Here is a 110,530-nt window from a genome sequence, read left to right on the forward strand (position 1 = left end):
CGTCGTCCAACTCGTCGAGTGCCGCGGACAGAGCGTCGGCGAGCGCCCGGTCGAAGGCGTTGCGCTGGGCGGGCCGGTTCAAGGTGAGCAGCAGGGCCGCGCCGTCCCGCTCGACCTCGAGGACGCTCATGGGCGCTCGACCAGGGTCACGACGTCGGCCCGGTCGACCGTGCCCGGCGTACCGGAGGCGGCGTGGGCATGGAGCTCCTTGGCGAACCAGTCCAGCGCCTCGCCGCCGAGCGGGTGGACCTGTCCGGGCTGCGTGTTGCACCGGGAGGCCGTGCGCTGCCCGGTCGTGAGCAGCGCGGTCAGGGCCTCCTCGGGGAGCGGCTCGGGCAGGTGCTCCCGGCAGCTCCACCTGCTCGCGATCATCGCGGCGAAGTGCATGCTCGTCCTCTCGGTCGGGTCAGAGCCGGGCCAGCCCGCTTTCGAGGAACAGCGGGACGGCCTGCCCGGCGGTGTCGAAGCCGGGGCCGTGGGCGGCCCCGGCGCGATGGCGGTGGTCGATGCCGGCGGCGATGACGGCCAGCTTGAAGTAGGCGAGGGCGAGGTGTTCGTCGAAGTCGCGCAGGGTGACGCCCCCTGCCTTCTCGTAGGACGCCGCGAGCTCCTCGACCGCGGGCAGCCGGTCGCTGGTCCACGCGCAGGGTGTGCCGATCACGAGGTCGAAGGCCGGGTCGCGGTAGACGCACATGTTGGCAACGTCGGCGACGGGGTCGCCGATGGTCGACAGCTCCCAGTCCACGACGGCCGCGACCGCGACGTCGTCCTTGCCGACGAACTGGATCAGGGTGTTGTCGAGTCGGTAGTCGCCGTGCACGATCCCGGTCGCAGTCTGGGCGGGGAGTCGGTCGGTGAGCCGAGTGGCGAGTGTGGTGGCCAGGGTGGCGACCTCGTCGGGGAAGCTGGCACCGACGATGTCCCATTGGCCGCGCCAGCGCCGCAGCTGCCGCTCGGCATAGGCATCGGGACGACCGAAGCGCTCGAGGCCGATCGCGACGTGGTCGACCGCGTGCAGGGCCGCGAGGGTCGCGTTGAGGGCTTCGATCGCCATGCTGAGCCGGGTGTCGTCGAGGGCGTCCAGCTGTTCCTGGGTCTGCACGGTGTGGCCCTCGACGAAGCCGGAGATCGCGAACGGTGCGCCGAGGACGTCGTCGTCCTCGTGCAGTGCGACTGCGGGCGGCACCGGTACGTCGGTCCGGCCCAGGGCTTTGATCGCCCGGAACTCGCGGGCCACGTCGTGTGCCGACGGGGTGCGTCCCGCACGAGGCGGAGTGCGCATTACCCACGCGTCGGCGTCGTCGTCGAGCCGGAAGGTGAGGTTGGAGCGGCCGCCGGTGAGGAGCCGGCCGCGCAGCTCGCCGCGGGGCGTCGTACCGGCGGCGGTCATGACCTCGGTGACGCCGTCGAGCTCGCGGCGGGTGAGCTCGGTCATCGGGTCGCCTCGCGTACCGCGCGGCGGGCCAGCGCCCAGCGGTGCACCTCGGAGGGGCCGTCGTAGATGCGGAACGGCCGGATCTCGCGGGCGATCTTGGCGACCGGCAGCTCGTGGGTGGTGCCGAGTCCGCCGCACAGCTGCACCGAGCGGTCGGCCACGCGGTGCAGCGCCTCGCCGGCGAAGATCTTCGCGATCGAGGTCTCCTTGGCTGCGCGGCCGCCGTCGTCGAGCACCCGGCAGGCCTCCAGCAGCAGGGCACGGGTGGCGGCAAGGTCGATCTCGTTGTCGGCGATCATCTGCTGGACCATGCCGAGGTCGGCGAGCCGGGCACCGAAGGCCTCTCGGCCGGCGACGTGAGCGACGGCGACCTCGTGGGCTCGCCGGGCAGCGCCGAGCCAGCGCATCACGTGGGTCATCCGGGCCGGTCCGAGCCGGACCTGGGCGCCGGCGAAGCCCTGCCCGACCTCGCCGAGCACGTCCTCGTCGGGGACGAAGGCGTCCTCGAAGAGGACCTCGCAGTGCCCGCCGATCATCGAGGTGTCGAGGCTGGCGAGGTGGCGGGTGACGCTGATGCCCTCGGTGTCGGCCGGCATCAGGAACATGGTGGCGCCGCTGGTGTCGCCGGTCTCCCCGCTGGTGCGGGCCATGGTGATGTAGAACGACGCCCCGTCGGCGCCGGTGATGAACCACTTGCGGCCGCTGACCGCCCAGCCGCTGTCGACCTTGACGGCCGTGGTCGCCAGGGCGGTCGGGTCGGAGCCGGCGCCGGGGGAGGGCTCGGTCATCGCGAACGCGGAGCGGACCTGCCCGCGGGCCAGGGGCGCCAGGAAGCGGTCGCGCTGGGAGCCCACCGCCACCTGGTCGAGCAGGTGCACATTGCCCTCGTCGGGCGCGGCGATGTTGAGTGCGAGTGGGCCGAACAGCGAGTAGCCCGCCTCCTCGAACACCGGCGCCCGGTCGACCAGGTTCAGCCCGAGGCCGCCCAGCTCGACCGGGGCGTGCGGGGCGAACACTCCGGCCGCGCGGGCCGCGGCCTGCAGCGTCACGCGAACCTCGTCACCGCCCGCCGCGGTGATGTCGCCGTCGTGCTCGTCGTCGAGCGGCAGCACGACGTCGTGGATGAGGGTGCGGGTGCGCGCGATGATGTCGTCGATCTCGTGGTGGGTCATGGTCAGCGCCGTCCGAACAGGTCCTGGCCGATGATCTGGCGCATGATCTCGTTGGCGCCACCGAAGATCCGCTGGATCCGCGCGTCCTGGTACGCGCGACCGACCGGGTACTCGAGCATGAAGCCGTAGCCGCCGTGCAGCTGCAGACAGCGGTCGACCACGCGGCCCTGCATCTCCGAGGCCCACAGCTTCGCCTTCGCCGCGTCGACCACGGTGAGCTCCTCGGCGTTCCAGGCCCGGATGGCCTGGTCCACGAAGGCCCGGGTCACGTCGATCTCTGTCGCGACGTCGGCCAGCACGAAGCGGGTGTTCTGGAAGTCGGCGATCGGCTGGCCGAACGCGACCCGGTCGTCGACGTACTCGACCGTGGACTGGAGGATCGCGGCGGAGCCGGCCACCGCGGCGGCGGCGATGGAGAGCCGCTCCAGAGGCAGGTGGTGGACCAGTTGGCCGAAGCCGCCGCCGATCTCGCCGACCACGTTGGCGTCGGGGACGAAGACCTCCTCGAAGACCAGCTCGGCGGTGTCCTGGCCGTGCAGACCGACCTTGTTGAGCTTGCGACCGCGGCTGAACCCCGGCATGTCGCGCTCGACGACCATCAGCGTGAACCCGCGCGAGCCGCCCTCGGGGTCGGTGCGCACGACCGTGATCACCAGGTCGGAGTGGATGCCGTTGGTGATGAACGTCTTCGCACCGTTGACGACCCAGCCGCCGTCGACCCGGGTGCCCGACGTACGGATGCCGCGCAGGTCGCTTCCGGTGCCCGGCTCGGTCATCGCGATCGCGCCGATCAGCGCGCCCGCCACCATCCGCGGCAGCCAGCGGGCCTTCTGCTCGTCGTTGCCGAGGCTGGTGAGGTAGGGGATGGCGATGTCGTCCTGCAGCGAGAAGCTGGACGCGAGCGAGGTTGCGTGCACACGGGCGAGCTCCTCGAGCACTACGTTGCGGAAGCGGTAGTCGCGGAACTGCCCGGCGCCGCCGTACTCCACCGGCGCGGGGAGCCCGAGGATGCCCTGCTTGCCCGCGGCGAGCCAGACATCGCGGTCGATCAGACGCTCCTCCTCCCAACGCTCGATGTTGTCGACGACCTCGCGGTCGACGAACTCGCGCACGACGGAGCGGAACTCCTCGTGGTCGGCGGTGTACAGGCTGCGCTTCACGGGCGCCGTCCTTCCCAATTAACTAAACGTTCGTTCGGTTACCGTATGATCTGAGGACGGATGCGTCAATCGGCGAGATGGGAGGCGCTGCGGTCCGGCGGGCGCCCACGACTCGTTGACGGCGTCGCTGCGGACTCCTAATATGACATTGACGTCATGCTCGCAAATCGACCGAAATCAGGTGCACATGTCCCGCTCAGCAGTCATCGTCGATGCTCTTCGCACGCCTGGGGGGAAGCGCAACGGCTCCCTCGGGGGCTGGCATGCGGCTGACCTGGCGGGCACCGTGCTGCGTGCGCTCGGCGAGCGTAACGGGCTCGACCCGGCGTTGGTCGACGACGTCATCATGGGTTGTGTCTCGCAGGTCGGCGACCAGGCGGTGAACGTCGGTCGCTCGGCAGTGTTGGCGGCGGGGTGGCCCGACACCGTCCCGGCCACCACGATCGACCGCCAGTGCGGCTCCAGTCAGCAGGCGGCCCACTTCGCCGCCCAAGGCGTGTTGTCGGGTGCCTACGACATCGCCGTGGCCTGCGGTGTCGAAGTGATGACGCGGGTTCCCATGGGCGCCTCCAGCGTCGGTGGCGAGCCGTTCGGCCCTCTCGTGACCGAGCGGTACGCCGACCGGGAGACCCTCGGTGTACGGGGACTGGTTCACCAGGGCATCAGCGCTGAGCTCATCGCGGACAAGTGGGGCCTCGGACGGGAGGATCTCGACGCCTTCGCGTTGCAGAGCCAGCAGCGTGCCGCGGCGGCGCGTGACGAGGGCCGGTTCGATCGAGAGCTGCTGCGGGTCGAGCGTCGCACGTGGGACGCCGAGACCAGGACCGCGACCGCGACCGGTGAGCTGCTGACGAGCGACGAAGGGATCCGTGCCTCGACGTCCGAGAGCCTGGCCGGCCTCAAGCCGGCCTTCTTGCCGGACGGCAGGGTGACCGCGGGCAACAGCTCGCAGATCACCGACGGGGCTTCGGCGCTGCTCATCATGTCCGAAGAGCGGGCGACCCGACTGGGACTGACGCCGCGGGCCCGCTTCCACGCCTTCGCGCTGGCTGCCGCCGACCCGATCGAGATGCTGACCGCCCCCATTCCGGCCACCCGCAAGATTCTCGAGAAGTCCGGCCTGTCCGTCGACGACATCGACGTCGTCGAGATCAACGAGGCCTTCGCTTCGGTGGTTCTCGCCTGGCAGAAGGAGAGCGGCTTCGACCTGGCCAAGGTCAACCCCAACGGTGGCGCCATCGCGCTCGGCCACCCGCTGGGATCCTCCGGGTCGAAGCTGATGGCGACCCTGCTCTGCGAGCTGGAGAGGACCGGTGGCCGCTACGGGCTGCAGACCATGTGCGAGGGTGCCGGCATCGCCAACGCGACGATCATCGAGCGGCTCTGATCCCCATGCCGGTGACCGGTGGCCTGGGCGCCACGATGCAGGTGAGCCTGGGTGAGAGCATCACCAACACCGCTCGCAACACTCCCGACCGGCCGAGCTTCCTGTACGCCGATGGCACCACGCACTCGTTCGCGCAGACGAACGCCCGCGTCAACCGCCTGGTCTCGGTGCTGCGCGGCCACGGGATCGGTCCGGGCGACCGGGTCGCGGTGTTCGCGCTGGACTCGCACGGCTACGTCGAGATCGTGCTCGCGGCGGCGAAGCTGGGGGCGACCTATGTGCCCTTGAACTATCGGCTCACCCGTTCGGAGGTCGATGTCCTTCTGGCGCGATCGCAGCCGGTGGCACTCTTCTACGACACCCGCTATGCCGAGCTGCTGGAGGGGGTTGCGGAGAACCAGCCGGCACTGCGGCTCTTGGTCCGCATCGACGCATCCGATCCCGGTCGTGTCGCCGAGTACGAGGAGCTGCTGGCGTCCGGGGTCGAGGACGAGCCCCCGGTCGTCGCCACCGACGCGGACCTGATCGGCTTGGCGTTCACCTCCGGCACCACGGGGCTGCCGAAGGGCGTACTGCAGTCCCAGCGACAGATCAAGGCGATCGTGAACGCTCAGATCGTCGAGTACCGGATGCGGCCCGGTGAGGTGCGCTACACCGCGGCACCCGCCTTTCACATCTCGGGCATCTGCCAGCTGCTCGCGGGCGTGATGCACGGCTTCACGTCGCTGGTGATGCCACAGTTCGATGCGCGCGCCACGCTCGACCAGCTGGTCGCCGACGAGCTGACCGCGGTCTTCCTGGTCCCCACGATGATCAGCACGATGCTGCAGCTGCCCGACGTCCACGACCACGACTACGCCCGGCTCGAGCTGATGTACTACGGCGCCTCGTCCATGTCTCCGGCGCTGTTGCGTCGCGCCATGGACACCTTCGACTGCGACTTCCTCAACGCCTTCGGGGCCGGCACCGAGGCGGGGCTGCAGGCCGTGCTGCGCCCCGAGGACCATCGCCGCGCGCTCGCCGGGGAGCCCGCGCTGCTGGGCTCGATCGGCAAGCCGTCGTACGGCGTGTCGATGCGACTGGTCGATGGGGACATGAACGACGTCCCGCAGGGCCAGGTCGGCGAGATCGCCACCCGCAGCGACATGGTGTTCGACGGCTACCTCGACATGCCCGAGGAGACCGCGCGGGCGACCCGGGACGGCTGGTTCCGTGCTGGCGACATGGCCTATGTCGATGACAACGGCTATCTCTACCTGAACGGGCGCAGCAAGGACATGATCGTGCGCGGCGGCGAGAACATCTACCCGTTCGAGATCGAGGCGGTCCTCTCCGAGCTGCCGGACGTCGTCCAGGTGGCGGTCGTCGGCGTCGAGGACGAGCACTGGGGGGAGATCGTGCGCGCCTGGGTCGTACTCCGCCCCGAGTCCGATCTCTCGGAGGCGGCGTTGCGCGCGCACTGCGCGGCGCGGCTCGCGCGCTACAAGGTGCCTGCCGAGTTCCGGTTCGAGCCGGAGCTGCCGGTCAACGCGAGCGGCAAGATCCTCAAGCGGGAGCTCCGGACCCGTGCCTAGGGGAGCGGCGCTCGGCGATCGCGAGGGGGAGCGCCCCGGCCGGCGGCACGCCTCAACGCACGGAATCGGGGTCGTCCGCGCCCTACACTCGGCGGTCGACTCACTCAGCGACACGAGGGGAGAATGGCGATGAGCGCGCGCGGAGGAAGCACGAGAGGCCGGGCGGTCGTCGGCCCCACCGCAACGCAGGCCGCGCGACGAGACGCCGGTCCGGTGACGGTGAAGGGTCAGGAGCGACGGGAGACGATCCTGATCGCCGCTCGCCGGGTGTTCGAGCGGCTGGGGTACGTCGACGCCCGGGTCGCCGACATCGTGAAGGAGGCGAAGGTCGCCCAGGGCACCTTCTACACCTACTTCGACTCCAAGGAGGCCGTCTTCACCGAGCTGGCCAAGCAGGTCACCACGGGCATGCTCGAGACGCTGAAGGCCGAGCGTGCCAGCGGGACGCCGCGCGAGCGAGTGCGCCACGGCCTGCATCGGTTCGTGCTGGCCTTCCGTCCCAATGCGACCTTCCAGCGCCTCCTCGAGCAGGTCGGCACCTCCTCGCCCGAGATGAGCACGATGCGCCTGGCCCTGCGCGAGGACTTCGTGCGCAGGTCTGCTCGCGGCATCGAGCACATGCAGGAGGAGGGTTTCGCCGACCCGTCGATCGATCCGGTGATGGTGGCCGAGGTCCTCGGGGCGATGGTCGACCAGTCCACGTTCATGTGGCTGTCGCTGGGCAAGGAGTACGACGAGGACGAGCTCCTCGACACCCTGACGTTGGTCTGGTCGCGCGCCATCGGCCTCAAGGAGCAGTAGCCAGGTCCGCCGGTTCCCACCGGATCCCCCGGCGTCGAGCGCGTCGGGGAATCCGGCGTACCTGCGCGCGATTCCTCGCCGTGACCGGGCGGAAAGAGGTTCGAGATCCCTCAAAATTGAGGTTGACATCGACGTCATATCTGCGGTTGTCTTGCCGATGTGACGACCGCTATGAAGGGGACCGAGCTCGCCCCCGCCGATGACCTCATCGTCGAGCGTGCCGCCGGCATCGCGACGATCACGTTGAACCGGCCCCGAAGGAAGAACTCGGTGACCTCGCTGGGGTGGGCGGACCTTCGTGACGCGTTCCGCTCGATCGATCCGCGGATGGATCGCGTCGTGGTCCTCACCGGAGCCGGCGACACCTTCTGTGCCGGCGCGGACCTGGCCGGCAACGACGACAGCCGCAGCGATCTCGACAACATGCGCATCGTCGGCGAGGCGTGCCTCGCGCTGCACCGGGTGCAGGTCCCGACCATCGCGGCGGTGGACGGCGCCGCGGTCGGTGCTGGCATGAACATGGCGCTGGCGTGCGACTTCGTGATCGCCACCGACCGGTCACGGTTCAGCGAGATCTTCGTCCGCCGGGCGCTGTCGGTCGACTTCGGCGGCTCCTGGCTGCTGCCGCGACTGGTCGGCATGGCGAAGGCCAAGGAGCTCGTCCTGCTCGGCGACTTCGTGAGCGGCCCGCAGATGCTGGAGCTCGGGTTGGCCCACGACGTCGTCGGTCCCGAAGCGCTGGAGGCGGCGGTCGCGGCCCTCGCGCAGCGCCTGCTCGCCGGCCCACAGTCGGCGATCATGCTGTCGAAGGCGCTGCTCAACGACTCCTTCGAGGTCACCCTCGAGCGCGCCCTCGACGACGAGGCACGCGCCCAGGCCCTCAACCTCGTCTCCGACGACGCCCGTGAGGCCGCGGCTGCGTTCCTCAACAAGCGCGAGCCGAACTTCCTGTCGGCCGCGCGACCGCACATCGAGAACGTAGAGAAGAGGGACTGAAGAAGCATGCAGATCGACAACTCCGTCGCGATCGTCACCGGCGCCGCCTCCGGGCTGGGGCTGGCGACCACCCGTGAACTGCTGACCGCCGGTGCCCGGGTCGTCATGGTCGACCTGGCGACATCGCCCGGAGCAGAGGTGGCCGCCGAGCTCGGCGAGGCCGCGACCTTCGTGGCCGCGGACGTGACCTCGCAGGAGCAGGTCGGCGCTGCCGTCTCGGCCGCCACCGGTCTCGGGTCGCTGCGTATCCTGGTCAACTGCGCGGGGATGGGTATCCCGGCCAAGACCGTCGGGCGTGAGGGCCCCGCGCTGCTGGCCGGGTTCATCACCACCGTGACGGTCAACCTGATCGGCACCTTCAACGTGATCCGGCTGGCCGCGGCTGCCATGGCCGTGGCCGAGGCCGTGGACGGCGAGCGCGGAGTCATCGTCAACACCGCCAGTGTGGCCGCGTTCGAGGGGCAGGTCGGCCAGGCGGCGTACTCCGCCTCGAAGGGAGGCATCGTCGGCATGACGCTCCCGGTGGCGCGGGACCTGGCCGGGTACCTGATCCGCGTCTGCACGATCGCGCCGGGCATCTTCGAGACCCCGCTGCTGGGCGGCCTTCCCGACCACGTCAAGACCTCACTGGGGCAGCAGGTTCCGCACCCCGGCCGGCTCGGCCGCCCTAGCGAGTACGCCGACCTGGTACGTCACATCGTGGAGAACCCGATGCTCAACGGTGAGACGATCCGCCTCGACGGCGCGATCCGAATGGCTCCGCGCTGATGATCGCCCGACCGTTCGCCTGGACCGAGGAGCATGAGGAGTTCCGCGGCGTCCTGCGCAGGAAGCTCGAGAGCCTCGACGCGGTCGGCGCCGCCCGAAGGGAGCTCGCCGCGACGGGCGACGGGCCAGAGGCCGACTCCACGTGGTCAATGCTGTGCACCGAGCTCGGCCTCGGCGGACTGACCCTCCCCGAGGAGTACGACGGGAGCGGGTGTGGTCGGGTGGAGCAGTCGATCGTCGGCGAGGAGCTGGGCCGCGCCCTGGCCGGCGGCACCTACCTGCCGACCGTGGTGCTCGCCGCCCAGGCCGTGCTCCGCTCGGGCGACGTCGACGCGGCAGCCCGGCTGCTGCCCGGAATCGCGTCGGGCACCGCCCGGGCGGCCCTCGCGGTCGCCGAGGGTGGCGCGTCGTGGCGGCTCGGGGAGCCGAGTGCCACCACGGCCCGGGCCGACGACATCTCGGGCGCGTGGCAGGTGACCGGCGTCAAGACGCCCGTAGTCGGAGCGGCCGAGGCGGACTGGTTCGTGGTGGCGGCCCGCGAGCCGGACGGCGTCGGGAGCCTGTTCCTGGTGGAGGGCCGTGACGCCGTGGCGCTTCGCCCGCTCGAGCCTCTCGACGCGACCCGGTCCGTGGCCGAGGTCGAGTTCCGTGCGACCCCGGCGCGTCGTCTCGGCGAGGCGGGCGCTGCCCTGGCGGTGCTGGAGGTGGTTCGCGAAGGAGCCGCGATCTACCTTGCCGCCGAGCAGGCCGGCGGCAGCGCCGCCTGTGTGGCCCTGACGACGGAGTACGTCGGCGGCCGGATCCAGTTCGGCGTGCCGGTCGGGCGCTTCCAGGGCGTCAAGCACCGCCTCGCGGACATGCACCTGCGGACCGAGCATGCGCGGTCGGCGGCACTGTGGGCGGCCTGGCAGGAGCCGGGGAGCGATCTGGCCGCGATGGGCGCGTCGGTGGCTCGCACCTATGCCTCCGAGGCCTTCGTCCAGACCGCGTTCGACACGATCCAGCTGCACGGCGGGATCGGCATCACCTGGGAGCACGACGCGCACCTGTTCCTGCGCCGGGCCCAGTCGTCGGCCGCGCTGCTGGGGCCGGCCTGGTCCGAGCGGAGCCGGCTGACGTCGTACATCGAGAAGGAGGCACGCGGGTGAGTGACCAGATCGAGCTCGATGCGGAGATGTCGGTCGATGTCGTCGCGGAGCGGACCCGGACCTGGCTCGAGGAGCATCTGCCACAGGAGTGGAAGGACGCGGCTGTGGACGGCGGGACCGAGCTCAACGCGGTCGTCGAGCGGTTGGGGGCCACGTGGTTCGAGGTACTGGGCGGCTCGGGGCTGGCGACACCGTCGTGGCCTCGCGAGTACGGGGGTCTCGGCCTCGGTGCCGACGCGGCCGCCGTGATCGCCTCCGAGCTCGCTCGCCGCCGGGCGGCCCGGCCCGAGGCGGACTTCCCCGGCCTCGCGTTGGGCGGTCCGACGATCATCGCGTGGGGGAGCGAGCAGCAGAAGCAGCGCTTCTTGCCGCCGCTGGCCCGTGGGCGGGAGCGATGGTGCCAGCTCTTCAGCGAGCCGGGCGCCGGCTCCGACCTCGCCGCGCTGCAGACGCGGGCGGTCCGGCAGGACGACGGCTCGTGGCGGATCACCGGACAGAAGGTGTGGAACTCGTTCGCCCACATCAGCGACTTCGGGATGCTGATGGCTCGGACGGATCCGGCCCAGCCGAAGCACCGTGGCATCACCTACTTCCTGCTCGACATGCGCAGCCCGGGCGTGAGCGTTCGTCCGCTCCGGCAGCTCAACGGGGAGGCCGAGTTCAACGAGGTGTTCCTGGACGATGTCGTCGTGCCCGACAGCGACCGCCTCGGGCCGGAGGGTGCGGGCTGGGAGGTGGGGCTGACGACGCTGATGGCTGAGCGCAGTGGGCTCTCCGGCCGCCCGGGCGTGGGCCCGGCCCTGGTCGGCGGGCTCGTTCGTCGTGCGCGGCACACGGGTGCCTGGTCCGATCCGGTGGTCCAGGACCGCCTGGTGCGGGCGTGGGTCCAGGAGAAGGTGCTCCAGATGGCGACCGTGCAGGCGTTCGTCGAGCTCGGGTTCCGGGAGCCGGGGGCGGAGGGGTCGCTGCGCAAGCTCGCGCACGCCGGTCTCGAGGAGGAGGTCGGTCGGATCGCCGCGGACCTCGAGCCCGCGGGACTCGTCGCGGTCGACCCGGAGGACGTCGAGCAGACCGAGGCGCGACGCGCCTTCCTGAGCGCGAAGATCCTCAGCATCGCGGGCGGTACGTCGGAGATCCAGCGCAACATCATCGGCGAGCGCCTTCTGGGGCTGCCGCGTGAGCCCGACCCGTACGTCGCCACGCCGTACCGAGACCGCCCTCGTAGCTGAGCGTGCCGCCGTGCCCTGGAACCGAACAAGGAGTAGGACATGCCTGACGAAGTGATCACCCGCCGTCCCGGCGACGGCACCTTGGTGATCGAGCTGAACCGGCCGCAGGCACGCAACGCGGTCAACGAGAACCTGGCTCGCCTGGTCGCGGCGGCGCTCGACGAGCTCGACGAGGACGCATCGCTCCAGGTCGGCATCATCACCGGAGCCGGCGGCACGTTCTGCTCCGGAATGGACCTCAAGGCGTTCGTCCGAGGCGAGCGGCCCGAGGTCCCGGGGCGGGGCTTCGCGGGTCTGGTGGAGCGCGCCAGCCGCAAGCCGCTGATCGCCGCGGTCGAGGGCTACGCGTTGGCGGGGGGCTTCGAGATCGTCTTGGCCTGTGACCTGGTCGTCGCCGGCGAGGGCGCCCGCTTCGGGCTCCCGGAGGTCAAGCGGAGCCTCGTCGCGGCCGGGGGTGGCCTGCTGCGGCTTCCCGAACGGATCCCGTACCACGCCGCGATGGAGATCGGCCTCCTCGGTGACATGGTCACAGCCGGACGGATGGAGAGGTGGGGGCTGGTCAACCGGCTCGTGCCCGACGGAGAGGCGTTGGCCGAGGCGTCCCGTCTCGCCGCGGCCCTGGCGGGCAACGGCCCGCTCGCGCTCATGGCGACGAAGCAGGTGCTCGTCGAGGGCCGGGACTGGCCGATGGAGGATGCGTTCGCACGCCAGAGCCTCATCGCCGATCCCGTCTCCGCCTCGGCGGACGCACGGGAGGGAGCGGTCGCCTTCGCCGAGAAGCGTGCCCCCGTCTGGACCGGGAGGTAGTGCACCGAGCGCCGACGGAGGCGGCGCACAACCGCCGTGGACACCACGGCTGCAGCGTGCCCGCCAGGGCCTTGACAACATGACGTACGTCACTAATCTTGGATATGACATCGACATCACATTCAAATGTGGTGCGACGCGAAAGGAACGCGATGCTCACCGGTCAGCAGTACAAGGACTCGCTTCGGGACGGACGCAGGGTCTACTTCGAGGGCAAGCTCGTCGACGACCTCGAGTCGGTCCCGGCGCTGGCTGTTCCCCTGCAGCGCGCCGCTGACGCCTACGACGCCTACTACGACCCGGCACCCGACGCGGTGAACCCGGTGACGATGGCTCCGCGCAGCCCCGACGAGCTACGCAACCGGATCCCGGTGATCACCGAGATGGACCTGCTCACCAACACCACCTACCAGTCGCTGATGACGCTCTCGGTCGCCGCGGCGCGCCTCGAAGCGCACGCGCCCGAGTTCGTTCCGCGGATCCGACAGTACGTCGACGACGCGCGCCGGGCCGACGTCCGGATCGCCGAGTGCATCACCGACGCGAAGGGCAACCGCAGCCTTTCGCCCTCGCAGCAGGAGGACCCCGACTCCTACGTCCGCGTCGTGGAGCGCCGCCCCGACGGCGTCGTTGTCCGCGGCGCCAAGCTGCACATCAGCGCGGCGGCCTTCGGCCACGACCTGATGGTGATGCCGACCAAGTCGATGAAGCCCGGCGAGGAGGATTACTCGATCGCCGCGATCGTGCCGGTCGGCGCGCCCGGCGTGACCATCACCAACACCACCTATCACCCACGCAACCGGGACGACCGCGACTTTCCGGTCTCCTCCAGGGACAGCATCCCGGACTCGATGGTGATCTTCGACGACGTGTTCGTGCCGACGGAGCGGGTGTTCCTCGACGGACAGACCGCCCAGGCGGCGGTCTTCGCCCACTCGCTCGGCCTGTGGGAGCGCCTCGGCGGCGTCTCCTTCATGGTGCAGCAGGCCGACGAGCTGGTCGGCCTGGCGTCCCTGATCGCGGAGGCCAACGGCACCAGCCGGATCTCGCACGTCCGGGAGAAGATCGACGAGATGATGATCCACGCGACCCTGCTGCGGGCCGGGCTGGAGGCAGCCCTGTCGCACGCCCAGGCCACGCCGGAGGGCTACTACTACCCCGACGACATGTACACGAATGTCACCAAGTACCAGGGGGCCGCGCAGTTCAGCACCATGGTCCGCCACCTGCACGACATCGCCGGTGGCGCGGTCGTCACGGCACCTTCGATGTCCGACTTCGACAACCCCGACCTGGCTCCGCTGCTGGACAAGTACATGGGTACCGGCTCGGGCATCTCCGGCAAGTACCGCACACAGCTGTTCCACGCGATCCGTGACACCACCGCCGACTCCTTCGGCGGCTGGCACCACGTCACCAATCTCCAGTCCGGCGGCGGCATGTTCGCCCAGCGTCTGGTCACCCGGAAGAACTACGACATCGAGCGCGCTCGGGAGCTCGCACTGAAGGCGGCCGGCCTGGCCGGGAGCTGATCCCGGACCTGCTCAGCCGTCCCTGCGGCGCAGCCTCCGATCGGACATCTGGCCGGTCGGTCGGCCGGTCGCGCCCTCCCGGGGCCCGTAGGCCCCACCACGATGCCGGCGACCGCCGGAACCACTCGAAAGGTGTGTACCTCCACGATGCGCACGAACAAGCTCCTCCCCGTCCTGGCGGCATCCGTCCTGGTGCTCGCCGGGTGCGGCTCTTCCGATGACTCCAAGAGCGCCGGCTTCGACGACGCCGAGAAGGCCAGCGGAGACCCGATCGTGTTCGGCGCCCAGGCGCCGACCAAGGGAGCCGCCGCCTATCCCCAGACCGGCTACGGCGTCGAGGCGGGTGAGTGGTACGTCAACAACGTGCTCGGCGGCGTCGACGGCCGACCGATCGAGATCGAGACCTGCGCCGGTGACGGAAGCCCGGAGACCGCGATCAACTGTGCGAACGGCTTCGTCTCCAAGAAGGTCCCCTTCGTGCTGGACGCCTACGACCAGGCGATCGCCGGTGCCGTCCCCGTGCTGTCGGCCGCGGGCATCCCTATCATCGGCACGCTGTCCGGTGGCGGCGCGGCCGACTCCGCGCCGTACGGTGACAGCTTCTACTTCACCGGGCCGACGACCGTCAGCGCGCTGGGCAGCATGAGCGTGCTGGAGAGCCTGGACAAGGAGAAGGTCACCCTCGCGGTCAACGAGACGCCGACCTCCCACCAGTACGTCGACGACCTGATCAAGCCGATCGCCGACTCGCTCGGCATCGACTTCTCGGTCCAGTACCCGCCCGCCACGGGCGCGAACTTCAACGTCGTCGCGGCCACCCAGCTCTCCGAGGACCCCGACGCGGCCGGCGTCATCGCCCTGCCCGAGGACGGCTGCACCGCCCTGTTCCAGGCACTGCGCCAGCAGGGTTTCGACGGGACCATCTTCGCCGGCTCGTGCTCGCAGTTCATCGACGACATGGGCGCCCAGGCGGCGGGCGCGATCGTCCAGCCGCGCCTGTGGGTGCCGCTGTCGAAGGACGCGGCTCCCGCCGAGGTGCAGACCCAGCTCGACGACTTCGCCACGGCGATGGAGGAGGTCGGGTACGGCGACGAGCTCTCGGCGCGCTCGCTGTACGCCTTCGCCGGCGTGGTGAACATGGTCGACGTGCTCACCACGATCAGTGGCGACATCACCAACGAGACGGTCCGTACCGCGATGAAGGGGCTCAAGGACTTCCCGACGTTCGCCGGCCCGACCGTGACCTGTGACGGCCAGCAGTGGCCGGGCTACCCGTCAGCCTGCAGCCACAAGGCGATCTTCTTCGAGGTACAGGAGAACAGCACGCTCGCACCCGTGAACGACGACGGCTACATCGAGCTCGACCCGTCGCTCGTCCCCTCCTCCTAGAAGGACCCGCGGACCGGCCGGGTGACCGGCCGGCCCGCGTTCCACTCCCGATCCTGAGCCACTGGAGCCTGTCGTGGACACCTATCTGCAGTTCGTCATCCTCGGCCTGGGCCTGGGTGCCGTCTATGTCGCACTCGGCAACGGCCTCGTCCTGGTCTATCGAGCCACGGGCATCATCAACTTCGCGCAGGGCGCCATGGCCATGTGGGGTGCCTACGTCTTCGCGCAGCTCCGGCTCGACGGCAGCCTGGTGCTGCCGGTCGGCCGGATCCAGCTCGGCGCCGGCCCGACGAGCGTGGCCGTGTCGCTGGTGGTCGCACTCCTGACCGCCGTCGCGCTGGGTCTGCTCGCGCACTACCTGGTGTTCCGTCCGGTCCGCCACGCGCCCGCGCTGGCTCAGGTGGTCGTGTCCGTGGCGTTGATGCTCAGTCTCCAGGCGCTGGTCGTGATCCGGTTCGGTCCCAACAACATCTCGGTCGAGTCGATCATCGAGCCGGGAAGCATCGACCTGTTCGGCGTCACCGTGTCGTCGCGGGAGCTGAAGATGGTCGGCGTCATGCTCGTCCTCTCGGTGCTGGTCTGGGCCTACTTCCGCTTCACCCGTGCCGGCGTGGCCACCCGTGCCGCGGCCGAGAACGAGCGGGGCGCGACCCTGCGTGGCTTCTCGCCGGACCGTCTCGCCGCGCTGGCGCTGGTGATGGCCAATGTCGTCGGCACCGTCGGCGTGATCCTGGCCAGCAGCCTGACCGGCCTCAATCCCAGCAACTACACCTTGCTGGTGGTTCCCGCGCTGGCGGTCCTCCTCGTCGCCCGCATGGAGTCGATCGGCACCGTCTTCGTCGCCTCCCTGGCGCTCGGCGCCTTCCAGTCGGTGATCAACCTGCTCGTCCTCAAGCCGTGGTGGCCGACCTGGGCGCAGTCGGGCATCGAGCAGGTCGTTCCCTTCCTCGTCGTCGTCGTGATCCTGTTCGCCTTCGGCAGCCGCCTGCCCTCGCGTGGGTCGCTGCAGACGATCCCGCTGCCGGACGTGCACATCCCGCGGCTCAGGCCGGTCGCGGGCACGGTCGTGCTCGCGGTCACCGTCGTGCTGTTGGTGGTGACCCGCGACGCGTACCGTTTCGGCCTGACGTACTCGATCATCCTCACCCTGGTCGCCCTCTCCTATGTGGTGATCACCGGCTACCTCGGACAGATCTCGCTGGCCCAGACGGCATTCGCGGGTGCGGCGGGCTTCACGCTGTCGAAGGTCACCACCGACTGGGACATGCCGTTCCTGCTGGCGGTCCTGCTCTGCTCCGTCGTCGCGGCGCTCCTCGGCATGATCGTGGCGCTGCCGGCGTTCCGGATCCGCGGGGCCCAACTGGCCATCGTCACCATCGCCGCGTCGCTGGCGATCGAGCGGTTCGTCTTCAACAACTACAGCCTGACGCCGCCGTCCGGCAACCCGATCGCCGACCCGCATCTGTTCGGCATGAACCTCGCCGTCCGGGAAGGGGCGACGCTGAGCCGCCTGTCGTTCTCCCTGATGGTCCTCGTCGTCGTCACGCTGGTGATCGTGGCGTTCGTCCGCCTCGCGTCGGGTGACACCGGTCGCGCGTTCCTCGCGGTGCGGGCGAACGAGCGAGCCGCCGCCTCCGTAGGGATCGACGTGCGGCAGACGAAGCTGATCGGATTCGGGGTCTCGGCCTTCATCGCCGGACTCGCGGGCTGCTTGATCGGCTACAGCGCGGGCCAGTTGTCGGCAGAGTCGTTCTCCGTCTTCGTGGGTCTGCAGATCCTCGCTGTCACCTACCTCGGTGGCATCACGTCCTGGGGCGGCGCGGCGGTCGCAGGCGTCATCGGGCCGCTCGGGATCATCTACGTGCTCTTCCACGACCTGTTCGAGATGGGCGACTACTACGCGCTGGTCTCGGGTCTCGCCCTCATCCTGACCGCCATCCTCAACCCCGTCGGCATCGCCGGCGCGACGCGCTCACAGATCGACTGGGTGCGCCGCAGGATCGGCGGCGGCCGTTCACCGGCCGCCAGGGAGTCCGCCGGTGCCGCCGCTGACGATGCCCCGATCGACCTTCGGGAGGTCTCCGATGTCCACTGACGCCCCCATGGGAGCCCACGGCGGCCTTCGGGCCGAACGGCTCACGGTCCGCTACGGCGGGGTGACCGCGAACGCCGACGTCGACCTGGACGTGCGACCGGGCGAGATCGTCGGTCTGATCGGCCCCAACGGCGCCGGCAAGACGACCTTCGTCGACGCGGTCACCGGCTTCACCAGGTCGGAGGGCAGCGTCACCCTCGACGGTGAGCGGATCGACGCGCTGCGCCCGCACGAGCGCCGCAGGCGCGGACTGTCGCGCACCTGGCAGTCGGGGGAGCTGTTCGGCAACCTGACGGTGCGCGAGAACGTCGCCGTGGCCACCCGCCCGGGCGGGGTCGGGACGCTGTTCCGCGACATCTTCTGGCCGCGTCGCCGCAGCGACGGATCCGTGGACCGGGCGCTGTCGCTCGTCGGGCTGGGGGACGAGGCGGACCGCCTCGCCCGCGACCTGTCGCTCGGCCAGCAGAAGCTGGTGGGTGTCGCGCGGGCCCTGGTCGGCACCTGCAAGCTGTTGCTGCTCGACGAGCCGGCCGCCGGCCTCGACAGTGCGGAGAGCCTCGAGTTCGCGACCCGCCTGCGCACCATCGTCCGGGAGCAGGGCGCCGGCGCCCTGCTCATCGACCACGACATGTCGCTCGTGCTCGGCGTCTGCGACCGGGTCTTCGTGCTCGAGTTCGGCAAGCTGATCTTCAGCGGTACGCCGGACGAGGCCCGGACCGACCAGGCCGTGGTCGCCGCCTATCTCGGAGTCCCGATGGAGAACGCCGATGCCTGACTCGCTGCTCAAGATCGACGGCCTGACCGCCGGCTACAACCGGGTGCCCGCCATCCGTGACCTCGACCTCGAGGTCGGGCCCGGTGAGGTCGTGTCCCTCCTCGGCCCCAACGGTGCCGGCAAGACCACCAGCCTGCTCGCGATGGTCGGGCTTGTCCCGCTGACGAGCGGCACGGTCGAGGCGCTGGGTGCGCCGCTCGGCAAGCCGCACCACCTGGCGCGGCGCGGCATGGTCCTGGTTCCCGACGACCGCGGGCTGTTCTTCGGGCTCACCGTGCGCGACCACCTGCGCCTCGCCCGACGGCGGCCGTCCCCGGAGCGGGAGTCGGCCATCAGGGAGCGGTTCCCCGCTCTCGCCGGGCTCGACAGCCGGAAGGCCGGCCTGCTCTCCGGCGGTGAGCAGCAGATGCTCGCGATCGCGGCCGCGCTCCTGAGTGAGCCTCGGCTCCTGCTGGTGGACGAGATGTCGTTGGGCCTGGCACCGAAGATCGTCCAGGACATGCTGCCTGCCATCCGTGACCTGGCGAAGGAGGAGGGGATCGGAGTCGTCCTGGTCGAGCAGCACGTCGAGCTCGCACTCGCGGTCTCCGACCGCGCACTGGTTCTCAACCACGGCAGGGTGGTTCTGGCCGGGGCGGCTGCCGACCTGCTCAAGGACCGCAGCCAGCTGGAGGCGGCGTACTTCGGATCCGACGAGTTCGCCGACCGAGGTGCCGAGGCGATGAGCTGATGCGCGCCTATGCCCCGATGATCGCGATGGGCGACTACCTGCGGATCAACGCGCGTCGGTTCCCCGACCGGCCGTGCTTCGTCGAGGCCGGAGGAGCTGCGTTCAGCTATCGAGAGGTCAACAGCCGGGTCAACCGGCTGGCCGACGCGCTGACGTCCCGGGGTGTCCGCAAGGGCAGCCGGATCGCGATCCTCGCCGTCGACTGCGTCGCCTTCTACGAGGTCATCCTCGCGACGCTGAAGCTCGGCGCGACCTATGTGCCGCTCAACAACCGGCTGACCGACGCGGAGGTCCGCACCCTGCTCCGACGGGCGGAGCCCTCGATGCTGTTCGTCGGCGGGCGCTATCTGGACACCGCGCACGCCGTGCTGCCCGACGTCGGCTCGGTCGACCACCTCGTGGCCTTCGACGGCGACGCCGAGCTGACGTACGACGCGCTGCTCGCCGAGGGCGCCGACGCCGAGCCCGAGGTCCGGGTCGACGACACCGACATCGTCGGTCTGGCGTTCACGAGCGGCACGACCGGTCTGCCCAAGGCGGTCATGCAGTCCCACGGCATGCTCAAGTCGCTGATCGGTATCCAGGAGGTCGAGTACGAGTACCTCCCGGGAGAGTTCCGCTACACCGCGTCCCCGGCGTTCCACATCTCGGGCCAGGCGATCACGTTGGGCCACGTCAAGCGGGGGTACACGACGCTCGTGTTGCCTCAGTTCAACGCGGCCACCACGCTCTCCTGGATGGGCGCAGGACTGACCGGGTGCTTCCTCGTTCCGACCATGATCCGGAGGGTGCTCGACGAGCCGGGGGTGGCCGACGTCGACTTCTCCCGGTTCCGTTCGATCATCTACGGCGCGGCGCCCATGCCGCCGGCGATGCTGCGCGAGGCCATGGACGTCTTCGGGTGTCGTTTCATCCAGGCGTTCGGGGCGTCGACGGAGGGCGGGCTACAGACCGTGCTGACCTCGGCGGACCATCTGCGCGCCGCGGCGGGCGAGCCCCATCTCCTCGGATCGGTCGGGCGGCCGGTCGGAGCTGTCGACGTACGGATCGTCGACGCGGACGACAACGACGTCAACGTCGGGGAGGTCGGCGAGATCATCAGCCGCAGCGACGCCGTGATGTCGGGATATCTCGAGATGCCGGAGCAGACGGCGCACACCCTGCGCGACGGCTGGTTCCGAGCCGGCGACCTGGCGCGACAGGATGCCGAGGGGTTCTTCTACCTCGCCGGCCGCAGCAAGGACATGATCATCCGTGGCGGCGAGAACATCTACCCGATCGAGATCGAGACGGTGATCGCCGAGTACGTCGGCGTCTCGAACGTTGCGGTCGTCGGTCGTCCCGACGACTACTGGGGCGAGGTCGTGGTCGCGTTCGTCACGCTGCACGACGGCGCCGGCGTCGACACCGAGGCGCTGAGGGCTCACTGCCGTGAGCATCTTGCGGCGTACAAGGTGCCCGCGGAGGTGGTCGTCGTACCCGAGATGCCGCTCAATGCCAGCGGCAAGATCCTCAAGCGGACCCTGCGCGACGAGATGGTCGCGGGACGGCACCGGTGAGTGCCGATCCTCGGGAGATCCGCACGCCGAAGGGAGCATTGGCCGGCGTCCGTGTCGTTGAGTTCGCCGGACTCGCCCCGGGGCCCTTCGCGGCGATGATGCTGGCCGACCACGGCGCCGAGGTGATCCGGATCGATCGACGGAGCCCCACGGTTCCCGATCCCGATCTCCTGGGCCGTGGCCGCGACGTGGTCCGGGCGGACCTCAAGGATCCGGCCCATCGGGACGCGGTCCATGCGCTGGTCGACCGGGCCGATGTCCTCATCGAGGGCTTCCGCCCTGGCGTGATGGAGCGCCTCGGCCTCGGCCCGGACGACCTGCTCGCCTCCAACCCGAGACTCGTGTACGGCCGGATGACGGGCTGGGGCCAGTCCGGGGCGCTCGCCCGCGTCGCCGGTCACGACATCAACTACGTGGCGATGTCCGGCGCGCTGGGCGCGATCGGGCCTGCGGACCGGCCGCCGGTCGCCCCGGTCAACCTGCTGGGGGACTTCGGGGGCGGTGGGCTGCTGCTCGCCTTCGGCGTGCTGGCGGCGCTCGTCGAGCGGTCGCGGTCCGGCCGCGGACAGGTCGTCGACGCGGCCATGGTCGACGGGGCCCGCCTCTTCACCACCCACTTGCACTCGATGCACGCCGAGGGTGCATGGGACGCCGGACGAGGAGAGAACCTGCTGGATGGCGGCGCGCCGTTCTACCGGTGCTATGCGACGTCCGACGGAGCGCACATGTCGGTGGGCTCGCTCGAGCCGGAGTTCTACGCACAGCTGGTGTCGGGTCTGGGGCTCGACATCGAGCAGCTGCCCGCACAGCAGGATCGGTCAGGTTGGCCCGAGCTGGAGCGGATCTTCGCCGCCGCCTTCGCCGCGAGGACCCGCGCCGAGTGGACCGAGACCTTCTCCCTCACCGACGCGTGCGTCCAGCCGGTCTACTCGCCGGTCGAGGGGCTCGTCTCGCCGTTCGCCGCTGACCGGAGTGCCGCGGAGACCGTCGAGGGAGTGTCCCAGCCGGCTCCGACGCCTCGGTTCGCCCGAACCCCCGCCGGGCCGCTCCGGCTGCGTCGAGACGCCCGCCGGGCGGGTCTGGCGTCCTGGGGCCTGACTGACGGCGCGCTTGCCGCGCTGGGCTACGACGAATAGACCCCGGCCAGACGCGAGTCCAGCAGGCTGATCGCCTCGGAGACCATGCGCGTCACCAGCTCGGAGCAGCTCGGAATGTCCTCGATGAGACCCTGGGCCATGCCCACCGACCACACGCCGGCCTCCGGATCGCCGAGCTCGTAGACCGTTCGTCCTCGGATTCCGTTCACGAGATGCTGTACCTCGGAGAACTGGCCGCCGGCCGAGAGGACCTCGACGGCCTCGCGGGCCACGGCGTTGCTGTGGACGCGGGAGGTGTTGCCCAGTGGCCGGAACAGGAGCTCGGTGTCGAGTTCGGTGGCCGCGACGATCGCCTCCTTGATCCGGTGATGGATCGGCGCCTCCTGCGTGCAGAGGAAGCGGGTGCCCATGGTCACGCCCTCGGCCCCGAGTGCCAGCGCGGCGACCAGCCCACGGGCGTCGGCGATGCCGCCCGCTGCCAGCACCGGGATGTCGAGCCGCGCAGCCGCAGCGGGGATGAGAATCAGGCCGGGTACGTCGTCCTCACCCGGGTGTCCGGCGCACTCGAAGCCGTCGATGCTGACGGCCGCGACCCCGACGGCCTGGGCCTTGAGGGCATGTCGCACGCTGGTGCACTTGTGGATGACCTTGACGCCGTGGGCGTTGAAGTAGTCCATCGAGGGACCGGGGTTCGCGCCGGCCGTCTCGACGACCTTCACGCCCGACTCGACGATCGCGGCCCGGAGCTCGTCGTGGTTCACGGTCCTCATCGACGGCAGGATGGTGAGGTTCACGCCGAACGGCCGGTCCGTGTGCTCGCGCACGCGGGCGATCTCAACCGACAACAGGTCCGGGTCGGGGAAGGTCAGCGCGGTCAGCATGCCGAGCGCGCCCGCCTCGGCCACGGCGCCGACCAGGTCCGCCGTCCCGACCCACTGCATCCCGCCCTGCACGATCGGGTGGTCGACGCCGAAGGTCTCGGTGAAGCGGGTGCGGAGTCGCGGCTCAGTTGACATGGCTGTCAACTTAAATGTCATGTGACATGGCCGTCAAGTTCCGTGCGAGAGAGTGGGGGTGTGAGCGCGACGCGGCATGTCCTGGTGGTCGGTGCGGGTGCGCCCGGCGGCCTGGCCGCCGCCCGATTCCCGGCGGCGCCGGCACCGGTGGGCACGCTCCGTCCGCGTCGGTGATAGTTGTCGGGGTGCGACCAAGGAGGACCAGGTGAGTGAGGCCGTCGACCCCCAGCAGGCCCGACGCGACCAGGGGCCGTTGACCGACCGCGGCGTGCAGCGCCGTGACGCCTTGTTGAGCGCTGCGCGCCGGGTGTTCGAGACGAAGGGCTTCGTCGAGGCCAGGGTCAGTGACATCGTGCGGGAGGCGAAGGTCTCGCAGGGCACGTTCTACACCTACTTCGACACCAAGGAAGCCGTCTTCACCGCCGTCGCGCGCGGGGTGGTCGACGCGATGCTGCTGTTGATGGCGCCGCCCGTGCCCGACACCGACTTCCATGACCGGATCACCGACTCGGTACGCCGCTTCCTGCACGCCTACCGGCCCTATGCCCGGATGATCGGGCTGATCGAGCAGGTCGGCACCTTCTCACCCGAGATGCGCGACCTGCGGCTGGACCTGCGCGAGACGTTCGTGCGCCGGACCGAGCGCGGCATCGCGCGGTTGGTCGACGCGGGGGCGACCCGGGCTGACATCGACGTCGAGTACACCGCGGAGGTGCTCGGGGCGATGCTCGAGTACACCTGCTATGTCTGGTTCTCCCTCGGGCGGGAGTTCGACGAGGAGCGTCTCGTCGCGACGTTGTCGGACGTCTGGGTCCAGGCTCTCTCGCCCGCTGCCGGCTGAATCGCCTACCTTCGGCCGAGGGCCTACGTCGAGCCGGCGTCGGCGAACTCGCTATGCCTTCTATGAGGAGAATCGCCTGCGTCGGCTGGCGGTTCACGAGGCGATCGCGGTCGAGGAGTCGCTCGCGCTGGCTTACGGCGACCGCGTCACCGAGCTGCCCGGATGGTTGCTCCGCTGGTCCGTCCCGAGTTCGGGGACGCCGACGGCGTCAACTTGAGTCGATCCGAACGCCAGGTGGTGTGAGGACGACGCTGCGGGCCAACGGCTCCGCTGCAGGTGCTGGTGGCGGTCGCGCTCGTCAGGTGAGGGCCTGTGTCGCCGCGGTGATCCGCCGTGTGCCGGCCTTGGTCTGGCGCGAGGCCACGCGGCGGATCGGGCTGCTCGGGTCGGTGCCCTTGTCGACGAGGTACCAGTCGGCCTGCACCCGGGCGCTGGAGAAGTCGACGATCATGCACCCGGTCTTGAAGCCCTCGGACCAGCGGATCCACGGGTTGGCGAGGGCATTGTTGGTGGTGAGGACGACGTCGAGGAGGTTGCCGACGCCTGGCGCCACCTGGTTGACCATGGTCTGCAGCGACGGCGAGGCGACGCCCGGCGTGACGTACTCGACCGCGACCGACCTGCGGTCGAGGAGATACCGGTTCGGACGGGCGGGGATCTCGCTGGCGAAGCTCTGGTGCACGTCGCCGGTGAGGATCACGACGTCGTCGATCCCAGCCATGCCGTCGACCAGCCGCTGGCGCTGGGCGAGGAAGCCGTTCCAGTCCTCGACGTACAGCTGGAGCAGCGGCTTCTCGAGCTGCTGGGACAGCTTCGGCCCCAGCAGGTCGGTGATCTGCCCGGGGAGCTGGGGGAGCAGGACCTGCGGGAAGAAGGGGACCTGGTTGCCGAGGACCTTCCACCGGGCGGTGCTCGCCGCCAGGCCCTGGACCAGCCAGTGCTCCTGGTCGTCGCCGATCATCGACCCGTCCGGGTCGCCGGAGGAGGCGCCGAGGGCGACGTACCCGAGCAGCACGCTCTTCGGCGGCCGGGTCCGGAAGCGGCGCTCGTCGAGCATCCACAGGTCGACCTGGCTGCCGAAGACGAGGCGGCGGTTGATCCGCTGCCAGTCGTCGGGGTCGGTGTGCCGGATCGGCAGCCACTCCAGGAACGCCCGCCGGCCGGCGGTGGCGCGGGTCGCCCAGTCGCCCTCGGCGGCCGGGTCGTGGTTCTCCGCGCCGTCGCGCCACGTGTCGTTGGCGATCTCGTGGTCGTCCCAGACGGCCACCATCGGGTGCGCCGCGTGCAGGTCCTGGAGGTTCTGCTCGAGCTTGTAGCAGCCGTGCCGCACCCGGTAGTCGTCCAGCGTGGTGCACTCGTGGAGCGGGTCGGCGTTGCGCGGGTTCTTGGGGTAGCCGGCGATCACGCCGCCCGGGGCGTACTCGTAGACGTAGTCGCCGAGGTGCAGGATCGCGTGCAGGTCGGTGCGGGTGGCGAGGAACTCGTAGGGCTGGAAGTAGCCCCAGTCGTAGTTGGCGCACGACACGACGCCGAAGCGGACCGGCGCCGAGGATCCGGCGGCGGGCGCCGTCCGGGTGCGACCGGTGCGGGAGGTCGCGCCGAGCGCCGTGAACCGGTACCAGTACGCCGTCGCCGGAGCCAGGCCGCCGACGTCGACGTGCAGCGTGTGGTCCCGCGCGGCCGACGCGGTCGCGGTGCCCTGCTGGACGACCTGGGCGAACCCTGGGTCGAGCGCCACCTCCCAGGTGACGACGACGTCGGGCCCCACGCCGGAGCCGGGGGCGGCCTCGACGGACGGAGTGACCCGGGTCCACAGGACGACGCCGCCGGGCAGGGGGTCACCGGACGCGACGCCGTGCACGAAGGGCGCCGACGCGGCCACGGCCTCGGGCCACGAGGCGAGGGCCAGAGCGGCGCCGCCGCCGAGTGCGCCCGCCATGACGACACGGCGGGACAGGCCGCGGGGGCCGCTGACGGGAAGGGACGGGTCGGACACGGGGCCTCCTGGCGGACTCCCCGGGGCAACGACGCAGATGTGACCTGCGTTACGTCGCGCCGCCGACCTCGGATCGATCGGATCGATCGGTGAGGTCCGCGAGCGGTGTACCGAGCACCAGGTCGAAGTCCCGCGCCTCCTCCCACACCGTGAGGGTGCGGGCGCCGAGGGCCTCGTCGGATCCGGCGACGGTCAGCACGTAGCGGCCGTTGGCCGGACGGGGGACCTCGTAGCGGCCCTCGTGGTCGGTGCGGACGGTCGCGACCAGCTCGCCGGTGCCGCGGGTGAGGACCACCAGCGCGTCGACCACCGGCCGATCCCCCGCGTCGCGGATGGTGCCGCGGAGAGTGAGCCGCTCGCGCAGCACGATCGGCGGGATCGGGGCGCCACTGTCGAGCGTCATCATCCGGGAGCGGGGTCGCCAGCCGTCGGCGGCGGTCACGACGAGGTAGTCGGCGGGGTGGGGGACCGCGGCGGTGAAGCGGCCCTCGGCGTCGGCCTGGCCCCAGTCGACCGCCCGGCCGTCGGGTGTCAGCACGGTGACCACGGCGTGCCGGATCGGATGGCCCTTGAGGCTGAGCACCTGGCCCCGCACGATCTGGGCGCGACTGGTGTTCTCGGCGCCGGAGCGGTCCGCCTCCTCGGCGTACTCCTGCATGCCCAGCATCGGTACGCCGATCAGCGCGGTCGCCATCCCGGCGCCGGCGGCGATCCAGAAGATGAGCTCGAGGGAGTCGAGCGTCGGCAGCTCCCGGCCGCCGACGGTCATCACGGACGCGGTGGTGACCGCGGCGGTGACGGCGCTGATCGTGGAGGTGCCGAGCGAGCGGAGCAGCACGTTGAGGCCGTTGGCCGAGGCGGTCTCGGTGACCGGCACCGCGCGCATGATCAGGGTCGGCAGGGCGCCGTACACCATGGCGGTGCCGGTGCCGACGACCACGGAGCCGACCACGATCTGGGCGAGGTCGGCGCTGTAGAAGACCCGCCAGAGGTAGGCGGTTCCCATCAGCAGCGCGCCTGCGACCAGCGTGACCTGCGGTCCGAAGCGCCGGATCAGCCAGGCCGACACCGGGGCCATCAGGCCGAAGGCCGCGGCGTTGGGGACCATCCAGAGGCCGGTGTGGAGGACGTCGAGGCCCTGGCCGTACCCGGTCTCCTCCGGCATCTGGAGGAGCAGGGTCGTCACCAGCATGTTGGCGAACATGGAGAGGCCGGCGAACACCGACGCGAGGTTGACCAGCACGACCGCGCGGCGGGCGGCGACGCGGACGTCGACCAGGGGGCGCGGGGTGCGCAGCTCGAGGGGGATCCAGACAGCGATCAGGGCGACGCCGGCGGCGGCGCAGCCCACGGTGCGAGGCCCGAGCCAGCCCCACTGGCCGCCCTTCGAGAGCGCGAGCAGGATGGCGGTCAACGCCACCGAGAGGAGCAGGGCGCCGCGCAGGTCGAAGGCGCCGCTCGTGCGCACCGGCGACTCCGGCAGGAGGCCCAGCGTGCCGGCGATCAGGACGACGCCGACGATGCCGGTGAGCCAGAAGGACGCATGCCAGTCCATGTGCTCGACGATCAGGCCCGACAGGGGCAGCCCCACGCCGGCGCCGATCGCCAGGGTGGCGCTCATCAGGGCCACGCCCAGCGGCACCCGGTCGCGCGGCAGCTCGTCGCGCATGATCGCGATCGCGACCGGGATCAGCGCGACGCCGACACCCTGGAGCGCGCGGGCCCCGATGAGGAGGGGGAGCGCCTGGCTCACCGCCCCGAGCAGGGAGCCGGCCACCGCGACACCCAGCGCCACCACCATCATCCGCCGCTTGCCGTACATGTCGGCCAGTCGCGAGATGGTCGGCGTCGCCACCGCTCCGCTGAGCAGCGTCGCCGTCACCAGCCACGAGGCGCTGTCGGGCGAGGTGTCGAGGAGCCGGGGCAGGTCGGGCAGCAGGGGCAGCAGCAGCGTCTGCTGGAGCGAGACCACGATGCCGCAGCACGACAGCATCGCGACGATGAGGGCGGGGCTGGTGCGTGGCCGGACGGGTTCGACGACCACGCTGAAAGGCACCTCTTCTTCATCTGGACTTGCCGCGGGCCCGGTCTAGGCTGGGTGACCGTGCACCGCATCTTCTCGACCAGTTTCGCATCGGTCTACCCCCACTACGTCACCAAGGTGGAGAAGAAGGGCCGGACGAAGGACGAGCTCGACCAGGTGATCGCCTGGCTGACCGGGTTCGACGCGGCGGCGCTGCAGGCCCACCTCGACGCCGGTACGACGTTCGAGGAGCTCTTCGACCAGGCCCGGCTCAACCCGGCCGCGGACCAGATCACCGGGGTCGTGTGCGGGGTGCGGGTCGAGGAGATCGACGATCCGCTGATGCGGCGGATCCGCTATCTCGACAAGCTCGTCGACGAGCTCGCCCGCGGCAAGGCGATGGACAAGGTGCTCCGGGGCTGACGCCCCGGGTGGGCTCTGTCCACCGCCTCGCGCGGTCGGTTCAGGCTCAGCTGGTGCAGGCGAGGTAGCTGGCCCCGACCGTGCGCTTCTTGCCGTTCTTGAGCTGGACGGTGGCGGTGATGTCGGCGGCGGTGCCGTCGACCAGTGGCAGGGCGACGGTGGACGCTCAGGGTCGTCCACAACGGGACCACGGTGGTGAACTCGAAGTCGACCTCGACGCCGGCCGCATCGCCACGGCGTCGGCCACAGTCGTGAATGAGGGAGGGCTCCGTCTCACCTCTTGCTGAGGGCTTCGGGTGTCCATGGCGGCCACGTGGCGGCGCTGACCGGGATGCCTCGGGCGTAGGTGGCGCAGGAGCGGAAGGGTGCGCGTGGGCTGCTGTTGTCGAGCACTTCGGACTGGTCGGCGATCGTGATGGCTGCGGCGACGTGGTCCCACAATCGGTCGTAGCGCTCGCGGATCTTGGCCTCTGGCACGGTGTGCCCGCCTCGACGGACGCGCTCCGCGACGCGCTGGACGGTGAGGTCGACGGGCACGATGATGACGTGGAGCTGGACGAGGTAGCCCAGTGCTGAGGCATCGGCCGCCAGGGCGACCTTGCTGGGGTGGGAGAACACGGTCTCGGTGATGAAGGACTCCCCTGCCGTCATCCGTGCTCGCCGTTCCGTCTCGGCGATCTGCGCGGCAGCGTAGGCGTGTTCGGCCGGTGAGGAGGGCCAGCGCTCGGCTGCGATCACGTCTGCGTTGATGAACGGCAGTGCTGTGGCCGGGGTGAGCACGTCTCGGACGTAGGTCGACTTTCCGGCGCCGTTGGGTCCGGCGAGGAGGTGGAGGACCGGCATCAGTCCCGGCCAGGGTGGACGATGAGGTTCCCGGCCTCGTCGGCCTCCGAGTACGACTCTCCCGAGGCGACGAACTCCGACTCGTAGTTCAAGCCCGCACGCAGTGCGCTCACACGCGCCGACCAGGCGCCGCGGACGACGGCCTGCTCGCGTTCGCCCAGCAGGTCATAGGAGCCATCCCCGGCGAGCACCTGCTCGATCGCTCGGTGGTTGACCTGCGGCGAGCGTTCCAACTCGCGGCCGATCCGCGCCCAGTGAGCGATCTGCTGCGGCGTGGTGCGGCTCGACCGGCGGGCCTCCTCGGCCGCGGACTCGTACACATCACTGGGCAACCGGGTGGGAGGGCTCGTCCGCATGCCTCAAAGGTAGCACCGTGCTACAGCTCGGCCTTGCCGCCTGAGAGCCAGAGTGCGAACCGGTGCTTGCCATCAGCTAGCAGTTCTCCTACCCTCGGTATCTGCAACTCAAAGTTGCACCTATCTGTCGCACCAGCGCCGGTGCGGGGAAGCGAGGCCGCCATGCTCGCCCACGAACGGATCGGCTCGGGAGAGCCCCTCGTCCTCGTCCACGGGATCGGGCACCGCCGGCAGGCGTGGTACCCCGTCGTCGATCGGCTGGCCCGGGAGCGCGAGGTCATCCTGATCGACCTGCCCGGCCACGGCGAGTCCCCGGCACTGGTGCCCGACGGCCGGCCGGTGCGCGACATCCTGCGCGACATCCTCGAGGACTTCTTCGTCGAGCAGGGGCTCGACCGGCCGCACATCGCCGGCAACTCCCTCGGCGGCCGGATCGCGCTCGAGGCTGCCGCCGACCACCTCGTGAGCAGCGCGACGACCCTCGCGCCGGCCGGCTTCTGGCGCAACCGCGTCGAGTTCGCCTACATCCGCGCGGTCTTCACCCTGCTGACCGGCGCGGCCACGATCGCCCAGCCGGTCGCGCCCGCGATCCTCGGCACGCGGCCCGGCCGGGCCGCCGCCTTCGGCCTGCTGATGACCAAGGGCCACCGGCTCAGCCCGGAGGCCGCGCTCGGCGACCTCCGAGGCCTCGTCCACGCGCGGCCCGCGCTGGAGACGATCATCGACGGCGGCTTCCCGTTCGACCGGCGGATCGACCCCGCCGTCCCGGTCACGGTGGCCTGGGGCACCCGCGACCTCGTGCTGCTGCCCTACCAGGCCGGCCGGGCCCGTCGGGCGCTGCCGCACGCCGAGCACGTCACGCTGCCGAAGTGCGGCCACGTGCCGATGATCGACGACGTCGACCTCGTGGCCGACGTCCTGCTGACGGGCTCCGCGCACCCGCGGCTCGGCCAGACGACGTACGACGTCGCCTGATCCTCCGGCGCCGTACCGCCAGGCCTCCGGCCGGGCGCCGGCAGGGCCGCTAGCGTGGCGCCCGTGACGACGCCTGCCGAGCTCACCGCCCACGTCCGCTCGATGATCCCGGTCCTGGACGCCATGGGCGTCGAGGTGGTCGAGGCCGGCCGCAACACGGTGGCCGCCCGGCTGCCGGCCGGCCCCAACGTCAACCACTTCGGTACGGCGTACGCCGGGTCCCTGTTCACGGTGGCCGAGGTCCTCGGCGGTCTCTACGCGAGCACGTCGCTGGTCCTCGAGGGGGCCGTGCCGCTGGTCAAGTCGCTCACCATCGACTTCCTCCGCCCCGCCACGACCGACGTGGTCGCCCGGGCGACGCTCGACGACGACGTCATCAACCGGGTCCTGGCCGAGACGACCGAGCACGGCAAGTCCGACTTCGAGCTCGTCGCCGAGGTGACCGACGCCGACGGCACGGTGGTCGCCCGGACCCGCGGTCTCTACCAGATGCGCCGGTTCTGAGCCTTCGGGCGGGTACCGCTCAGGATCCCGGGCCCGGTGCCGATGGGCGTCGTACGCGCGTGGCCGCGGGCAAGGCTAAAGGGATAGCGTGGGAGATCCGCGATTGCTGGGAGGAATCGACGCTCGATGGATCCGGGCCTGGAGTTGCCGGGGGACGCCCGCACACTGCTCGACGCGGTCCTTGCGATCGGCGCCGACGTGGACCTCCACGCCGTGCTCGGCCGCATCCTCGAGGCGTCGCGGCGGCTCACCGACGCCGATCTCTCCGGGACGGGGCGGGCCGAGGATGCCATCGGCGAGCTCGGCCGGGCGCTGCGCGAGGTGGGTGACGCCCGGCTGGTCGCCCACGTCCGGCTCACGGACGGCATTCTGGAGCTGGGCCAGGTTCTCGGCGACACCGAGGCGGCGCCCCGACTCGTCGAGTCGCTCTCCGAGGTCGTCGGCGAGGTCGTGCGCACGCGCACGTCCCAGGAGGTCGGCAGCGCCGGCGACCCGACGACACTCGTCGTTCCCGTTCCCACGCGGCTGGCCGATCCCGGTGTCCTCGTGGTCGATCGGGTGGAGGACAGGCCGGTCCTGCGAGGCATCATGCTCGACCTGGCGGCCGTGGCAGCCTCTCAGGTGGGCCTGATCCTGGACCGGCAGGAGGCGCTGCGCGAGCAGGCCCGCCTTCTCGTCGCGCGCGACCGCCAACGGATCGCGCGCGACCTGCACGACCTGGTCATCCAGCGGCTCTTCGCGACCGGCATGCAGCTGCAGGGCGCGCGTGACCTCGACGTGGCCGAGCTGCGGACCCGGGTCGACGGCACCGTCGCCGAGCTGGACGGCGCGATCGACGAGCTCCGGTCGGTCATCTTCGAGCTCGGCACGGGCGCGGGCCGGTCGCTGGTGGAGGACGTCCGGTCCCTGCTGGGGGAGTACGCCGGGGTGCTGGGCTTCCAGCCGCTGCTGCGGCTCCAGGGGCCGGTCGACCGGGCGCTCGCCCCTGAGGCCGGCGGCCACGTCCTGGGCACCCTGCGCGAGGCGCTCTCCAATGTCGCCCGGCACGCCGGGGCGGGCTCGGTGTGCGTCGAGCTGACCGCGTCGTCGGCCTGGTTCCGGCTGCGGGTCGTCGACGACGGCGCCGGGTTCGACCCGGCCGAGCCTTCGACCGGCCGGGGCACGGCCAACCTGCGCGGCCGTGCCGAGGAGCTCGGCGGGCACCTGCTCGTGACCTCGGCGCCCGGTGCGGGCACGACGCTGGAGTGGGTCATTCCAGCGGTCGGCTGACCTCCTCGGCCTCGAGCGGCGCAGACGCCGCCGTGTCCTGCGGCCCGCCCGCCGGTGCCTCCGGGGAGACCTTCGGGGGAGCAGCGGTGAGGGTGTCCGGCACGGGGCCGGCCAGCAGCGGCCAGAGCGTCCGGACCGCCAGCGCGGCCGCGGTGGCGCCCACCATCACGACGAGCAGCCTGGTCAGCGCCTCGTCGAACGTCAGCTCGCCCTGGGCCGTGAGGACCGCGACGGGGGCGGCGACGAGGGCGGCGAGCAGGAACACCCTGAGGTCGAACATCATGATCAGACTCCTGCTCCGAGTGCGGGCCGGGCACCGGTCGCCGACACCACGGCCACCGACCGGATCTCGCGGGCCGCGCCGAGCTCGGCGTACGAGAGGACGGGAAGGCGCTCCACGGTGGGCGCGACGAGCCGTCGTACGGCGGCCCGGAGCGCGGGCGCGCAGACCAGGACCGGCCGCACATCGGTGTTCTCAGCCGCCTGCGCCGCCTGGGTGAGGCCGAGCAGCACCCGCTGCGCGGCGTCGGGGTCGAGGACGACGACCGTGCCCTGCTCGGTCGGCCGCAGCCCTTCGAGCATCTGCTGCTCCAGCAGTGGGTCGAAACTGATCGCGTGCAGCACCCCGTCCACGACGTAGGGCGCGGCGAGGGCCGGCTCGAGTGCGGAGCGGGCCGCCTCGACGAGGCCGTCGAGGTCCTTGCTGACCGACGCGCGGACGGAGAGTGCCTCGAAGATCCGGACCAGGTCGCGGATCGGGATCCGCTCCTCCAGCAGGGCCCGGAGCACCCGCTGCACCTCGCCGAGCGGGAGCTGGCTCGGGGTGAGCTCCTCGATGACGACCGGGTGGGTGCGCTTGACCACGTCGGTGAGCAGCCGGACGTCCTCGCGGCCGAGCAGCCGGCTCGCGTGCCGGTGCACGATCTCCGCGAGATGGGTGGTGACGACCGACGCGCGGTCGACGACGGTCGCGCCGCCGATCTCGGCCTGGTGCCGCAGCTCGGCGGGGATCCACTTGGCGTCCAGCCCGAACACCGGCTCGCGGGTCGGGGTGCCCGGCAGCGAGCCGAGGAGGTCACCGATCGCCAGCACCGTGCCCCGCGGCGCCTCGCCGCGGGCCACCTCGGCGCCGTACAGCGTGATGGCGTAGGTGTTCGCGGGCAGCTCGAGGTTGTCGCGGGTGCGCACCGGCGGGATCACGATGCCGAGCTCGCCGGCGACCTTGCGGCGCAGCGCCTTGACCCGGTCGAGCAGGTCGCCGCCGGAGCGGCTGTCGACGAGGTCGATCAGGTCCGCCGAGAGCTCCAGGCCGAGGGGGTCGACCCGGATCTCCGCCACCAGCGCCTCGGGGGTGTCCGGGGCGTGGGTCGGCTCGCCGGCGGCCGGGTCGGCGTCGGCGCCCGCCGTCCGGCCGCCGGCGGACTCGTCGACCCGGCTCGCGCCGAGCAGCATCAGCCCGCCGGCGATGAGGAACGGGAGCTTCGGCAGGCCGGGGATCACGCACAGCGCCAGCGCGCCGAAGCCGGCCACCCGCAGTGGCATCTTGCGCTGGAAGATCTGGCCCACGATGTCGGAGCCCATGTCGGAGTCGGCGACCGAGCGGGTGACGATGAGGCCGGTCGCGACCGACAGGAGGAGCGCGGGGATCTGGGAGACCAGGCCGTCGCCGATGGAGAGCAGCGAGTAGGTCTGGATCGCCTCGCCGAACGGCATGCCGTACTGGGCCACGCCGATCGCGAAGCCGCCGAGGAGGTTGACGAGCGTGATCACGATCGCCGCGATCGCGTCGCCCTTGACGAACTTCGAGGCGCCGTCCATCGCACCGTGGAAGTCGGCCTCGGCGTGCACCTCGGCCCGCCGCCGGCGCGCCTCCTCCTCGTCGATGAGCCCGGAGTTGAGGTCGGCGTCGATCGCCATCTGCTTGCCCGGCATCGCGTCGAGCGTGAACCGCGCACCCACCTCGGCCACGCGACCGGCGCCGTTGGTGATGACCACGAACTGGATGACGAGCAGGATCGCGAACACGATCAGCCCGACGATCAGCGAGCCGCCGACGACGAAGTGGCCGAAGGTGTCGATCACCTTGCCGGCGTACCCGTCCAGCAGCACCAGCCGGGTCGCGCTCACGTTGAGGGCCAGCCGGAACAGCGTCATGACCAGGATGACCGACGGGAAGGCCGCGAACTCCAGCGGCTTGTGGATGAACATCGCGACCATCAGCACGAGCAGGGCACCGGTGATGTTGAGCGCGATCATCAGGTCGAGCAGCACCGCGGGCAACGGCACGACGAGCATGACGACGATCAGCACGATGCCCAGGGGGACACCGAGCCGGGTCAGCGACTTCACGGACATGCGGCGGCTACAGCCTCTCGAGGAGAGCGCGCCGTCCGTGGCACTGCGGGTGGCGCCGTCCTGGCGTCGCTGGCTCCATCGGCCACGCGGGGGCGGGGATGAGGGGTTGGGCGGCTGCAGGGACACCTCTGGAGCGGCGATTCATGCGCCCGCCACCCGACGGCGCCGGGACAGGGCGAGGACCTCCGGCAGCTCGTCGGTACGACGCGGGGTGCGGTGCTCGCCGCCGTGCTGGCCGGCGTTGCGGCGGCTGAGCACGAAGGCCAGCACCTGCGCGACGGCGGCCCACAGCTCGCGCGGGATCTCCTGGCCGACCTGGCAGTGCCGGTACAGGGCGCGGGCCAGCGGCACGTCCTGGACCAGCGGCACCCGCTCGGCGCCGGCGACCTCGCGGATCCGGGCGGCGATGGCGCCGGCGCCGCGGGCGACGACGCGGGGTGCGCCCCGCTCGGGGTCGTAGCGCAGCGCGACGGCGACGTGCGTCGGGTTCACCAGCAGCACGTCGGCCGTGGCGACGTCGGCGATCATCCGGTTGCGGGCGGCGGCCAGCTGCCGGGCCCGGATGGCGCCCTTGAGCAGCGGATCCCCCTCGGCCTGCTTGTGCTCCCGCTTGATCTCGCTGTGGCTCATCCGCAGCTGCTTGCCGATCCGGCGCCGCATCATCGCGTAGTCGGCCGCGGCCATCACGAGACCGGCGATGGCGACGGTGAGCAGGAGGCGCGAGACCTCGGCCGTGGCCTGGTGGAGGACGACCTGGATCGGGAGCAGCCCACCGACGAGCGGCATCATCGCCTTCACCGCCCCCCAGGCGAGGAAGGCGACCACGGCACTCTTGACCATGACCTTCGCGCCCTCCCAGAAGGCGTGCGGTCCGAGCACGCGCTTGGCGCCCTGGATCGGGTTGAGCTTCTTGGGGTCCGGCTTCGCCAGCTTGGGCGAGAGGTAGAACCCGCCCTGGGCCAGTGCGGCGACGACGCCGATCACCAGCACCATCGAGCCGAGCACGACCAGACTGACGAGCACGTGGCGACCCGCGTCGCCGAGCAGGGTCAGCGCCAGCGGCACCGACGGCTGCTCGGCCGAGCGCAGCGACGTGGCCATCATCGTGCGCAGCGCGTCCAGCTCGTGGTCGAGCAGCGGTCCCATGGCGAGGCCCACCACGAGCAGGCCGAGCCACCCGCCGAGCTCGGGCGTGCGCGGGACCTGGCCGTCCTTGCGGCCCTCCTTCTTCCGCTTGGGAGTGGGCTTCTCGGTCTTCTCCTCGCTACTGGCGGCCACGGGACCTCACCCCGCTCCGGCCATGGTCGCCATCGCCTGGTTGGCGTAGTCGACGAGCCGGTCCAGCGCGCCGGGCAGCATCGGGAAGGAGAGGCCGAGCAGCAGCAGGGTCAGGCCGACCTTCGCGGGGAACATCACGCTGAGCGCGTTGAGCTGCGGCGCCACCTTGGTCAGCAGCGCCAGGGCGAGGTCGGCGACGAAGAGCACCGCGATCATCGGCAGCGCCATCTGCACGGCGACGGTGAAGAACATCGAGAACGCCGTCAGCAGCACGCCGTCCCAGCTGGAGATGTCGGGCATGCCCGCCAGCGGCAGGTAGTGGAACGTGCTGAGCAGGCCGCCGACGACGATGAGGTGCCCGCCGGACACGACGAGCAGTGCCGTCGCGAGCAGCTGGTGGAAGCGGCCGAAGACGGTGTTGGAGTTCATCGAGAGCGGGTCCCACGCCGCGGCGAGCGCGAACCCGCCGAACACGTCGACCAGCGACCCGGCCGCACCGATCGCCGAGAACAGCAGCATCGTCACGTAGCCCATGCCGAGCCCGATCAGCGCCTGGGAGACGGTCGCGAGCACCAGCCCCGGCGTCGTACCGGGCAGGTCCTGGGTCGCGAGCGTCGGCGCCATCGCCAGCGACAGGCCGACCGCGAGGATCACCTTGGCCATGGTGGGGATGCCCCGCGTCGCGAACGGGGGGACGACGACCAGCCAGGCCACCACCCGCACCGAGGCGAGCAGCAGCGCACTGAGCGCGGCACCGTCGACCGAGATCGTCATTCGCCGGGCCTAGACGAGCAGGCCGGGGAGCAGGTCGAACAGCTCGCGGGTGAAGGCCATCAGGGTGTGCAGCATCCAGTTGCCGCAGACCAGCAGCGCGACGCCGACGCCGACGAGCTTGGGCACGAACGAGAGCGTGAACTCCTGGATCTGCGTCATCGACTGGAACAGCGAGATGGCGAAGCCGATGACCAGCGAGGTCGCGAGGATCGGCGCCGACAGCTTGAGCGCCACCAGCATGGTCTTGAGGGCGATCTCGATGATCGCGGTGTCGGTCACGTGGTCGTCACCCGCTCCCGTACGACGCGACGAGCGATCTGATGATCAGCGCCCACCCGTCGACCATCACGAACAACAGCAGCTTGAAGGGCAGCGACACCATGACCGGCGGCATCATCATCATGCCGAGACTCATCAGCGCGCCGCTCACGACGATGTCGATGACGAGGAACGGGATGAAGATGATGAACCCGATGATGAAGGCGTCCTTCAGCTCGGAGAGCACGAACGCCGGGATCAGGGTCGCCGTCGACACGTCCTCGCGGTTCTCGGGGAGCTTGCGGTCGGCGACGCTGGTGAGCAGCTGCAGCTCGCCGTCGTCGGTGTTGTCGAGCATGAACTCCCGCAGCGGCTCCAGGCCGTCCTCGAAGGCGATCGCCGTCGTCTTGTCGCCGTCGAGGTAGGGCTGCACGCCGTCGTCGTTCATCTGCGAGAGCACCGGCGCCATGATGAACAGGCTCAGGAAGAGGGCGAGGCCGGCCAGCACCTGGTTGTTCGGGGTCTGCTGCAGGCCGAGCGCGTTGCGGGTCAGGCCGAGCACGACGAGGATCTTGGTGAAGCTGGTGCAGGTCAACACGATCGCCGGGAGCAGGCTGAGCAGGGTCAGCGCCAGGAAGACCAGCAGGCTGTGGCTGGGCTTGTCGGTCATCCCCGACAGGTCGATCTGGACGGTGCCGCCCTTGCCGGGGCCGTTCGGGCCGTCGGGTCCGACGGGCTCGGCCATGACGTCGGACACGACGAGCGCGATCCGCGACGCCGCCAGGGAGAGGGGCGTCACGACGCCCGCTTCCCCGTGACGGCGGCCATGGCGTCCTTCCAGGTCTGCGCGGAGAGCACGGAGCCGGACAGCGGACCGGAGGCGGGTACGACGCGCGCGGGCCGCGGCCCGGCCGCGGTGTCCTCCCCGGTCTCGTCCCCGGTCTCGTCCCCGGTCTCGTCCCCGGTCTCGGCGCCGGGCTGCGGCGCGGTCAGGTCCAGGCCGATCTCGTCCGGCTCCACCTCGGCGAGCAGGGTCACCTGCTGCTCGGTCGTGCCCAGCACGAGGATCCGGGTGCCGACGGAGACGACGGCCACCCCCTGCCCCCGGCCGAGCGCCTGGCGCTGCACCACCTGGATGGTCGCGCCGGTGGGAGCCTTGAACCGGCGGTTGACCGTGCGGGCGATGAGCAGCATCAGGCCGACCACGAGCGCCAGCGAACCGACCAGGCGGACGGCCAGCTCGCCCAGGCCCACGCCGCCGGCGCTGTCCAGCATCGCCGTCAGACCGCGGCGTTCGCGTCGAGGATCTCGGTGACCCGCAGGCCGAAGTCCTCGTCGATGACGACGACCTCGCCACGGGCGACGAGCCGGCCGTTGACGAGCAGGTCGGCGGGGCTGCCGGCGGCGCGGTCCAGCTCCAGCACGGCACCGGGGGTGAGGGCGAGCAGGTCGCGCACCGTCATCCGGGTCCGGCCGAGCTCGACGGTCACCTCCATGTCGACGCCCTGGAGCAGCTCGAGGCCGCGTGGCGGCGCGACGGGCGCGCCGAAGGCGGGCACGAAGGGCGCGGAGTCCTCGCCGAGGTCGGCCGACGCGGCCGACGCGGCCGTCGTACGGGGGTCGGCGTCCTCGGCGATCGGCTCGCGGGCACCGGCCAGGGTGGTCTCGGGGACGAGCACGGCGGCCGCGATGCCGGCGCCGATGAGCGGGACGGTGCTGAACGGTCCGCCCAGGTCGGCGGTGACGTCGTACCCCTCGGCGTCGAGGTCGAGCGTGCGGGCGCCGCGGGCGTGCGCGCCGAGCCGCCGGGCCGCGGCGTCGAGGGCCGGCTGGACCGCGGCGGCCACGTCGAGCGCGCCGATCGGGCTGCCGGCGAGGGCCTCGACCAGCTCGGTGCCGATGAGGACGACGACCGCGCCGGGCACCCCGCCGTCGAGCTCGGCGATCGCGCCGCCGGCGAACGCGGCGGTGACGTGGGGCGAGCCGGGCTGCGCCGGTCCCGGCGTCAGGGGGGTGATCGCCGGCAGGGCCGCGGCCGCCTCGACGGCGACGGCCTCGGCGAGCAGGGTGGGATCGAGCACGTCGGTCATGGGGATCAGGACTCCTGGGGCGTGGTGACGATGAGGGCGGCCAGGCGCTGGCCGCGGGCTCCGGGGGTGGCGTGGGCGAAGGTGTTTCCGGCGACGGTGACGTCCAGCGGCGCGGACGACGGGTGGGTGAGCCGCAGGACCGAGCCGGGACGCAGGTCGGCCAGCGTGCCCGGGTCGACCGGGAGCGGCCGGAACCGGACCGAGACCGCGACCGGCACCCGCTGGAACTGGTCGTGCAGCAGGCCCGCGGAGTGCGCGCGCTGCGCCCGCTCGCGGTCGGAGACCGCGCCGTTGCCGGCGGCGTTGGCGAGGTGGGGGAGCAGACCGCTGAACGGCAGGCACACCGACATCCGGTGCGCGCGCTCGCCGATCTTGAGCTCGAGGGCGACCACCACCATCACGTCGGCGGCGCTGGCGACCTGCGCGAACTGGGGGCTGTACTCGATGCCGGTGACGTTCGGCTCCAGCGTGACGATCCCGTCGAGGGCGTAGCGCATCTCGCCGAGCAGCCGCTCGACCAGGCCGCGGATCACGCCGTCCTCGATCTCGGTCAGCGGCCGGTCGGGCTGCTCGTCGGAGCCGGGCCCCCCGAGCATGTGGTCCAGGCAGGACATGGTGGCGAAGAGCGGGATCTCCAGCACGCCGGTGCCGGGGATCGGATCGGCGCTGAACAGGGTCATGTACGTCGACGGGCCGAGGCTGTCGACGTACTCGGCGTAGGTGCGCTGCTCGATGCCCGCGAGCGCGACCGTGCACACGGTGCGCAGCGAGCTGGTGAAGACCGTCGTCGCCTGGCGCGCGAAGCTGTCGAAGCCCAGCTGGAGGGTGCGCTGGTGCTCACGCGAGAGCTGGATCGGTCGGCGGAAGTCGTACGGCGTGGGTTCGGCCGTGCGTGGGCGACGGCGCGGCCGCTGGAGGGTCACGACGAGTCCATCGTCGCGGCGCTCGTGGACCTGAGGGGTCGTCAGGGCGCCGGGCGGTCAGGGTCCCGTGGTCACTTCGGGCCACGCAGGGTCCCGGGTGGGGTCCCGGTCCCGGGGGTCCTACTGCGTGACGTACTCGGTGAAGTACACCTCCATCACGTCGCCGTGGTAGCGCTCCTGCAGCCGGTCCACGAGCTGCTGACGCAGGGCCTCCCGGACGTCGGGCTTGTTGACCTCCTCCACCGGGAGCCCCGAGAACACCGTGATCGCGGCGTCCAGGGCGCGACTGCCGTCGACCTCGTGGGCCGACTCCGTGAGCTGGAGCGCCATGCCCAGCCGTAGGTAGTGCCCGCCGGCCAGGTTGACCTGGATCGCCTCGAGCGGGGCGACCTTGCCCGGCTTGGGCTCGCTGTCGCCCGAGGGCTTGAGCAGGAAGAACCAGGCGCCACCGGCGACCAGGCCGAGGACGAGGAGGGCGATCCCGATCGTCCGGCCCCGGCCGCCCTTGGCCTCCTCGGTCGGTGCGGTGGCGGGTGCGGCGATGCTCGTGGTCACGGTCGGTCCTCTCCTCGCGAGCGGGTGGGTACGGAGGCGCCGGCGTCGGCGCCACTGCCGGTGCCGTCGCCGGCGGGGTCCCGAGGTGCGGCGGGGTCACCGGGAACGGCGGGATCGCCGGGAGCGTCCGGGAGGGTCGGCAGGTCGCCCAGCCCCGCCTCGCGGCGCAGCTCGGCGTACGCCTCTCCCAGCAGGGCCCGGGTCTCGGCCGGCTGCTGGCTCAGGACCAGGATGTCGACGCGCTTGTTGACCCGCTGCGAGCCGCGCACGGCAGGATCGACGAGCGGCTTGGTGTGGCCGAACCCGGTGGCGCGCAGGCGTCGGGCCGGGACCCCGTGGTCGTTCTCGAGCCGGTGCAGCACGTTCACCGCGCGGGCCACCGAGAGCTCCCAGTCCGACGGGTAGTACCGCGGCTTCACGGGCTCCTGGTTGGTGTGGCCGTCGAGCTCGATCGGCTCGGGCAGCGCGGCGAGCACCGGGGCGATGGTGTCGACGACCCGGCGGCCGCGGTCGGTCAGCTCGGCGATGTCGGGCTCGAAGACCACATGCTGGGAGACCAGGCTGACCACGAGGCCGCGGTCGTCGATCGTCGCCCGGACGTCGTCGCGCAGGCCCTGGCCACGCAGCGCCTCGTCGATCTGCCGCCAGACCTTCAACAGCCGGTCGGCCTCGGTCCGGGCATCGCCGTAGGCCCGGTCCTTGCGCAGCCGTTCGGACTCGTCGAGGATCTTCGCCACCGTCTCCCGCTGCGCCTCCGGGACCTGCGCGAGGAGCATCGCGTACGACGCCTCGCCGGGGTCGCTCGTTCCCTTGGCGTTGCTGACCGGGCTGGCTCCGCTGAGGATCGACCTCTCGCGGCCGAAGCCGTCGGCGAGGCCGTCCTTGAGCTGCTGGTACTTCTGCTCGTCGACCTGGCTCATCGCGAACATGACGATGAACAGGGCCATCAGCACGGTGATCATGTCCGCATAGGAGACCAGCCACCGCTCGTGGTTCTCGTGCTCCTCCTCCGTCTCACGCCGCCTGCGCCGGGGCTGCGCCATCTCAGGCCGCCTCCCTGACCTGGTCGTGCGCCGGCAGGAGCGACTGGAGCTTCTGCGCCACGATCCGCGGGTTCGACCCGGCCTGGATGGCGGCGACGCCCTCGATCACGATCTCCATCCGCGTCGACTCCAGCTCGCTGAGCCGCTTGAGCCGGGCGGCGATCGGCAGCCAGAGGACGTTGGCGCTCAGCACTCCCCAGAGCGTGGCGAGGAAGGCGGCGGCGATGCTGTGCCCGAGGGCTCCGGGGTCCGCCAGGTTCTCCAGGACGTGCACGAGGCTCATCACGGTGCCGACGATGCCGATCGTCGGGGCATAGCCGCCGGCGTCGGTGAAGAACTTCGCGGCGTGCTTGTCGACCGCCTTCTTGGCGTGCAGCTCGGCCTCGAGGATCTCCCGCAGCTCCTCGGGATCGGTCCCGTCGACGGCGAGGGTCACCCCCTTGACGAGGAAGGGGTCGTCGATGTCGCCCACCCGGCTCTCGAGGGCGAGCATGCCCTCCCGGCGCGCGGCGTCGGAGAGGCTCACGATCACCGGCACCACGTCCGCCGAGGAGGCGACCTTGCCGAACAGTGCGGTCCTGGCCGACGCCACCGCGTTCTTGGCGTCGCCCAACGTGCCGCCGGCGACGGCCACGCAGAGCGTGCCGCCGAAGACCAGGAGCATCGGCGGCATCAGGAAGAGGCTCGTCGGACTGCCGCCCTCCAGGATGTTTGCCAGCATGATGACGCCGAGCGCGGCGCCGATCCCGACGGGGGTGGCGATGTCCTTCACGGCGTGACTCCTCGCGGGGGTACGGCGCTCAACCGGCTGTGGCGCGTGGGCCGCACCGGCGGGATCGACGATGCGTCGGGCAGCGCCGCGCGCGCCACGATGGCGGCGCGGTAGTCGATCACCTCGTCGCACACCTCGTCGAGGGACTCGGCGACGACGTACTTCGTCCCGTCGACCAGCGTCACCACGGTGTCCGGGGTGCAGTCGACGCGCTCGATCAGGTCCGCGTTCAGCAGGAACGTGGTCCCCGAGAGTCGGGTCAGCGAGATCACCGCGGCACCTCCGTGTGCGTGGCTGGTGTGTCTGGGGCTGGGTGCGGAGTGCCGTCCGTGGCGCTCCGCAGGTCCCATCGGCCGGGTGCGCTGGTCCCTGACCAAAAGCACCGGTTTCTCGTGTGTCGCGGTGCTTTTGAGCAGGGACTATCCCGGCGGGCCCGTCAGCGCTTGATGTTGACGAGCTCCTCGAGCACCTGGTCGCTGGTGGTGATCACGCGCGAGCTGGCCTGGAACCCGCGCTGGGCGAGGATCAGGTTCGTGAACTCGGCCGACAGGTCGACGTTCGACATCTCGAGTCGACCGGCGATCATCTGGCCGCGCTCGCCCTGACCGGCGACGCCGAGCTGGACCGGACCGGAGTTGGCGGACTCGCGGTAGGCGGTGTCGCCGACCTTCTCCAGCCCCATCGGGTTGGTGAAGTCCGCGACCGCGAGCTGGCAGATGTCGCGCTGCACCCCGTCGGAGAAGACGCCGCGTAGCTTGCCGTCGGGACCGATGGAGTACGACGTGAGGTCGACTCCCGCCGGGAGCGTGCCGTCGATCAGGTTCAGGTCGACGTCGATGGGGCCGCCGGTCGGCAGGCCCGCGCCGTCGAGGGCGTAGCCCTGCACCCGCATGCCGTTGGGGGCCACCAGGACACCGCTCTGGTCGAAGGTGAAGGCGCCGGCGCGGCTGTAGACGTTCGCGGCGCCGTCGCGCAGCACGAAGAAGCCGTCGCCCTGCAGCATCAGGTCGGTCGGCCGGTTGGTGAGCTGGGCCGAGCCCTGACCGAAGTTGGCCATGGTGGCGGCGAGCTGGACGCCGAGCCCGATCTCGATCGGGTTGGTGCCGCCACGCTCGGCGTTGCCGCCCGAGGCCGCGGTGAGCTGCTGGCTGAGGGTGTCGGCGAAGACGGTGGTGCTGGCCTTGAAGCCCGTCGTGTTCGCGTTGGCGATGTTGTTGCCGGTGACGTCGAGCATGGTCTGGTTGACGCGGAGGCCGGAGATGCCGGCGAAGAGCGAGCGAAGCATGGTGTTCTCCTTCTCGGACGGTGGGGTGGAGGTCAGGCGGTGGTGGACGGGGCGCCGCTGGGTGGCCCGCCGGTGCCGTCACCCGTGGGAGCGGGCTCCTTGACGGTGGGTGCCTCGCCGACGCTGACCACGTCGGTGACGGGGACGGACGCGCCGTCGATGCTGAGGACCGGGCCGCTGGCGAGATAGGACGTGCCCTGCACGACCCCGGACTGCTCGACCCCGCTCGCGTCGTACCAGCGCACGGTCTGGCCGATCAGCGAGCTCGCACCGAAGGCGAGCTGGGTGCTCAGCATCATCGCCGTCTGGTCGGCGACGTCCTGCATCTTCTCCAGCGCGGTGAACTGTGCCGTCTGGGCGAGGAACTGCGAGGAGTCGGTGGGGTTGAGCGGGTCCTGGTACCTCATCTGCGCGACCATCAGCTGCAGGAACATGTCCTTGTCGTTGGTCTTCGAGGTGCCGGACGTGCTGGTGGCACCCGTGGTGGCGGCGCCGGTCACGCCGTAGCCGACGCCTTCGGTGCTGGAGACGGACATCTCTTCCTCCTCACAGGGTCCGGTCGAGCTGACCGGCGGGGGTGGTCGGGCTGGTGGGGGTCGTGCTGCTCGCGGTGGTGGTCGCGGGGGCCGGGGGTGGCTCGGGTACGTCGCGCCGGCTCCCGCCCCGGTCGGGGTCGCCCGAGGGGCGGTTCCAGGTGGACGCCCCCTCGCCGCCGGCGTCGGCGCCGACGGTGGCCGAGCCCGGCTGGCCGCCGGCGGCGACGGAGGTCGACGCGGGTGCCGGAGCCGGTGCCGCGGCCTGCGGGACCGGGGTGTGGCCGGCCGGGTCCCGGACCAGGATCCGGGCCTCGGTGGCGCCGGAGCGCTCGAGCAGCCGCTGCAGCTCGGGGGCGCCGGAGCTGAGCGCGCGGTGCACGGCGGCGTTGCCGGCGGCATCGCCCGCGTTGCCGGCCAGGCGGACCTGCACCGTGCCGTCCTTGACCACGAGCGTCACCCGCACCTCGCCGAGATGCTCGGGCTGGAGGGTCAGGGTGATCCGATGCGTCCCGGGCCGATCCGTCGGCGTGCTCGTGACCAGGCGGGTGACCTCCGGGAAGACCTGCTGCACGACCACCCGCTGCACGACCACCTGCTGCACGACCGTCCGCTCCATGGCCGGCCTCGCGACCGCCCCGCCCGCGACCCCCGTGGGGCTGCCCGGAGCCCGGGTTGAGTCGTCACTTCTTTCGGTTGAGTCGTCACTAATGACGGTTGAGTCGTCACCTCTGACCGCCGAGTGGCCATAAGTGCGCGGGCTGGCGTCGGCGGGCTCCGACTCGGCAGCGGCCGGAGCCGACGACTCAACGAGCAGAACCGACGACTCAACGGTCGGAGCCGACGACTCAACGGTCGGAGCCGACGACTCAACGGTCAGAACCGACGACTCAACCGAAACAAGTGACGACTCAACCGGGGAGGGGGGTGGGGGAACAGGGGCGAGCGGAGGGGGAGGGAGGGTGGCGAGGAGGGCGGCGGCGAGGGCGTCGCCGAAGGCCCCGCCCATCGCGCCCGAGCCGTCGGACGTGCCGGGGTCGCCGGGGGACCCGTCGGCCGTCGTACCGGCCTCAGTGGCGACCGGCACCGCGAGGCCCGGCAGGAACGGGGTGACGTTCACTCAGCTCACCATCGCCATCACGTTGCGGACGTAGCTCTGCGTCTCCTGGTACGGCGGGATGCCGCCGTAGCGGGCGACCGCGCCGGGCCCGGCGTTGTACGCCGCCAGCGCGAGGTCGGTGCGCCCGAACCGGTCGAGGAGCGAGCGCAGCAGGCGGGCGCCGCCGTCGATCGCCTGGGCCGGGTCGAACGGGTTCGTGACGCCGAGGCCCTGGGCGGTGCCGGGCATCAGCTGCATCAGCCCCTGGGCGCCGGCGGAGCTGACCGCCCGCGGGTCGAAGCCCGACTCCTGCCGGGCGACCGCGGCGATCAGCCCCCCGGGGACGCCGGTGCGGGCGGCGGCGGCGTCGATCAGCTCGGCGTACGGGGTCCCGACGGCGGCGCGTGCCGCCACCGACGCTGCGCCTGCCGCGCCTGCCGCACCCGTGGCCGGCTGGTCGATGACCCGCCGGATCACGTCCGGCGTGGACGGGACGTCGACGACCCGGATGTCGAGCCCGGTGCGCGGTGCCTCGATCATCTTGCCGCCGCCGATGTAGATGGCGATGTGGTCGACGCCGTTGTTGCGGCTCGAGTTGTCCCACGCGAGCAGGTCGCCCGGCTGCGCCTCGGCCATGCTGGCGACGGGCCGGCCGGCGGCGGCCTGCTGGTAGGAGACCCGCGGCAGCTCGTAGCCGAGGCTCTTGTAGACGACCTGCACCAGTCCGGAGCAGTCCATGCCCCTGGTCGGGTCGGTGCCGCCCCAGACGTAGGGCAGGCCGAGGTACTTGCGGGCCTCGGTGACCACGTCGTCGCCCGTGACGGTGCCGTCCGACGGGACGCCGGTCGTGGCGACCCGGGCACCGCTCAGCTCGGTGGCGAAGCCGCCGCTCGTGGCGGAGGTCCGTACGGGCGCGAGCTGCGCCAGCCGGGCCTGGAGCTCGCTGATCCGGGCGGTCACGTTCTCGATGCTCATCGCGACCTCCGGGCCCAGCGCTGGGCGGCGAGGTCGTCGGCGTCGCGGGCGGCCCGCCGCTCGGCCTCGGTACGACGCCGGGCGGCTCGGCGCTCGAGGAGGTGCTCGACCGCGGCCAGCCGGGCGCGGTCGGTGCCCCAGCGGGCGCGGGCGTCGGTCGTGACGACCTGAGCGGTCGCCGCCGCGGCGCGGCTCTCGCCGACGAGGATGCCGACGTGCGCAAGGCGGGTCCGCGCCGCCACCAGCTCGGCCGTGGTCGTGACGGACGGGACACCGGCTTCGGCGATGGCCGACTCGAGCGAGGCGAGCCCGGCGCGGAGGGCCGCCTCCTCGGCGAGCACTCGCTGCAGGCCGATCCTGCTGTCGGTCTCGCGGACCTCGCGGACCCGGGCGACGGCGGCCAGGCCGCGGTCGTCGCCGTGGACGTGACGCCGGGTGCGGCTCATGAGGCGATCACCTGGGCCAGCCGGCTCCAAGCCTCGGCACGGGGCGTGATGTCGTCCATCGACTGGCGCAGGAACGCCTCGATGCGGGGCAGCCGGGCGAGGGCGGCGTCGGCGTCGGGGTCCGCGCCGGCGACGTACGCACCGATCTCGACGAGCTCGCGGACCGAGCGGTGCGCGGCGAGCATCCGGCGCAGCCGGCCGGCGTCCTGCTGCTGGTCGGGCGTCGTCACGGCGCGGTGGACGCGGGAGATCGACTCGAGCACGTCGATGGCGGGGAAGTGCCCGGCGGTGGCGAGGTCGCGCGACAGCACGACGTGGCCGTCGAGGATGGAGCGGGCGGTGTCGCCGACCGGGTCCTGGAGGTCGTCGCCCTCCACGAGGACCGTGTAGATGCCGGTGATCGAGCCCGTGCCCGACGTACCGGCGCGCTCCAGCAGCCGCGGCAGCAGGCCGAAGACGCTGGGCGGATAGCCGCGGGTCGCGGGCGGCTCGCCCGCGGACAGGCCGATCTCGCGCTGGGCCATGGCCACCCGGGTGAGGGAGTCCATCATCAGCACGACGTCGCGGCCGCGCTCGCGGAACCACTCGGCGATCCGGGTCGCGGTGAACGCCGCGCGCAGCCGCTCGACGGCGGGCGCGTCGGAGGTGGCGACGACGACCACCGAGCGGGCCAGCCCTTCGGGACCGAGATCGCCGTCGATGAACTCGCGGACCTCGCGGCCGCGCTCGCCGACCAGGGCGATCACGTTGACCGCGGCATCGGTGCCGCGCGCGACCATCGAGAGGAGCGACGACTTGCCGACCCCGGAGCCGGCCATGATCCCGATCCGCTGGCCTCGGCCGAGGGGCACCAGTGCGTCGAGGGCGCGGACCCCGGTGCCCAGCGGCTCGGTGATGCGGGGGCGACTGAGCGCATCGGGCGTCGGGTGCTCGGTCGACACGGTCACGAGGTCGGGTACGTCGAGCGACGGGCCGCCGTCGACCGGCCGGCCCAGTCCGTCGAGCACCCGGCCGAGCAGCGCCTCGCCGACGCGGATGCGCAGCGGGCCGCCGGTCGCCCGGACCCGGTCGCCGGCCCGGACGCCGGTGGTGGTGCCGAGCGGCAGGCAGGTGACGCTCCCGGGCCGCAGCGCGGCGACCTCGGCGAGGAGCGGGCCGGACGTCGTACGGATCTCGAGCAGGTCGCCGACGGCGGAGTCCGGCAGGCCGCGGACCTCGAGGTGCAGGCCGACCAGCTCGGCCACGGTGCCGAGGTGCAGGGGAGCGGCCGCGTCGAGCAGGCGGGCGCGGAGGGACGGATCCGCCAGGGGCAGCGGCGTGTCGACGGTCATGAGAGCACCTCCCGCACCCGGGCCATGGCCTCCCGGATCCGCAGGTCGACCACCGACCCGTCGACGCCCTCGACCAGCGCGTCGGCGGAGCCGAGGGCCGGGTCGGGGACGACTTCCAGGCCGCGGGCCACCAGCTCCTGTGCGGCCGTGGATCCGGCGGTCGCGGGATGCAGCCGGACCCGGCCCACCGGTGCGGGCGGCAGCACCTGCAGCACCCGGGCGACGACGTCCTGGGGACCCAGCCGCGCGACCTGGGTGCCGATCAGCGTGGTCGTCAGCGACCACGCGAGGTCGGTCGCCTGGTCCTCGACCGCGCGGGCCAGGTCGTCGAGCAGCCCGCGGACCTGCTCGGCCGCCCGGCCGAGCGCGTCGAGCGCGGCACGGTGCTCGGCCTCGCGCCGGGCCTGCGCCGCGGCATCGGCCGCGGCCCGCCGGGACTCCTCCTCGGCGGCCTGCGCAGCGGCGGCGCGTCGGCCCTCGGCCCACCCGACGGCGTAGCCCTGGGCCCGGGCGGCGTCGCGCGCCTGCGTCGCGATGCCGTCCAGCAGCGACTCGGTGACGGCGTCGCCGAGGACGCTGCCGCTGCCGAGTCGGGTCCAGGTGCCGACCCGCAGCTCCGGCAGCTCCGGGCGGGGCAGGGCGGCCGCCTCAGACGATGAACTCATCGTCGTTCCCTCGCCGGACCATGATCTGGCCCTGCTCCTCGAGCTGGCGGATGGTGCGGATGACGCCCTGCTGGGCCTCCTCGACCTGGGCGAGGCGGACGGCGCCGAGCAGCTCGACCTCCTCGAGGAGGTTCTCGGCGGCGCGCTCGGAGAGGTTCGTGGTGATCTTGGTGCGGACCGCGTCGCTGACGCCCTTGAGGGCCAGCGACAGCTCGGCGGTGTCGACCTGGCGCAGCACCTGCTGCACCGAGCGGTCGTCGAGCCCGACGATGTCCTCGAACATGAACATCCGGCTCTTGACCTCGTCGGCGAGCGTCGGGTCGAGCCCCTCGAGTCCCTCCACGATCTGCCGTTCCGTGGGCCGGTCCGACCGGTTGATGATGTTGACCAGGGGGTCCACGCCGCCGACCTGCGAGACGTCGGCGGGCTGCAGCATCGAGGACAGCTTGCGCTCCAGCACGGCCTCGACGGTGCGGACGATCTCGGGTGAGGTCCGGTCCATCACGGCGATCCGGTGGGCGACCACGGCCTGCTGGTGTGCGGGCAGGCCGCTGAGCAGCAGGGACGCCTTGTCGGCGGCCATGTGTGCCAGCACCAGCGCGATCACCTGGGGATGCTCGTCGGCGATGAAGCCCCGCAGCTGCGCGGGATCCGCGCGGTGCAGGAACTGGAAGGGCATCTGCACGGCCGCGGCGTGCAGCCGCTCCATGATCTCCTTGGCCCGCTCGGGCCCCAGCGACTGCTCGAGCAGCTGCTGGGCGAACCCGAAGCCGCCCTGGGTGACGTGGGCGTGCGCGGTCGCGAGGTCGTGGAACTCGGTGAGCACCTGCGCGGTCTCGCTCGCCGACACCGCGTCCAGGCGGGCGATCTCGGCCGAGATCGCCTCGACCTCGGCGTCGCTGAGGTGGGCCAGGACCTGGGCGGCGCGCTCCTTGCCCAGCTGGATGAGGAGCACCGCGGCCTTGCGGACCCCCATCGACACCAGGGTGGTCCCGGTCCCGGGCATCGTCGTCATCACGGTCATGGCCGGGGCTCCACGAGCCAGCCGCGCAGGAGGGCGGCGACGTCGTCGGGCTGCCGGTCGACGAGCGCGATCAGCTCGTCGCGCATCGACTCCTCCTCGTCCTTCTCGGACGACTCGAGAGCGGCCAGGGCCGGGTTCTCGAGCTGCGCGGTGCGACCGGCCGCGTCCGTGCGCAGCTGCTCGACCAGGTAGGCCCGCGCCTCCTCCCGGGCGGCGGCCCGGCGCCGGGCCTGCAACCAGGCGAGCAGCACCATGAGCGCGATCCCCCCGGCGATCCCGATGTTGCGGATCAGGCTGTTGCGCCGGGCGTCGGCGTCGGCGTCCTTGGCCGCCTTCAGCTCGGCGGCGGCCGCCTCCTCGGCGCTGCGGTCGAAGGCCATCGTCGACACGTCGATCGTGTCGCCGCGGTCCGGCTTGATGCCGACGGCGCTGCTGATCAGGTCCTTGACCACCTGCGGCTGCAGGGCGGCCGCGGCGGTCGCGTCGAGCACGACGCCGACATGCAGGCTGTTGATCGAGCCCGGTGCCTTCTCCCGGCGCTCCACCGTCTCGCCGACGGCGTTGTCCTGCGTCTTCGACGTGTTCTTGTACGACGAGTCGCCGCCGCCGGTGGCCGCCGGATCCATCTGCCCGTCCGGCCCGACCACGCCGTCCGCGCCGCCGGTGCCCGCGCCGGCCGGGCCGGCGTAGGTCTCGTTGGTCGAGGACTCCGACAGCGGCGGGGTGTTCTCCTGCGCCTGGTAGGTCCGGCTGTCGGTGACCGACTTGTCGAAGTCGAGGTCGGCGGTCACCGTCGTGGTGGAGTTGCCCGGCCCGAGGACCCGGTCGAGCACGGACTGGATCTCGGACTGCATCGAGCTCTGGAACGCCTGCACCTGCTTGGAGCGCGCGGACGCGGCGCCGACCCCGCCGTCGGCGCTGTCGTCGCTGTCGGGGGTGGTGAGCAGCTTGCCGCTCGCGTCGGTGACGGTGACCCGCTTGGGGTCGAGGCCGTCGATGCTGGACGCGATCAGGTGGACGACCGCCTGCACCTGCTCGTCGTCCAGCGAGCGGCCCGGCTCGGTGTCGATGAGGACCGACGCCGTCGGCGGGTCCTGCTCGTCGGTGAAGACCCGCTTCTCCGGGATGGCGAGGTGCACGACGGCCGTCTCGACGCCGTGGATGGCCTCGACCGTCTTGCTGAGCTCGCCCTCCATCGCCCGCTTGAAGTTGGTCTGCTCCTGCGACTCCGACGTCGACAGGCTCTGCTTGTCGAGGAGGCCGTAGCCGCCGTCGCTGCTGGAGGGCAGGCCCTTGCCGGACAGGGTGATCCGGGTGCCGTACACGTCCGAGCGCGGCACCATGATCGTGCCACCGCCCCCCGTGAGCTCGTACGGGATGCCCTGCGCGTCGAGCTCCTCGATCACGGCGCTGGCGTCGGTGCCCGACAGGTTGGAGTACAGCGGCGCGTAGCTGGGGGTCGACACCCAGCGGAACACCATGAAGACGGCGATCAGCAGGGCCGCCGTACCGATGACGGCGACGGCCTTCTGGCCGGCGGTGAAGCCGCCGAAGGTGTCGCGGGCGCGCGTGAGATACCGGGTGAGGCGCTGTTGCATCGCCGGCTACACCTGCATCCGCATGATCTCGTTGAACGCCTCGACCGCGCGGTTGCGTAGGGAGACCGTCAGCTGGCCGGCCACCTGGGCCTCGCTCGCCGCGATCGTGTAGTCGTGGATGTTCTCGAGCTTGCCGGTCGCGGCCTGGACGGCCAGGTCGTCGGCCCTGTCGGTCAGGCCCTCGAGCCGGTCGAGGCCGTCGAGGACCAGCGAGCCGAACTCCGTGTCCGGGCCGGTGACCGGGGTGGCCCGCTCGGCCGCCGTCGGCGGGGCGATCGAGCCGATCGTGGCCGGCGCGCCGGGTGTGCCGACCGGGCCGATCCCGGGCACGCTCGGGAACTGCAGCGGCACGATGTCCATCAGCGGGCCCCGATCTGGAGCGCCGCGGAGTAGGTGTCCTGGGCGGACTTGGTGACCTGCACCGACGCCTGGTAGCCGCGCTGTGCCATCACCAGCTGGCTCATCTGGGCCGCCATGTCGAGGTCGGGGAGCCGCACGTAGCCGTCCTCGTCCGCGAGTGGATGGTCCGGGGAGTGCACCATCCGGCCCTCGGGATCGCCCGCGGCGAAGCCCCCGACATCGACGCCGCCGTCCGCGCGCGCGTCGAAGACGACGTACGTCGCCTGGAAGGCGTCCTCGCTCGTCCGCCTGGCCGTGTTCGCGTTGGCGATGTTGCCGGCCAGGGCGTCGAGCCACACCTGGTGCGCGCCGAGCGAGGTGTTCGCGATGCGCAGCGTCTCGAAGGCGCCCATCAGGCGCCGCCGGCCATGACGCGCAGGCGCGAGTCGCGGTCGCTGATCGCCCGGCCCATGATCTGGTACTGGTACTGCGTCTGGATGGCTGCGATCGACTCCTTGCGGAGGTCGACGTTGTTGTCGTTGGCACCGACCGGGGTGCCCGTGGCCGAGACGGTAGCGGTGAGGTCGTCGGCGGTGGCCCGCCCGCGCTCGATGGCGGTGGAGAGCGCGGTCTCGAAGTCCACGCTGCGGGCCCGGAAGCCAGGGGTGTCGACGTTGGCGATGTTGTCGGCGATCACCTGCTGCCGCTGGGACAGCCCGTTGATCGCGGCGTGCAACACGTCGGCGACGGCGTCGGATGCTGCGAAGGACACGGTCGATCTCCTGGAGAGGCACCGGTCCCCTCGGGACGGTGCGACGGGCAGTGCCGGTCCGTCGGCAGGGGGGTGAGCAATCCGTCGCTCAGGTGCCTGATCGGTCCTGCCACCCGCGACCTGAGCCCCGCCCGCTGGGACTTGATCCCGACTATCCCGTCCGATCGACCTGCGCGGCCGTACGCCGGCGCCCGGTGCTGTGCCCGGGCGCGGCACAGCGCCCGGCCCCAACGGTGCGGGGGCCGGGCGCTGCGAGCCGGGCGCGGACCTCCGGGCCCGCCGGGCTCACTTCAGGCGGACCTTCCGGACCGCCGAGCTGGAGGAGCCCACGGCCGCCGACCCGGCGTACTCGGCCACGAGGCGGTGCTTGCCCGTGCCGAGCTTGGCGACGCTCAGCTTGAGCACGCCCTGGTGGCCGGCTGTGAGCGTGCCCTGGGCCACGACCCGCCCCTTCCGAGCGAGATCGCGGATCACGACCCGACCGGCGGGCGCTGAGCTCGCCCGGACGGTGACCGTCGCCTTGCCCTTCTTGCGCGCCGACACCTTGAACTTCGCGCTGGTGGTCGAGGGAGTCTTCGCCACGGCGCCACCGCCACCGCCACCGCCGGCCGGGCCGGCCGCGAAGAGCGGGACGTAGGGCGTCACGAAGGACTTGTTGCCGCCGTGGCCGTTCACCTTGAACGCGACCTGGAGGTGGTCACCGGAGGCGGCGACCGGGCAGGGCCGGGTTCCTGCGGTCCGCTCGGGACAGGTGGGCGCGGGCGTGGCGGTGCCCTTCAGGGCCCGGCGGGCGACCACCGGCACCTGGAACTCGAAGATCTCGCCGCGCTCGAGGGTGATCGCCTGGCCCCCGGCCGTGGCGATCGCGATGCCGTTGTTCGGACCGCGGGTCAGCTCGACCGGGTCGGTGGTGAAGGTCGGCGTGGGGTCGTCGATGTCGTTGATGCCCCATCTGACCGGCTCGTCGGGGTAGCCGAACGCCGTCTCGTCGAAGAGCAGCTCGGGGAGGACGACCACGCCGCTGCTGCACGGGAAGCCGACCAGGCCGATGTAGCCGTGCAGGAGGAAGGGTTCGCCCACCTTCGGGACCTGGCCGGTCGGGGACCACCAACCGGTGTTCGCGGTGACGCCGGTGGCCGGCAGGCCGGTCGGGCAGTCGAGGATCGTGTCGGACTGGCTGCTGCCGTCCTGCCACTCCCCGGCCGCGTGGGCGGGGGAGCCGATGGTCAGCGAGAGGGCGGTGAGGAGGCTCGCGCCGAGGGCGAGGAGGGAGGTGCGTCTCGGGTGCTGTGTCGTCATGCGGGGGACGCTAGGAGGCGGCTCGTCCCGCCGAGGAGGGCCGGCGTCCCGGGTTTGTCCCTGGTCGTGTCCCGAGCTTGTCCCCGGTCCCGAGGGGCGCTCGCCCGAACGCTCAGAGCAGGACGACGGACAGCTGGCCGGTGCCGTAGCCGGCGATGTCGACGCGCAGGTCCTCGCGACGGCCCAGGGTGAGGGTGCTGATCCGTACCTGGGGGTCGAGCGGCGGGCCGGCGGGATGGACGGTGTGCAGGCGCAGGTGGTCGGCCCCGGTGACGTTGAACGTCGAGGCGGCGATGTTGAGCACCTCGGCGAGGTTCTCCGCGATCGTGTCGGTGACCTTGCCGTCCGCGATCGCGGCCTCGGCGTCGGCGAGGGGCGCCAGGCCGATCGCTGCCCCGGCGCGGGCGGAGAAGGCAAGGTCGCAGGCGATCAACGCGCTGATGCGCAGGCTGTCGTCGACGTACACGGCGACCGCCGCGGGGGTGTCGGGCCCCGGGGCGAACGGGGTCGACGGGCTCAGTGTGACGTCGCGGCCGAGCAGGTCGGCGAGCAGGTCGCGCAGCTGCTTGGGCTGGGGGAGGTGGACGGCCATGACGACCCCGCCTCAGATCACGCCGCGCAGCGCGTCGTCGAAGGCCTCCGGGGTGAACGGCTTGGCGATGAGGAACGCCGCGCCGGCGGACGCCGCGCGCTGCCGCATCTCCTCGGAGCCCTCCGAGGTGACGAACCCGAACGCGACGGTGGACCCGGACGCGCGCAGCGTGGAGAGGCAGTCGATGCCGTTCATCTCCGGCATGTTCCAGTCGGAGAGGACCAGGTCCGGCGCCTCGGTCCGCACCAGGTCCAGTGCCTGCCGGCCGTTCTCGGCCTCGATGATCTCGTGCCCGCCGTGTCCCGCCTGGCGCAGGGTGCGGATCACGATCTGGCGCATCACGCGGCTGTCGTCGGCGATCAGGATCTTCATCGGGGTCCTTCCTGGGGGACGTGCACGGAGACGCGGACGGGGCCGTCCTGCCAGGCCAGGTCGACCCGGCAGGCGAGGACGGTGTCACGGGAGAAGGCCGCGCGGCCGGCGGCGACCGCGGGCAGCGAGAGTGTGCTCGGACCGGGCAGCAGGCCCTTCACATTGCCACCGACCATGTTGACCAGCTCGCCGACGGCGTCGGCCACGTCGCTGTCGGTGGCTTCGCCGTCGGCGGCCAGCGCCAGCATCCGGGTGGTCAGCCGGCGGGCCGCCGCCTCGCCGAGCTCGATCGTCACGACACCCTGCCAGCCGCCGCTGATCGTGGTCGCGGCCGACCACGCGTCGGCGTCGAACGACGACCTCGGCGGCACGTCGCGCGGCACCAGCGTCGCGTCGTCGCCGAGCAGCGCCGTCCAGACGTCCTCGGTGATGGCGAGCACGTCCTCGGTCTCGGGGACCCCGGCCGACACGACGACGGTCATGCCGGCACCAGCCCGAGCAGCGAGAGCTTGTCGACGATCGCGTCCGGCGTGAACGGCTTGATGACGTACTCGTGCGCCCCGGCGGCGAGCGCCCGCACGATCTGCCGCTGCTCGCCCTCGGTCGTCACCATCATCAGCGTGATGTCGCGCCATGCCGGGTTCGCGCGCACCTCGGTGATGAATGTGTAGCCGTCCATCACCGGCATGTTCCAGTCCACCAGGCACACGTCGGGCACGACGCCCGCCCGCAGCTGGTCGAGCGCGGCCTGGCCGTGCTCGGCCTCGCTCGTCTCGAAGTCCAGGCCCGCCACGATGCGGCGCAGGATGCTGCGCATCGCCCGGGAGTCGTCGATGATCATCGCGCGCACGGTCGATCTCCTGTGCTGGTGAGGGACGGGGTCAGGGAGCCGGTGGGCGCGCGACGGTAGACGGGCACGCGCCCGATCTGCTCGCGGCGCCAGGCGGCCGCCAGCTCGGCCGGAAGGTCGAGCGTGGTCTCGGACGAACCGAGCAGCAGGTATCCGTCGCCGGCCAGCATCGGCAGCATCCGGCGCAGGATGTCGCTCTTGGTCGCGGCGTCGAAGTAGATCAGGACGTTGCGCAGCCAGATCACGTCGAAGGTCCCGAGCCCGGTGTACGGCGCCGCGAGGTTGAGGTGGCGGACCGTGATCCGCTCCCGCAGCCGCTCGGCGATCTCCCAGTCGCGCCCGGCGCGGGTGAAGTACCGCACCAGGCCGGTGGCGGGAAGGCCGCGGTTGACCTCGACCTGGCTGTAGCGGCCGGCCCGGACCCGCTCCAGCATCGCCGTGGAGATGTCGGTGGCGACGATCTCGTGGCTCCACCCCGCCGGGAGGTGCTGGTCGAGCAGCATGGCGATCGAGTAGGCCTCCTGCCCGCTGGAGCACGCCGCGCTCCAGATCCGCAGCCGTCGGGTGATCTGCCGGCCCTCGACCAGCGCGGGCAGCATGGCGTCGGTGAAGGCCTGGTAGGGCGTGTGGTCGCGGAACCAGCTGGTCTCGTTGATGGTCAGCGCGTCGACCGCCTTGCGGCGCTCGTCGGCGTCGAAGGCCAGCCGGCCGACGTACTCCTCCAGGCCGAGGCCGCGCGCGGCGGCGAGCGGGTTGAGCCGGGCCTCGACGAGGTACTCCTTGCCCTCGTCGTACACCATCGACGTCTCGCGCCGCACGAGCGCCGAGACGGAGGCGAAGGCGGTCGACGTCGTCATGCCCGCTCCATCGGCGCCGCGCCGGACGACCTGAGGGCTCAGACCCCGGGGGCGGGCGCCGATGGAGAGGGCGTGACGCAGATCAGGGTGCTCGTCGTCGACGACTCCGCACTGGTGCGACGCCTGGTGACCACCGCGCTCCGGCAGGCGCCGGACATCGAGGTCGCCGGCGTCGCCCGCGACGGCCTGGAGGCGGTGCGCATGGTCGACGAGCTCCGGCCCGATGTCGTCACCCTCGACATCGAGATGCCGCACCTCGACGGGCTCGGTGCGCTCACGCGGATCCGTGACAAGCACGCCCGGCTGCCGGTGATCATGTTCTCGACGCTGACCGAGCGCGGCGCGACCGCGACGCTCGACGCCCTCTCGCGGGGCGCGAGCGACTACGTCACCAAGCCGTCCAACACCGGCCAGATCTCCGACGGCATCGCGGCGATCCGCGACCAGCTGGTGCCCCGGATCCGCGCACTCGCCGGGATCCGGAGGCTCACGCCGGGCACCGGCGTCCCGGTGGTGCGCCGCGAGCGCGCCCGTCCCGCCCTCGCCCCGGTGTCCGCGCTGCTCATCGGCTGCTCCACCGGCGGACCCGACGCGCTCGCCCGGCTGCTGCCGCGGCTGCCCGCCGACCTCGGCGTCCCGGTCCTCGTCGTGCAGCACATGCCGCCGCTCTTCACGGCCATGTTGGCCCAGCGGCTCGACGGGCTCGCCGCGCTGTCCGTTCGCGAGGCGGTCGACGGCGAAGCGGTCCGGCCCGGCGACGTGCTCATCGCCCCCGGTGACCACCACCTCCGGCTGCGACGCTCCGCGCTCGGGGTGCGGGCCGTGCTCGACCAGGGGCCGCAGGAGAACTTCTGCCGACCGGCGGTCGACGTGCTGTTCCGGTCCGCGGTCGAGGTGTACGGCGCGGGCGCGCTCGCCACCGTCCTCACCGGCATGGGGCAGGACGGCCTCTCCGGCGCCGGCGAGCTCGCGGCCACCGGCGCCCGGATCCTGGTCCAGGACGAGGAGAGCTCCGTGGTCTGGGGGATGCCGGGCGCGGTCGCCGGCGCGGGACTGGCCGACGACGTGCTCCCGCTGGAGCAGCTGGCGGACCGGATCGCGGCCACCGTGCGCCGCTCCCGCGCGGCCTGATTCCTCAGGCGGTGACGTCGAGGTAGACCGGCGGCGGTGGGAGGGTCGTCGCCCGCCCCACCCGATCGGTGACCTGCTGCTGGCGTCGGGTGCCGGCGAGTACCGTGGGGATCGCGGCCATCAGCCGTTGCTGGCGGGCCAGCAGCTGCCGGGCGCGGGGGACCAGGTCGCTCGGGAGCGGGCCCAGCTCCGTCGGCGGCAGCCACGGCGCGACGGCCGCTCTGCCGGCGGGCGCTCCCTGCAGCATCCGCTCGGCCTGGTCGGCGTGCGCCGCCAGCCGGTCCAGCGCCTCGACCCACGAGGTCGGGCGCTCGGGACCGTTCACGACACGGCCGCCGTCGCCGCTTCCCGCCAGGTGTCGCACAGCTGCCGGGCCAGAGCGAGCGCCTCGTCGGTCACGGCGACCTGTCGGCGTACGTTCGCCTCCACGAGCCGGCCGCGCAGATAGGCGTACAGCGCCGCGAGCTGGCGTCCGGCCGGCATCTGGTCGACCACCAGGCTCGACTCGAGCTCGAGCACGATGTCCTGGGCGTGCAGCAGGTCCCGGTGGGCGTCGGGCCACGCGCCGCGCTCCTGCGCGCTGCGGGCTCGCTCGACGTCCAGGACGAGGCGTTCGACGAGCATCACCAGCAGTCGCGCGGGCGAGGCGGTGGCGACGGAGTTGGAGCGGTACGCCGCGTGGGCGTCCATGGCGTTCATCGGCTTCCTCACTCCTTCGACGCGGTCAGGGCGGAGAGCTGGCTGCTGAGCCAGCTGGACTGGGACTGGAGCTGGGACAGCGCGGTCTCGAGCGCGGTGTACTGGCGTTCCAGGGTGGTGCGGCGCATCGCCAGGCGGTCGTCCCATGCGGCGATGCTGTCGCTGAGGCGTCCGATGGCCGCGGTCTTGCCGCTGACGGCGTTCGTCACGGTGCCGTCGTACTTGTCGCTCGCGCCGTCGGCCACCTTCTCGACCCGCGCCGCGAAGCCGGTCGCGCCGGTGATGGCGGCTGTCGTGGCGTCGGGGTCGGCGGCGTAGGCCTCGGCGAAGGCGGCCTCGTCGAAGGTGAACCGGCCGTAGCGGTCCACCTCGATGCCGTACGCCGACAGACTGGTGCCGTCGGCGGGGTAGACCGCCTCGGCCAGGCCGGAGGCCACCCGCCGCAGGGTGCTGTCGCCCGACAGGACCCCGGCCTTGGTGGCGTCGGCGTTGTGGGCGGTCGCGGTCGCGATCGCGTCGAGGATCCCGTTGACGTCGTTGACCAGCGCCTTGACGGCGGCCGAGCGGGAGGTGGCGTCGCGGCTCACGGCGACATCGGAGCTCCCGGTGGCCGTGCTGCCGAGCGTGATGGTGACACCGGGGGTGACGTCGGCGAACGTGTTGGTGCTGGAGGTCGCCTCGATGCCGCCGATCGTGATGGCGGCGTCACGTCCGGCCCGCACGGTCGCGCCGCCCAGCAGCGGGGAGCCGTCGGCCGCGGTCAGCTCGAAGGTCCCGTCGGCACCGGTCGTGGTCGACTCCACCAGGAGCCGGTAGGAGTCTCCGGCACCGGACGAGGTCACCTTCACCAGCGTCGCCCGCACGCCCTTGTCCGCGGCGTTGATCGCGGCTGCCACCTGGTCCAGGGTGCCGCCCGTCGTGGAGATCGCGACGTCGGGCTGACCGGTCCGCTTGAGGACCACGTCCGTGCCGGCGCCGGTGACGACATCGCTCTTGGCGTGGGCGTCGGTGAAGGCGAGCTGATGCGCGAGGGCGGTCCGGCCGACGGTCACCGTGAAGGCACCGGGCGTCGCGCCGTTGGCCGCGGTGACGCTGACCGCGGAGTTCGAGGAGGTCGCCTTCAGGGTGGACCAGGGCCCGGTCGTCTGCGAGGAGTCGGCGAGGGAGCCCGAGGTCGCCGCGAGCGTGGCCAGACGGGCGTTGAGCTGCTGCAGCGCCGAGAGCCGGGTCTGCTCGGTCGAGAGCTGGCCCTTGAGCTTGAGCTGGGGAGCCGACTCCAGGCCGATGAGCTGGCTGATGATCTCGGCGGTGTTGAGGCCGCTGGCCAGGCCGCCGATGCTCGCTGTCGCCATGGAGTCCTCCGGTCGGGGTCAGGAACGGCAGGTGCCGGTGGGGCCTCGGCCCCACCGGCACCTGGCGGTCACAGGGGTGGTGTGCCGAAGGATCAGCCGCGGAGCAGCTGCAGCACGCCGTTGGGAGCGGAGTTCGCCTGGGCGAGCATCGCCGTACCTGCCTGCGACAGGATCTGGGCCCGGGTGAAGCTCATCATCTCCGAGGCCATGTCGGTGTCGCGGATCCGCGACTCCGACGCCGACAGGTTCTCGATCGCGACGTTCACGTTGGCGATCGTGTGCTCGAACCGGTTCTGGTAGGCACCCAGGTTGGCGCGTGCGGTGGAGACCGCGTTGATCTGGGTGTCGATGGTGTTGATCGCAGCCTGGGCCGACGCGTGGGTGGCGAAGCTCAGGCCACCGGCGGTGGCGGCGCCGTTGTCGACCCCGGTGCCGGGGTCGGTGGCGACGTCGACGGTCAGGCCACTCTTGGACGACACGACCAGCTTGTTGTCGTTGTCGACCGAGGCGCTGAAGCTCGCGGAGAAGGCGCTGTCCTCGTTGAGGGCGTCCGCGACCTGCTGGGTCGTGGTGTAGGTGCCGGCAGCACCGAGGGTGACGGTGGCGGTGTCGGTCGTCGTACCGTCGGTGGCCGAGAACGCCATCGCACCGGTGACGGCGGTCGGGGTCAGCACCTCGAAGGTGGCGCCCGCGCTGCCGAGGTTGTTGGCGATCGAGACCACGTTGACGCTGGACAGGTTGACGGCGATGTTGCTGTTGGCGTCGCCGTCCGCGCCCACCTGGAAGTTCAGCGTGCCCGCGCTGCCGTCGAGCAGCTTGGTGCCGTTGAAGTTGGTGGAGTTGCCGATCCGGGTCAGCTCGCTGGTGAGCTGGTCCGCCTCCGCCTTGATGTTGGCACGCGCGTCGGCGTTGTTGCTGTCGCTCGACGCCTGCACCGCGAGGTCACGCATGCGCTGCAGGATGGAGTGCACCTCGGTGAGCGCGCCTTCCGTCGTCTGGACGACCGAGATGCCGTCCTGCGCGTTGCGGACGGCGACCTTGAGGCCACCGACCTGCGAGCGCAGGCCCTCGGAGATGGCCAGGCCGGCCGCGTCGTCGGCGGCGCGGTTGATCCGGAAGCCGGACGACAGCTTCTCCATCGACTTCGAGAGCTGCCCCTGCGTCACCGACAGGTTGCGGTAGGCGTTGGTGGCCTCGATGTTCTGGTTGATGCGAAGACCCATGGTATTTCCCTCCTGGAATCAGGTCACGTGCGTTGGCCGGGGACCGTCCGTGGTCGCCCGTCGGGGTGGTGATCGGTACGCCGGTCACCGGGTTGAGCGGTTTTGGGTCCTCGGTTGGGGTGCCGGCTCAGCCGACGGCGTCGAGTGGGCTGAGGCCGCGGCGCACGCCGGCGGCGTGCCGGGCCGCGACGGCGGCGAAGTAGGACTCGCGGCGGCGCTGCGCGACGCCGCCGGCCTTGCCGGCCTGCCGGACGAGGGTCGGCTCCAGCTCGTGGTTGAGCGCGTCGCGCAGCAGCGAGAGCGCCTCGGCCCGCATCTGGGAGATCCGGGAGTCGGTGACACCCAGGTCGGCCGCGATGTCGGCCATCGGCCGCTCGGCGAAGAAGTAGTCCTCCACGACGACCCGCAGCCGGTCGGGGAGCTCGGCGATCGCCTCGCGGAGGTAGGTGAGCCGCTCGCCGTGCTCGACCAGGTCCTCGGGGGAGGGCGCCCGGGTCGGCACCAGCTCCTCGATCGGAGTGGTGGACGATCCCTGCAGCGACAGCACCTGGGCCCGGGACACGTCGTCGTCGTTGGCGGCGACCTCGTCCTCCGTCAGGCCGGTGGCACGGGCGACCTCGGCGAGGGTCGGGGTGCGGCCGAGGACGACGCACAGCTGGTTGCGCGTCTCGGCGAGGTCGCGGGCCCGGCGGCGCACGGACCGCGAGGCCCAGTCGACCGAGCGGAGCTCGTCGAGCAGGGCGCCGCGGATCCGCGTGGCGGCGTACCTGTCGAAGGGGACGCCCCGGCTCTCGTCGAAGGCGCGGGCCGCCAGGACCAGGGCGGTCAGTCCCGCGGACGTGAGGTCGTCGCGGTTGACATGGGAGGGCACCCGGCCCATCGTCTCCCTGACGATGTGGCCGACCAGCGGCATGTGGCTGGTGATCAGCTCGTCCGTGCCCGAGGTGGCGGTGACCTGGTTCGCGTTCACGTGCACGAGATTCCGCCGTGTTGCCAGGATCGCGCAGGTCAATGTGACTCTTGGGGCCGCTCGGTCCGGCAAATGGGGACCGAGGTCCCGGGTTCCTCTGGTCACCATGGCAGCCGGGCGCCAACCGTTCGACGGCTTGCTTCTCGGGAAATGGCTCAGATCCGTCTCGTCCCGGGCGATGAGAGGACACGGATGTCCCCACAGGTCGGGGGCGGCCAGAGAGGTCGGGATCGTCGTGGTCGACACAGACACAGCGGGCACAGCGGGCATGGACAACCTGTCACAGGTCCTGTGGCGGGAGCGCGAGATGCTCGAGGCGCTCGCCTACCGCCTGGAGGTCGAGCGGCTGGTGCTGGCCAGTGGCCGCACCCGGTGGCTGGTCAACGCCACCCGCGACATCGAGGACCTGATCGAGGACCTGCGCGCCACCGAGGTGCTGCGCGCCGCCACGGCCGACGAGGCCGCCGCGGCGCTGGGGCTGACCCCCAACCCGTCGCTCGCCGCGCTGGCCGAGGCCGCGCCGGACCCGTGGAGCGCGATCCTGCGCGACCACCGCGAGGCGCTGATCGGCCTCGCCCGCGACATCGCGGAGGCATCGGAGGACGCCAAGGGCCTGCTCACCGCCGGCTACCGCTCGGCGCGGGAGACCCTCCTCGCGATCGGTGGCACGACGAGCTCGAGCTACACGCACGCGGGCACCGTCGTCGCCGACGCCCCCCGCCACCACCTGGTGGACAGGAGCCTGTGATGGCCGGCTCGTTCGGATCGATCAGCACCGCCCTCTCCGCGCTGCGCTACAACCAGGTCGCGCTCGACGTCGCGGGCAACAACATCGCCAACGCCACCACCGACGGCTACGTGCGCCGCCGTGTGGTCGGCGCCTCGGTGAGCAGCGCGCAGCCCGCGCTGTGGTCCCGGTACGACGGTCACGGCGAGGGCGTCACGGCCGGCGAGGTCCGCCGGATGACCGACCCGCTGCTCGACGCGCGAGTCCGCCGCGAGCACGGCCTGCTGTCCTACCTCTCGACCAGCCGGACGATCCTCGCCCGGGTCGAGGAGGGCGTCGGCGAGCCGGGCCCGAACGGCGTCCACGCCGCGATGCTGGACTTCCGCAACGTCTGGCAGGACCTCTCCCTCGACCCCGGCGGCCTCGCCGCGCGCCAGCAGGTGCTCGGCAGCGCGGAGACCCTCGCCCAGGCGCTGCGGACCCAGGCCGGCAACGTCGCGCGGGAGGAGGCGGACCAGCGGGCCCACGCGCTCAACCTGGTCAGCGACATCGACTCCGCCGCCCGGGGGCTGGCGGCCCTCAACCACGACATCCTCGTGACCGAGCAGAACGGCACCGACGCGGGCACCCTGCGCGACCGCCGCGACCAGCTCGCCCTCGAGCTCGCCGAGCTCGCCGGCGGCGTCACCACCGTCGAGGCGGACGGCCAGTTCACGGTGACGGTCGGCGGCGCCACGCTCGTGCAGGGCAAGGAGGCCGGCGCCTTCGTCCTGGCGTCCGGCATCACCCCGTCCGGCGACGCCGACGGCTCCCCGCTCAGCTATCGCATCGACAGCTCCTCGGGCAGCACGGTCCTCCCGGCCGGAGCGGCCGGACCCGGGGGCGAGCTCGGCGCGGTCACCGAGGTGCTCACGACCCGCCTGCCGACGTACCGGGCCGGGTTGGACGCCGTGGCCGCCGACCTGGCGTCGGCGCTCAACGCCCAGCAGGCGGCGGGGTACGACGCCACGGGGAGCGCCGGTGCGCCGCTGTTCACCTACGACCCCCTCGTCGGCGCGGCCAGCCTCCAGGTCGCGATCTCCGACCCCGGCCTGGTCGCGGCGTCCAGCCTTCCCGGCGGGGCCCTCGACGGCGGCAACGCCGACCTGGCCAGCCGGGTCGGCGACTATCCCGAGGCCTACCAGCGTCTCGTCAACGGCCTGGGCACCCAGGTCTCCTCGCTCGAGCGCCAGCGCGCCAACCAGGCCTCGCTCGCCGGATCGCTGGACGACGCCCGGGAGCAGCTGGCCGGGATCAGCCTCGACGAGGAGACGGTCAACATGGTCGCCGCCCAGCGGGCCTACGAGGCCGCCGCGCGCCTGATGACCACGCTCGACCAGGTGCTCGACACGCTCATCAACCGCACCGGCCTCGTCGGCCGCTGACCGGAAGCGACGGACACTGATGACGATCGGACGCGTCACCCAGCGGATGATGACCGAGGGCTCGCTGGCCAACCTGCAGCGCAGCCTCGGCCAGATGGCGTCCCTGCAGGAGCAGCTCTCCACCGGCCGGGTGATCAACCGGCCCTCCGACAACCCGACCGGCACCACCGCGGCGATGCGGATCCGCACCTCGGTCTCGGACCAGGCGCAGTACGCCCGCAACGCGCGCGACGGGCTCGGCTGGCTGAGCCAGGTCGACAGCACGCTCGACGCGGTCACCGGCGCGGTACGACGTGCGCGGGACCTCGCGCTCCAGGGCGCCAACACCGGTGCGATGGGCCAGCAGGCCCGCGACGCGCTCGCGATCGAGGTCGAGGGGGTCCGCGACCAGCTCCTCGGCCAGGCCAACGCGCGCTACCTCGAGCGGCCGGTCTTCGGTGGGGTGACCGCCGGCGGCCAGGCCTACGACGCGACCGGGACCTGGGTCGGCGTACCCGGCGCGGTCAACCGGCGGGTGGCCGACGACGTGGTCGTCCAGGTCGACGTCGACGGCCGCACGGTCTTCGGCGACGGCGCGAGCTCGGTGTTCGCGGAGCTCGACGCGCTGGCGACGGCCCTGCGGGCCGGCGACGGCGCGGGCATCACCGCGTCCATCGACGTGCTCCGGGCGCGGGAGAACACGGTGGTCGGCGCCCGCGCCGCCGCCGGCACCCGCCACCAGCGGATCGAGCTGTCGGCCCAGGCCGCCGACGACACGAAGACGTCGCTGGCGAACCACCTCAGCACGATCGAGAACGCCGACCTCGCCGAGACGACCGTGCACCTCAAGCTGCAGGAGGTCGCCTACCAGGCCGCTCTCGGGGCGACCTCGCGCGTCCTGCAGCCGAGCCTGCTGGACTTCCTGCGATGACGGGCGGGCCTGCGATGATGGACCGCGTGGACCTCCCCGTCATCGAGCTGGCGCATCCGATGCCCGGATTCCCCGACGACGCGCGGTTCGCACTGGTCCGCCTCGACGACGACGGTGTGCTGCACGGCTTCCGCTCGCTCGACAGCCAGGACCTGCAGTTCGTCGTGGTGCCGCCGGCGCCGTTCTACCCCGACTACGCCCTCGACCTCGACGACGACACCGTGACCGAGCTCGGCATCGACGAGGCCGGCGCCGCCGACGTCCTCGTGCTGCTCGTGGTCCGGCCCGGCGCCACCCTGGCCGACACCACGGTCAACCTCCGCGCCCCGCTCGTGGTCAATCCCGTGACCCGCCGCGCCAGCCAGGTGATCCTCGACGACGCGGACCTGCCGCTCGCCGCACCCCTGGTCGCTTGACGCGCTAACCTCACCACGTGCTGGTTCTCTCGCGTCGCATCGGCGAAAGCGTCGTCATCGGCGCGGGCTCGCCCGAGGCCGTCACGGTCACTGTCCTCGAGGTCCGTGGCGATGTCGTCCGGATCGGCATCGACGCTCCCCGCTCCGTCGCGGTCCACCGCGCGGAGCTCCTCGCCGAGCTCGCCGACGCCAACGCCGACGCCGCCTCCCCCTCGGAGTCCGCCGTCGCCTCGCTCAGCGAGGCCCTCCGCTCCCGCACCTGACCGCGCGGCGTCCGGGACTAGATCCCAAGTCCCTCAACTCGCCTCACCCGCCCCGGCTCCGGGCCGATCGGGGGAGAGCGAACCTGGAGGGGAGGGCCGATGGACGACGATGCCGAGATCATCGCGGAGTTCCTCGTGGAGTCCCACGAGAACCTCGATCAGCTCGACCGCGATCTTGTCGAGCTCGAGCGGGAGCCGGGTTCACGTGAGCGGCTCTCGAGCATCTTCCGCACGATCCACACGATCAAGGGCACGAGCGGATTCCTGGCCTTCAACCGGCTGGAGCAGCTGACCCACGTGGGGGAGACGCTGCTCTCGCGGCTGCGGGACGGCGAGGTCGTCATGACGCCCCCGATCGCCGAGGGCCTGCTCGCCATGGTCGACACCGTGCGCGCGCTGCTCGACGGGATCGAGCGCACCGGCCGCGACACCGATCCGGCGGTCGCCGTCGACCCCGTCGTCGCCGTCATCGACGGCCTGCTGGCCCCCGCCTCGGAGCCCGCCTCGGAGCCCGCCCCGGAGCCTGTCCCGGAACCCGCCCCGGAGCCCGCCCCGGAGGAGCCCGGCGAGCGTCGTACCGTCGTCGAGTCCTCGGTCCGCGTCGACGTCGACCTCCTCGACGACCTCGTGGACCTGGTCGGCGAGCTGGTGCTGACCCGCAACCAGCTGCTGCAGCGCAGCCTCGGCTCCGCCGACGCCGAGCTGGTGCGCGCCAGCCAGCGGCTCGACCTGGTGGCCAGCGAGCTGCAGGAGTCGATCATGAAGACCCGCATGCAGCCGATCGGTCAGGTCTGGTCGAAGCTGCCGCGGGTCGTGCGCGACCTGTCCCACCAGCTCGGCCGCGAGGTCGAGCTGGTCATGGAGGGGCACGAGACCGAGCTGGACCGCAGCCTCCTCGAGGCCGTCAAGGACCCGCTGACCCACCTGGTCCGCAACTCCCTGGACCACGGCATCGAGCCCCCCGACGTCCGACGGGCCGCCGGCAAGGCCGCGAAGGGCACGCTGACGCTGCGGGCCTACCACGAGTCCGGCCAGGTGGTCGTCGAGATCGCCGACGACGGCAAGGGCATCGACCCCGCGACGATCGGCGCCGTCGCCGTCGAGCGTGGCGTCGTGACCCGCGACCAGCTCGCCCGGATGGACGGCCGCGACGTGCTCGGCCTGATCTTCCGGCCGGGCTTCTCGACCGCGGCCGCGGTCTCCAACATCTCCGGCCGAGGCGTCGGCATGGACGTCGTGCGCACCAACATCGAGCGGATCGGAGGCAGCGTCGACGTCGCCTCCGAGCCCGGCCTCGGTACGACGACCCGGGTCCGGATCCCGCTCACGCTCGCGATCATCCCGGCCCTCGTGGTCGGGGAGGGCGGCGAGCGGTACGCCATCGCGCAGGCCAACCTGGTCGAGCTGGTCCGGATCGAGGGCGACGACCTGCGTCGTCAGGTCGAGGACCTCGCGGGGGCGCGGGTGCTGCGACTGCGCGGCACGCTGCTCCCGCTGGTCTCCCTGGCCGAGACGCTGGGAGGCACCCCGCCCGGGGACGAGGCCCTCACGGTCGTCGTCCTCCAGTCCGACGACGTGCGCTTCGGCCTGTGCGTCTCGGAGGTGCACGACACCCAGGAGATCGTCGTGAAGCCGATCGGGCGCCAGCTCAAGGCGGTGTCGGCGTACGCCGGCGCGACGATCATGGGCGACGGGCGGGTGGCGCTCATCCTCGATGTCGCCGGCATCGCCGGGACGGCCGGCGTCGGTGCGGTCCAGCAGGAGGTGGCCGACCCTCGCGCCCTCGGCGCCGACGACCGGACCGCTCTGCTGGTGCTCGAGGTCGCCGACGGCCGCCGTGCGGCGCTGCCGCTGACCGCGGTGGCCCGGCTCGAGGAGTTCGGTCGCGACCGGGTCGAGCGCAGCGGCACGTCCGAGGTGGTGCAGTACCGCGACGGGATCCTCCCGCTCGTGCGCCTCGCGTCCGCGATCGGTCTGCCCGACACCAGCGACCAGGGGGACCGGATCAGCGTCGTGGTGCACGAGACCGGCGATGCCGCGGGCGCCGTCGGCATCGTGATCGACCGGGTGCTCGACGTCGTCGAGGTCGCGGTCACCGCGAGCGAGGTCGGCCGCCGTGCCGGCGTCACCGGCAGTGCCGTCGTCCAGGAGCGGGTGACCGACCTCGTCGACCTCGAGGCCGTCGTCCTCCGCTCGGGGGTGCCGGCATGAGGCCGGTGAGCCACGCCGGCACGACGACCGCCACGCGCACCGCGGAGCAGTACTGCACGTTCTGGGTGGCCGGCCTCTTCTTCGGCGTCGCCGTCGACGAGGTGCAGGAGGTGCTGCGGCGCCAGCCGATGACCCCGGTGCCCCGTGCCGACCGTGCGGTCACCGGCCTGATCAACCTGCGCGGCCAGATCGTGACTGCCGTCGACCTGCGCGTGCGCCTCGGGCTGCCCGACCGCTCCGGCGCCGAGCTGCCCATGAACGTGATCGTCCGCAGTCGCGGCGAGGTGGTCAGCCTCCTCGTCGACGACATCGGGGACGTCATCGACGCGGCCGGCGTCGACCTGCAGCCGGCTCCGACCACCGTGCCTCGGGGCGTGCAGGACGTCGTGCGCGGCGTCCGTCCTCTGCCCGACTCCATCCTGCTCGTCCTCGACGCCGATCGTGCGGCCGATGTCGCGCCCACACCCGACAACCCCGGAGGTACCCCGTGACCGAGATCCTGGAGGTGCCGACGAACGGCACCGCGCCCGCGACCAAGGCGACGACAGCGACCAAGCAGACCGCGCAGGCAGCGCCGGCGAAGGCACCCGACACCTCGGCGTTCGCCCTGTCGATGATGGAGAACTCCCCGACGAACATGATGTTCGCGGACCGGGACTTCGTCATCCGGTACATGAACCCGGCATCGCTGCGGACGCTGCGCGGCCTGGAGGCGGTGCTGCCCGTCCGGGCGGACGACGTGGTCGGCTCCAGCCTCGACGTCTTCCACAAGAACCCGGCCTATCAGCGGGACCTGCTGGCGACCGCCGAGCACCTGCCGCGCCGCGCGAACATCCAGGTCGGTGACCAGACCCTCGATCTACTGGTCAGCGCGATCACCGACGCGGCCGGTGAATACGTCGGGGCGATGGCGACCTGGGAGGTCGTCACCGACCGGCTGCGGATCGAGCGCGAGAGCGCGGAGGCCGCGGCCGACACCTCGGCGGTCAACAAGGTGCTCTCGGGTCTGGGCGCCGCCACGGACGTCGACGCCGCCGTCCAGGTCGCGCTCGACACGGTGCGTGGTGAGTTCGGCTGGGCGTACGGCTCCTACTGGACGGTCGACCCCGCGGACCGGCTGCTGAGGTTCGACCGCGAGTCCGGCGACGCCGGGCCGGAGTTCCGTCAGGTCACCCTGCAGGCCTCGTTCGCCGAGGGCGTCGGCCTGTCCGGCCGGGCCTGGGCGCAGCGCGACCTCTACTTCACCCGCGACATCGGCGAGATGACCGACTGTGTGCGGGCTCCCGTGGCCCAGCGGGTCGGCGTGAGGTCGGGGGTCTGCTTCCCGGTCATCATCGACGGCGAGGTCGTCGGCACGATGGACTTCTTCGCCACCGAGACCCTCGAGCCGAGCGCCCAGCGTCTCGACGCACTGCGGAACGTCGGCCGGCTGGTCTCGCACACCGTCGCGCGGATCAACCGCGAGGCCGCCGAGCGGGACGCGGCCGCCGTCCTCGCCGGCAAGGTCGCGCAGATCCTCGACGTCGTCTCGGCGGCCGCCGCGGGCGACCTCACCCGCGACCTCGACATCGAGGGCGACGACGCGGTCGGCCAGGTCGCCGACGGCCTGCGCACCCTGTTGTCCACCCTCCGCTCGAGCATGGGCAACATCAGCGGTGCCGCTGAGACCCTCGGTGCCGCCGCGAACCAGCTCACCTCGCTGGCCGAGGGCATGGGCGAGGGCGCCTCGACGACCTCCGACCGCGCGGCGTCCGCATCGAGCGCGTCGGTCCAGGTGTCGGCGTCCATCCAGACCGTCGCCACCGCGGCGGAGGAGATGACCGCCTCGATCCGCGAGATCGCCAAGAACGCCACCGAGGCCGCCACCGTCGCCACCGACGCCGTCACCGTCGCCTCCGAGGCCCAGGGCACCGTCGCCTCGCTCGGCGAGTCCTCGGCCGAGATCGGCCAGGTCATCAAGGTGATCACCTCGATCGCGCAGCAGACCAACCTGCTCGCCCTCAACGCCACCATCGAGGCGGCCCGGGCCGGTGACGCCGGCAAGGGCTTCGCGGTGGTCGCCAACGAGGTCAAGGAGCTGGCCAAGGAGACCGCCAAGGCGACCGAGGAGATCGGTCAGAAGATCGAGGCGATCCAGACCGACACCCAGGGCGCCGTCTCCGCCATCAGCCGGATCGCCGACGTCATCGCCCGGATCAACGACATCCAGTCGACGATCGCCTCCGCGGTGGAGGAGCAGACCGCCACCACCAACGAGATCGCCCGATCGGTCACCGAGGCCGCAGCCGGAGCCAACGGCATCGCCGAGGACGTCACCCAGGTCGCGACGGCCGCTGCCGACACCCGGGAGGGTGCCGAGAACACCCTGGCCTCCGCCACCGGACTCACCGGCGTCGCCACCGAGCTGCGGGACCTGGTCGGTCGCTTCCGGCTCTGACCCGAGAGCTCAGCCGACGCGGCGGCCGGGCACCGAGCCGGAGCCGACCGGGGAGCCCAGCGCCGAGCCGACGGACGACGGGGAGCCGCCGTCCGCACCCCGCAGCCGTACGGCGAGCAGGGCTGCCTGGGTGCGGTGCTGGAGGCCGAGCCGGGACAGCAGGCCGGTGACGTGGTTCTTCACGGTCTTCTCGGCGAGGTAGAGCTTCTCGGCGATCTGCCGGTTGGTCATGCCCTCGGCGATGAGGAAGAAGATCTTGCGCTGCTGCGGCGTGAGCTCGCAGATGACGTCGAGAGACTTGCGCTGCATCTCCATCTGCTCGACGACGCGGTTGGCGACCGCGGGATCGATGAGCGAGTGGCCGCCGGCGACCAGCTTGATGCCGTTGAGCAGGGAGTTGCCCTCGATCCTCTTGAGCACGTAGCCCGACGCGCCCGCGAGGATGGCCGCGGAGATGGCGTCCGGGTCGTCGTACGTCGTGAGGATGAGGGCCCTGATGTTCGGGTCGACCGAGCGCATCTCGCGGCAGATGTCGACACCGGTGCCGTCGGCCAGGTTCGCGTCGAGGACGGCGATGTCGGGCCGCAGCTCGAGGATCTCGCGCAACGCCACGGTCGCGCTGCCCGACTGTCCGACCAGCTCGAGCTCGGGGTCGGTCGCGAGCAGGCTCGCCACACCCCGGCGGACGACCTCGTGGTCGTCGACGATGTAGACGCGGATCGGATTCTCGGCTGGCACGATAAGGATTCTCCCGCGCCACGCCGTCGAGGGCGACCCCTCGAGCAAGGTCGAGCCGGAGGGCGCGTGGCAGTGGTCCGGATGGACTAGCCCACCGTGGCTGATCGAGGGTCAGCGCGCGCGGAGCTCGTCCAGTGCCGCCGCGACGTCCCGCTCGCCGCGCCGCAGGTCGGCCAGCAGTGCCGCGATGTCCTGGGCGGTGAGCCGCGCGTCGTCGGTCGGCGGCCCCACGCGCTCGGCCGCCTCGGCCGCGGTGATCCGGGTCCCGATCTCGAGGCGGTACGTCGTGTCGGCGAGCTCGAAGGTGATGTCGCAGACGACGGCGGTGAAGTGCTCGTCGGCCACCGGGTCGTGGATGACGAGGTGCTCGCCGGGCTCCAGGCCGCGGTCGAGGCCGAGCTCGCCGTGGTCGACGGCGAGCGAGCGACTGCGGCGGGTGAACGGGCTCAATGCCACCACGATCTGCTGCACCGCGACTCCCCGGGGCCGTGGGCACCCGGTGTGCCCTACACAGGTACAACCCCCGGGACGGCCATCGTGTTACGCAGTCGCCGGTCCTGTCGTGGATAGTCCTTTGTGACTACGAAAGGTAGTCGGCAAGGGTGGTCGCCGGTATGGGATCGCGCTAAGTTGGGTAGCGACGCAACAGACATCCGTGGCCAAGCCCACCGCCACACCGCTCTCGATCCTCGGGAGTAACCGTGTCCACCGCTTCGATCCCCACCATCCCCCACCGTTCCACCGCTTCGTCCATCGGCCGGGTCAGCTCCGCCGAGCGGAAGGCTCGCACCGCAGAGCTCCTGGCGAAGGCGCGGGAGTGTCCACCCGGGGAGCGTGGTGACCTGCTCGACGAGGTCATCGTGCTCAACATCCCCGTGGCTCGCACCCTCGCCGCGCGCTACCGCAACCGCGGGCAGTCCTCCGACGAGCTCGAGCAGGTCGCCTGCCTCGCGCTGACCCGCGCGGTGCAGTCCTTCGACCCGGAGCGTGGCGACGACCTGCTCGTCTTCGCCGTCCCGAGCATCCTCGGCGAGCTCAAGCGCCACTTCCGCTCGGCCGCCTGGGCGGTCCGCCCACCGCGTCGGATCCAGGAGATCCGCCCGCGTGTGGTCGCGGCCGAGGAGGAGCTGGGCCAGCAGCTCGGCCGGCCGCCGACGCCCCAGGAGCTGGCCGACGAGCTCGACTGCTCGACGGCCGAGGTCGAGGAGGCCCTCGCCTGCGGCGAGCTGGCTCATGCCGCGTCGCTCGACGAGCCCGTCGCCGCCACCGGGAGCCCCCTGGGCGAGCTGCTGCCCACACTCGAGCCCGGCTTCGAGCAGAGCGAGGCCGTGGCGATGCTCGGCCCGGCCTGCCGCAAGCTCAAGCCGCGCGACCGCCGCATCCTGCGGATGCGGTTCTACGAGCAGCGCACCCAGCAGGAGATCGCCGACGAGCTCGGCGTGACCCAGGTGCAGGTCTCGCGTCTGCTGCAGCGGATCTTCACCGACCTGCGCCGGGCCGTCGGCGCGCACGCTCCGGGAGGGAGGCCCCGCGCCGCCTGATGCCCCTGAGGCACGACGGCGGTCCGCCGATACCGGTCCCTCGATACGCTCAGGGACACCGTCGGCGGACCGCTGGTCAGGGCCGGAACAGCACCTTCACCATGCCGTCCTTCTTGTCGCGGAAGTCGCGGTACGCCACCGGCGCATCCTCGAGCGGGAGGTGGTGCGTCGCGAAGGACTCGACCCCCAGATGGTCGGTCGGCTCCAGCAGGAGCGCGAGGATGTCGTCGCTCCAGCGCCGCACGTTGGCCTGCCCCATCCGCAGCTGGACCTGCTTGTCGAACATCTCCATCAGCGGCATCGGGTCCATCGGGCCGCCGTAGACGCCGACGACGGACACGGTGCCGCCGCGACGGACCGCGCTGATCGCGAGGTGGAGTGCCGCCAGCCGGTCGACGCCGGCGGTGCGGATGATCGGCTCGGCGACTCCGCCGGGCAGCATCCCGACCAGCTTCGTCACCGCTTCCGTCACCGGTGAGCCGTGTGCCTCCATCCCGACCGCGTCGATCACCGCGTCGGCCCCCCGACCGCTGGTGAGCTCCAGGAGCATCGCCACGGTGTCCGCCTCGCTGTCGGTGACGAGGATCTCGGCGCCGTACGCCGAGACCCGCTGCAGCCGCTCGAGGACGGGGTCCACGACGAACACCCGGATCCCGCGCATCAGCGCGATGCGGGCGCACATGTCGCCGATCGGGCCGGCGCCGAGCACCAGCAGGACGTCGTCCGCGTGCAGGGCGGCGTACTCCACCGCCTGCCAGGCCGTCGGCAGCACGTCGGACAGAAAGATGAAGCGGTCGTCGAGCGGCCCGTCCGGGACCTTGATCGGCAGGGTGTCGGCGAACGGCACCCGCAGGTACTCCGCCTGGGCACCGGGCACGTGCCCGTACAGCTTGCTGTAGCCGAACAGGCTCGCGCCGGTGCCCTGCTCGAGGTTCTGCGTGGTCTCGCACTGGCTCTGCAGGCCGCGGGCGCACATCCAGCACCGCCCGCAGCTGACGTTGAAGGGGACGACCACGCGGTCGCCGGGCCGCAGGGAGCCGACGCCGGCTCCGACGTCCTCGACGAACCCGATGGGCTCGTGGCCGACCACGTCGCCGGCCTCCATGAACGGCGCCAGGGGGTCGTAGAGGTGGAGGTCGGAGCCGCACAGCCCGCTCGACGTCACCCGCACCACGATGTCGTCCGGTTGCTCGATCCGCGGATCGGGCACGTCCTCGACGCTCATCCGGCCCTTGCCCTGCCAGGTCACTGCTCTCACGGCTTCTTCCTCCGTCGTCGGTCGCGATGGCTGTCGTCGCACCAGGGCATGCGCTCGGACCGCCCGCACCGGCACACCGCCACGACGGCGCGCTCGACGGCGGCGCTCGTGCCGTCGACGCCGACGACCTCGTCCGCCCCGCGGACCAGCAGGGGGCCGCCGGGACAGTCGGTCACGACGACGCGGCGCTCGCTCATGGCCGGCTCACCCCGCCACCGGTGCGTCGCGCCGGCTGCGCCAGCTCTCGAGGAGCACCTCGCCGGCGAGCCCGTCGACCGCCAGGCAGGCGGTGGCGCCGAGCACCACGTCCGGGGCGAGGTCGGGCTCGTCCTCGACCAGGGCGGCGCAGATGCCCCGGATCGCGACCTGCTCGTGGACCGCGTCGGCCTCGACGTGCTCGTCGTAGTAGTCCTGGACGGCCTCGGGCAGCCCGAGCCGGCGCGCTCCGCGCAGGATCCGCTCGCACGGCAGCGAGCTGGTCGCCTCGAACGCGGCGAGGTGACCCATCGCGGCACCGCGCAGGCGCCGGTTGAGGGCGAACAGCGACATCAGGTTGACCGACGCGAGCGTGGCCCCCGTGGCCTGCGCGACGTACGGCGCCAGATCGGTCGGCATCTCGAGTGAGGCCAGGGCGCGGGCGAACAGCGTCTGGTGCAGGCGGTCGGCGCGCCCGCCGCCGTACTCGTCGTACTGCAGCTCGGCGAGGGCCACCTTCGCCGCCCCGCCGATGCGGGGCAGCACGAAGCTCTGGGGGTCGGACTCGCGCAGGTGGTAGACGGCGCGCTCGGCCAGGTAGGAGCGGAACTCCTCGCGGGAGGCGCGGCGGTGCAGGAACTGCGCCACGTCCGAGGGCCCGGAGCGCGCCGTCATCCGGACCAGGGCGGCGGTGACCTGCTCGGCCGGGGTGTCGCCGAGGTCCTCGAGCGCGGGCGCGTCCTGCGGTGTCTCGGCGACCAGCTCCCGGACGGCGTGCTCGTAGGTGCGCTCCAGGGCGGCCCGGCTCACCATGAGCAGCGGGTCCCACTCCGCGCGAGGATCCTCGACGTCGTCGAAGCCGCGGTAGTGGAGCTCGTAGAGGATCCACAGCGCGAGCTGGAAGTCGCGGTCGGTCAGCGGGTACGTGACGTCGCCCATCGCCCGCGGCTCGGGCACGGCGTGGGGTCCCACGGGCTGGGCGCGCAGGGTCTCCACGACCCCCTCGCTCAGCGGTCCGCACGGTTCGGGCAGCCTCATCCGGTCCTCGTCCTTCCCTCCCACAGATCGCCCAGGATCAGGCGCAGCACAACGCGGCGGGCCGCCATCAGCACCGGGAGATGACCCCCTGTTGTGCGGCGCGGCCCGGGTTCGCCATAGTTCTCGTCGCAGACGGTCCGATCGCCCATGTGACCTCCTCCGGTGGTTGCGGGGTACCCGCGCCGACTGCCGCCATACGGAAGGGCCGGGGCGAGGGGCAGGAGGCGAGATGACTGGGAAAGAGCCCGTGGACGACGACCCGTTCCTGTTGCCGCCGCTGGATCCCGACGGTCCGCGCCAGACCGGGCGTTTCGTCTACGACGTCGTCGACGAGCGCTGGGAGTGGGACGACGACGTCTTCGCCATCCACGGCTACCGGCCGGGTGAGGTGGAGCCGACCACCGAGCTGATCATGCGCCACAAGCACGAGCAGGACCGCGAGCTCGTCGAGCGGACACTCCAGCAGGCGATCAGCGACGGAGTGCCCTTCAACGTCTACTACCGGATCCTGGTCAAGGGCGAGGTCCGCAACGTCGTGCTGTGCGGCGAGGGCCAGTACGACCGCGGCCGGACGAGCGGCAAGGCCGACCGCCTGGTCGGGTACTACCTCGACCTGACGCCCGAACTCGACGCGGAGACGGCCGCCGCCGCCGATGCCGCGGTCGCGGCGTCGGCCGCCTCCCGGGACACGATCGAACAGGCCAAGGGCATCCTCATGCTGGGCTACGGGCTCGACGCCGACGCCGCGTTCGCGATGCTCAAGTGGTGGTCGCGCAACCGCAACGTGAAGGTGCGGGAGGTCGCCGAGCGCCTGATCCAGGTGGCTCGGGAGGGGCATGTCAGCCACCCGGGGCTGCGCCGGTTGCTGGACGCATTGCTCGACGACCTCACCGCCAACCGGACGGCCCCGGAGGGCCGCGCCGGCTGAGCCGTGGGCGTCACGGATCTGACCCGGAGTACCCGACTCGGCCCGGCTCACTCGGGGTAACGCCCGGGATATGACCGACACCGCCTTTCCCGCCCAGCAGCAGACGCCCCCAGGACTCACGGGGGAGATGCGTCCTGAACCCGACCACGGCGAGCAGTCCTATGTCGGCCACGGCCGACTCGAGGGCCAGATCGCGCTGATCACCGGCGGCGACTCCGGCATCGGCCGGGCCGTCGCCATCGCCTACGCCCGGGAAGGTGCCGACATCGCCTTCACCTATCTGCCCGAGGAGCAGGTCGACGCCGACACGACCGTGTCCCTGGTCTCCGACGCGGGCCGGCGGGTGCTGGCGATGCCGCTCGATCTGCGCACCAGCGACGCGTGCGACGAGGCGGTCCGGCGGACGGCCGACGAGCTCGGCGCCCTTGACGTCCTGGTCAACAACGCCGGCTACCAGATGGCGCGTGACCATGCCGTCGACGACCTCAGCGACGAGCGGATCGACCGCACGTTGAAGACCAACCTGTACGCGCTGATGTGGCTGGTGCGGGCCGCGGCCCCGCACCTGCGCCGGCGCCCCGGCTGCATCGTCAACAACGCGTCCATCCAGGCGTTCGAGCCGTCCGAGACCTTGCTGGACTACGCCGCCACCAAGGCCGCCATCAACAACCTCACCGTCAACCTCGCCGCCTCGCTCGGCAAGGACGGCGTGCGCGTCAACGCCGTCGCGCCGGGGCCCATCTGGACGCCGTTGCAACCGGCCACCCAGGAGCCGGAGAAGGTGGAGCAGTTCGGCACCGACACCCCGCTGGGGCGGGCCGGGCAGCCGGCCGAGGTCGCCCCGGCGTTCGTCTTCCTGGCCTCGCCGGGCGACGCGTCGTACGTGTCCGGCACGGTGCTCGGCGTGACCGGTGGCAAGCCCGTCTTCTGAGCGGGCTCCGGGGTACCTCCCCGGCATGGAGAAGCGACCGCGTCAACGACAGGAGACTCGCGCGGACGGCGAGGTGTCCGAGGTGGGCAACCTCGACGACGCCGGCATGGTGGAGGCGCCGGCCGACGCCGTGGCCGGGCACCCGACCGACGACGACGTGCAGGAGGGAGCGACCGGGCCGAACGCCCGGACCGGAGACCAGGACCTGGAGGAACGATGACCATCCCCGATCCCGCGAACCCCGAGCGCCCGCTGGAACCGGACGAGCCGGTCGACCCCGAGCAGAGGCCGGTCCCCGAGAACGACCGCTCAGGGGTGGAGGACTATCACGTGCCGGACCGCGATCCGGAGGTTCCCCTCACCGAGGTCGGCGAGGTCGTGGACCCCGAGGAGGCCTATCCGCACGCGCAGGATGTGGAGGAGGACCGGGCGTGACCGGTGCGCCGGTGGGCACGCGCTCGCGAGGGGCCCGCCCGCCGCAGCAGATCACCCGCAACCTGAGCGAGCTGCTCCAGGAGCTGCGGGTGATGCAGACCGGCGTGCAGATCCTCACCGGCTTCCTGCTCACCGTGCCGTTCACCGAGCGGTTCACCGAGCTCACCGAGAACCAGCAGCGGATCTATCTCGGCATCCTGGTCGGCGCCGTGCTCACCACCCTCGTGATCGTGGCTCCGGTCTGCTACCACCGGATCCTCTTCCGGCAGGGACGCCGGGAGTGGATCGTCGCCGCCGCCCAGCGGTGCGCGCTGGCCGGTCTGGTGGGGCTCGCCGCGGTGTCGACGGCCGTGGTGCTGCTGGTGTTCGACATCGTCCTCGGCACGGCCGCGGCCCTGACCGCCGCGGCGGCGGTGGCGCTCGCCTTCATCGTGATGTGGGCTGCGGTCCCCTTGCGGGGCCGCGAGCGGTGAAGCGCTCGATGCGACCGGCCGTCGTCGCGGTCCTCGTCGCCCTCACTCTCCTCCTGACCGCGTGCGGCGTGGTCGCCGAGCCGGACGCCGCCGCTTGGGACGAGCGGGCCGCCCGGGCCCTCTCCGACGCCGGCAGCCAGGTGGCCACGGCCCGCCTCGCGCTCGAGTCGGCGGACGAGGAGCGCACCTGGTCGGCGTACGCGACGGTGCTGGTGGCGCAGGCCGAGGAGGCGGCGGGGAAGGCCGCGGAGGACCTCTCCCGGGTGCAGGTGCCCACGGCGCGCGCGGATGATGCCGCCGACGTCCTCGACCTGCTCGACCAGGCGGTGGATCTCGTCGGTGAGGCGCGGGCGCACTCCGTCGACGGTGAGTACGACGACCAGGCGCTCCTCGACGCGCTCGACCGCCTCGCGGACGAGCTGCGGCGGGCCGCGCCATGAAGCGCTACCTCGCCGTCCTGCTCGGCGTCCTGACCGCCATCGGCGGCTTCGTCGACATCGGCGACCTGGTGACCAACGCCCAGGTCGGCGCCCGGTTCGGCACCTCCCTGGTGTGGGTCGTGCTGGTCGGTGTGGTCGGCATCTGCGTGTTCGCCGAGATGTCGGGCCGGATCGCCGCGGTCAGCCACCGCGCGACCTTCGACCTCGTCCGCGAGCGCCTCGGACCGCGGATGGGCTTCCTCAACCTGGTCGGCTCGATGCTCGTGACGCTGCTGACCTTCATCGCCGAGATCGGCGGCGTCGCCCTGGCCCTGCAGCTGGTGACCTCGGTCCATCACCTGCTGGTCGTGCCGTTCGTGGCGGTCGCGGTGGGCATCGTGCTGTGGCGGGCGCGGTTCTCGTCGATCGAGAACGTGCTCGGCCTGATGGGACTGGCCCTCATCGCCTTCGCCGTGGCGCTGTGGCAGCTCGGACCCGATTGGGGGGAGCTCGCCGCGGGGCTGTCGCCCGCGGAGAAGCCGGGCGCCGAGAGCTGGGCGACGTACGCCTTCTTCGGCGTCGCCCTGTTCGGAGCCGCGATGACGCCCTACGAGGTCTTCTTCTTCTCCAGCGGCGGCGTGGAGGAGCGCTGGACGGAGAAGGACATCGGGGTGATGCGGGCCAACGTGTTCATCGGCTTCCCCCTCGGTGGGGTGCTCTCCGTGGCCATCGCCGCCTGCGCCGCCACGGTCTTCCTCCCCACCGGCATCGCGGTCGAGACACTGGGACAGGTGGGCCTGCCCGTCGCCGTCGGGCTCGGCAAGATCGGGCTGGCCGTCGTGGTGCTCGGCTTCTTCGCCGCCACCTTCGGTGCCGCCTGCGAGACGGGCCTGTCGACGGGCTACAGCCTCGCGCAGTACTTCGGGTTCCCGTGGGGCAAGTACGTCCGCCCGCGGGAGGCCGCCGGCTTCCACATCATCCTGCTGGCCGCGACCGTGGTCGCGGCCGGTGTGCTGCTCACCGGGGTCGACCCGATCATGGTCACCGAGATCTCGGTGCTGTTCTCCGCGATCGCGCTGCCGCTGACCTACTTCCCGATCCTCGTCGTCGCCAACGACCCCGACTACCTCGGCGAGCACGTGAACGGTCCGGTCGCCAACGCGCTGGGCGTCGTCTATCTCGTGGTCATCACGGTCGCGGCACTCGCGGCGATCCCGCTCATGATCGTCACCTCGATGGGACAGGGCTGAGAGGACGGGTCGATGGCGTCACTGGCGGAGCGTGAGGGGTACGACGTCGGGCTGCACCTGCTCGACCGTCAGGTCGTCGGCGCCGACGACCGTCTGGTCGGCAAGGTCGACGACGTCGAGCTCGTCCTCGACGACGACGGCGCCCTCGTGCCGACGGCGCTGCTGGTCGGCCTGCCTGCCCTCCTGCCGCGCTTCGGGCGGAGGCTGGGTGGCGGCCTCGCCCGCGCGCACCGCCTGGTCCGTGAGGCCGCGGCCGACCAGGAGCTGCCGCTGGTCGTCGACTTCGACCTCGTCGAGGACGTCTCGAGCGAGGTCCGGCTCTCCGAGCCGGCCCCGGGTCTGCTGCACCGGATGGCCCACGAGCGCGCGGCGGACCCGCGCCGGTGCCGGGTCGGCGACCTGCTCGGGCTCCCGGTCCGCTGCGCCGCGCTGCCCCGGCGGTCGAAGGTCCTCGACCTGCGGATGACCGGCGCACCCGGCAGGCCCGGTGAGCACCGGGTCGTCGCCTTCCTCGTCGGCCCCGGGAGGCCCGGCGCGCTGTTCGGCTACGACCGCAGCAGCGAGCCCGGGCCGGCCGCCGTCGCCGCTGTCATCCACTGGCTGCACCGGCACGCCCGCGTCGTCGAGCTCGGCGACGGTGTCGTGATCGACCACGAGGCCGGCGAGGTGCGGATCGTCGCCGGAACGTCTCTCTCACCGCTGCGCGGGTAACGCCGGAGTGGGCCCGGAGCCCCCGACGATCCAGACAGACGATCCAGACAGACGATCCAGACAGAGGAGGAGACATGCCCGGAAAGAAGCACGGACCCGGCATCAAGAACCCGGACGCCTACGAGGAGATCCGCAAGGACGGCGCCAGCAAGGAGAAGGCCGCCCGGATCTCCAACGCCATGGCCTCCAAGGGCGCCAGCAAGGTCGGCCGCCGCGGCGGCAAGGCCGGCGACTACGAGGACTGGACCGTGGACAAGCTGCGTGAGCGTGCCCGGGAGCTGGACATCGACGGCCGGTCGTCGATGAAGAAGGACGAGCTGATCGACGCGCTCCGCCACCACTGAGTTGGATGGCGCGAGCGTGTCGCATGTCGTGCTCGCCGCCCGGGCGCTCGCTGCGCTCGGCCCGCGGGCGTCGCACGACGCGCTTCGCGCGTGCGCCACGCTGCCGCGCGCGCGGTCGAGTCCGGTAGGTGGTCGCGTTCGCGTGGCGGCAAGACGGCCGACTCACGGACAGGGCTCGTCTCCTCCGTTCCGGTCGGGTAGGTGGTCGTGGTCGCGTGGCGGCAAGACGGCCGGCACACGGAGAGGGCTCGTCTCCCGCGATGACCGACAGGTGTGGGAGGGCGCGAGCGCGGTCGGGTCCGGTAGGTGGTCGTGGTCGCGTGGCGGCAAGACGGCCGACTCACGGAGAGGGCTCGTCTCCTCCGCTCCGGTCGCTTCCTACGCTGCGTCTACCAGGTGAGGGGAGGGTGTGAGCGCGTCGCTCATGTGGGGGTGACGCTTCGCCGGTCTGGGATGGCGCGTGCGCCTCGATTGCTCCGCCAGTGGATTGCGACATGCCGGTATCCCCGCAGGGAACGGGTCCTGCGGGGTGTGGGGCGGGGTGGCTACTCGTCCGGTGGGTGGGAGTCGAGGGGCCGGGGTGTGGCGTGGATGGGGTGGGTGCCGTGGTGGTCGACGCGGAACCGGAACCCGGCGGGGCTGGTCCACACATAGGACCCGGGCATCACGATGTCGTAGGCCCAGGTGGAGTGGGTCTTCGCGCGATGGTGCCGCCGGCATAGCGCCACTTCGTTGCACGGACAGGTGAGTCCACCCTGACCGTAGGGTCGGGCGTGGTCGACGTCGCAACGCTGCGCAGGTCGAGAGCAGTGGGGGAACCGACAGGCGTGGTCGCGCAGGATCACGCGGGTGCGGTGACGGTCGGGGATCTCGTAGGACCCCACGGGGAGATGGTCGGCCAGGTCGATGACCGGACGCACGATGATCGTGGCGTCCTTGGTCCGCAGCCATTCCCGGATCTGTGCCGAGGTGATGGGGCAGCGACCCTCCTCCCACCGACCCACCGGATTCTGGCCAGCCAGGGAGGTGTCAGTGAGGGTGGTGTCGGTGACATGCACGTTCAGGATCACCTTGCGGCCGGGGACGGTGGCGAGGATCTCTCCGGTGTCGGGGTCGGGGATCAGCAGGTCCAGGGCGAGGTCGTGGCGGGCGAGCTCGGCGGCGGCCTTGGAGCGCCGCACGTCGAGCGTCGACTCGTCACCGAGCCGACCGAGGGTCTCGGCTCGTCGGGCGACCGCTTGGTTGAGGTCGTACCCGTCGGCGGCATCGAGGAGGGCGTCGAGGTGGACCAGACCGTGCTCGTCGACCCCACCGATGTCGAACCGACGACCGTCAGCCGCCTGCTGCCGGTCGGCCTCGGCCTGCTCGGGGTCGAACCGCAGCACCGCCTCGGCCACCAGCCTCTCGAGCTGCGCCCACCCGACCCCGGACGCGTCCCAGAGTTGCCGGTCCACGAACGCGGCCGCGTCGGCTGAGAGGGGGCGGGTGAGGTCGGCGATCCGTTTCGGCCCGCCACGGCGCCAACCGCCCCGCGACCACGGCGGCGTACACGTGGGGGAGTCGCCAGGCGCACTCGATGACCCGCCCGACATAGGCCCGGCCACCGTCCGGGGTGCGGCCGAGGACGGCGATGAGCTCCATCAACGCGAACTCCGACACCAACGGTGCCCCGTCGCCGGCGATCGGGACGCCGGTGTCGAGATAGCCCTCGGTGATGGTCGCCGCACCCTCGGGGCTGTCGACGATGTGGTCGCCGGCCCAGGTGACGATCCCCGCCCACTCCTCGACGAGGAGCTGGTTGCGGGCCTCGACCCCAGTACCCAGACGCGACAGCAGCGAGGCTGTCGTGCGGGGCGTGGTTCCGAGATCCATGACTGGATTCTCCCACCCGGCTACGACACTTCAAAGCGGCGGAAACCCGCTTGTGGACAAGGGGAACCCGATCGGTGAGGTGTGGAGAGCCAACGTCACCATCCGTGACAGAAGTGCCCGAACCACGGCCTCCCGGACCGCAGCCCGACCGCCGAACCCGGCCACCTCCCCAACGTCCTCGTCGCTGCCTTTCGGAACCCGACCGGCTACGCAACCGCAGCATCCTGACAGTCCCGCAGCACGACCAGCACGACTCACGACGGCACCAGCCCGGCCGCGACCACGACGTCCGGGGTCCGGCTAGACGCGGTCCTGCGCCCCGTCGACGCCGGAATGCTGGGCACAGTTCGCGCAGCAGTAGATCGTGCCGGAGGCCTCGATGCCGTGGCCGAGGATCCGGCAGTCGCAGTGCGCGCACACCGGCGCGATCAGGTGCGCGGCGCACTCGATGCTGTCGAAGGTGAGGCGGGTGCCGTCCGTGGTCTCCACCGCGAACGTCTTGTCGTAGTCGTTTCCGCAGGTGCTGCAGGTTCCCATCGTTCCTCCTCGTTCGTCATCCACGCCACCGTCAGGGCGAGGAGACCGGCGTCCACCGCTCGCGGCCACCGCGACGTGAGCGGGAGGCGCGTCCACCCGCCGTGGTACCCCCGCCATGGACCGCTAGACCCAGCGGGAGAACCAGACCCGGTCGAGCCACTCGCTGTGCGTCAGCATCTGGTTGGTCCAGATCGGCCAGAACCACGCGAAGTTCACCAGGGTCAGCACGACGAACGCGCCGCTGACGATCACGCCGGCGGTACGACGGGCCGAGGGTGCGCGCGAGGGCCCGATCAGCGCCCCGATCGCGAGGGTGATCGCCACGATGGTGAACGGCAGGATCGCGATCGCGTAGAAGAGGAAGATCGGCCGGTCGTCGTACATCATCCACGGCAGCCAGGCCGAGAGCGCGCCCACGACCGCCAGCCCGTAGCGCCAGTCACGGGCGCCGATCCACATCACCACCGCGAACACCAGGGCCAGGAGCCCGCCCCACCACAGCACCGGCGTCGGCAGGAGCAGCACCTGCTTGATGCAGTCGCTGTCGGCGGGGGCGTCGCAGCCGGGGGCGTCCGGCGAGATGTCGTTGGTGACCGCGACCCCGACCGGCCGGTTGATGAGCAGCCAGCTCGACGGCTTGGACTCGTAGAAGTGGGTGGAGCAGTTCAGGAAGTGCGTGTGGAACGTGTAGACGTCCTGGTGGAAGTACCAGAGCGAGCGCAGCGACTGCCATGCCTCGGCCGGCCCGGTCGCGTCCTTCTCGGTCGCGGTCGGCCACTTCTTCGACTTGTCGAGGTCGGTCGCGACGTAGGAGTCGTCGTCCTTCGCGCAGTGGCCCTGCCCGGTGTACTGCCGGTACTGCGTCGAGCTCAGGCTCTCCTCGTACTTGTCCGCGTGCGCCAGCCAGCCGCCCCAGGTGGCGATGTAGACGAGCAGCGCCACCACGACCAGCGACAGGAACGCCGGGATGCCGTCGGCGATCGCGCCCTTCACCAGCGCCCACCGGATGCCGAGCGAGCGCCGCGCGCCGGCGCTCCAGATCCAGCACAGCACGCCGAGGGCGGCCAGCGGGTAGAGCGCCGTCCACTTGGTGCCGACCGCGAGGCCGAACCAGACGCCGGCCGCCAGCAGCCACGGCCGGAACAGGATCCGCGGACCCCATCCGGTCAGCGCCACCCCGCCCTCGGTACGTCGCGCGCGCTTCGCGAGCCGCGCCCGGTGCCAGTCGCGGTCGGCCACCAGGCAGGAGACCCCGCACAGCAGGAAGAGCGCCAGGAAGATGTCGAGCAGGGCCAGCCGGGACAGCACGAAGTGCAGGCCGTCGAGCATGAGCAGGGTGCCGGCGATGCAGCCGAGCATCGTGGAGCCGGTCATCCGTCGCACCAGCCGGCAGATCACGAGCACCATCAGCGCCCCTGCGACGGCTGACGCGATCCGCCAGCCGAAGGGGTCCATCCCGAACGCCTTCTCGCCGAGGGCGATCAGCCACTTGCCGACGTCCGGGTGGACCGCCAGCGACGGGTCGCCGGTCCACACGCCGTCGGTGTGCCCGGCGAGGATGTCGGCGTTGATGTCGGTCTTGGTGTTGCCGTCGGCGTCGGTCAGGTAGGTCTGGACGTAGCCGTTGTTGAGCAGTGACCAGGCGTCCTTGGCGTAGTACGTCTCGTCGAACGCGAACCGGTGCGGGTTGCCGAGCCCGACCACCCGCAGCCCGAGCGCCAGCAGGGTCAGCCCGATCGGTCCGAGCCAGCCGACCAGCCGCTGCCGGCCTGAGAGCCGCCGCAGCGGGCTCACCGCCCGCTCCACCGCCAGCGGCACCCGACGGCCGAGCGCGGTGCGGGAGAGGCCGACGACGGTCACGGTGCCGAAGCCTACGCAGTGCTCGATGGCCGAGCGCGTCGCCTACGGCGCCCGCCGCGCTGACGGGCCCCGCCTGCAATGATCGGTCCCGTGAGTGGAGTCCTGGTGCTGGCGGGTACGCCGATCGGCCAGGTCGGCGACGCGCCGCCGCGCCTGGCCGCGGAGCTGGCTGCCGCCGACGTGGTCGCCGCCGAGGACACCCGGCGGCTGCGCCGTCTGGTCGCCGACCTCGACGTCGAGCTGAGCGGGCGCGTGGTGTCCTACTTCGAGGGCAACGAGGCCGCGCGGACGCCCGCCCTGGTCGAGGCGCTCGTCGCGGGTGAGCGGGTGGTGCTCGTGACCGACGCGGGGATGCCGAGCGTGTCCGACCCGGGCTACCGGCTGGTGGCGGCGGCGGTCGAGGCCGGCATCCGGGTCACCGCCGTACCCGGTCCGTCGGCGGTGCTGACCGCGCTCGCGGTGTCCGGTCTCCCCGTCGACCGCTTCTGCTTCGAGGGCTTCCTGCCGCGCAAGGCGGGGGAGCGGTCGCGCCGGCTCACCGACCTGGCCGCCGAGCAGCGCACCATGGTCTTCTTCGAGGCACCGCACCGCACCGAGGCCGCACTCGCGGCGATGCGCGACGCGTTCGGCCCCGAGCGCGCGGCCGCCGTGTGCCGGGAGCTGACCAAGACCCACGAGGAGGTACGACGAGACGCGCTCGCCGCGCTCGTCGACTGGGCCGCCGAGGGGGTCCGCGGGGAGGTGACGATCGTCGTCGCGGGTGCCGTCCCCGGGGCGGGTGTGAAGACCGATCCCGACAGCCTGCGCGCGGCGGTCGCCGCGTTGGAGGCCGACGGGGTGCGGCGCAAGGAGGCGGTCGCCGCGGTCGCCGTCCAGGCCGGACTGCCCAAGCGCAACGTCTACCAGGTGGTGCACATCGATGACTGAACGGATCACGAAGGTCGAGCGGGAGGGGCTGGTCTTCGACGTCCTCGACGAGGGGCCGGCCGAGGGCGAGCCGATCCTGCTCCTGCACGGGTTCCCCGAGCGGGCGACCTCCTGGCGTCTGGTGGCCCCGCAGCTGCACGCGGCGGGCTACCGCACGATCGCGATGGACCAGCGCGGCTACGCACCCGGTGCCCGGCCGAGGCGGCGCCGCGACTACCGGGTGGCGCTGCTCGCCCAGGACGCCGTCGCCGTCATCGACGCCGTCGCCGGGCCGGGCGGCACCGTCCACGTCGTGGGCCACGACTGGGGCGCGATCGTCGCCTGGGCCCTCGCCCAGCACCACGCCGACCGGGTGCGCACGCTCACCGCCGTCTCGGTGCCCCACCCGGGAGCCTTCCTGTCCTCGCTCGTGCGGTCCGGGCAGCTGCTGAAGTCGTGGTACATGCTGGCCTTCCAGCTCCCGGTCCTGCCCGAGACGCTGCTCGGGCGGATCCGGTCGGCGTCGGACCGGCAGCTGCGGCACGCCGGGATGACCCGTGCGGACCTCGAGCGGGTGCGCTCCGAGGTCATCGACTCCGGAGCGCTGACGCACGCCCTGGGGTGGTACCGCGCGCTGCCGCTCAACGACCCGCGGGACATGCGCACGCGGGTGAGCGTGCCGACGACCCTGGTGTGGAGCGACCAGGACGTCGCGCTGGGCCGCTGGGGCGCCGAGCACACCGTCCGCTGGGTCGACGGGCCCTACCGGTTCGTCGAGCTCACCGGGGTGTCCCACTGGATCCCCACCCAGGCACCCGACGCGCTGGCCGAGGCGATCCTCGACCGCGTGCGCCCGGCGTCGTGAGCCCGGTGTCGTGAGCGCCGACGAGCGCCCGCCGGTCCCGGAGCCGCTCCCGCACCCCGTCGTCGACAACCACTGCCACCTCGACATCGGCCGCGGTGGGGCGGCCTGGGACACCGGCGAGGCCCTCGCCGCGGCCGCCGCGGTCGGCGTACCCCGGATCGTGCAGATCGGCTGCGACCTGCCCGGCGCGCGCTGGGCCGTCGCCGCGGCCGCCGAGCACGAGCCCCTCGTCGCCGGCGTGGCCCTGCACCCGAACGAGGCGCCGCGGATCCTCGAGCGCGACGGCCGCGCCGCCCTCGAGGCGGCGTGGGACGAGATCGAGCAGCTCGCCGGCGCCCACGCCAAGGTGCGCGCGGTGGGCGAGACGGGGCTCGACGCCTTCCGCACCGGCGACGACGGCCGGGCCGTTCAGGTGGAGTCCTTCCGACGGCACGTCGACATCGCGAAGCGGCTCGACAAGACCCTGGTGATCCACGACCGGGAGACCCATGACGGAGTGCTCGAGGTGATCGACGGCGAGGGCGCGCCCGACCGCTGGGTGATGCACTGCTTCTCCGGGGATGCGGCCTTCGCCCGCGCCTGCCTGGACCGCGGGGCCTACCTCTCCTTCGCCGGGACCGTCACCTTCAAGAACGCCGAGCCGCTGCGTGAGGCGTTGCGGATCGTGCCCCGCGACCGGGTGCTCGTCGAGACGGACGCGCCGTACCTCACGCCGTCGCCCTTCCGCGGTCGCACCAACGCGTCGTACCTCGTCCCGCTGACAGTGCGGGCGATGGCCGCCGAGCGCGGGGACGACCTCGGTGAGCTGTGCGCCGCGATCGACGCGAACACGGAGGCCGCCTTCGGGGGTGGCTGGTGAACGTGACGGAAGTGACGGGTGAGGCGTCCCGAGGTGAATCAGGTCACGCACATCCACGCTGAGGGCCCTCGCCAAGTTGCCATCGACGGTGGTGCCCTGCTCTCGTGGATGGCTGACGGCCGGGATCGGAGGCGGTATCCGGCCAGCCCACGCAGGGTCCGACGCCCGCCGCACCGCGGCAGGGGGTCGGTCGGGCTGGCCGACCGAGGCCCGGACAGTACGACGTTCGGAGAATCGTGCGACTTGCGCACCCCCAGCTCGCCCGGCTCATCAGCGGCCGGTCCCTCAAGGCCACCTTCCTGAGCCTGGCCCACAGCCGCAAGGCCCTCACGGTCACCGTCGCCGCGGTCCTCGTGGCGGTCTCCGCGGTCACCTGGGGCTACTCCTCGATGACCACCGAGGTCCGGCTGTCGGTCGACGGCCGGGAGCGGGCCGTCTCCACGATGGGCGACACCGTCGGTGACGTGCTGCGCGAGGAGGGCATCGCGGTGTCCGGGCGCGACATCGTCGAGCCCGGACCCGACGAGCAGATCGAGGCGGGCGACCGGATCGCGGTGCTGTTCGGCCGCCCGGTCGAGCTGACCGTCGACGGCGAGGCGAGTACCCACTGGGTGACCGCGACCGACGTCGAGGGCGCGCTCGCCGAGATCGGCACGCCCTACGCCGACGGCCGACTCTCCACCAGCCGCTCCGCCGACATCGACCGCGGGGGAGCGGAGATCGAGGTCGTCACGCCGAAGGAGCTCACCTTCGTCCTGGCCGGCGCGAAGCCGGTCACCCAGCAGCTGCCCGCGCTCACCGTCGAGGACGCCCTGGCCCAGGTCGGCGTCCAGCTCGACGAGCACGACAAGGTCCGGCCGGCGCGCGGGACCGCGCTCGCGGCCGGCGACCGGATCGTCTTCACCGACATCGAGAAGCGCGAGCGGAGCGTGACCGGCGAGGCCGTGGCCGCGCCCGTGCAGAAGGTCTCCGACGACGCGCTCTTCCAGGGGCAGACCGAGGTCGTGACCCCCGGCGTGGACGGCGCCCGCGACGTCACCTACAAGGTGACGGTCCGCAACGGCAAGGTCGTGCGCCGCGTCGTACTGACCGCGACCGTGACCCGCGAGCCGACCGCCGAGGTCGTCAAGGTCGGCACCAAGCCGGTCATCGAGTCCGGCAACACCGTGTGGGACCGCCTCGCCCAGTGCGAGTCCGGCGGCAACTGGCGGATCAACACCGGCAACGGCTACTACGGCGGACTCCAGTTCAGCCTCGGCACGTGGCGTGCCAACGGTGGCACCGGCTATCCCCACCAGGCCTCCCGCGAGACCCAGATCGCCATCGCCACCCGGCTGCGCGACCGCTCCGGCGGCTACGGTGCCTGGCCCGGCTGCGCCGCCAAGCTCGGTCTCCCGCGCTGACCGGGCGGGGAGCCGATAGCCTTGACCCCATGCCTGAAACCTCCGCGCCGCGGCTGCTGGGCCCGGTGGAGGTTCGGGGACTGGCGGCGCGACTCGGGCTGCGCCCGACCAAGCAGCGTGGCCAGAACTTCGTCATCGACGCCAACACGGTGCGACGGATCGTGCGCGAGTCCGGGGTCACCGACGGCCAGGTCGTCGTGGAGGTCGGCCCCGGGCTGGGGTCGCTGACCCTGGCGCTGCTCGAGGTCGGTGCCGAGGTCACCGCGATCGAGGTCGACCCGCTGCTGGCCGGGGAGCTGCCGACCACGATCGGCGCCTACGCGCCTGACCAGGCCGAGCGTCTCCGGGTCGTGCTCGCGGACGCGATGACCGTGACCGACCTGCCGGGGCCGGCGCCGCAGGCGCTGGTCGCGAACCTGCCCTACAACGTCTCCGTCCCGGTCCTGCTGCACCTGCTGGCCCTGCTGCCGTCGCTGGAGCACGGCCTGGTGATGGTGCAGGCCGAGGTCGCCGACCGCCTGGCCGCGCCCCCGGGATCGAAGACCTACGGCATCCCCTCGGCGAAGGCGGCCTGGTTCGCCGACGTACGACGGGCGGGCGCGATCGGGCGCAACGTCTTCTGGCCCGCGCCCAATGTCGACTCGGGCCTGGTCGCCTGGACCCGCCGCGACCCGCCGACCGACCGGGTGCAGCGGGCGCAGGTGTTCGCGGTGATCGACGCCGCCTTCGCCCAGCGGCGCAAGGCGCTGCGCGGCGTGCTGCGCACCATCGCCGGCGGCTCGGAGCAGGCGGAGGCCGCCTTGCGGGCGGCCGGGATCGACCCGCTGACCCGCGGCGAGGCGCTCGGGATCGACGAGTTCGTGGCGATCGCGATCGCCCTCCATGAGAGTCCCGACGCTGGGGAGAGCGCATGACGCAGGTGACGGTGCGGGCCCCCGCGAAGATCAACCTCCATCTGGGAGTCGGCGGCCTGCGGCCGGACGGCAAGCACGCCCTCGCGACGGTCTACCAGGCCGTCGGCCTGTACGACGACGTCACCGTCGTCGACGCCGCCGACTGGTCGGTCGGACTGACCCGGCCGATCGACGGCGTGCCCCTCGACGACACCAACATCGCGGTCCGGGCCGGCCGCGCGCTGACCGCCCATCACGGCATCGAGCGCGCCGCCCGGATCACCATCGCCAAGGGCATCCCGGTCATGGGGGGCATGGCCGGCGGCTCCGCCGACGCGGCCGCCACGCTGCTCGCCCTGGACCGGCTCTGGGACCTGCAGACCTCCGACGACGACCTGCTCCGGATCGCGGGCACCCTCGGCAGTGACGTGCCCTTCGCCCTCCTCGGCGGCACCGCGCTCGGCACCGGCCACGGTGAGGTGGTCGTCCCCGTCGAGGACGCCAGCTCCGTGTGGTGGGTGGTCGTCCTGTCCGACGAGGGCCTCTCCACCCCGGCCGTGTACGCGCACTTCGACGAGCTGTCGCCCGACGCCCCCGTCGCGCCGCCGGTCCCCGAGGCGCTGATCGAGGCGCTCGGCACCGGCTACACCGACGAGATCGGCGACCTGCTCGCCAACGACCTGTGGCCCGCCGCCCGGGACCTGCGCCCCGACCTGGTCGATGTCGAGGTGCAGCTGCGCAGCATGGCGCCCGACGGCGTACTGCTCTCCGGGTCCGGCCCGACCCTGCTGGTCCTCCACGAGGACGTCGAGGAGGCGCGGACCACCGTCGCCGAGCTGACCGCCCAGGGCTATCGCTGCACCCTCGCCCCCGGACCCGTCGCCGGCGCCCACGTGGTGACCTATGCCTGAGCCCCGTTCGCTGCTGAGCCTCGAGCGGGTCTCGAAGTCGTACGGCGTCCGCCCGCTCCTCAGCGATGTCTCGCTCGGCATCGGCGAGGGCGAGCGGATCGGCATCGTCGGCCGCAACGGCGACGGCAAGACCACCCTGCTGCGGATCATGACCGGCGCCGAGGAGCCCGACGAGGGCCGGGTCTCGCGCCAGCGCGGCCTGCTGGTCGGCGTGCTCGCCCAGCAGGACGACTTCGACGACACCCACACCGTCCGCGAGGTCGTGCTCCAGGGCATGGCCGACCACGAGTGGGCCGCGGACTCCCGGCTGCGCGAGATCGTCGACGTGCTGTTGGCCGGCGTGGACCTGGACCGGGCGGTGCACGGTCTCTCCGGCGGAGAGCGTCGCCGCTGCGCCCTGGCCGGTCTGCTCCTGGGTGACCACGACCTGGTCGTGCTCGACGAGCCGACCAACCACCTGGACGTCGAGGCGGTGGCCTGGCTGGCCGCGCACCTCGCCGCGCGACCCTCCGCCCTGGTCGTCGTCACCCACGACCGCTGGTTCCTGGACGCCGTGTGCCAGCAGACCTGGGAGGTCCACGACGGCGCCGTCGACACCTACGACGGCGGGTACGCCGCCTTCGTGCTCGCCAAGGCGGAGCGCCAGCGCCAGGCGGCCGCCTCCGAGGTGCGCCGGCAGAACCTGGTCCGCAAGGAGCTCGCCTGGCTGCGGCGCGGGGCCCCGGCCCGGACCTCCAAGCCGAAGTTCCGCATCGACGCCGCCAACGCCCTCATCGAGGACGTGCCGCCGCCCCGTGACCGGCTCGAGCTCCAGCGGTTCGCCGCGCAGCGGCTCGGCAAGGACGTGATCGACGTCGAGGACGTCGACTTCGCCCGCGGCACCCGTCAGCTCCTCTCGCACGCCACCTGGCGCCTCGGGCCCGGGGACCGGGTCGGTCTCGTCGGCGTCAACGGCGCGGGCAAGACCTCCGTCCTCGCGCTGCTCTCCGGCGAGGCGGCGCCCAGCGTCGGCAAGGTGCGCCACGGACGGACCGTCGCCCTCCAGCACCTCACCCAGGACGTCGAGGTCGATGACCCCGAGGCCCGCGTGCTCGCCACGGTCGAGGGGATCCGCCGGGTCACCCGGACGACCGACGGGGAGATCACCGCGATGTCCATGCTGGAGCGCTTCGGGTTCACAGGCGACAAGCTCACCGCGCGGATCGGCGACCTCTCCGGCGGTGAGCGGCGCCGGTTCCAGCTGCTCCGGCTGCTGCTCACCGAGCCCAACGTGCTGCTCCTCGACGAGCCGACCAACGACCTCGACATCGAGACCCTCAACGTTCTCGAGGACTTCCTCGACGGATGGCCCGGCACGCTGGTCGTCGTCTCCCACGACAGGTACTTCCTCGAGCGGGTCACCGACTCCGTCTGGGCCCTCCTGGGCGACGGCCGGATCTCGATGCTGCCCCGGGGGGTGGACGAGTACCTCGAGCGACGGGCGGCCGCGCTGGCTGGATCGGGTGGCTCGATCGAGCGGAATGACCAGCCCGCGCCCGCGTCCGCAGCCAAGGCCAAGGCCGGGTCGGCGGAGGAGCGGGCCGCGAGGAAGACGGTCGCCCGCCTCGACAAGGTGCTCGAGCGGCTCTCGGCCCGCGAGGCCGAGCTGAGCGCCGAGCTCACCGCTCACGCGACCGACCCCGAGCGGCTGACCGCGATCGGGACCGAGCTCACCGCGCTGCAGGAGGAGAAGGAGGCCGCCGAGCTGGAGTGGCTCGAGGCCGCCGAGGCGCTCGGGTAGGACACGCGACGCCCCCTGCCGTGGTCGGGTTCGGGCCGGCCGCTTGTGGGAAGGTTCCGAGCATGACCCGACCCAGCATGCTTGACGGCGTCCGTTCGCGCGCGGGCCACCGCGCGGCGCTCGCGGTGGCGACCGGCCTCGTCGTCGCTCTCGCCCTCGCGCTCAGCCCGCTGTCGCTCGGCCGAGCCGGAGCCGCATCGGCCGGCGGCGCGTGGAAGAGCACCAGCGTCGCCCGCAGCACGCTCTTCTCGACCAACTTCTGGAGCTACGACGTCAATGCCAAGGGCGCCGGCGCGGCGGCCTGGGTCGACGGCGACGGGGACCGGCGCCGGGTACGGGTGGCGCGCCGGGCACCCAACGGGAAGTGGGGCCGGCCGCACACGCTCACCGGCAACTTCTCCTGGAAGGGGCTGCGCAACTACGCCGGAACCAACGACGTCGCGATCGACGACCGGGGCAAGGTCACCGTGGTGTGGACCCAGTCGAAGGGCAAGAGCGTCCTGGTCAAGACGGCCTCCAGCAAGGGGAAGCGTGGCTGGTCCAAGCCGAGGACCCTGTCCCCCAAGGGCGATCGCACCGGCTTCCCCCGGATCGCGGTCTCCGGCAACGGATACGCCGTCGTGCACTGGGCCGGCCACTTCGACACCGGCGTCACCGACTTCACCCTCTACGCGTCGTACCGCGCCCCGGGCGGCACGTGGGAGGCCGCGCAGCGTCTCGACGTCGACCCGGCGTGGCACCCCGACGCCCGGGCGAGCGAGCCGGCCATCGACGACCGCGGCGTGGCCACCATCGCCTGGGACGACATCAGGGTGGGTGCCGGACCGGCGAGCAGCCGGGTCCGGCTCGCCTCTCGGGGACCGGCGGCGGGCTGGGCCCAGCAGACCATGGCCGAGGGCTCGCTCGACCAGCCGTCGGTCGCGACGACGCGGGACGGTCGGCTGGTGGCCGCCTGGCGCGACAGCACGACCATCTTCGCCCGGCACCGTGCCGCGGACGGTCGTTGGGGCCCGACCGAGCAGGTCGTCACGGGGGGACTTCAGCTCCCTCAGAATGCGACCGACGTCGGCATCGCCGAGACCGGTCGAGCGGTGATCTACGGCGAGGAGGTCGACACGCGCAACGGGACCGTGCTGCCGTACGTCGCGATCCAGGAGGCTCCTGGATCGCCGTGGACCCGGGAGAACGCCACGGCGGCGTTCCCCGCGTACGGCTACAGCCTCTTCCTGCCCCAGCTCGAGGTGGGTGCGGGCGGTGACGTCACCCTCACCTGGGAGCAGCAGTACCGATCCGAGAAGCGCTGGCCGCTGGCCCTGGTCCGGCATCGCGCGGCCTCCGGTGCCTGGGGCGAGGTGCGTCGTCTCGCCGGCCGAGCCTCGAACCCCATGGTCGGCTCCGACGCCCGGGGCCGCACCTCGTTCGTGTACGGCGCGGGCGACCGCGTCGCCTGCTGCGTCTCGATCCGCGCCGCGAAGATCCGCTGACCGCGCGGTCGGCGCGGGTCGAAGCGGGTCGAGGTCAGCCGGCGAAGGGCACGAGCAGCCGGCGCAGCAGACCCGCGAGATCGGCCTGGTCCGACTCCGACAGCCCGGTCAGCAGCTCGCGCTCGGCGTCCAGCAGCGCGGCGAAGGCGCCGTCGACGGCGTCCTTGCCCTCCGGGGTGAGCCGCACGAGCACGCCGCGGCGGTCGGACGGGTCGGGGTGGCGTTCGACGAGGCCGCGGGTGGCCAGTCGGTCGACCCGGTTGGTCATGGTCCCGCTCGTCACCAGGGTCTCGCGCAGCAACCGGCCCGGGGACAGCTCGTAGGGCTCGCCCGCCCGCCGCAGGGCCGCCAGCACGTCGAACTCCCAGGACTCGATGTCGTGGGTGGTGAACGCGTCGCGCCGGGCCCGGTCGACGTGGTGTGCCAGGCGGGAGATCCGGCTGAAGACGGACACCGGGCCGAGGTCGAGGTCGTTGCGCTCGCGCGCCCACGCCTCGATCAGCTCGTCCACCTCGTCCCGCACGGCGCCATCTTATCCCACCGATCGAGAATCTTGATGTCAAGATAAATTGCGCGTAGGGTCGACCCGTGAACGAGCGCACCGTCGACCTCGGCCGGGAAGGAGCGCACCGCCGATGAGCCTCGCCTGGGACCCCGACCGCTATCTGGCCTATGCGGACGAGCGGGGGCGTCCGTTCCTCGACCTCATCGGCCGGGTCGCTGCCGCGGACCCGCGCGTGGTCGTCGACCTCGGTTGTGGACCTGGCAATCTCACCTCCCGACTCGCCGATCGCTGGCCGGCCGCCGCGATCACCGGGGTCGACTCCAGCGAGGCGATGATCCGGGTCGCCTCCGACAGCTCGGCCGCCGATCGGGTGGTCTTCCACAGGGCGGACCTCCGCGACTGGCTGGCCGCCGCGCCGGCCGGCGGGGTCGATGTCCTCGTCTCCAACGCGACCCTGCAGTGGCTGCCCGACCACCTCGACCTCCTGCCCGCGCTGGTGCGCGCCGTCACCCCGGGTGGCTGGCTGGCGGTCCAGGTCCCCGGCAACCACGAGGAGCCGAGCCACACGATCCGCGCGGAGCTCGCCGCGACGCCGCCGTACGCCGCCCACACCAATGGTGTCGCGCGACCCGGAGCCCACGACCCGGTCGTCTACCTCCGCGCGCTCCAGGCACTCGGCTGCGTGGTCGACGCCTGGGAGACGACCTACCTGCACGTGCTGCACGGTCCCGACCCGGTCTTCACCTGGATCTCCGGCACCGGCGCCCGGCCGACCCTGCAGGCCCTGCCCGACGAGCTCCGCCCGCGGTTCGAGGAGGAGCTGAAGGCCCGACTGCGGGTCGCGTACCCGGAGGACGGGCACGGCGTCGTGCTGCCGTTCCGCCGGATCTTCGTGGTGGCCCGGGTCGGTGCCTGACCGCTCGACCGCTCGACAAGCGCCACCGGGGTTCCCCTCCCTCCAGGGAACCCCGGCGGCCGTTGCCCCACCCGCCAGCGCGGTGGTGCGCCGAGGCGACGTCGACTCCTGAGCTCAGGACGTCGGTCCGGAGCACCCCCCAGATGCTTCGAACCTCGGCCGTTCCGCCCCGCCCCCCAGCCGGATCGGATCGGCGCCGTCGCCGCCTCGGCAGCTCATGGGACGGCCCTGCCGTCCAGCTGTCGCGACCGTCGGGTCGCGGGATGGGAGACCAGGGGGACCGCCAGCCGGCCGGTCGCGAGCTCCTGCTCGCGGCACAGCTCGACGATCGCCGCGATCACCCTCGCGATGTGGGTCCGCCCGACCTGGTGCGCGAGGTCGGTGAGCCGCTGGACGTAGGGCGACCACGGGTCCGCGATCACCATCGCCACGTGGTGGCGCCACTCGTTGATGGTGCCGTGGGCGGCGATGTCGGCGAACTCCTCGACCGAGTCGAGTCGCGGCACGGTCCACCGGCGGTTGACGCCCTGCAGCAGCAGTGCGTGCGCGGCGCGCAGGCATGCGTCGTCGATCGTCGTGCTGCGGCATGCCGTCCGCGGGTGCGCCGCCAGACGGCGCCCGATCCCGGGTGCCAGGATCCGGCGCAGCGCGGCGCTGGTCACCGGCAGCCGCGAGTCGGTCTCCAACGCCGTGCCGTAGCGGTGCTGGAGCCGGGCGAGGCGCTGGTGCCCCAGCTCGTCCACCAGGCCGGACAGGGCCGCGTGGTCCTCCACGTCGCCGAACAGTGCGAGCCCGACCAGGTTCGCCGACGCGGCGTACGCCGGCAGCGTGTGCGTCAGCTCGGGGTGCTCCTCGACGAGCGCGACCAGCCGGGCCCAGACGTCATGATCCTCCGGGCGCACCCGGTGCGCCCGTGTGAGCGCGCCGTCGAGCACGTCGAGGAGCAGCTCCTCGTGAGGTACGCCGACCATGCGGCGCGCCCGCACCCGCTCCCGCAGCGTGGCCGACCGACGTGCCAGCGACCGCGGGCGCAGCGCGGTGACGGCCGGGCTCGTCGTACTCATCTGTCTCCGTTCGGGTGACGACCGCCCCGGCGGGGCAGTCATCGAACCGGACGGAGCGCGCGTCGGAACATCACGCGGATTTCGCGCCGAGTTCGAAAGTTTTCCGAATCGATGCATCATCGAGGGTGCTCGGTCGTTGAACCGAAGCACACGTGGCCACCAGGAACCGGAGGACCGGATGGACGACGACGCGTCCCGCACGCCGGAGGAGGAGCTCCTCGGCCGGGTGCGCGCCGGCGAGACCGGCGCGTTCGAGGAGCTGTATCGCGACCACGTCGACGGCGCCCGCCACCTGGCCCGCATCCTCGTCGGAACCGACGCCGCCGAGGAGCTCGTGGCCGAGTCGTTCTCCCGCGTGCTCGGGCAGCTCAGCTCCGGCGGCGGCCCCACCTCGAGCTTCCGCTCCTACCTCCACGTCACGATCCGCAACGGCTACCGCGACGGCCTGCGCTCGCGGCGCGAGTCGGTCGCGTCGGACCAGCCGTGGCTCTTCGAGCAGGCCGAGACCGCCGAGGTCACGCCGGAGGAGGCCGTCGAGGCGCTGGACGAGACGGTGGCCGTCGACGCTCTCGCCAGTCTCCCGGAGAGCTGGCGCCGGGTGCTGTGGCACGTCGAGGTCGAGGGCCGCAAGCCTGCCGAGGTCGCGACCCTGATGGACCTCAAGCCGCGCGCCGTCTCCTCGCTCGCGCACCGCGCTCGTGAGGGCCTCAAGCGGGCCTACCTCGACCTGCACGCCGGCCCCGAGCCGGTGCGCGAGCAGTGCCGGTGGGTGCACAACCGGATGAGTCAGCACGCCCGGGGCGACCTCGGGACCCGGGCCGAGCAGCGGTTCGACGCCCACCTCGACGGCTGCGCGGACTGCCAGCGGGCGTTCCTCGTCGTCGACCGGGTCAACCAGAAGCTCGCGGTCTACCTGCTGCCGATCGTGCTGCTGGCCCTTCCGGTGGGAGGCAAGGGCGTGGCCTGGCTCGCCGGGGGAACGGCCGCAGGCGCGGCCGGAGCCGCCGGAAGTACGTCGGGAGGTGGTGCCGGTGGTGCCTCGGGCGCGGCGGGTGCGGCGGCCGGCGGGGCGAGCGGTCCCGTCGTGGCGGTTGCAGCCGCCGTCGTCGTGGCCGCGGTGGCCGCCGGCGCGTTCGCCGCGATCAAGCACGACGGCACAGCGGAGCGGGCGCCGGCGGCGTCGCGGCCCGCGGCCGGCTCCGCGCCGGCCGGTGCCGCGGCCTCCGATCCCGGACCGGCCGCACCAGCCGGGGCGGACCCGGTCCCGGCCGGACCCGCGCCGGCGGAGGCCACACCGGTCGAGCCGGCCACGCCCACGCAGAGCGCGGCGGCGCCCTCCGCGCCGCCTCCGGCGAAGGACCCGGGGAAGAGTCCGAACGACCCGGGGAAGGGTCCGGGGAAGGACCCGGCGGACGACTCGCCGAAGGGACCTGCCGGCGTGCCGGCCGGCCCGGCGCAGGCCGAGGACCCGGCCCCGCCGGTCACCCCACCGCCCGACGACGGGCCGCCGCCGAAGAAGCCGGGCCCGGCCGACTGCGGCGAGCGCCGGATCTGTGCCGGCCCGGTGACGATCACGCTGCCGGGCAACGGGCAGCACGGAGCGTCGGTCGAGATCGACCTGCTCGGGCTGCCGATCACCATCTCGATCGGCCCGAAGGGCGGCCGGGGCTAGGGCGGCGAGGGCCTAGGACGGTCCGGGCTCGCGCCGAAGGTTACTGGCTAGTAATCTGAGGTCATGACCCAGGTCCACAGCCTCTGGAAGACCACGACCAGCCTCCCCGTGGTCGGCGGAACCCTCGGCAAGCGCGTCTTCTCGATCGCGTTCAGCCAGAAGGCGCCGTACTTCGCGTCGATCCACCCCCGGGTGAGCGAGCTGCGCCCCAACTACGCCGAGGTCGTCATCCCGAAGCGCCGCAGCGTGCAGAACCACCTCGGCACCGTCCACGCGATCGCGCTGTGCAACGGCCTCGAGATGGCGATGGGCGGCCTCGCCGAGGTCACCATCCCGAGCGGCAAGCGGTGGATCCCCAAGGGCATGACCGTGTCCTACACCGCCAAGGCCACCGGTGACGTCACCTGCATCGCCGAGACCGACCAGGAGCAGTGGGACACCGCCGAGGGCGACCTGCCCGTGCGGGTGCGCGGTGAGCTGGCCGACGGCACCGTCGTCATCGACGGCACCATCAACCTCTGGGTGACCAGCAAGAAGTAGCTCAGGGAGCGCCGATGCCGGGACCGGGCGCGCCACCGGTGCCCTGCGTCGTCAGGCCGGTCAGCGCGGTCATCCCGACGTCGAGCCGCTTGTGCTCGCCCACGAACCTCTTCTGCACCCAGGTGGCGATGGCGGTCAGGACCAGGTTGACCGAGATGTAGAGGAACGACAACACGATCGCGGTCTGCAGGTGGGTGCCCGGGAACTCGGTCCACATCAGCTTGGCGACGTAGGTGAGGCCGGGAGCAACGATGTACATGCCGAGGCTGGTGTCCTTCAGTGCGACCACACACTGACTGATGATCGCGGGCAGCATGATCTTCACGGCCTGCGGCAGGAGCACGAGGTTCATCACCTGGGTCTTGCGCATCCCGATGGCGTAGGCGGCCTCGCCCTGCCCCTTCGGCACGGCGAGCACGCCGGCACGGAAGACCTCGGCGAGGACCGAACCGTTGTAGAGCGTCAGCGCGAGGACGACGGACCAGTAAGGGCCGAAGCCGTCGCCAGCGCCCCAGGTGAAGAAGATGAAGACCATCAGCAGCAGCACCGGCACCGCGCGGAAGAACTCGACGACCAAGGAGCAGAGCCAACGCACCGGCGCGTGGTCGGAGAGCTTGCCGACGCCGAAGACCACGCCGAAGAGCACCGCGAAGATGATCGACGTGAAGGCCATCTGCAGTGTCTTCAACAGGCCGTCGACCAGCAGCACTTCGACGTACTCGGGTGTGACGAACTGCTCCCACTTCTCGTAGGCCAGCTCGCCCTCCGACTGAAGGAAGAGCAGCACCCCGACGAGCGCCGCGACCACGCCGACCGCCGTGAGGATGGTGTAGAGCCGGTGGCGCGCGATCGTCTTGGGACCGGGCGCGTCGAAGAGGACCGAGCCGGACATCAACGGGCCGCCTTCCAGCGCCGCTCGAGACCGTATGCAGCGAGTGAGATGAGCTCGACCAGCAGGATGTAGCCGATCGCGAAGATGATGAAGATCCCGATCGTGTCGTCAGAGTTCTTGTTGACGAAGTCGCGCATCCGGGCGGTCGCCTCCATGAGACCGAAGACCGCGACCACCGAGGTGTTCTTGGTCATCGCGATGAGGGTGCTCGCCAGCGGGGGTACCGAGGCACGGAAGGCCTGCGGCAGCACGACGTGGCGCATGTTCTGGGCGAAGGTCATCCCGATCGCCCGAGCCGCCTCGGCCTGTCCGAGGGGCACCGCGTTGACGCCGGAGCGGATCGCCTCGGCGACGAAGGGCGCGGTGTAGAGACCGACCGCGATCGTGCCCTTGAGCAGAAAGGGCGTCCCCACGAAGAGGCCGAGGTTCGGCGCGGCCACGAACACGAAGATGCACATGACCAGCAGCGGGGTGTTGCGCACCAGCGCCACGTAGGTCGACGCGACGCCGCGCAGCACGGCGACCGGCCCGACCCGCATGGCGGCGAGCAGGGTGCCGAGCACCATCGCCAAGAGCCCCGACAGCAGAGCCAGCTGGATGGTGAGCCAGAAGGCCTTCAGCACGAGGTCGAAGTCGGAGAAGACGTTCTCCATGCTCCGCGTCCTCCTCTCGATCTCGGCGTCTCAGCCGTCGCGGTCATCTCGACCGGCGCGGGCCCCGGCACCGAGGTGCCGGGCCCGCGGCGCGGTCCGCGGTGGTGGGTCAGGCGCAGGGATCCATCGCCGGCGGCTCCGGCGTCTCGACGCCGGACTTGCCCAGCGTCACCTCGAAGGCCGCGGCCCAGTCGCCGTCCTCCTGCGCGTCCTCGATCGTCTCGGTGATCCAGTCGCACATCTCCGGGTGGTCGATCGAGTAGCCGACGCCGTACCGCTCCTCGGAGAAGGGCTCGACGACGACCTTGAGGTCGTCCGGGTGGTCGGCGGCATAGCCGAGCAGGATCGCGCCGTCGGTCGTCATCGCGTCGACGGTGCCGTTGAGGACCTGGTCGACGCACTCGGAGTAGGTGTCGAACCCGCGCGGCGTGGCACCCTCGGCCTCGATGTTGGCGAGAGAGGTCGAACCGGTGACCGAGCAGACCTCGGTGCCCTTGACGTCCTCGATGGACTCGATGTCGCTGTCGGCCTTCACCAGGAGCTGCTGGCCCGTGACGTAGTAGGGCCCGGCCTGCCCGACGACCTGGCGGCGCTCGTCGGTGATGGAGTACGACGCGATGACCAGGTCGACCTCGCCCTTCTGGAGGAAGGCCTCGCGGTTGGCGGAGATGGTCTCGACCCAGTTGATGTCCTCGGGGGCGATGCCCAGGTCGGCGGCGAGGATCTTGCCGATCTCCGGGTCGAAGCCGACGGGAGTGTCGTCGGTCGCGCCCTTGAAGCCGATCCCCGGCTGGTCGTACTTGACCCCGATCGTGATCGAGCCGGCGTCCGCGAGCTCGCGCATCCGGGTGCCGGTGTCGAACTCCTCGGCCGCGTTGTCCTGGACGTCGACGTCGAGGCCCTTGTCGTCGTCGTCGCCGGCATCGCCACATGCGGCGAGCGTCGACGCCACGAGTACGGCGGCCGCGGCCACCTTCAGTCTGGTCAGTCGCATGCGATTCTCCTTCTCAGTGTTTGAGGATCTTGCCGAGGAAGTCCTTGGCCCGGTCGCTCTCCGGGCTGGTGAAGAAGGTCTCGGGATCGGTCGTCTCGAGGATCCGGCCGTCGGCCATGAAGACGACCCGGTTGGCTGCGGTGCGGGCGAATCCCATCTCGTGGGTCACCACGATCATGGTCATCCCGCGCTCGGCGAGGTCGACCATGACGTCGAGGACCTCCTTGATCATCTCGGGGTCCAGCGCGGAGGTCGGCTCGTCGAAGAGCATCACCTTCGGATCCATGGCGAGGGCGCGGGCGATGGCGACGCGCTGCTGCTGGCCGCCGGAGAGCTGGGCGGGGTACTTGTCGGCCTGCTGGGCCACGCCGACCCGGTCGAGCAGCTCGTGAGCACGCGTCTCGGCCTCGCCCTTCGCCAGCCCGCGCACCTTGATCGGTCCGAGCGTGACGTTCTGCAGGATCGTCTTGTGGGCGAAGAGGTTGAAGCTCTGGAACACCATGCCGACGTCGGCGCGGTGCCGGGCCAGGGCCCGGCCCTCCTGGGGCAGCGGCATGCCGTCGACGAGGATCCGGCCGGCGTCGATCGGCTCGAGCCGGTTGATCGTGCGGCACAGCGTGGACTTGCCGGACCCGGACGGCCCGATCACGACGACGACCTCGCCGCGGGCCACGGTCAGGTCGATGTCCTGGAGGACGTGGAGTCCGCCGTAGTACTTCTGCACCTCGGCGAGCTCGACGAGGGGCCCGCCCGAGCGCGGCGCGTCGCTGCCAACCGGAGCGTCATCGGTCACGGTCATACGCTGGGACGCTAGTCCGGACAACGCCGTCTCGGCTAGAGCCACCTGCCGCCGAGACCAAGTTGTGACACCCGGTGGGTGCCCTCAGAACATGTCGGGCAGCACGCTCAGGGCGAGGCCCACGAGCAGCGCCAGCACGGCGAGCAGGGCGGCTCTGCGCTGCGCCTTCGCCGACACCGCGTGGTCCGTCGCCGTCAGCGGGTCCAGGCCACGCTCGGCGCGCCAGGCGGTCTCCTCGCGGTCCCACTGGTGAGCGGGGGTCGAGGAGCGCAGCATCGCTCCGAGCGCGAGCAGCAGCAGGGTGAAGGCGCCGCCGGCCACCGTGAGCACGGTGAGGATCGCCGAGACGCCCCGCGTCCCCGTCCCGAACATCAGCCCGGCGCCCATGCCGAGCGAGGCGAGCAGCGCGAGGATGCTCAGCACGCTGCCGATCACCTCGTTGTTGCGGGCGACGAAGCCGGGGGAGGCGGTCTCAGGCATGGATCCACTGTAGAAGACCGCGCACGGCCTCCCCTCGGGTCGGGGGCGATCCCGGGGGAGGCCGTGCGCGGTCGGTCGAGGGTCAGCGCAGGGCGGCCACCTCCACCGGGGCGGTGGCCTCGAGGTACACCGGGCCGGCCGGGAGCAGTACCCGCACCCGGACGAAGGACGCCTTCGTGGCCTTCTTCGACTTCGGCACCTTGAGCTTGACCTTCGTCAGGTCGCTCGTGAGCGCGACCTGGGCGCGGGTCTTGAACACGCCGTTGCCGATTGCCACCTGCACCAGCGCGGTGCCGACGGGCGCACCCGCGACGGCGCCGGAGGTGCGGATCCGGACGGGCAGCTTGGCGCCCCGGCGGACCTTGGCCTTCACGGTCGCGCTGAGGCCGACGCTCGCCTTGGCGACCTGGTACGTCGCCGTGATCGGCCCGCTGGACGCGAGGGCGTCGGTGCCGGAGAACTCCGCGGTTACGGTGTGGTCGCCGACCGCGAGAGTGGCGGGCAGCGCGACCGTCACCCGGCCATCGGCCGGCACCGGGTGGGCGCTGGTGGCGCCGTCGACGGTGACGGTGACCGTGCCGCCCTCCCCGCCGGGGACCACGACCGTGGCCGACGCCGGCGTGCCGTACGACGCCGTGCCGGCGGAGAGCGAGAGCGCGATCGCCGACTCACCCCGGCTCAGCCCGAAGGTGACGACGTTCGACGTCGAGGACTGGGCCGTGGCGGTCTGGCCGAACACCGCCGTCAGCCGATGGGTCCCGGCCTTCAGGCCGGGAACGGGCAGTGTCGCCACGCCGTCCACCGCGGGCGCGGTGCCGAGCGAGGTGGCGCCGTCGAAGAACTCGACCTCACCGGCGGTGTCCGGGCCGCTGACCGTCGCGACCAGGTCGAACGGCTTGTCGATCGCGACCTCGTCGGGTGTCCACGTGAGCTCGGTGCTGGTGGCGTCCAGCGCGGAGAACACGCCCTCCGCGCCCCGTCCCGTGGCCGCTGCCAGCGCCGTCACCCGGACGACTCCGCGCGCGACGTCCGCCGGGACCGTGAGGGCCGCGGTGGCGATGCCCTGGCCGTCGGCGAGGGCCGTGACCGGCGGGAGACCGGCCGGGGCGAAGGTCACCGACTCACCGGGCCGGAAGCCGCCGGCCTCCAGGGTGACCACGTCGCCCGGCACGGGGGTGCTGTCACTGACGGCGACGGTGCCGATCTCGCCGAGGGAGGAGTGCTCGGCGCACACGTCGCCCGGCACGCCGTACGGCGGGAGCGGGCTGCCGCTGGTGACGCCGTCGTCCTCGCGGACGGTCGTGAACACGATCGCCTCGCGGCCCATCACGGCGCCCCGGGTGTTGGTCACGCTCGCCTTGAGGCTGGTGCCGTTGGTGGAGCCCGGGAGCAGGTCGCCGTTGAGCGTGGCCGTCACGACCTTGCAGGTCTCGCCGGGGGCGAAGGTGACCTTCTCCATCGCGGCGCCGGCGCGGCTGGTGGTCGAGCCCAGCAGCGACGCGTAGCCGGTGACGGGCATCGTGGCCGGCTTGTCCAGCACGACGGCGAGGTCGTAGGTGCCGGGACCGTTGCCCTCGTCGACGAACGGCGCGTAGACGTCGAGCGTGGGCTCGGCCCCGGGACCCGGCGTGCCGACCGCGGAGCGCTCGAACGCCAGGTCGGACAGGTACGCCGAGCCGACGGTCGAGGCGTCGCTGCCCGCGGCTCCGGCGAACCGGATCTCGCGGACGTCGGCCACGTCGACCCCGCCGGCGGCGATGTCGGCGACCGGGACCACGACCTGCTGGAAGACCAGCTTCTTCAGGTAGGTGGTGCTGGTCGAGGTCGCCGATGCCGGCAGTCGCACCAGCGCCTGCGGGTTGATCGCGCTCACCGGCGAGCTCCAGGTGGCCCCGGTGCCGTCGACGACCGTGAGCGTCAGGTCGGTGTCGGTGGCGACCGACTCGCCGGCCATCAGCTTCACGCTGAGCCGGTCGTAGCCGGAGGCGTCCCGCTTGCCCTTCGGCACCGAGACCCGCAGCTCGCCGGCGGTGTCGGTCCAGCTCAGCAGCGTCGCGGGTGTGGCGGGGACGTTGCCGCCGTTGCTCGCCGGCGTCCAGTGGGGGACCGTCGAGGAGCCCATGGCGCTGGTGGCGCAGGCAGCGAGCTCCTGGCCGACGGTGCGGCCGGCGAGGCTGGCGCACACGGTCGCCGTGGCCGTGCCGGAGCTGCGGATCAGCGAGCTCGCCGACTCGAAGGATGCGACGGTGGAGCGTGCCGAGGACGGCGCCGTGGCCTGGGTGCGGACGTCCTCGTCGCCGAGCCTCTCCGGCACCGCGCCGGTGCCGTCGAACATCGGCAGGAACTGCTCCTCGCCGCCCATCGTCGTCCGGAACCACGCGGTCATGTAGACCGTGCCGAGGTCGTACTGCTCCTGCGGGGTCAGCCGGATCGAGGTGTCCGCGACGGACGGGTCCGTGCCGCAGATCGGCTCGGTACGACGAGCGGTGCTGCCGCTCCAGTCGTCGCTGACCGAGTTCAGGTAGACGCCCGGCGTCCAGACGGTGTTGAAGAAGTTGTGGTTCGCGCCCATCACCCAGGTGCCGGTGCGCAGCGAGTCGTCGCCGAAGGCGTAGCGCGAGTCGTCCAGCATGTGCTGGCCCTGCTGGTTGGAGACGTCGCCGTCGCAGTAGGGGAGGACGACGTTCATCGCCACGTCCGGCACCGTCATCCGTCCGAAGTCGACCGGCGCCAGCGGCAGGATCGACTCGATGCCGAACGGCTGCTCGCGCAGGGTGTTGAGGACCGCGGCCGACGTGACGCCCTCGCCGCCACGGGAGTGGCCCATCATGCCGACGCGGTCCAGGTCGAACCTGCCGACGAGGTCGGCCGCCGACACGTCGTCGAGCGGTGCGGGTGGCGTCACGAACCCGTCGGCGCGCTCGGCCAGTGCCACGGTGCCCTTGTCGAGGGCCTCGTCGAGGGTGACGTCGTCGTCGGTCGCGTCGTCATGGAGCTCGACCGGCTCGCCGGCGCCGGCGTCGGCCAGCAGGTCGAGGGTGTCGAGGATGAGCTGACCGCGCGCCTGGGCGCCCTGGTCGGCGGCGAGCTGGTTGTCGTTAGAGTTGATCGCGTTGGCCGAGATGGAGACCACCGCGTAGCCGCGGCTCGCGAGGGCGCGCGCCGTGCCGTCGTACCCGACGTAGCTGGGGATCGACTTCTGCGTCGCCGAGCAGGGCCAGCGCAGCGGGTTGGGGTTGGTGCCGTAGCAGGACGTGTGGCGGCCGTGCAGCAGCAGCACGACGGGGCGCTCGCCGCCGGTCGTGGGGAGGTAGAGCTTGCCCTCCACCTCGCCGCGGACGCCGCCGATCGCGGCGAGATCGATGGCCTGGTCGCCGAACTTGTAGATCGACTCGGTCCACGTGTAGGCACCCGGCGCGGCCGGGTCCTCCGCCAAGGGGGCGGCGAGGGCCGCCTCGGGCAGCACCTCGTCGGGCGCCGTCGTGGCCGCGGGTGCCGACGAGCGGCTCGCCCACCCCGGCTCGGCCTCGGTGGCGTCGGCGACGGAGGGATCCGTGGTGAAGGCCGTCAGGGACAGCCCGTCGGCCGACTCGGTGGCGATGCCGATGCTCGTGCCGTCGACCTCGATGGTCGGGGCGTCGGAGACGACCGGGAGCCGCTGATCCAGCTCGACGGTGACCTCGTAGCCGCCCGGGGCGGCCGTGACCGACCAGCCGTCGCCGCCGCCGACCTGGCCGGGTGCGGCCGGCGCGGCAGCCGCCGCCGCGGCGCCGGGAGTGAGCGGGGACATCGGTACGAGGACGGCGAGGGACAGGGGCAGCACGAGGGCTGCCGCCGCCCGCCGGGCATGACGGGGCAGTGGTGACATGGAGGACTTCCTGCTTGGCGACACGAGCGCCGCCCGAGAGGAGCCACGGACGCGGCTCGGCGTCAGTGAACCCTCGCTAACCCCGGTTTCATCGACGTTTCGATCAGCTGGTCGGTCGTGTTGCCGCGGGCACGCGAAGGTAAAACCTTCGCGCGCGGCCGTTTCCCCAATGAACCTCCGCACTCGTACCCTGGAGCCGACATGAGCACCACGCAGGAGCAGCCGCGGACCTACGAGGTCCGCACCTACGGCTGCCAGATGAACGTCCACGACTCCGAGCGCCTCTCGGGGCTCCTGGAGGACGCCGGCTACCTCCCGTTCGACAAGGACGCCGGGGGCGGGCAGGCCGACTGCGCGGACATCGTCGTGTTCAACACCTGCGCCGTGCGCGAGAACGCCGACAACCGGCTCTACGGCAACCTCGGTCACCTCGCGCCGGTCAAGGCCAGGCGGCCCGGCATGCAGATCGCCGTCGGCGGCTGCATGGCGCAGAAGGACCGCGACACGGTGGTGAAGAAGGCACCCTGGGTGGACGTGGTCTTCGGCACCCACAACATCGGCTCCCTGCCGGCGCTGCTCGACCGGGCGCGCAGCCAGCAGGAGGCGCAGGTCGAGATCCTCGAGTCGCTCGACGTCTTCCCGTCGACGCTGCCGACCAAGCGCGAGTCGGCGTACGCCGCCTGGGTGTCGGTGAGCGTGGGCTGCAACAACACGTGCACCTTCTGCATCGTCCCGGCCCTGCGCGGCAAGGAGAAGGACCGCCGGCCCGGCGAGATCCTCGCCGAGATCGAGGCGCTGGTCGCCGAGGGCGTCTCCGAGATCACGCTGCTGGGCCAGAACGTCAACGCGTACGGCGTCGAGTTCGGTGACCGTCAGGCGTTCTCCAAGCTGCTGCGGGCGTGCGGCGAGATCGACGGCCTGGAGCGGGTCCGGTTCACCAGCCCGCACCCGGCCGAGTTCACCGACGACGTCATCGAGGCGATGGCCGAGACGCCCAACGTGATGCCGAGCCTGCACATGCCGCTGCAGTCCGGCTCTTCCAAGGTCCTCAAGGACATGCGCCGGTCCTACCGGCAGGAGAGGTTCCTCGGGATCATCGAGCGGGTCCGCGCCGCGCTGCCCGAGGCCGCGATCACCACCGACATCATCGTCGGCTTCCCCGGGGAGACCGAGGAGGACTTCCAGGAGACCCTCAAGGTCGTCCGGGAGGCCCGGTTCTCCGGAGCGTTCACCTTCCAGTACTCCAAGCGCCCCGGCACGCCCGCCGCGACCCTGCCCGACCAGGTGCCGCAGGCCGACGTCACCGACCGCTACAACCGCCTCGTCGAGCTGGTCAACGAGATCGCCTGGGACGAGAACAAGCGGCTGGTCGGCCGTGAGCTCGAGCTGATGGTCGCCGAGGGCGAGGGCCGCAAGGACGCCGAGACCCACCGGCTCTCCGGCCGGGCTCCCGACAACCGGCTCGTGCACTTCGAGGCCGACTTCACCGCTGTCGACGGCGAGCCGCGGCCGGGCGACCTCGTCACCGTCGAGGTCACGTACGCCGCCCCGCACCACCTCGTCGCCGACGGGCCGGTGCGCGCGCTGCGTCGTACCCGGTCCGGCGACGCGTGGGAGCGTCGAACGACGGCGCCCGCCGCTCCCGCCGGCGTCGGACTCGGGATGCCGTCGATCGGCGTGCCGGCCCCGCTTCCCGACGCACCGGTCTGCGGCTGACCCGACGACGATGCCGGCCGACGCACCGACGATCCTCGCCACCTCGGGTGGCGTCGTGCCCGGTCGGCGCACGAAGTGGTCGGTCGGCCCGCTGACGAGGTACGCCGTGGACCTGGCCGGTGTCGAGGGCCGGGCGCCGCGCGTGTGCTTCCTCGCGACGGCGTGCGGCGACCAGCCGGCGGTGATCCGCGACTTCTACGACATGGCGCAGGAGGCGGGCTTCCACGGCAACCACCTGTCCCTCTTCGCGATGCCGAGCGTCGCGGACATCCGGGCGCACCTGCTCGCCCAGGACGTGATCTGGGTCTGGGGCGGCAGCGTCGCCGGGCTGCTCGCGATGTGGGAGCTGCACGGTGTCGGTGACGTGATGCGCGAGGCGTGGGAGGCCGGCGTGGTCCTGACCGGCGTCTCGGCCGGGTCGATCTGCTGGCACCGCGGCGGGACGACGGACTCGTTCGGGCCGGACCTGCGCCCGATCACCAACGGACTCGGCCTGGTGCCGTGGTCCAACGGCGTCCACTACGACTCCGAGGAGCAGCGCCGCCCGCTGTTCCAGGAGCTCATCGCGGCCGGGACGCTGCCGACCGGCTACGCCACCGACGACGGCGTCGGCCTGCACTACCGGGGCGCCGAGCTGACCGAGGCGCTCACGGAGGAGGACGGCAAGGCGGCCTACCTCGTCGAGCGCGGTGCCGGCGGTCACGCCGTCGAGACGCGGCTGGAGACCCGGCTCCTACGCGGGTGACTCGCGCTCCGGCGGCACCTCCGGATTGCCCCGGGTGGCCTCGGTCTCCGTGTCCTCGGGGGTGACGGTCTCCGCCGGCAGCTCGTCGTCGGTCGCCGGGTTGTTCCAGGGCAGCGGGTCGCGGGGCTCGGTGCTGTAGGCGCCGTCGCCGCCGACCCCTTCGATCCGGTTCGGTCCACCCGGCGGTGGCGCGGGCGGTTCGGCGACCGGGGTGGGCGCGGGCGGCAGGCTGCCGCCCTCCTCGTCCTTGCTCATGACTCTCCTCCCTCGTGGGTCGGGAGCACCTGAGAGAGCGGTATCCGCCGCGACCGGTTTCAACCGCGCCGTCGACGAGCGGGTCAGAAGCCGTGGTGGGTCAGGGCCGCCAGGTCGCCGCGGCGCAGGCCCGCGAGGACGACGGCCTCGTGCGGCACCACCGGATCGGGCAGCCGGGAGAGCGGGAACCAGCGCAGGTCCGCGCACTTCGCGGTCTCGACGATCCGCGGCTCGCCGGACCAGGAGCGGGCGGTGAAGAAGAAGTCGATCCGCTCGTCGATGGGCAGATCGTGGGCGGTGCGCTGCATCGCGGTGGCGAAGGTGAGGTCGAGGTCGGTCACGGCGATCTCCTCGAGCGCCTCCCTGCGGGCGGCTGCCTCGGCGGTCTCGCCACGCTCGACGTGCCCGGCCGCCGCGGCGGCCCAGAAGCCGTCCATGTAGCCGGTGTTCCGGCGCAGTTGCAGGAGCACCTCGGTGCCCGCGCCGTCCTCGCCGTGCTCGGTCTCCCGAAGGAGGAGGACGTAGGAGGCGGGGACCACCGCGAACCGGGTCTTCCCGGTCGCGGGATCCTGGACGGTCACCGAGGTGCTCGCTGCTGCTGCCGGCGTCGGCCGGTCAGCTGATGTCGTCGTTCTTGCCGTCGAGCGAGTCGAGGGCGTCCTTGGCCTTGTCGGCACCGAGGTCGATCTTGTCGTCGAACTTGCCGCCGGTCTTGTCGGAGGCGAAGTCGGCGGCCTTGTCCACCGCGTCGCCGATCTTGTCGCCCTGGCTGTCGACCGCGTCGGTCAGCTTGTCCTTGGCGTCATCGAGAAAGCCCACGAGAAACCCCCACTGGGTGTGTGTGCGACGGCCCGCCTTGAGCCACCGCGACCACCCTAGCCTCGGACGAGCTCTAGGGCGCCGGCGGAGGAGGCGGCGGCGGCGGGGGAGTGTCGCCCTGGGGCGGCTGCTCCGGTCCCGGCTCGTCGCCGTCCAGCTTGCCGAGCGCGTCCTTGGCCTTGCCGGTCGCGTTCTCGATCTTGTCGTGGTACTTGCCGCCCGTCTTGTCGTCGACGAAGCCGGCGGCCTTGTCGAGACCGGACTCGATCTTGTCACCGTGCTTGTCGACCGCCTCGCCGACCTTGTCGGTGACGGTGTCCTTGGCGCCCCTCAGCCTGTCCAGGAATCCCATCGTCTGCTCCTCGCGGTCACGGCCCGAGTGGGCCGCCGGGTGTGGGTCATTGCCACACTATCCCCATGCCGTCGAGCCCGCCCCCGCCTCCGATCGTGGCGGTCGTCGGCCCGACCGCCAGTGGCAAGACGGCGCTCTCGCTCGACCTCGCCGAGGCGCTCGGCGGCGAGATCGTCAACACCGACGCGATGCAGGTCTACCGGGGCATGGACATCGGTACGGCGAAGCTGCCGCTCGCCGAGCGGCGTGGGATCCCGCACCACCTGCTCGACACCCTCGAGGTCCGCGACCCGGCGACGGTCGCGGAGTTCCAGGGCTGGGCGCGCGAGGTGATCGCGTCCCTGCGAGCACGCGGTGCGACGCCCGTCCTCGTCGGCGGCTCCGCGCTCTACACCCGGGCGATCCTCGACCGCTTCGAGTTCCCCGGCACCGATCCTGCCGTCCGCGCGCGGCTGGAGGTCGAGCTCGCCGAGGTCGGCAGCCCCGCCCTGCACGCCCGCCTGTGCGAGCTCGACCCGGTGGCGGCCGAGCGGATCGAGGTCGAGAACGGGCGTCGCGTCGTCCGCGCCCTCGAGGTCATCGAGATCACCGGTGCGCCGTTCAGCGCGAGCCTCCCCGTCCAGGAGTACGTCGACCCGCACACCGTGCAGCTCGGCGTCGCCATCGACCGGGAGGTGCTGGAGGGCCGGATCGAGGCGCGGGTCCGGCGGATGTTCGACGACGGCCTGCTGGCCGAGGTCGAGCGGCTCCTGGGCGAGGGTCTCGCCGAGGGCCGCACGGCCGCGCTCGCGATCGGCTACCGCCAGGCGACCGCGGTCCTCGCCGGCGAGATGACGACCGACGAGGCGATCGAGCGGACCGTCATCGCGACCCGGCAGTTC

The 110,530-nt window shown here is 72.0% G+C and carries 120 protein-coding genes (2 of these 120 only partly in view); 53 read left to right on the top strand and 67 right to left on the bottom strand.

The genetic code is table 11. The features are described 5' to 3' along the window. The 5 genes in view from KVF89_RS27665 to KVF89_RS27685 are tightly spaced (at most 19 nt apart) and all read right to left on the bottom strand, a layout consistent with a single transcriptional unit that may run on beyond the window. Nucleotides 1-130, bottom strand: the start of a protein-coding gene (locus KVF89_RS27665; protein WP_257430357.1) for an enoyl-CoA hydratase-related protein. It extends 293 nt beyond the left edge of the window; 130 of the gene's 423 nt are visible here — the first part of the coding sequence; it begins with the start codon at nt 128-130; its stop codon lies beyond the left edge, outside the window. After that, nucleotides 127-387, bottom strand: coding sequence for a nitroreductase family protein (locus KVF89_RS27670; RefSeq protein ID WP_257430358.1), 261 nt, complete (start codon nt 385-387; stop codon nt 127-129). Before KVF89_RS27670 ends, KVF89_RS27665 begins: the two co-directional genes overlap by 4 nt. 19 nt (nt 388-406) lie before the next feature. After that, on the bottom strand, nt 407-1,435 hold the full coding sequence (locus KVF89_RS27675; RefSeq protein WP_257430359.1) for a phosphotransferase family protein: 1,029 nt from the start codon (nt 1,433-1,435) through the stop codon (nt 407-409). Next, a complete protein-coding gene (locus KVF89_RS27680; protein WP_257430360.1) occupies nt 1,432-2,607 on the bottom strand; it encodes an acyl-CoA dehydrogenase family protein in 1,176 nt (391 codons plus the stop codon). Before KVF89_RS27680 ends, KVF89_RS27675 begins: the two co-directional genes overlap by 4 nt. 2 nt (nt 2,608-2,609) lie before the next feature. Further along, nucleotides 2,610-3,767, bottom strand: a complete 1,158-nt coding sequence (locus KVF89_RS27685) for an acyl-CoA dehydrogenase family protein (protein ID WP_257430361.1) — start codon at nt 3,765-3,767, stop codon at nt 2,610-2,612. 187 nt (nt 3,768-3,954) lie between these two features. On the opposite strand from KVF89_RS27685, the gene KVF89_RS27690 reads away from it, so the two are divergent. From KVF89_RS27690 to KVF89_RS27760, 15 genes are all read left to right on the top strand, one after another. Next, the gene (locus KVF89_RS27690) at nt 3,955-5,154 is read left to right on the top strand and encodes a thiolase family protein (RefSeq protein ID WP_257430362.1); all 1,200 of its coding nucleotides are present in this window, start codon (nt 3,955-3,957) and stop codon (nt 5,152-5,154) included. A gap of 5 nt (nt 5,155-5,159) precedes the next feature. After that, a complete protein-coding gene (locus KVF89_RS27695) occupies nt 5,160-6,728 on the top strand; it encodes a class I adenylate-forming enzyme family protein (protein WP_257430363.1) in 1,569 nt (522 codons plus the stop codon). Between the two features lie 213 nt (nt 6,729-6,941). After that, nucleotides 6,942-7,529, top strand: a complete 588-nt coding sequence (locus tag KVF89_RS27700; protein WP_257430364.1) for a TetR/AcrR family transcriptional regulator — start codon at nt 6,942-6,944, stop codon at nt 7,527-7,529. 159 nt (nt 7,530-7,688) lie between these two features. Further along, nucleotides 7,689-8,525 carry an enoyl-CoA hydratase/isomerase family protein gene (locus KVF89_RS27705; RefSeq protein WP_257430365.1) on the top strand — a complete coding sequence of 279 codons (837 nt, stop codon included), beginning with the start codon at nt 7,689-7,691 and terminating at the stop codon, nt 8,523-8,525. Between the two features lie 6 nt (nt 8,526-8,531). Then, nucleotides 8,532-9,293 (top strand): SDR family NAD(P)-dependent oxidoreductase, encoded by a 762-nt coding sequence (locus KVF89_RS27710; RefSeq protein ID WP_257430366.1) that lies wholly within the window; start codon nt 8,532-8,534, stop codon nt 9,291-9,293. Continuing rightward, the gene (locus KVF89_RS27715) at nt 9,293-10,441 is read left to right on the top strand and encodes an acyl-CoA dehydrogenase family protein (RefSeq protein WP_257430367.1); all 1,149 of its coding nucleotides are present in this window, start codon (nt 9,293-9,295) and stop codon (nt 10,439-10,441) included. Before KVF89_RS27710 ends, KVF89_RS27715 begins: the two co-directional genes overlap by 1 nt. Continuing rightward, on the top strand, nt 10,438-11,670 hold the full coding sequence (locus tag KVF89_RS27720) for an acyl-CoA dehydrogenase family protein (protein WP_257430368.1): 1,233 nt from the start codon (nt 10,438-10,440) through the stop codon (nt 11,668-11,670). The genes KVF89_RS27715 and KVF89_RS27720 overlap by 4 nt, the downstream gene beginning before the upstream one ends. A gap of 39 nt (nt 11,671-11,709) precedes the next feature. Further along, the gene (locus KVF89_RS27725) at nt 11,710-12,477 is read left to right on the top strand and encodes a crotonase/enoyl-CoA hydratase family protein (RefSeq protein ID WP_257430369.1); all 768 of its coding nucleotides are present in this window, start codon (nt 11,710-11,712) and stop codon (nt 12,475-12,477) included. Nucleotides 12,478-12,629: 152 nt separating this feature from the next. Further along, nucleotides 12,630-14,009 (top strand): 4-hydroxyphenylacetate 3-hydroxylase N-terminal domain-containing protein, encoded by a 1,380-nt coding sequence (locus tag KVF89_RS27730; protein ID WP_257430370.1) that lies wholly within the window; start codon nt 12,630-12,632, stop codon nt 14,007-14,009. 147 nt (nt 14,010-14,156) lie between these two features. Further along, nucleotides 14,157-15,398 carry an ABC transporter substrate-binding protein gene (locus tag KVF89_RS27735; RefSeq protein ID WP_257430371.1) on the top strand — a complete coding sequence of 414 codons (1,242 nt, stop codon included), beginning with the start codon at nt 14,157-14,159 and terminating at the stop codon, nt 15,396-15,398. Nucleotides 15,399-15,471: 73 nt separating this feature from the next. Further along, entirely contained in the window at nt 15,472-17,493 is a 2,022-nt protein-coding gene (locus KVF89_RS27740) for an ABC transporter permease (protein WP_257430372.1), read from the top strand. Continuing rightward, the gene (locus KVF89_RS27745; RefSeq protein WP_257430373.1) at nt 17,483-18,268 is read left to right on the top strand and encodes an ABC transporter ATP-binding protein; all 786 of its coding nucleotides are present in this window, start codon (nt 17,483-17,485) and stop codon (nt 18,266-18,268) included. The genes KVF89_RS27740 and KVF89_RS27745 overlap by 11 nt, the downstream gene beginning before the upstream one ends. Beyond that, complete coding sequence (locus KVF89_RS27750) at nt 18,261-18,998, top strand: ABC transporter ATP-binding protein (RefSeq protein ID WP_257430374.1); 738 nt, start codon at nt 18,261-18,263, stop codon at nt 18,996-18,998. Before KVF89_RS27745 ends, KVF89_RS27750 begins: the two co-directional genes overlap by 8 nt. Next, nucleotides 18,998-20,557 carry a class I adenylate-forming enzyme family protein gene (locus KVF89_RS27755; RefSeq protein ID WP_257430375.1) on the top strand — a complete coding sequence of 520 codons (1,560 nt, stop codon included), beginning with the start codon at nt 18,998-19,000 and terminating at the stop codon, nt 20,555-20,557. The genes KVF89_RS27750 and KVF89_RS27755 overlap by 1 nt, the downstream gene beginning before the upstream one ends. Next, nucleotides 20,554-21,693, top strand: coding sequence for a CaiB/BaiF CoA transferase family protein (locus KVF89_RS27760; RefSeq protein WP_257430376.1), 1,140 nt, complete (start codon nt 20,554-20,556; stop codon nt 21,691-21,693). The genes KVF89_RS27755 and KVF89_RS27760 overlap by 4 nt, the downstream gene beginning before the upstream one ends. Here KVF89_RS27760 and KVF89_RS27765 read toward each other — a convergent pair. Next, nucleotides 21,681-22,670, bottom strand: a complete 990-nt coding sequence (locus tag KVF89_RS27765) for an NAD(P)H-dependent flavin oxidoreductase (protein WP_257430377.1) — start codon at nt 22,668-22,670, stop codon at nt 21,681-21,683. The two genes, KVF89_RS27760 and KVF89_RS27765, sit on opposite strands and share 13 nt — an antisense overlap. Nucleotides 22,671-22,875: 205 nt before the next feature. Between KVF89_RS27765 and KVF89_RS27770 the strand changes: the two genes are divergently transcribed. Further along, a complete protein-coding gene (locus tag KVF89_RS27770; protein WP_257430378.1) occupies nt 22,876-23,511 on the top strand; it encodes a TetR/AcrR family transcriptional regulator in 636 nt (211 codons plus the stop codon). Nucleotides 23,512-23,809: 298 nt separating this feature from the next. On the opposite strand, the gene KVF89_RS27775 is transcribed toward KVF89_RS27770, so the two are convergent. Then, nucleotides 23,810-25,507, bottom strand: a complete 1,698-nt coding sequence (locus KVF89_RS27775; RefSeq protein WP_257430379.1) for an alkaline phosphatase D family protein — start codon at nt 25,505-25,507, stop codon at nt 23,810-23,812. Nucleotides 25,508-25,556: 49 nt separating this feature from the next. Next, nucleotides 25,557-27,551: an MFS transporter gene (locus KVF89_RS27780; RefSeq protein WP_257430380.1), complete on the bottom strand. Its 1,995-nt coding sequence runs from the start codon at nt 27,549-27,551 to the stop codon at nt 25,557-25,559. Nucleotides 27,552-27,611: 60 nt separating this feature from the next. Between KVF89_RS27780 and KVF89_RS27785 the strand changes: the two genes are divergently transcribed. Continuing rightward, nucleotides 27,612-27,953 (top strand): DUF2200 domain-containing protein, encoded by a 342-nt coding sequence (locus tag KVF89_RS27785; protein ID WP_257430381.1) that lies wholly within the window; start codon nt 27,612-27,614, stop codon nt 27,951-27,953. Between the two features lie 273 nt (nt 27,954-28,226). Here KVF89_RS27785 and KVF89_RS27790 read toward each other — a convergent pair whose 3' ends face one another. Together KVF89_RS27790 and KVF89_RS27795 are read right to left on the bottom strand one after the other, a co-directional pair. Beyond that, entirely contained in the window at nt 28,227-28,796 is a 570-nt protein-coding gene (locus tag KVF89_RS27790) for an ATPase (RefSeq protein WP_257430382.1), read from the bottom strand. Then, on the bottom strand, nt 28,796-29,152 hold the full coding sequence (locus KVF89_RS27795) for a TA system antitoxin ParD family protein (RefSeq protein ID WP_257430383.1): 357 nt from the start codon (nt 29,150-29,152) through the stop codon (nt 28,796-28,798). Before KVF89_RS27795 ends, KVF89_RS27790 begins: the two co-directional genes overlap by 1 nt. A 162-nt stretch (nt 29,153-29,314) precedes the next feature. Between KVF89_RS27795 and KVF89_RS27800 the strand changes: the two genes are divergently transcribed. From KVF89_RS27800 to KVF89_RS27810, 3 genes are all read left to right on the top strand, one after another. Further along, a complete protein-coding gene (locus KVF89_RS27800) occupies nt 29,315-30,127 on the top strand; it encodes an alpha/beta fold hydrolase (protein ID WP_257430384.1) in 813 nt (270 codons plus the stop codon). A 63-nt stretch (nt 30,128-30,190) separates the two neighbouring features. After that, entirely contained in the window at nt 30,191-30,631 is a 441-nt protein-coding gene (locus KVF89_RS27805) for a PaaI family thioesterase (protein ID WP_257430385.1), read from the top strand. Between the two features lie 126 nt (nt 30,632-30,757). Next, entirely contained in the window at nt 30,758-31,900 is a 1,143-nt protein-coding gene (locus tag KVF89_RS27810; protein ID WP_257430386.1) for a sensor histidine kinase, read from the top strand. Here the strand turns inward: KVF89_RS27810 and KVF89_RS27815 are convergent. The 31 genes from KVF89_RS27815 to KVF89_RS27965 all read right to left on the bottom strand — a co-directional run bounded on the left by KVF89_RS27815 (nt 31,881) and on the right by KVF89_RS27965 (nt 55,985). Continuing rightward, nucleotides 31,881-32,183, bottom strand: a complete 303-nt coding sequence (locus KVF89_RS27815) for a hypothetical protein (RefSeq protein WP_257430387.1) — start codon at nt 32,181-32,183, stop codon at nt 31,881-31,883. The two genes, KVF89_RS27810 and KVF89_RS27815, sit on opposite strands and share 20 nt — an antisense overlap. A gap of 2 nt (nt 32,184-32,185) precedes the next feature. Further along, entirely contained in the window at nt 32,186-34,255 is a 2,070-nt protein-coding gene (gene flhA / locus KVF89_RS27820; RefSeq protein ID WP_257430388.1) for a flagellar biosynthesis protein FlhA, read from the bottom strand. Between the two features lie 141 nt (nt 34,256-34,396). After that, a complete protein-coding gene (locus KVF89_RS27825; protein ID WP_257430389.1) occupies nt 34,397-35,533 on the bottom strand; it encodes an EscU/YscU/HrcU family type III secretion system export apparatus switch protein in 1,137 nt (378 codons plus the stop codon). A gap of 6 nt (nt 35,534-35,539) precedes the next feature. Then, on the bottom strand, nt 35,540-36,307 hold the full coding sequence (locus KVF89_RS27830) for a flagellar biosynthetic protein FliR (RefSeq protein ID WP_257430390.1): 768 nt from the start codon (nt 36,305-36,307) through the stop codon (nt 35,540-35,542). Nucleotides 36,308-36,316: 9 nt separating this feature from the next. Next, the gene (gene fliQ / locus KVF89_RS27835; RefSeq protein ID WP_257430391.1) at nt 36,317-36,586 is read right to left on the bottom strand and encodes a flagellar biosynthesis protein FliQ; all 270 of its coding nucleotides are present in this window, start codon (nt 36,584-36,586) and stop codon (nt 36,317-36,319) included. 7 nt (nt 36,587-36,593) lie between these two features. Further along, nucleotides 36,594-37,364, bottom strand: coding sequence for a flagellar type III secretion system pore protein FliP (gene fliP / locus KVF89_RS27840; RefSeq protein WP_257430392.1), 771 nt, complete (start codon nt 37,362-37,364; stop codon nt 36,594-36,596). Continuing rightward, entirely contained in the window at nt 37,361-37,840 is a 480-nt protein-coding gene (locus KVF89_RS27845; RefSeq protein ID WP_257430393.1) for a FliO/MopB family protein, read from the bottom strand. Before KVF89_RS27845 ends, fliP begins: the two co-directional genes overlap by 4 nt. A gap of 5 nt (nt 37,841-37,845) precedes the next feature. Further along, a complete protein-coding gene (fliN, locus tag KVF89_RS27850) occupies nt 37,846-38,655 on the bottom strand; it encodes a flagellar motor switch protein FliN (RefSeq protein ID WP_257430394.1) in 810 nt (269 codons plus the stop codon). A gap of 5 nt (nt 38,656-38,660) precedes the next feature. Beyond that, on the bottom strand, nt 38,661-39,578 hold the full coding sequence (locus tag KVF89_RS27855) for a flagellar motor switch protein FliM (protein ID WP_257430395.1): 918 nt from the start codon (nt 39,576-39,578) through the stop codon (nt 38,661-38,663). Nucleotides 39,579-39,698: 120 nt separating this feature from the next. Continuing rightward, entirely contained in the window at nt 39,699-40,133 is a 435-nt protein-coding gene (locus KVF89_RS27860) for a flagellar basal body-associated FliL family protein (protein ID WP_257430396.1), read from the bottom strand. Next, entirely contained in the window at nt 40,130-41,176 is a 1,047-nt protein-coding gene (locus KVF89_RS27865; protein WP_257430397.1) for an OmpA/MotB family protein, read from the bottom strand. Before KVF89_RS27865 ends, KVF89_RS27860 begins: the two co-directional genes overlap by 4 nt. A 1-nt stretch (nt 41,177) precedes the next feature. Further along, nucleotides 41,178-41,948, bottom strand: coding sequence for a motility protein A (locus KVF89_RS27870; protein ID WP_257430398.1), 771 nt, complete (start codon nt 41,946-41,948; stop codon nt 41,178-41,180). Beyond that, nucleotides 41,945-42,220, bottom strand: coding sequence for a flagellar FlbD family protein (locus tag KVF89_RS27875; protein WP_257430399.1), 276 nt, complete (start codon nt 42,218-42,220; stop codon nt 41,945-41,947). The genes KVF89_RS27870 and KVF89_RS27875 overlap by 4 nt, the downstream gene beginning before the upstream one ends. A 164-nt stretch (nt 42,221-42,384) precedes the next feature. Further along, nucleotides 42,385-43,233 carry a flagellar hook-basal body complex protein gene (locus KVF89_RS27880; protein ID WP_257430400.1) on the bottom strand — a complete coding sequence of 283 codons (849 nt, stop codon included), beginning with the start codon at nt 43,231-43,233 and terminating at the stop codon, nt 42,385-42,387. 32 nt (nt 43,234-43,265) lie between these two features. Further along, nucleotides 43,266-43,769 (bottom strand): flagellar hook assembly protein FlgD, encoded by a 504-nt coding sequence (locus KVF89_RS27885; protein ID WP_257430401.1) that lies wholly within the window; start codon nt 43,767-43,769, stop codon nt 43,266-43,268. Nucleotides 43,770-43,779: 10 nt separating this feature from the next. After that, nucleotides 43,780-44,385, bottom strand: a complete 606-nt coding sequence (locus tag KVF89_RS27890; protein WP_257430402.1) for a flagellar hook-length control protein FliK — start codon at nt 44,383-44,385, stop codon at nt 43,780-43,782. A gap of 501 nt (nt 44,386-44,886) precedes the next feature. Continuing rightward, complete coding sequence (locus KVF89_RS27895) at nt 44,887-45,840, bottom strand: transglycosylase SLT domain-containing protein (protein WP_257430403.1); 954 nt, start codon at nt 45,838-45,840, stop codon at nt 44,887-44,889. Continuing rightward, on the bottom strand, nt 45,837-46,286 hold the full coding sequence (locus KVF89_RS27900) for a flagellar FliJ family protein (protein ID WP_257430404.1): 450 nt from the start codon (nt 46,284-46,286) through the stop codon (nt 45,837-45,839). The genes KVF89_RS27895 and KVF89_RS27900 overlap by 4 nt, the downstream gene beginning before the upstream one ends. Then, the gene (locus tag KVF89_RS27905; RefSeq protein WP_257430405.1) at nt 46,283-47,617 is read right to left on the bottom strand and encodes a FliI/YscN family ATPase; all 1,335 of its coding nucleotides are present in this window, start codon (nt 47,615-47,617) and stop codon (nt 46,283-46,285) included. The genes KVF89_RS27900 and KVF89_RS27905 overlap by 4 nt, the downstream gene beginning before the upstream one ends. Next, nucleotides 47,614-48,282 (bottom strand): FliH/SctL family protein, encoded by a 669-nt coding sequence (locus tag KVF89_RS27910; protein WP_257430406.1) that lies wholly within the window; start codon nt 48,280-48,282, stop codon nt 47,614-47,616. Before KVF89_RS27910 ends, KVF89_RS27905 begins: the two co-directional genes overlap by 4 nt. Next, complete coding sequence (gene fliG / locus KVF89_RS27915) at nt 48,266-49,306, bottom strand: flagellar motor switch protein FliG (RefSeq protein WP_257430407.1); 1,041 nt, start codon at nt 49,304-49,306, stop codon at nt 48,266-48,268. The genes KVF89_RS27910 and fliG overlap by 17 nt, the downstream gene beginning before the upstream one ends. Beyond that, a complete protein-coding gene (gene fliF / locus KVF89_RS27920) occupies nt 49,303-50,904 on the bottom strand; it encodes a flagellar basal-body MS-ring/collar protein FliF (RefSeq protein WP_257430408.1) in 1,602 nt (533 codons plus the stop codon). Before fliF ends, fliG begins: the two co-directional genes overlap by 4 nt. A 6-nt stretch (nt 50,905-50,910) precedes the next feature. Further along, complete coding sequence (gene fliE / locus KVF89_RS27925; protein WP_257430409.1) at nt 50,911-51,264, bottom strand: flagellar hook-basal body complex protein FliE; 354 nt, start codon at nt 51,262-51,264, stop codon at nt 50,911-50,913. Then, nucleotides 51,264-51,656, bottom strand: a complete 393-nt coding sequence (locus KVF89_RS27930) for a flagellar basal body rod protein FlgC (RefSeq protein WP_257430410.1) — start codon at nt 51,654-51,656, stop codon at nt 51,264-51,266. The genes fliE and KVF89_RS27930 overlap by 1 nt, the downstream gene beginning before the upstream one ends. Further along, a complete protein-coding gene (gene flgB / locus KVF89_RS27935) occupies nt 51,656-52,015 on the bottom strand; it encodes a flagellar basal body rod protein FlgB (protein WP_257430411.1) in 360 nt (119 codons plus the stop codon). Before flgB ends, KVF89_RS27930 begins: the two co-directional genes overlap by 1 nt. 285 nt (nt 52,016-52,300) lie before the next feature. Beyond that, the gene (locus tag KVF89_RS27940; RefSeq protein ID WP_257430412.1) at nt 52,301-53,314 is read right to left on the bottom strand and encodes an Ig-like domain repeat protein; all 1,014 of its coding nucleotides are present in this window, start codon (nt 53,312-53,314) and stop codon (nt 52,301-52,303) included. 112 nt (nt 53,315-53,426) lie between these two features. After that, complete coding sequence (locus tag KVF89_RS27945) at nt 53,427-53,906, bottom strand: hypothetical protein (protein ID WP_257430413.1); 480 nt, start codon at nt 53,904-53,906, stop codon at nt 53,427-53,429. A gap of 12 nt (nt 53,907-53,918) precedes the next feature. Then, complete coding sequence (locus KVF89_RS27950) at nt 53,919-54,278, bottom strand: response regulator (RefSeq protein ID WP_257430414.1); 360 nt, start codon at nt 54,276-54,278, stop codon at nt 53,919-53,921. Continuing rightward, nucleotides 54,275-54,760, bottom strand: a complete 486-nt coding sequence (locus KVF89_RS27955; RefSeq protein WP_257430415.1) for a chemotaxis protein CheX — start codon at nt 54,758-54,760, stop codon at nt 54,275-54,277. The genes KVF89_RS27950 and KVF89_RS27955 overlap by 4 nt, the downstream gene beginning before the upstream one ends. Continuing rightward, the gene (locus KVF89_RS27960) at nt 54,757-55,119 is read right to left on the bottom strand and encodes a response regulator (RefSeq protein ID WP_257430865.1); all 363 of its coding nucleotides are present in this window, start codon (nt 55,117-55,119) and stop codon (nt 54,757-54,759) included. Before KVF89_RS27960 ends, KVF89_RS27955 begins: the two co-directional genes overlap by 4 nt. Then, nucleotides 55,116-55,985, bottom strand: a complete 870-nt coding sequence (locus KVF89_RS27965) for a CheR family methyltransferase (protein WP_257430416.1) — start codon at nt 55,983-55,985, stop codon at nt 55,116-55,118. The genes KVF89_RS27960 and KVF89_RS27965 overlap by 4 nt, the downstream gene beginning before the upstream one ends. A 72-nt stretch (nt 55,986-56,057) precedes the next feature. Here KVF89_RS27965 and KVF89_RS27970 point away from each other — a divergent pair, with 72 nt between their 5' ends. After that, complete coding sequence (locus KVF89_RS27970; protein WP_257430417.1) at nt 56,058-57,116, top strand: protein-glutamate methylesterase/protein-glutamine glutaminase; 1,059 nt, start codon at nt 56,058-56,060, stop codon at nt 57,114-57,116. A gap of 4 nt (nt 57,117-57,120) precedes the next feature. Here KVF89_RS27970 and KVF89_RS27975 read toward each other — a convergent pair whose 3' ends face one another. The 5 genes from KVF89_RS27975 to KVF89_RS28000 form a co-directional block, all read right to left on the bottom strand. Beyond that, complete coding sequence (locus tag KVF89_RS27975; protein WP_257430418.1) at nt 57,121-57,441, bottom strand: hypothetical protein; 321 nt, start codon at nt 57,439-57,441, stop codon at nt 57,121-57,123. After that, complete coding sequence (fliS, locus tag KVF89_RS27980; protein ID WP_257430419.1) at nt 57,438-57,815, bottom strand: flagellar export chaperone FliS; 378 nt, start codon at nt 57,813-57,815, stop codon at nt 57,438-57,440. Before fliS ends, KVF89_RS27975 begins: the two co-directional genes overlap by 4 nt. 8 nt (nt 57,816-57,823) lie before the next feature. Continuing rightward, nucleotides 57,824-59,167 carry a flagellar filament capping protein FliD gene (gene fliD, locus KVF89_RS27985; RefSeq protein WP_257430420.1) on the bottom strand — a complete coding sequence of 448 codons (1,344 nt, stop codon included), beginning with the start codon at nt 59,165-59,167 and terminating at the stop codon, nt 57,824-57,826. 92 nt (nt 59,168-59,259) lie between these two features. Next, the gene (locus tag KVF89_RS30250; protein WP_273475416.1) at nt 59,260-60,390 is read right to left on the bottom strand and encodes a flagellin N-terminal helical domain-containing protein; all 1,131 of its coding nucleotides are present in this window, start codon (nt 60,388-60,390) and stop codon (nt 59,260-59,262) included. Between the two features lie 127 nt (nt 60,391-60,517). Beyond that, on the bottom strand, nt 60,518-61,360 hold the full coding sequence (locus KVF89_RS28000; protein WP_257430421.1) for a sigma-70 family RNA polymerase sigma factor: 843 nt from the start codon (nt 61,358-61,360) through the stop codon (nt 60,518-60,520). A gap of 268 nt (nt 61,361-61,628) precedes the next feature. Here KVF89_RS28000 and KVF89_RS28005 point away from each other — a divergent pair, with 268 nt between their 5' ends. The 8 genes from KVF89_RS28005 to KVF89_RS28040 all read left to right on the top strand — a co-directional run bounded on the left by KVF89_RS28005 (nt 61,629) and on the right by KVF89_RS28040 (nt 69,748). Next, on the top strand, nt 61,629-62,108 hold the full coding sequence (locus KVF89_RS28005) for a flagellar protein FlgN (protein ID WP_257430422.1): 480 nt from the start codon (nt 61,629-61,631) through the stop codon (nt 62,106-62,108). Continuing rightward, entirely contained in the window at nt 62,108-63,511 is a 1,404-nt protein-coding gene (gene flgK / locus KVF89_RS28010) for a flagellar hook-associated protein FlgK (protein WP_257430423.1), read from the top strand. Before KVF89_RS28005 ends, flgK begins: the two co-directional genes overlap by 1 nt. A gap of 19 nt (nt 63,512-63,530) precedes the next feature. Beyond that, nucleotides 63,531-64,421 (top strand): flagellin N-terminal helical domain-containing protein, encoded by an 891-nt coding sequence (locus KVF89_RS28015; protein ID WP_257430424.1) that lies wholly within the window; start codon nt 63,531-63,533, stop codon nt 64,419-64,421. A gap of 17 nt (nt 64,422-64,438) precedes the next feature. Continuing rightward, nucleotides 64,439-64,837, top strand: a complete 399-nt coding sequence (fliW, locus tag KVF89_RS28020; protein WP_257430867.1) for a flagellar assembly protein FliW — start codon at nt 64,439-64,441, stop codon at nt 64,835-64,837. Between the two features lie 17 nt (nt 64,838-64,854). After that, the gene (gene csrA, locus KVF89_RS28025) at nt 64,855-65,100 is read left to right on the top strand and encodes a carbon storage regulator CsrA (RefSeq protein WP_257430425.1); all 246 of its coding nucleotides are present in this window, start codon (nt 64,855-64,857) and stop codon (nt 65,098-65,100) included. Nucleotides 65,101-65,199: 99 nt separating this feature from the next. Further along, nucleotides 65,200-67,311 carry a chemotaxis protein CheA gene (locus KVF89_RS28030; protein WP_257430426.1) on the top strand — a complete coding sequence of 704 codons (2,112 nt, stop codon included), beginning with the start codon at nt 65,200-65,202 and terminating at the stop codon, nt 67,309-67,311. Then, on the top strand, nt 67,308-67,802 hold the full coding sequence (locus tag KVF89_RS28035) for a chemotaxis protein CheW (protein WP_257430427.1): 495 nt from the start codon (nt 67,308-67,310) through the stop codon (nt 67,800-67,802). Before KVF89_RS28030 ends, KVF89_RS28035 begins: the two co-directional genes overlap by 4 nt. After that, entirely contained in the window at nt 67,799-69,748 is a 1,950-nt protein-coding gene (locus tag KVF89_RS28040) for a methyl-accepting chemotaxis protein (RefSeq protein ID WP_257430428.1), read from the top strand. Before KVF89_RS28035 ends, KVF89_RS28040 begins: the two co-directional genes overlap by 4 nt. A gap of 9 nt (nt 69,749-69,757) precedes the next feature. Here the strand turns inward: KVF89_RS28040 and KVF89_RS28045 are convergent, their stop codons facing one another. Beyond that, nucleotides 69,758-70,486 (bottom strand): response regulator, encoded by a 729-nt coding sequence (locus tag KVF89_RS28045; RefSeq protein ID WP_257430429.1) that lies wholly within the window; start codon nt 70,484-70,486, stop codon nt 69,758-69,760. A gap of 111 nt (nt 70,487-70,597) precedes the next feature. After that, nucleotides 70,598-70,957, bottom strand: coding sequence for a hypothetical protein (locus tag KVF89_RS28050; protein WP_257430430.1), 360 nt, complete (start codon nt 70,955-70,957; stop codon nt 70,598-70,600). Nucleotides 70,958-71,187: 230 nt separating this feature from the next. Here KVF89_RS28050 and KVF89_RS28055 point away from each other — a divergent pair, with 230 nt between their 5' ends. After that, nucleotides 71,188-72,027, top strand: a complete 840-nt coding sequence (locus tag KVF89_RS28055; RefSeq protein ID WP_257430431.1) for a sigma-70 family RNA polymerase sigma factor — start codon at nt 71,188-71,190, stop codon at nt 72,025-72,027. A 76-nt stretch (nt 72,028-72,103) separates the two neighbouring features. On the opposite strand, the gene KVF89_RS28060 is transcribed toward KVF89_RS28055, so the two are convergent. Genes KVF89_RS28060 through KVF89_RS28070 form a run of 3 tightly spaced genes read right to left on the bottom strand, consistent with a single transcriptional unit; the run spans nt 72,104 to nt 74,518 of the window. Continuing rightward, nucleotides 72,104-73,285 carry an alcohol dehydrogenase catalytic domain-containing protein gene (locus tag KVF89_RS28060; RefSeq protein ID WP_257430432.1) on the bottom strand — a complete coding sequence of 394 codons (1,182 nt, stop codon included), beginning with the start codon at nt 73,283-73,285 and terminating at the stop codon, nt 72,104-72,106. Next, nucleotides 73,282-73,482: a CDGSH iron-sulfur domain-containing protein gene (locus tag KVF89_RS28065; RefSeq protein WP_257430433.1), complete on the bottom strand. Its 201-nt coding sequence runs from the start codon at nt 73,480-73,482 to the stop codon at nt 73,282-73,284. The genes KVF89_RS28060 and KVF89_RS28065 overlap by 4 nt, the downstream gene beginning before the upstream one ends. Nucleotides 73,483-73,489: 7 nt before the next feature. After that, the gene (locus KVF89_RS28070) at nt 73,490-74,518 is read right to left on the bottom strand and encodes an iron-containing redox enzyme family protein (RefSeq protein ID WP_257430434.1); all 1,029 of its coding nucleotides are present in this window, start codon (nt 74,516-74,518) and stop codon (nt 73,490-73,492) included. Nucleotides 74,519-74,747: 229 nt separating this feature from the next. Here KVF89_RS28070 and KVF89_RS28075 point away from each other — a divergent pair, with 229 nt between their 5' ends. From KVF89_RS28075 to KVF89_RS28115, 9 genes are all read left to right on the top strand, one after another. Then, the gene (locus tag KVF89_RS28075; RefSeq protein ID WP_257430435.1) at nt 74,748-75,446 is read left to right on the top strand and encodes a PAS and ANTAR domain-containing protein; all 699 of its coding nucleotides are present in this window, start codon (nt 74,748-74,750) and stop codon (nt 75,444-75,446) included. A gap of 70 nt (nt 75,447-75,516) precedes the next feature. Further along, nucleotides 75,517-76,377: an SDR family oxidoreductase gene (locus tag KVF89_RS28080; protein WP_257430436.1), complete on the top strand. Its 861-nt coding sequence runs from the start codon at nt 75,517-75,519 to the stop codon at nt 76,375-76,377. Nucleotides 76,378-76,402: 25 nt separating this feature from the next. Then, nucleotides 76,403-76,597 (top strand): hypothetical protein, encoded by a 195-nt coding sequence (locus KVF89_RS28085; protein WP_257430437.1) that lies wholly within the window; start codon nt 76,403-76,405, stop codon nt 76,595-76,597. After that, nucleotides 76,594-76,812 (top strand): hypothetical protein, encoded by a 219-nt coding sequence (locus tag KVF89_RS28090; RefSeq protein ID WP_257430438.1) that lies wholly within the window; start codon nt 76,594-76,596, stop codon nt 76,810-76,812. Before KVF89_RS28085 ends, KVF89_RS28090 begins: the two co-directional genes overlap by 4 nt. Then, on the top strand, nt 76,809-77,285 hold the full coding sequence (locus tag KVF89_RS28095) for a DUF6328 family protein (protein ID WP_257430439.1): 477 nt from the start codon (nt 76,809-76,811) through the stop codon (nt 77,283-77,285). The genes KVF89_RS28090 and KVF89_RS28095 overlap by 4 nt, the downstream gene beginning before the upstream one ends. Nucleotides 77,286-77,293: 8 nt before the next feature. Continuing rightward, nucleotides 77,294-77,725 carry a hypothetical protein gene (locus tag KVF89_RS28100; protein ID WP_257430440.1) on the top strand — a complete coding sequence of 144 codons (432 nt, stop codon included), beginning with the start codon at nt 77,294-77,296 and terminating at the stop codon, nt 77,723-77,725. Further along, nucleotides 77,722-78,954 (top strand): NRAMP family divalent metal transporter, encoded by a 1,233-nt coding sequence (locus KVF89_RS28105; protein ID WP_257430441.1) that lies wholly within the window; start codon nt 77,722-77,724, stop codon nt 78,952-78,954. Before KVF89_RS28100 ends, KVF89_RS28105 begins: the two co-directional genes overlap by 4 nt. 12 nt (nt 78,955-78,966) lie before the next feature. Then, complete coding sequence (locus KVF89_RS28110) at nt 78,967-79,665, top strand: hypothetical protein (protein ID WP_257430442.1); 699 nt, start codon at nt 78,967-78,969, stop codon at nt 79,663-79,665. Nucleotides 79,666-79,739: 74 nt separating this feature from the next. Beyond that, nucleotides 79,740-80,009 carry a DUF7218 family protein gene (locus tag KVF89_RS28115; RefSeq protein WP_257430443.1) on the top strand — a complete coding sequence of 90 codons (270 nt, stop codon included), beginning with the start codon at nt 79,740-79,742 and terminating at the stop codon, nt 80,007-80,009. A 545-nt stretch (nt 80,010-80,554) separates the two neighbouring features. Here KVF89_RS28115 and KVF89_RS28120 read toward each other — a convergent pair. From KVF89_RS28120 to KVF89_RS28135, 4 genes are all read right to left on the bottom strand, one after another. After that, on the bottom strand, nt 80,555-81,406 hold the full coding sequence (locus KVF89_RS28120) for an HNH endonuclease signature motif containing protein (protein ID WP_257430444.1): 852 nt from the start codon (nt 81,404-81,406) through the stop codon (nt 80,555-80,557). Continuing rightward, the gene (locus tag KVF89_RS28125; RefSeq protein WP_257430445.1) at nt 81,342-81,881 is read right to left on the bottom strand and encodes a hypothetical protein; all 540 of its coding nucleotides are present in this window, start codon (nt 81,879-81,881) and stop codon (nt 81,342-81,344) included. Before KVF89_RS28125 ends, KVF89_RS28120 begins: the two co-directional genes overlap by 65 nt. 300 nt (nt 81,882-82,181) lie before the next feature. Next, a complete protein-coding gene (locus tag KVF89_RS28130) occupies nt 82,182-82,418 on the bottom strand; it encodes a metallothionein (protein ID WP_257430446.1) in 237 nt (78 codons plus the stop codon). 123 nt (nt 82,419-82,541) lie between these two features. After that, nucleotides 82,542-84,278 (bottom strand): dolichyl-phosphate-mannose--protein mannosyltransferase, encoded by a 1,737-nt coding sequence (locus KVF89_RS28135; protein WP_257430447.1) that lies wholly within the window; start codon nt 84,276-84,278, stop codon nt 82,542-82,544. Nucleotides 84,279-84,356: 78 nt separating this feature from the next. Here KVF89_RS28135 and rsmI point away from each other — a divergent pair, with 78 nt between their 5' ends. The 8 genes from rsmI (at nt 84,357) to KVF89_RS28180 (ending at nt 93,379) form a co-directional block, all read left to right on the top strand. Then, nucleotides 84,357-85,205, top strand: coding sequence for a 16S rRNA (cytidine(1402)-2'-O)-methyltransferase (gene rsmI / locus KVF89_RS28140; RefSeq protein WP_257430448.1), 849 nt, complete (start codon nt 84,357-84,359; stop codon nt 85,203-85,205). Further along, on the top strand, nt 85,198-86,049 hold the full coding sequence (locus KVF89_RS28145; RefSeq protein WP_257430449.1) for an alpha/beta fold hydrolase: 852 nt from the start codon (nt 85,198-85,200) through the stop codon (nt 86,047-86,049). The genes rsmI and KVF89_RS28145 overlap by 8 nt, the downstream gene beginning before the upstream one ends. Before the next feature lie 10 nt (nt 86,050-86,059). Beyond that, complete coding sequence (locus KVF89_RS28150; protein ID WP_257430450.1) at nt 86,060-86,908, top strand: TatD family hydrolase; 849 nt, start codon at nt 86,060-86,062, stop codon at nt 86,906-86,908. Between the two features lie 236 nt (nt 86,909-87,144). Beyond that, on the top strand, nt 87,145-88,311 hold the full coding sequence (locus KVF89_RS28155; protein ID WP_273475514.1) for a resuscitation-promoting factor: 1,167 nt from the start codon (nt 87,145-87,147) through the stop codon (nt 88,309-88,311). Between the two features lie 29 nt (nt 88,312-88,340). Continuing rightward, on the top strand, nt 88,341-89,225 hold the full coding sequence (rsmA, locus tag KVF89_RS28165; RefSeq protein WP_257430451.1) for a 16S rRNA (adenine(1518)-N(6)/adenine(1519)-N(6))-dimethyltransferase RsmA: 885 nt from the start codon (nt 88,341-88,343) through the stop codon (nt 89,223-89,225). Further along, nucleotides 89,222-90,115 carry a 4-(cytidine 5'-diphospho)-2-C-methyl-D-erythritol kinase gene (locus KVF89_RS28170; RefSeq protein WP_257430452.1) on the top strand — a complete coding sequence of 298 codons (894 nt, stop codon included), beginning with the start codon at nt 89,222-89,224 and terminating at the stop codon, nt 90,113-90,115. The genes rsmA and KVF89_RS28170 overlap by 4 nt, the downstream gene beginning before the upstream one ends. Beyond that, complete coding sequence (locus KVF89_RS28175; RefSeq protein ID WP_257430453.1) at nt 90,108-91,895, top strand: ABC-F family ATP-binding cassette domain-containing protein; 1,788 nt, start codon at nt 90,108-90,110, stop codon at nt 91,893-91,895. The genes KVF89_RS28170 and KVF89_RS28175 overlap by 8 nt, the downstream gene beginning before the upstream one ends. A gap of 62 nt (nt 91,896-91,957) precedes the next feature. After that, nucleotides 91,958-93,379, top strand: a complete 1,422-nt coding sequence (locus KVF89_RS28180; RefSeq protein ID WP_257430454.1) for a hypothetical protein — start codon at nt 91,958-91,960, stop codon at nt 93,377-93,379. Between the two features lie 34 nt (nt 93,380-93,413). Here the strand turns inward: KVF89_RS28180 and KVF89_RS28185 are convergent, their stop codons facing one another. Further along, nucleotides 93,414-93,902: a MarR family winged helix-turn-helix transcriptional regulator gene (locus KVF89_RS28185; protein ID WP_257430455.1), complete on the bottom strand. Its 489-nt coding sequence runs from the start codon at nt 93,900-93,902 to the stop codon at nt 93,414-93,416. A 112-nt stretch (nt 93,903-94,014) separates the two neighbouring features. Here KVF89_RS28185 and KVF89_RS28190 point away from each other — a divergent pair, with 112 nt between their 5' ends. Then, on the top strand, nt 94,015-94,800 hold the full coding sequence (locus KVF89_RS28190; protein WP_257430456.1) for a methyltransferase domain-containing protein: 786 nt from the start codon (nt 94,015-94,017) through the stop codon (nt 94,798-94,800). A 215-nt stretch (nt 94,801-95,015) separates the two neighbouring features. Here KVF89_RS28190 and KVF89_RS28195 read toward each other — a convergent pair whose 3' ends face one another. Continuing rightward, a complete protein-coding gene (locus KVF89_RS28195) occupies nt 95,016-95,864 on the bottom strand; it encodes a hypothetical protein (RefSeq protein ID WP_257430457.1) in 849 nt (282 codons plus the stop codon). 178 nt (nt 95,865-96,042) lie between these two features. Here KVF89_RS28195 and KVF89_RS28200 point away from each other — a divergent pair, with 178 nt between their 5' ends. Together KVF89_RS28200 and KVF89_RS28205 are read left to right on the top strand one after the other, a co-directional pair. Next, entirely contained in the window at nt 96,043-97,536 is a 1,494-nt protein-coding gene (locus KVF89_RS28200; protein ID WP_257430458.1) for a sigma-70 family RNA polymerase sigma factor, read from the top strand. Nucleotides 97,537-97,599: 63 nt separating this feature from the next. Beyond that, nucleotides 97,600-98,076, top strand: coding sequence for a hotdog fold domain-containing protein (locus KVF89_RS28205; RefSeq protein ID WP_257430459.1), 477 nt, complete (start codon nt 97,600-97,602; stop codon nt 98,074-98,076). Between the two features lies 1 nt (nt 98,077). On the opposite strand, the gene KVF89_RS28210 is transcribed toward KVF89_RS28205, so the two are convergent. From KVF89_RS28210 to KVF89_RS28235, 6 genes are all read right to left on the bottom strand, one after another. Then, complete coding sequence (locus KVF89_RS28210) at nt 98,078-98,968, bottom strand: amino acid ABC transporter permease (RefSeq protein WP_257430460.1); 891 nt, start codon at nt 98,966-98,968, stop codon at nt 98,078-98,080. Then, entirely contained in the window at nt 98,968-99,621 is a 654-nt protein-coding gene (locus tag KVF89_RS28215; RefSeq protein WP_257430461.1) for an amino acid ABC transporter permease, read from the bottom strand. The genes KVF89_RS28210 and KVF89_RS28215 overlap by 1 nt, the downstream gene beginning before the upstream one ends. A gap of 109 nt (nt 99,622-99,730) precedes the next feature. Further along, nucleotides 99,731-100,615: a glutamate ABC transporter substrate-binding protein gene (locus KVF89_RS28220; protein ID WP_257430462.1), complete on the bottom strand. Its 885-nt coding sequence runs from the start codon at nt 100,613-100,615 to the stop codon at nt 99,731-99,733. 13 nt (nt 100,616-100,628) lie between these two features. After that, nucleotides 100,629-101,414 (bottom strand): amino acid ABC transporter ATP-binding protein, encoded by a 786-nt coding sequence (locus KVF89_RS28225; RefSeq protein WP_257430463.1) that lies wholly within the window; start codon nt 101,412-101,414, stop codon nt 100,629-100,631. 84 nt (nt 101,415-101,498) lie between these two features. Beyond that, on the bottom strand, nt 101,499-101,894 hold the full coding sequence (locus KVF89_RS28230; protein ID WP_257430464.1) for a hypothetical protein: 396 nt from the start codon (nt 101,892-101,894) through the stop codon (nt 101,499-101,501). A gap of 82 nt (nt 101,895-101,976) precedes the next feature. Further along, nucleotides 101,977-105,762 carry an Ig-like domain-containing protein gene (locus tag KVF89_RS28235; RefSeq protein WP_257430465.1) on the bottom strand — a complete coding sequence of 1,262 codons (3,786 nt, stop codon included), beginning with the start codon at nt 105,760-105,762 and terminating at the stop codon, nt 101,977-101,979. A 201-nt stretch (nt 105,763-105,963) separates the two neighbouring features. Between KVF89_RS28235 and miaB the strand changes: the two genes are divergently transcribed. Both miaB and KVF89_RS28245 read left to right on the top strand, forming a co-directional pair. Further along, nucleotides 105,964-107,478, top strand: coding sequence for a tRNA (N6-isopentenyl adenosine(37)-C2)-methylthiotransferase MiaB (gene miaB, locus KVF89_RS28240; protein ID WP_257430466.1), 1,515 nt, complete (start codon nt 105,964-105,966; stop codon nt 107,476-107,478). A gap of 10 nt (nt 107,479-107,488) precedes the next feature. Continuing rightward, a complete protein-coding gene (locus KVF89_RS28245) occupies nt 107,489-108,223 on the top strand; it encodes a Type 1 glutamine amidotransferase-like domain-containing protein (RefSeq protein WP_257430467.1) in 735 nt (244 codons plus the stop codon). Here KVF89_RS28245 and KVF89_RS28250 read toward each other — a convergent pair. From KVF89_RS28250 to KVF89_RS28265, 4 genes are all read right to left on the bottom strand, one after another. Then, nucleotides 108,212-108,478: a hypothetical protein gene (locus tag KVF89_RS28250; RefSeq protein ID WP_257430468.1), complete on the bottom strand. Its 267-nt coding sequence runs from the start codon at nt 108,476-108,478 to the stop codon at nt 108,212-108,214. The two genes, KVF89_RS28245 and KVF89_RS28250, sit on opposite strands and share 12 nt — an antisense overlap. Nucleotides 108,479-108,561: 83 nt before the next feature. Continuing rightward, entirely contained in the window at nt 108,562-109,059 is a 498-nt protein-coding gene (locus KVF89_RS28255) for an NUDIX domain-containing protein (RefSeq protein WP_257430469.1), read from the bottom strand. 34 nt (nt 109,060-109,093) lie between these two features. Continuing rightward, nucleotides 109,094-109,297, bottom strand: coding sequence for an antitoxin (locus KVF89_RS28260; RefSeq protein ID WP_204836095.1), 204 nt, complete (start codon nt 109,295-109,297; stop codon nt 109,094-109,096). A gap of 73 nt (nt 109,298-109,370) precedes the next feature. Next, entirely contained in the window at nt 109,371-109,649 is a 279-nt protein-coding gene (locus KVF89_RS28265; protein WP_257430470.1) for an antitoxin, read from the bottom strand. Between the two features lie 65 nt (nt 109,650-109,714). On the opposite strand from KVF89_RS28265, the gene miaA reads away from it, so the two are divergent. Beyond that, nucleotides 109,715-110,530, top strand: partial view of a tRNA (adenosine(37)-N6)-dimethylallyltransferase MiaA gene (gene miaA / locus KVF89_RS28270; RefSeq protein ID WP_257430471.1) — the 5' portion only. Its footprint extends 129 nt past the window's final position; the window shows 816 of its 945 coding nt (coding positions 1-816); it begins with the start codon at nt 109,715-109,717; the stop codon falls past the right edge of the window.

It is taken from the genome of Nocardioides carbamazepini (genome assembly GCF_024614185.1).
GTDB classification, from domain to species: Bacteria; Actinomycetota; Actinomycetes; order Propionibacteriales; family Nocardioidaceae; genus Nocardioides; species Nocardioides carbamazepini.

Bases quoted from the DNA above. Each gene is read 5' to 3' on its own strand.
- KVF89_RS28220 (WP_257430462.1), bottom strand. From the start codon at position 100,615: ATGCGACTGACCAGACTGAAGGTGGCCGCGGCCGCCGTACTCGTGGCG.
- KVF89_RS27750 (WP_257430374.1), top strand. From the start codon at position 18,261: ATGCCTGACTCGCTGCTCAAGATCGACGGCCTGACCGCCGGCTACAAC.
- KVF89_RS27675 (WP_257430359.1), bottom strand. From the start codon at position 1,435: ATGACCGAGCTCACCCGCCGCGAGCTCGACGGCGTCACCGAGGTCATG.
- KVF89_RS28250 (WP_257430468.1), bottom strand. From the start codon at position 108,478: ATGAGCAAGGACGAGGAGGGCGGCAGCCTGCCGCCCGCGCCCACCCCG.
- fliN (WP_257430394.1), bottom strand. From the start codon at position 38,655: ATGACCGACGTGCTCGATCCCACCCTGCTCGCCGAGGCCGTCGCCGTC.
- KVF89_RS28210 (WP_257430460.1), bottom strand. From the start codon at position 98,968: ATGTCCGGCTCGGTCCTCTTCGACGCGCCCGGTCCCAAGACGATCGCG.
- KVF89_RS28215 (WP_257430461.1), bottom strand. From the start codon at position 99,621: ATGGAGAACGTCTTCTCCGACTTCGACCTCGTGCTGAAGGCCTTCTGG.
- KVF89_RS28180 (WP_257430454.1), top strand. From the start codon at position 91,958: ATGACCCGACCCAGCATGCTTGACGGCGTCCGTTCGCGCGCGGGCCAC.
- KVF89_RS27865 (WP_257430397.1), bottom strand. From the start codon at position 41,176: ATGGCGCAGCCCCGGCGCAGGCGGCGTGAGACGGAGGAGGAGCACGAG.
- KVF89_RS28105 (WP_257430441.1), top strand. From the start codon at position 77,722: ATGAAGCGCTACCTCGCCGTCCTGCTCGGCGTCCTGACCGCCATCGGC.
- KVF89_RS28145 (WP_257430449.1), top strand. From the start codon at position 85,198: ATGACTGAACGGATCACGAAGGTCGAGCGGGAGGGGCTGGTCTTCGAC.
- rsmI (WP_257430448.1), top strand. From the start codon at position 84,357: ATGATCGGTCCCGTGAGTGGAGTCCTGGTGCTGGCGGGTACGCCGATC.
- KVF89_RS28230 (WP_257430464.1), bottom strand. From the start codon at position 101,894: ATGCCTGAGACCGCCTCCCCCGGCTTCGTCGCCCGCAACAACGAGGTG.
- KVF89_RS27755 (WP_257430375.1), top strand. From the start codon at position 18,998: ATGCGCGCCTATGCCCCGATGATCGCGATGGGCGACTACCTGCGGATC.
- KVF89_RS27710 (WP_257430366.1), top strand. From the start codon at position 8,532: ATGCAGATCGACAACTCCGTCGCGATCGTCACCGGCGCCGCCTCCGGG.
- KVF89_RS27815 (WP_257430387.1), bottom strand. From the start codon at position 32,183: ATGATGTTCGACCTCAGGGTGTTCCTGCTCGCCGCCCTCGTCGCCGCC.
- KVF89_RS27800 (WP_257430384.1), top strand. From the start codon at position 29,315: ATGCTCGCCCACGAACGGATCGGCTCGGGAGAGCCCCTCGTCCTCGTC.
- KVF89_RS27795 (WP_257430383.1), bottom strand. From the start codon at position 29,152: ATGCGGACGAGCCCTCCCACCCGGTTGCCCAGTGATGTGTACGAGTCC.
- KVF89_RS28225 (WP_257430463.1), bottom strand. From the start codon at position 101,414: ATGACCGTGACCGATGACGCTCCGGTTGGCAGCGACGCGCCGCGCTCG.
- flgK (WP_257430423.1), top strand. From the start codon at position 62,108: ATGGCCGGCTCGTTCGGATCGATCAGCACCGCCCTCTCCGCGCTGCGC.
- KVF89_RS28195 (WP_257430457.1), bottom strand. From the start codon at position 95,864: ATGAGTACGACGAGCCCGGCCGTCACCGCGCTGCGCCCGCGGTCGCTG.
- KVF89_RS28130 (WP_257430446.1), bottom strand. From the start codon at position 82,418: ATGGGAACCTGCAGCACCTGCGGAAACGACTACGACAAGACGTTCGCG.
- fliF (WP_257430408.1), bottom strand. From the start codon at position 50,904: ATGCAACAGCGCCTCACCCGGTATCTCACGCGCGCCCGCGACACCTTC.
- KVF89_RS27695 (WP_257430363.1), top strand. From the start codon at position 5,160: ATGCCGGTGACCGGTGGCCTGGGCGCCACGATGCAGGTGAGCCTGGGT.
- KVF89_RS27940 (WP_257430412.1), bottom strand. From the start codon at position 53,314: ATGACGACACAGCACCCGAGACGCACCTCCCTCCTCGCCCTCGGCGCG.
- KVF89_RS27725 (WP_257430369.1), top strand. From the start codon at position 11,710: ATGCCTGACGAAGTGATCACCCGCCGTCCCGGCGACGGCACCTTGGTG.
- KVF89_RS27730 (WP_257430370.1), top strand. From the start codon at position 12,630: ATGCTCACCGGTCAGCAGTACAAGGACTCGCTTCGGGACGGACGCAGG.
- KVF89_RS27960 (WP_257430865.1), bottom strand. From the start codon at position 55,119: ATGATCATCGACGACTCCCGGGCGATGCGCAGCATCCTGCGCCGCATC.
- KVF89_RS27900 (WP_257430404.1), bottom strand. From the start codon at position 46,286: ATGAGCCGCACCCGGCGTCACGTCCACGGCGACGACCGCGGCCTGGCC.
- KVF89_RS27810 (WP_257430386.1), top strand. From the start codon at position 30,758: ATGGATCCGGGCCTGGAGTTGCCGGGGGACGCCCGCACACTGCTCGAC.
- KVF89_RS27965 (WP_257430416.1), bottom strand. From the start codon at position 55,985: ATGACGACGTCGACCGCCTTCGCCTCCGTCTCGGCGCTCGTGCGGCGC.
- KVF89_RS27955 (WP_257430415.1), bottom strand. From the start codon at position 54,760: ATGACCGTCGTCGTGTCGGCCGGGGTCCCCGAGACCGAGGACGTGCTC.
- KVF89_RS27765 (WP_257430377.1), bottom strand. From the start codon at position 22,670: ATGTCAACTGAGCCGCGACTCCGCACCCGCTTCACCGAGACCTTCGGC.
- KVF89_RS30250 (WP_273475416.1), bottom strand. From the start codon at position 60,390: ATGGGTCTTCGCATCAACCAGAACATCGAGGCCACCAACGCCTACCGC.
- KVF89_RS28125 (WP_257430445.1), bottom strand. From the start codon at position 81,881: ATGGATCTCGGAACCACGCCCCGCACGACAGCCTCGCTGCTGTCGCGT.
- KVF89_RS27895 (WP_257430403.1), bottom strand. From the start codon at position 45,840: ATGAGCATCGAGAACGTGACCGCCCGGATCAGCGAGCTCCAGGCCCGG.
- KVF89_RS27950 (WP_257430414.1), bottom strand. From the start codon at position 54,278: ATGAAGATCCTGATCGCCGACGACAGCCGCGTGATGCGCCAGATCGTG.
- KVF89_RS28235 (WP_257430465.1), bottom strand. From the start codon at position 105,762: ATGTCACCACTGCCCCGTCATGCCCGGCGGGCGGCGGCAGCCCTCGTG.
- KVF89_RS28205 (WP_257430459.1), top strand. From the start codon at position 97,600: ATGACCCAGGTCCACAGCCTCTGGAAGACCACGACCAGCCTCCCCGTG.
- KVF89_RS28200 (WP_257430458.1), top strand. From the start codon at position 96,043: ATGGACGACGACGCGTCCCGCACGCCGGAGGAGGAGCTCCTCGGCCGG.
- fliS (WP_257430419.1), bottom strand. From the start codon at position 57,815: ATGAACGCCATGGACGCCCACGCGGCGTACCGCTCCAACTCCGTCGCC.
- KVF89_RS27945 (WP_257430413.1), bottom strand. From the start codon at position 53,906: ATGGCCGTCCACCTCCCCCAGCCCAAGCAGCTGCGCGACCTGCTCGCC.
- KVF89_RS28030 (WP_257430426.1), top strand. From the start codon at position 65,200: ATGGACGACGATGCCGAGATCATCGCGGAGTTCCTCGTGGAGTCCCAC.
- KVF89_RS27690 (WP_257430362.1), top strand. From the start codon at position 3,955: ATGTCCCGCTCAGCAGTCATCGTCGATGCTCTTCGCACGCCTGGGGGG.
- KVF89_RS27845 (WP_257430393.1), bottom strand. From the start codon at position 37,840: ATGCTGGACAGCGCCGGCGGCGTGGGCCTGGGCGAGCTGGCCGTCCGC.
- KVF89_RS27930 (WP_257430410.1), bottom strand. From the start codon at position 51,656: ATGGGCGCCTTCGAGACGCTGCGCATCGCGAACACCTCGCTCGGCGCG.
- KVF89_RS28110 (WP_257430442.1), top strand. From the start codon at position 78,967: ATGGCGTCACTGGCGGAGCGTGAGGGGTACGACGTCGGGCTGCACCTG.
- KVF89_RS28115 (WP_257430443.1), top strand. From the start codon at position 79,740: ATGCCCGGAAAGAAGCACGGACCCGGCATCAAGAACCCGGACGCCTAC.
- KVF89_RS27715 (WP_257430367.1), top strand. From the start codon at position 9,293: ATGATCGCCCGACCGTTCGCCTGGACCGAGGAGCATGAGGAGTTCCGC.
- KVF89_RS28005 (WP_257430422.1), top strand. From the start codon at position 61,629: ATGGACAACCTGTCACAGGTCCTGTGGCGGGAGCGCGAGATGCTCGAG.
- KVF89_RS28085 (WP_257430437.1), top strand. From the start codon at position 76,403: ATGGAGAAGCGACCGCGTCAACGACAGGAGACTCGCGCGGACGGCGAG.
- KVF89_RS28015 (WP_257430424.1), top strand. From the start codon at position 63,531: ATGACGATCGGACGCGTCACCCAGCGGATGATGACCGAGGGCTCGCTG.
- KVF89_RS28265 (WP_257430470.1), bottom strand. From the start codon at position 109,649: ATGGGATTCCTGGACAGGCTGAGGGGCGCCAAGGACACCGTCACCGAC.
- KVF89_RS28175 (WP_257430453.1), top strand. From the start codon at position 90,108: ATGCCTGAGCCCCGTTCGCTGCTGAGCCTCGAGCGGGTCTCGAAGTCG.
- KVF89_RS28100 (WP_257430440.1), top strand. From the start codon at position 77,294: ATGCGACCGGCCGTCGTCGCGGTCCTCGTCGCCCTCACTCTCCTCCTG.
- KVF89_RS27670 (WP_257430358.1), bottom strand. From the start codon at position 387: ATGCACTTCGCCGCGATGATCGCGAGCAGGTGGAGCTGCCGGGAGCAC.
- miaB (WP_257430466.1), top strand. From the start codon at position 105,964: ATGAGCACCACGCAGGAGCAGCCGCGGACCTACGAGGTCCGCACCTAC.
- KVF89_RS28190 (WP_257430456.1), top strand. From the start codon at position 94,015: ATGAGCCTCGCCTGGGACCCCGACCGCTATCTGGCCTATGCGGACGAG.
- KVF89_RS28080 (WP_257430436.1), top strand. From the start codon at position 75,517: ATGACCGACACCGCCTTTCCCGCCCAGCAGCAGACGCCCCCAGGACTC.
- KVF89_RS27680 (WP_257430360.1), bottom strand. From the start codon at position 2,607: ATGACCCACCACGAGATCGACGACATCATCGCGCGCACCCGCACCCTC.
- KVF89_RS28035 (WP_257430427.1), top strand. From the start codon at position 67,308: ATGAGGCCGGTGAGCCACGCCGGCACGACGACCGCCACGCGCACCGCG.
- KVF89_RS27890 (WP_257430402.1), bottom strand. From the start codon at position 44,385: ATGGAGCGGACGGTCGTGCAGCAGGTGGTCGTGCAGCGGGTGGTCGTG.
- flhA (WP_257430388.1), bottom strand. From the start codon at position 34,255: ATGTCCGTGAAGTCGCTGACCCGGCTCGGTGTCCCCCTGGGCATCGTG.
- rsmA (WP_257430451.1), top strand. From the start codon at position 88,341: ATGCCTGAAACCTCCGCGCCGCGGCTGCTGGGCCCGGTGGAGGTTCGG.
- KVF89_RS27830 (WP_257430390.1), bottom strand. From the start codon at position 36,307: ATGACGATCTCGGTCGACGGTGCCGCGCTCAGTGCGCTGCTGCTCGCC.
- fliG (WP_257430407.1), bottom strand. From the start codon at position 49,306: ATGACCGTGATGACGACGATGCCCGGGACCGGGACCACCCTGGTGTCG.
- KVF89_RS27790 (WP_257430382.1), bottom strand. From the start codon at position 28,796: ATGCCGGTCCTCCACCTCCTCGCCGGACCCAACGGCGCCGGAAAGTCG.
- KVF89_RS27910 (WP_257430406.1), bottom strand. From the start codon at position 48,282: ATGAGTTCATCGTCTGAGGCGGCCGCCCTGCCCCGCCCGGAGCTGCCG.
- KVF89_RS27880 (WP_257430400.1), bottom strand. From the start codon at position 43,233: ATGCTTCGCTCGCTCTTCGCCGGCATCTCCGGCCTCCGCGTCAACCAG.
- fliW (WP_257430867.1), top strand. From the start codon at position 64,439: ATGGACCGCGTGGACCTCCCCGTCATCGAGCTGGCGCATCCGATGCCC.
- KVF89_RS27745 (WP_257430373.1), top strand. From the start codon at position 17,483: ATGTCCACTGACGCCCCCATGGGAGCCCACGGCGGCCTTCGGGCCGAA.
- fliE (WP_257430409.1), bottom strand. From the start codon at position 51,264: ATGGACATCGTGCCGCTGCAGTTCCCGAGCGTGCCCGGGATCGGCCCG.
- KVF89_RS28070 (WP_257430434.1), bottom strand. From the start codon at position 74,518: ATGAGGCTGCCCGAACCGTGCGGACCGCTGAGCGAGGGGGTCGTGGAG.
- fliD (WP_257430420.1), bottom strand. From the start codon at position 59,167: ATGGCGACAGCGAGCATCGGCGGCCTGGCCAGCGGCCTCAACACCGCC.
- KVF89_RS27735 (WP_257430371.1), top strand. From the start codon at position 14,157: ATGCGCACGAACAAGCTCCTCCCCGTCCTGGCGGCATCCGTCCTGGTG.
- KVF89_RS28075 (WP_257430435.1), top strand. From the start codon at position 74,748: ATGACTGGGAAAGAGCCCGTGGACGACGACCCGTTCCTGTTGCCGCCG.
- KVF89_RS28090 (WP_257430438.1), top strand. From the start codon at position 76,594: ATGACCATCCCCGATCCCGCGAACCCCGAGCGCCCGCTGGAACCGGAC.
- KVF89_RS27905 (WP_257430405.1), bottom strand. From the start codon at position 47,617: ATGACCGTCGACACGCCGCTGCCCCTGGCGGATCCGTCCCTCCGCGCC.
- KVF89_RS27885 (WP_257430401.1), bottom strand. From the start codon at position 43,769: ATGTCCGTCTCCAGCACCGAAGGCGTCGGCTACGGCGTGACCGGCGCC.
- KVF89_RS28170 (WP_257430452.1), top strand. From the start codon at position 89,222: ATGACGCAGGTGACGGTGCGGGCCCCCGCGAAGATCAACCTCCATCTG.
- KVF89_RS28065 (WP_257430433.1), bottom strand. From the start codon at position 73,482: ATGAGCGAGCGCCGCGTCGTCGTGACCGACTGTCCCGGCGGCCCCCTG.
- KVF89_RS28245 (WP_257430467.1), top strand. From the start codon at position 107,489: ATGCCGGCCGACGCACCGACGATCCTCGCCACCTCGGGTGGCGTCGTG.